94 protein-coding genes and 2 tRNA genes (1 of these 96 cut by a window edge) are annotated in these 97,732 nt (G+C 42.0%); 55 read left to right on the top strand and 41 right to left on the bottom strand.

Annotation, left to right across the window (positions count from 1 at the left end; all coding sequences use genetic code 11):
* The 7 genes from WMO31_RS05640 to WMO31_RS05670 form a co-directional block, all read left to right on the top strand.
* Positions 1–220, top strand: the 3' portion of a protein-coding gene (locus WMO31_RS05640; RefSeq protein WP_304000402.1) for an MFS transporter. Its footprint begins 1,169 nt before the window's first position; only the last 220 of its 1,389 coding nucleotides appear in the window; the start codon falls outside the window, past its left edge; the stop codon is at positions 218–220.
* Positions 221–477: 257 nt separating this feature from the next.
* Positions 478–1,533, top strand: coding sequence for an NAD(P)-dependent alcohol dehydrogenase (locus WMO31_RS05645; protein ID WP_015523248.1), 1,056 nt, complete (start codon positions 478–480; stop codon positions 1,531–1,533).
* A gap of 45 nt (positions 1,534–1,578) precedes the next feature.
* The gene (locus WMO31_RS05650; RefSeq protein WP_015523249.1) at positions 1,579–2,418 is read left to right on the top strand and encodes a class II fructose-bisphosphate aldolase; all 840 of its coding nucleotides are present in this window, start codon (positions 1,579–1,581) and stop codon (positions 2,416–2,418) included.
* A 1-nt stretch (position 2,419) separates the two neighbouring features.
* The gene (locus WMO31_RS05655) at positions 2,420–3,391 is read left to right on the top strand and encodes a carbohydrate kinase family protein (RefSeq protein WP_046431327.1); all 972 of its coding nucleotides are present in this window, start codon (positions 2,420–2,422) and stop codon (positions 3,389–3,391) included.
* A 91-nt stretch (positions 3,392–3,482) separates the two neighbouring features.
* Positions 3,483–4,475, top strand: a complete 993-nt coding sequence (gene ydjG, locus WMO31_RS05660) for an NADH-dependent methylglyoxal reductase (protein WP_015523251.1) — start codon at positions 3,483–3,485, stop codon at positions 4,473–4,475.
* Positions 4,476–4,616: 141 nt separating this feature from the next.
* Positions 4,617–5,369 carry a DeoR/GlpR family DNA-binding transcription regulator gene (locus WMO31_RS05665; RefSeq protein ID WP_015523252.1) on the top strand — a complete coding sequence of 251 codons (753 nt, stop codon included), beginning with the start codon at positions 4,617–4,619 and terminating at the stop codon, positions 5,367–5,369.
* Between the two features lie 403 nt (positions 5,370–5,772).
* Positions 5,773–7,143 (top strand): dicarboxylate/amino acid:cation symporter, encoded by a 1,371-nt coding sequence (locus WMO31_RS05670; RefSeq protein WP_021883444.1) that lies wholly within the window; start codon positions 5,773–5,775, stop codon positions 7,141–7,143.
* 295 nt (positions 7,144–7,438) lie between these two features.
* Here the strand turns inward: WMO31_RS05670 and WMO31_RS05675 are convergent, their stop codons facing one another.
* Complete coding sequence (locus tag WMO31_RS05675; protein WP_296059729.1) at positions 7,439–8,563, bottom strand: iron-containing alcohol dehydrogenase family protein; 1,125 nt, start codon at positions 8,561–8,563, stop codon at positions 7,439–7,441.
* A gap of 236 nt (positions 8,564–8,799) precedes the next feature.
* On the opposite strand from WMO31_RS05675, the gene ade reads away from it, so the two are divergent.
* From ade to WMO31_RS05730, 11 genes are all read left to right on the top strand, one after another.
* Complete coding sequence (gene ade / locus WMO31_RS05680) at positions 8,800–10,521, top strand: adenine deaminase (RefSeq protein ID WP_195230115.1); 1,722 nt, start codon at positions 8,800–8,802, stop codon at positions 10,519–10,521.
* Between the two features lie 524 nt (positions 10,522–11,045).
* A complete protein-coding gene (locus tag WMO31_RS05685; RefSeq protein WP_195230116.1) occupies positions 11,046–11,492 on the top strand; it encodes a DUF2712 domain-containing protein in 447 nt (148 codons plus the stop codon).
* 118 nt (positions 11,493–11,610) lie between these two features.
* A complete protein-coding gene (locus WMO31_RS05690; RefSeq protein WP_117847086.1) occupies positions 11,611–12,372 on the top strand; it encodes a hypothetical protein in 762 nt (253 codons plus the stop codon).
* The gene (locus tag WMO31_RS05695) at positions 12,359–13,114 is read left to right on the top strand and encodes a WxPxxD family membrane protein (RefSeq protein ID WP_295246904.1); all 756 of its coding nucleotides are present in this window, start codon (positions 12,359–12,361) and stop codon (positions 13,112–13,114) included. The genes WMO31_RS05690 and WMO31_RS05695 overlap by 14 nt, the downstream gene beginning before the upstream one ends.
* On the top strand, positions 13,101–13,793 hold the full coding sequence (locus WMO31_RS05700) for a DUF2705 family protein (protein ID WP_021883437.1): 693 nt from the start codon (positions 13,101–13,103) through the stop codon (positions 13,791–13,793). Before WMO31_RS05695 ends, WMO31_RS05700 begins: the two co-directional genes overlap by 14 nt.
* A 9-nt stretch (positions 13,794–13,802) precedes the next feature.
* Entirely contained in the window at positions 13,803–14,426 is a 624-nt protein-coding gene (locus tag WMO31_RS05705; protein WP_021883436.1) for an ABC transporter ATP-binding protein, read from the top strand.
* Positions 14,416–15,411, top strand: coding sequence for a leucine-rich repeat protein (locus WMO31_RS05710; RefSeq protein WP_367999359.1), 996 nt, complete (start codon positions 14,416–14,418; stop codon positions 15,409–15,411). Before WMO31_RS05705 ends, WMO31_RS05710 begins: the two co-directional genes overlap by 11 nt.
* A 161-nt stretch (positions 15,412–15,572) precedes the next feature.
* The gene (locus WMO31_RS05715; protein ID WP_367999360.1) at positions 15,573–15,710 is read left to right on the top strand and encodes a hypothetical protein; all 138 of its coding nucleotides are present in this window, start codon (positions 15,573–15,575) and stop codon (positions 15,708–15,710) included.
* Between the two features lie 284 nt (positions 15,711–15,994).
* Positions 15,995–17,182, top strand: a complete 1,188-nt coding sequence (locus WMO31_RS05720) for an HAD family hydrolase (RefSeq protein ID WP_367999361.1) — start codon at positions 15,995–15,997, stop codon at positions 17,180–17,182.
* A gap of 37 nt (positions 17,183–17,219) precedes the next feature.
* Positions 17,220–18,683, top strand: a complete 1,464-nt coding sequence (locus WMO31_RS05725) for a deoxyguanosinetriphosphate triphosphohydrolase (protein ID WP_367999362.1) — start codon at positions 17,220–17,222, stop codon at positions 18,681–18,683.
* Positions 18,684–18,741: 58 nt separating this feature from the next.
* Positions 18,742–19,413, top strand: a complete 672-nt coding sequence (locus WMO31_RS05730; RefSeq protein WP_015523265.1) for a hypothetical protein — start codon at positions 18,742–18,744, stop codon at positions 19,411–19,413.
* A 310-nt stretch (positions 19,414–19,723) separates the two neighbouring features.
* Here WMO31_RS05730 and WMO31_RS05735 read toward each other — a convergent pair whose 3' ends face one another.
* From WMO31_RS05735 to WMO31_RS05755, 5 genes are all read right to left on the bottom strand, one after another.
* Positions 19,724–21,235, bottom strand: a complete 1,512-nt coding sequence (locus WMO31_RS05735) for a recombinase family protein (protein WP_002575864.1) — start codon at positions 21,233–21,235, stop codon at positions 19,724–19,726.
* Positions 21,236–21,329: 94 nt separating this feature from the next.
* Entirely contained in the window at positions 21,330–21,521 is a 192-nt protein-coding gene (locus WMO31_RS05740; protein ID WP_321118048.1) for a hypothetical protein, read from the bottom strand.
* Between the two features lie 4 nt (positions 21,522–21,525).
* A complete protein-coding gene (gene mobV, locus WMO31_RS05745) occupies positions 21,526–22,470 on the bottom strand; it encodes a MobV family relaxase (RefSeq protein WP_002575862.1) in 945 nt (314 codons plus the stop codon).
* Between the two features lie 173 nt (positions 22,471–22,643).
* Positions 22,644–23,039, bottom strand: coding sequence for a replication initiator protein A (locus WMO31_RS05750; RefSeq protein WP_002575861.1), 396 nt, complete (start codon positions 23,037–23,039; stop codon positions 22,644–22,646).
* A gap of 111 nt (positions 23,040–23,150) precedes the next feature.
* The gene (locus WMO31_RS05755) at positions 23,151–23,564 is read right to left on the bottom strand and encodes a cysteine-rich VLP domain-containing protein (RefSeq protein ID WP_002575860.1); all 414 of its coding nucleotides are present in this window, start codon (positions 23,562–23,564) and stop codon (positions 23,151–23,153) included.
* A 228-nt stretch (positions 23,565–23,792) separates the two neighbouring features.
* Here WMO31_RS05755 and WMO31_RS05760 point away from each other — a divergent pair, with 228 nt between their 5' ends.
* Positions 23,793–24,056 carry a hypothetical protein gene (locus WMO31_RS05760; RefSeq protein WP_002575859.1) on the top strand — a complete coding sequence of 88 codons (264 nt, stop codon included), beginning with the start codon at positions 23,793–23,795 and terminating at the stop codon, positions 24,054–24,056.
* Between the two features lie 78 nt (positions 24,057–24,134).
* Positions 24,135–24,935, top strand: a complete 801-nt coding sequence (locus WMO31_RS05765; RefSeq protein WP_002575858.1) for a helix-turn-helix domain-containing protein — start codon at positions 24,135–24,137, stop codon at positions 24,933–24,935.
* Positions 24,936–25,015: 80 nt separating this feature from the next.
* On the opposite strand, the gene WMO31_RS05770 is transcribed toward WMO31_RS05765, so the two are convergent.
* Together WMO31_RS05770 and WMO31_RS05775 are read right to left on the bottom strand one after the other, a co-directional pair.
* On the bottom strand, positions 25,016–26,236 hold the full coding sequence (locus tag WMO31_RS05770) for an MFS transporter (RefSeq protein ID WP_002584949.1): 1,221 nt from the start codon (positions 26,234–26,236) through the stop codon (positions 25,016–25,018).
* Between the two features lie 375 nt (positions 26,237–26,611).
* On the bottom strand, positions 26,612–26,770 hold the full coding sequence (locus tag WMO31_RS05775; protein WP_005929412.1) for a hypothetical protein: 159 nt from the start codon (positions 26,768–26,770) through the stop codon (positions 26,612–26,614).
* Positions 26,771–27,294: 524 nt separating this feature from the next.
* On the opposite strand from WMO31_RS05775, the gene tnpA reads away from it, so the two are divergent.
* Positions 27,295–27,717, top strand: a complete 423-nt coding sequence (gene tnpA / locus WMO31_RS05780; RefSeq protein WP_367999363.1) for an IS200/IS605 family transposase — start codon at positions 27,295–27,297, stop codon at positions 27,715–27,717.
* Positions 27,718–27,858: 141 nt separating this feature from the next.
* Here tnpA and WMO31_RS05785 read toward each other — a convergent pair.
* A tRNA-Trp gene (locus WMO31_RS05785) sits at positions 27,859–27,934 on the bottom strand.
* A gap of 289 nt (positions 27,935–28,223) precedes the next feature.
* Between WMO31_RS05785 and WMO31_RS05790 the strand changes: the two genes are divergently transcribed.
* Positions 28,224–31,394 (top strand): CHAP domain-containing protein, encoded by a 3,171-nt coding sequence (locus WMO31_RS05790; protein WP_367999364.1) that lies wholly within the window; start codon positions 28,224–28,226, stop codon positions 31,392–31,394.
* Between the two features lie 170 nt (positions 31,395–31,564).
* On the opposite strand, the gene WMO31_RS05795 is transcribed toward WMO31_RS05790, so the two are convergent.
* A complete protein-coding gene (locus WMO31_RS05795; protein ID WP_015523284.1) occupies positions 31,565–31,732 on the bottom strand; it encodes a hypothetical protein in 168 nt (55 codons plus the stop codon).
* A gap of 210 nt (positions 31,733–31,942) precedes the next feature.
* Here WMO31_RS05795 and WMO31_RS05800 point away from each other — a divergent pair, with 210 nt between their 5' ends.
* On the top strand, positions 31,943–33,385 hold the full coding sequence (locus tag WMO31_RS05800; protein ID WP_015523285.1) for a nicotinate phosphoribosyltransferase: 1,443 nt from the start codon (positions 31,943–31,945) through the stop codon (positions 33,383–33,385).
* Between the two features lie 363 nt (positions 33,386–33,748).
* Here WMO31_RS05800 and WMO31_RS05805 read toward each other — a convergent pair whose 3' ends face one another.
* Positions 33,749–34,075: a helix-turn-helix domain-containing protein gene (locus WMO31_RS05805; protein ID WP_181979566.1), complete on the bottom strand. Its 327-nt coding sequence runs from the start codon at positions 34,073–34,075 to the stop codon at positions 33,749–33,751.
* Positions 34,076–34,250: 175 nt separating this feature from the next.
* On the opposite strand from WMO31_RS05805, the gene WMO31_RS05810 reads away from it, so the two are divergent.
* From WMO31_RS05810 to WMO31_RS05920, 23 genes are all read left to right on the top strand, one after another.
* Positions 34,251–36,344: a leucine-rich repeat protein gene (locus WMO31_RS05810; protein ID WP_303689263.1), complete on the top strand. Its 2,094-nt coding sequence runs from the start codon at positions 34,251–34,253 to the stop codon at positions 36,342–36,344.
* Positions 36,345–36,498: 154 nt separating this feature from the next.
* The gene (thyX, locus tag WMO31_RS05815; RefSeq protein WP_101028904.1) at positions 36,499–37,299 is read left to right on the top strand and encodes an FAD-dependent thymidylate synthase; all 801 of its coding nucleotides are present in this window, start codon (positions 36,499–36,501) and stop codon (positions 37,297–37,299) included.
* A 7-nt stretch (positions 37,300–37,306) separates the two neighbouring features.
* Entirely contained in the window at positions 37,307–37,981 is a 675-nt protein-coding gene (locus tag WMO31_RS05820; protein WP_278418332.1) for a dTMP kinase, read from the top strand.
* On the top strand, positions 37,968–38,858 hold the full coding sequence (locus WMO31_RS05825; protein WP_367999365.1) for a DUF2156 domain-containing protein: 891 nt from the start codon (positions 37,968–37,970) through the stop codon (positions 38,856–38,858). The genes WMO31_RS05820 and WMO31_RS05825 overlap by 14 nt, the downstream gene beginning before the upstream one ends.
* A complete protein-coding gene (locus WMO31_RS05830) occupies positions 38,855–39,643 on the top strand; it encodes a GNAT family N-acetyltransferase (RefSeq protein WP_117948859.1) in 789 nt (262 codons plus the stop codon). The genes WMO31_RS05825 and WMO31_RS05830 overlap by 4 nt, the downstream gene beginning before the upstream one ends.
* A 13-nt stretch (positions 39,644–39,656) precedes the next feature.
* Positions 39,657–40,196, top strand: a complete 540-nt coding sequence (locus WMO31_RS05835; RefSeq protein WP_117948857.1) for a DJ-1 family glyoxalase III — start codon at positions 39,657–39,659, stop codon at positions 40,194–40,196.
* Positions 40,187–40,789 (top strand): 5-formyltetrahydrofolate cyclo-ligase, encoded by a 603-nt coding sequence (locus WMO31_RS05840; protein ID WP_117971526.1) that lies wholly within the window; start codon positions 40,187–40,189, stop codon positions 40,787–40,789. Before WMO31_RS05835 ends, WMO31_RS05840 begins: the two co-directional genes overlap by 10 nt.
* A 6-nt stretch (positions 40,790–40,795) precedes the next feature.
* Positions 40,796–42,151, top strand: a complete 1,356-nt coding sequence (gene mltG, locus WMO31_RS05845) for an endolytic transglycosylase MltG (RefSeq protein ID WP_117837786.1) — start codon at positions 40,796–40,798, stop codon at positions 42,149–42,151.
* A complete protein-coding gene (locus WMO31_RS05850; protein WP_015523295.1) occupies positions 42,141–43,370 on the top strand; it encodes a peptidase U32 family protein in 1,230 nt (409 codons plus the stop codon). Before mltG ends, WMO31_RS05850 begins: the two co-directional genes overlap by 11 nt.
* Positions 43,371–43,931: 561 nt before the next feature.
* Positions 43,932–46,565: an alanine--tRNA ligase gene (gene alaS, locus WMO31_RS05855; protein WP_117966060.1), complete on the top strand. Its 2,634-nt coding sequence runs from the start codon at positions 43,932–43,934 to the stop codon at positions 46,563–46,565.
* Between the two features lie 202 nt (positions 46,566–46,767).
* Entirely contained in the window at positions 46,768–47,850 is a 1,083-nt protein-coding gene (locus WMO31_RS05860) for an LPXTG cell wall anchor domain-containing protein (protein WP_303675527.1), read from the top strand.
* A gap of 154 nt (positions 47,851–48,004) precedes the next feature.
* A tRNA-Pro gene (locus tag WMO31_RS05865) sits at positions 48,005–48,081 on the top strand.
* A gap of 88 nt (positions 48,082–48,169) precedes the next feature.
* A complete protein-coding gene (locus tag WMO31_RS05870) occupies positions 48,170–49,003 on the top strand; it encodes a deoxyribonuclease IV (protein WP_367999366.1) in 834 nt (277 codons plus the stop codon).
* Between the two features lie 239 nt (positions 49,004–49,242).
* Positions 49,243–49,572 (top strand): thioredoxin, encoded by a 330-nt coding sequence (trxA, locus tag WMO31_RS05875; protein ID WP_021882743.1) that lies wholly within the window; start codon positions 49,243–49,245, stop codon positions 49,570–49,572.
* A complete protein-coding gene (locus WMO31_RS05880; RefSeq protein ID WP_046432830.1) occupies positions 49,565–50,458 on the top strand; it encodes an NAD(P)/FAD-dependent oxidoreductase in 894 nt (297 codons plus the stop codon). The genes trxA and WMO31_RS05880 overlap by 8 nt, the downstream gene beginning before the upstream one ends.
* 66 nt (positions 50,459–50,524) lie before the next feature.
* On the top strand, positions 50,525–51,448 hold the full coding sequence (locus tag WMO31_RS05885; protein ID WP_021882741.1) for a DMT family transporter: 924 nt from the start codon (positions 50,525–50,527) through the stop codon (positions 51,446–51,448).
* On the top strand, positions 51,445–52,095 hold the full coding sequence (locus tag WMO31_RS05890; RefSeq protein WP_303675524.1) for an HAD family hydrolase: 651 nt from the start codon (positions 51,445–51,447) through the stop codon (positions 52,093–52,095). The genes WMO31_RS05885 and WMO31_RS05890 overlap by 4 nt, the downstream gene beginning before the upstream one ends.
* Positions 52,096–52,177: 82 nt before the next feature.
* Positions 52,178–53,605 carry an alanine/glycine:cation symporter family protein gene (locus tag WMO31_RS05895; RefSeq protein WP_015523301.1) on the top strand — a complete coding sequence of 476 codons (1,428 nt, stop codon included), beginning with the start codon at positions 52,178–52,180 and terminating at the stop codon, positions 53,603–53,605.
* Between the two features lie 56 nt (positions 53,606–53,661).
* On the top strand, positions 53,662–54,258 hold the full coding sequence (locus tag WMO31_RS05900; protein WP_367999367.1) for an HD domain-containing protein: 597 nt from the start codon (positions 53,662–53,664) through the stop codon (positions 54,256–54,258).
* 171 nt (positions 54,259–54,429) lie between these two features.
* Complete coding sequence (gene ilvD / locus WMO31_RS05905) at positions 54,430–56,088, top strand: dihydroxy-acid dehydratase (protein ID WP_015523303.1); 1,659 nt, start codon at positions 54,430–54,432, stop codon at positions 56,086–56,088.
* 318 nt (positions 56,089–56,406) lie between these two features.
* Complete coding sequence (locus tag WMO31_RS05910) at positions 56,407–58,479, top strand: elongation factor G (protein WP_367999368.1); 2,073 nt, start codon at positions 56,407–56,409, stop codon at positions 58,477–58,479.
* 132 nt (positions 58,480–58,611) lie between these two features.
* Positions 58,612–59,508: a YitT family protein gene (locus WMO31_RS05915; protein ID WP_015523304.1), complete on the top strand. Its 897-nt coding sequence runs from the start codon at positions 58,612–58,614 to the stop codon at positions 59,506–59,508.
* 23 nt (positions 59,509–59,531) lie between these two features.
* Positions 59,532–60,704 (top strand): cation diffusion facilitator family transporter, encoded by a 1,173-nt coding sequence (locus tag WMO31_RS05920; protein WP_101105920.1) that lies wholly within the window; start codon positions 59,532–59,534, stop codon positions 60,702–60,704.
* Positions 60,705–60,817: 113 nt separating this feature from the next.
* Here WMO31_RS05920 and WMO31_RS05925 read toward each other — a convergent pair whose 3' ends face one another.
* The 6 genes from WMO31_RS05925 to trmL all read right to left on the bottom strand — a co-directional run bounded on the left by WMO31_RS05925 (position 60,818) and on the right by trmL (position 68,909).
* Positions 60,818–62,566, bottom strand: coding sequence for an ABC transporter ATP-binding protein (locus WMO31_RS05925; RefSeq protein ID WP_176790960.1), 1,749 nt, complete (start codon positions 62,564–62,566; stop codon positions 60,818–60,820).
* Positions 62,563–64,302, bottom strand: a complete 1,740-nt coding sequence (locus WMO31_RS05930) for an ABC transporter ATP-binding protein (protein WP_367999369.1) — start codon at positions 64,300–64,302, stop codon at positions 62,563–62,565. Before WMO31_RS05930 ends, WMO31_RS05925 begins: the two co-directional genes overlap by 4 nt.
* Before the next feature lie 194 nt (positions 64,303–64,496).
* The gene (gpmI, locus tag WMO31_RS05935) at positions 64,497–66,008 is read right to left on the bottom strand and encodes a 2,3-bisphosphoglycerate-independent phosphoglycerate mutase (RefSeq protein WP_015523306.1); all 1,512 of its coding nucleotides are present in this window, start codon (positions 66,006–66,008) and stop codon (positions 64,497–64,499) included.
* 126 nt (positions 66,009–66,134) lie between these two features.
* Positions 66,135–66,902 carry a triose-phosphate isomerase gene (tpiA, locus tag WMO31_RS05940; protein WP_015523307.1) on the bottom strand — a complete coding sequence of 256 codons (768 nt, stop codon included), beginning with the start codon at positions 66,900–66,902 and terminating at the stop codon, positions 66,135–66,137.
* Positions 66,903–66,995: 93 nt separating this feature from the next.
* Positions 66,996–68,204 carry a phosphoglycerate kinase gene (locus WMO31_RS05945; RefSeq protein ID WP_015523308.1) on the bottom strand — a complete coding sequence of 403 codons (1,209 nt, stop codon included), beginning with the start codon at positions 68,202–68,204 and terminating at the stop codon, positions 66,996–66,998.
* A 186-nt stretch (positions 68,205–68,390) separates the two neighbouring features.
* On the bottom strand, positions 68,391–68,909 hold the full coding sequence (trmL, locus tag WMO31_RS05950) for a tRNA (uridine(34)/cytosine(34)/5-carboxymethylaminomethyluridine(34)-2'-O)-methyltransferase TrmL (protein ID WP_021882729.1): 519 nt from the start codon (positions 68,907–68,909) through the stop codon (positions 68,391–68,393).
* Positions 68,910–69,067: 158 nt separating this feature from the next.
* Here trmL and WMO31_RS05955 point away from each other — a divergent pair, with 158 nt between their 5' ends.
* Positions 69,068–69,250, top strand: coding sequence for a hypothetical protein (locus WMO31_RS05955; protein ID WP_015523309.1), 183 nt, complete (start codon positions 69,068–69,070; stop codon positions 69,248–69,250).
* A gap of 52 nt (positions 69,251–69,302) precedes the next feature.
* Here WMO31_RS05955 and WMO31_RS05960 read toward each other — a convergent pair whose 3' ends face one another.
* The 3 genes from WMO31_RS05960 to WMO31_RS05970 are packed head-to-tail and all read right to left on the bottom strand — an operon-like array spanning position 69,303 to position 70,367.
* On the bottom strand, positions 69,303–69,686 hold the full coding sequence (locus WMO31_RS05960) for a hypothetical protein (RefSeq protein WP_015523310.1): 384 nt from the start codon (positions 69,684–69,686) through the stop codon (positions 69,303–69,305).
* 14 nt (positions 69,687–69,700) lie between these two features.
* Positions 69,701–70,021, bottom strand: coding sequence for a hypothetical protein (locus tag WMO31_RS05965; RefSeq protein WP_303675521.1), 321 nt, complete (start codon positions 70,019–70,021; stop codon positions 69,701–69,703).
* Positions 70,002–70,367: an Asp23/Gls24 family envelope stress response protein gene (locus WMO31_RS05970; protein WP_101028269.1), complete on the bottom strand. Its 366-nt coding sequence runs from the start codon at positions 70,365–70,367 to the stop codon at positions 70,002–70,004. Before WMO31_RS05970 ends, WMO31_RS05965 begins: the two co-directional genes overlap by 20 nt.
* Positions 70,368–70,521: 154 nt before the next feature.
* Between WMO31_RS05970 and WMO31_RS05975 the strand changes: the two genes are divergently transcribed.
* Complete coding sequence (locus WMO31_RS05975; protein ID WP_015523312.1) at positions 70,522–70,707, top strand: YlcI/YnfO family protein; 186 nt, start codon at positions 70,522–70,524, stop codon at positions 70,705–70,707.
* Between the two features lie 60 nt (positions 70,708–70,767).
* On the opposite strand, the gene WMO31_RS05980 is transcribed toward WMO31_RS05975, so the two are convergent.
* The 3 genes from WMO31_RS05980 to WMO31_RS05990 all read right to left on the bottom strand — a co-directional run bounded on the left by WMO31_RS05980 (position 70,768) and on the right by WMO31_RS05990 (position 73,838).
* Positions 70,768–72,288, bottom strand: coding sequence for a peptidoglycan DD-metalloendopeptidase family protein (locus WMO31_RS05980; protein WP_367999370.1), 1,521 nt, complete (start codon positions 72,286–72,288; stop codon positions 70,768–70,770).
* Between the two features lie 170 nt (positions 72,289–72,458).
* Positions 72,459–72,914, bottom strand: a complete 456-nt coding sequence (locus tag WMO31_RS05985) for an S-ribosylhomocysteine lyase (protein ID WP_015523313.1) — start codon at positions 72,912–72,914, stop codon at positions 72,459–72,461.
* A gap of 15 nt (positions 72,915–72,929) precedes the next feature.
* Positions 72,930–73,838: a glycoside hydrolase family 25 protein gene (locus WMO31_RS05990; protein ID WP_367999371.1), complete on the bottom strand. Its 909-nt coding sequence runs from the start codon at positions 73,836–73,838 to the stop codon at positions 72,930–72,932.
* Between the two features lie 252 nt (positions 73,839–74,090).
* Between WMO31_RS05990 and WMO31_RS05995 the strand changes: the two genes are divergently transcribed.
* The 3 genes from WMO31_RS05995 to WMO31_RS06005 all read left to right on the top strand — a co-directional run bounded on the left by WMO31_RS05995 (position 74,091) and on the right by WMO31_RS06005 (position 77,038).
* Positions 74,091–74,423 (top strand): hypothetical protein, encoded by a 333-nt coding sequence (locus WMO31_RS05995; protein WP_046432800.1) that lies wholly within the window; start codon positions 74,091–74,093, stop codon positions 74,421–74,423.
* Between the two features lie 104 nt (positions 74,424–74,527).
* A complete protein-coding gene (locus tag WMO31_RS06000; RefSeq protein ID WP_367999372.1) occupies positions 74,528–76,006 on the top strand; it encodes a L,D-transpeptidase family protein in 1,479 nt (492 codons plus the stop codon).
* 261 nt (positions 76,007–76,267) lie between these two features.
* The gene (locus WMO31_RS06005) at positions 76,268–77,038 is read left to right on the top strand and encodes a leucine-rich repeat domain-containing protein (protein ID WP_015523316.1); all 771 of its coding nucleotides are present in this window, start codon (positions 76,268–76,270) and stop codon (positions 77,036–77,038) included.
* A gap of 370 nt (positions 77,039–77,408) precedes the next feature.
* On the opposite strand, the gene WMO31_RS06010 is transcribed toward WMO31_RS06005, so the two are convergent.
* Entirely contained in the window at positions 77,409–77,735 is a 327-nt protein-coding gene (locus WMO31_RS06010; protein ID WP_181983280.1) for a helix-turn-helix domain-containing protein, read from the bottom strand.
* 168 nt (positions 77,736–77,903) lie between these two features.
* Here WMO31_RS06010 and WMO31_RS06015 point away from each other — a divergent pair, with 168 nt between their 5' ends.
* Positions 77,904–78,473: a hypothetical protein gene (locus WMO31_RS06015; RefSeq protein WP_303670770.1), complete on the top strand. Its 570-nt coding sequence runs from the start codon at positions 77,904–77,906 to the stop codon at positions 78,471–78,473.
* Positions 78,474–78,651: 178 nt separating this feature from the next.
* Here WMO31_RS06015 and WMO31_RS06020 read toward each other — a convergent pair whose 3' ends face one another.
* The 17 genes from WMO31_RS06020 to WMO31_RS06100 form a co-directional block, all read right to left on the bottom strand.
* Positions 78,652–79,437, bottom strand: a complete 786-nt coding sequence (locus WMO31_RS06020; RefSeq protein WP_118101765.1) for a polysaccharide deacetylase family protein — start codon at positions 79,435–79,437, stop codon at positions 78,652–78,654.
* 94 nt (positions 79,438–79,531) lie between these two features.
* Complete coding sequence (gene cysS / locus WMO31_RS06025; protein ID WP_367999373.1) at positions 79,532–80,938, bottom strand: cysteine--tRNA ligase; 1,407 nt, start codon at positions 80,936–80,938, stop codon at positions 79,532–79,534.
* Positions 80,939–80,941: 3 nt separating this feature from the next.
* On the bottom strand, positions 80,942–81,595 hold the full coding sequence (gene epsC, locus WMO31_RS06030; protein WP_367999374.1) for a serine O-acetyltransferase EpsC: 654 nt from the start codon (positions 81,593–81,595) through the stop codon (positions 80,942–80,944).
* A 37-nt stretch (positions 81,596–81,632) separates the two neighbouring features.
* Complete coding sequence (gene pgsA, locus WMO31_RS06035) at positions 81,633–82,217, bottom strand: CDP-diacylglycerol--glycerol-3-phosphate 3-phosphatidyltransferase (protein WP_367999375.1); 585 nt, start codon at positions 82,215–82,217, stop codon at positions 81,633–81,635.
* Positions 82,218–82,270: 53 nt separating this feature from the next.
* Positions 82,271–83,611, bottom strand: a complete 1,341-nt coding sequence (gene rimO / locus WMO31_RS06040) for a 30S ribosomal protein S12 methylthiotransferase RimO (protein WP_155130945.1) — start codon at positions 83,609–83,611, stop codon at positions 82,271–82,273.
* Between the two features lie 2 nt (positions 83,612–83,613).
* Complete coding sequence (locus tag WMO31_RS06045; protein WP_015523323.1) at positions 83,614–84,219, bottom strand: regulatory protein RecX; 606 nt, start codon at positions 84,217–84,219, stop codon at positions 83,614–83,616.
* Positions 84,219–85,340: a recombinase RecA gene (recA, locus tag WMO31_RS06050; RefSeq protein ID WP_367999376.1), complete on the bottom strand. Its 1,122-nt coding sequence runs from the start codon at positions 85,338–85,340 to the stop codon at positions 84,219–84,221. The genes WMO31_RS06045 and recA overlap by 1 nt, the downstream gene beginning before the upstream one ends.
* Positions 85,341–85,497: 157 nt before the next feature.
* Positions 85,498–86,340 carry a peptide chain release factor N(5)-glutamine methyltransferase gene (gene prmC / locus WMO31_RS06055; protein ID WP_367999377.1) on the bottom strand — a complete coding sequence of 281 codons (843 nt, stop codon included), beginning with the start codon at positions 86,338–86,340 and terminating at the stop codon, positions 85,498–85,500.
* The gene (locus WMO31_RS06060; RefSeq protein ID WP_021882907.1) at positions 86,340–87,323 is read right to left on the bottom strand and encodes a DUF1385 domain-containing protein; all 984 of its coding nucleotides are present in this window, start codon (positions 87,321–87,323) and stop codon (positions 86,340–86,342) included. Before WMO31_RS06060 ends, prmC begins: the two co-directional genes overlap by 1 nt.
* A gap of 41 nt (positions 87,324–87,364) precedes the next feature.
* On the bottom strand, positions 87,365–88,792 hold the full coding sequence (locus tag WMO31_RS06065; RefSeq protein ID WP_242961772.1) for a sensor histidine kinase: 1,428 nt from the start codon (positions 88,790–88,792) through the stop codon (positions 87,365–87,367).
* 105 nt (positions 88,793–88,897) lie between these two features.
* Complete coding sequence (locus WMO31_RS06070; protein WP_015523327.1) at positions 88,898–89,605, bottom strand: response regulator transcription factor; 708 nt, start codon at positions 89,603–89,605, stop codon at positions 88,898–88,900.
* 22 nt (positions 89,606–89,627) lie between these two features.
* Positions 89,628–90,965, bottom strand: a complete 1,338-nt coding sequence (locus WMO31_RS06075) for a hypothetical protein (protein WP_337367926.1) — start codon at positions 90,963–90,965, stop codon at positions 89,628–89,630.
* Positions 90,966–90,997: 32 nt separating this feature from the next.
* Positions 90,998–91,666 (bottom strand): tRNA (guanosine(46)-N7)-methyltransferase TrmB, encoded by a 669-nt coding sequence (trmB, locus tag WMO31_RS06080; protein ID WP_015523328.1) that lies wholly within the window; start codon positions 91,664–91,666, stop codon positions 90,998–91,000.
* Positions 91,667–91,784: 118 nt separating this feature from the next.
* Complete coding sequence (locus tag WMO31_RS06085) at positions 91,785–92,543, bottom strand: Nif3-like dinuclear metal center hexameric protein (RefSeq protein ID WP_367999378.1); 759 nt, start codon at positions 92,541–92,543, stop codon at positions 91,785–91,787.
* Positions 92,540–93,205, bottom strand: a complete 666-nt coding sequence (locus WMO31_RS06090; protein WP_367999379.1) for a class I SAM-dependent methyltransferase — start codon at positions 93,203–93,205, stop codon at positions 92,540–92,542. Before WMO31_RS06090 ends, WMO31_RS06085 begins: the two co-directional genes overlap by 4 nt.
* Entirely contained in the window at positions 93,205–93,399 is a 195-nt protein-coding gene (locus WMO31_RS06095) for a DUF1858 domain-containing protein (protein WP_015523330.1), read from the bottom strand. Before WMO31_RS06095 ends, WMO31_RS06090 begins: the two co-directional genes overlap by 1 nt.
* A 120-nt stretch (positions 93,400–93,519) precedes the next feature.
* The gene (locus WMO31_RS06100) at positions 93,520–95,049 is read right to left on the bottom strand and encodes a YifB family Mg chelatase-like AAA ATPase (RefSeq protein WP_367999380.1); all 1,530 of its coding nucleotides are present in this window, start codon (positions 95,047–95,049) and stop codon (positions 93,520–93,522) included.
* Positions 95,050–95,287: 238 nt separating this feature from the next.
* On the opposite strand from WMO31_RS06100, the gene WMO31_RS06105 reads away from it, so the two are divergent.
* The 3 genes from WMO31_RS06105 to WMO31_RS06115 form a co-directional block, all read left to right on the top strand.
* The gene (locus tag WMO31_RS06105; RefSeq protein ID WP_304029227.1) at positions 95,288–95,878 is read left to right on the top strand and encodes a sigma-70 family RNA polymerase sigma factor; all 591 of its coding nucleotides are present in this window, start codon (positions 95,288–95,290) and stop codon (positions 95,876–95,878) included.
* 105 nt (positions 95,879–95,983) lie between these two features.
* Positions 95,984–96,262, top strand: a complete 279-nt coding sequence (locus tag WMO31_RS06110; RefSeq protein ID WP_117520343.1) for a zinc-ribbon domain containing protein — start codon at positions 95,984–95,986, stop codon at positions 96,260–96,262.
* 304 nt (positions 96,263–96,566) lie between these two features.
* Positions 96,567–97,732, top strand: a 1,166-nt coding sequence (locus WMO31_RS06115) for an adenine-specific methyltransferase EcoRI family protein (RefSeq protein ID WP_367999381.1), incomplete at its 3' end; no start/stop codon positions are given.

The following is a 97,732-nucleotide window of genomic DNA, read 5'->3' on the forward strand; positions in this document are numbered from 1 at the left end:
ATCGGCAAAACTTTCAGGTTCGGGCTTCAGTAACGCAATGGGTCGTGTAAGTAACATCTTCTTCCCGTTCCTCGTTACAAATGTTGCTGCAAGCAGCATGGGCTCAGGCGGCGTATTCATTCTTATCGCAATTGTTGCAGCTATCATCGCTGTTGCAGTTATCTTCCTCGGTGTTGAAACCAGAGGCGAATCCGTTGAGGACATCGGTGATGTAGAGTAATTCTGCAAAACCCTCTAATACATACAACCAAAAATTTTAGATGCGGTGCCTGAGTGCATCGGGCACCGCAAACTAAAATCATTAGTAATGGAAAACGAAATACAGCAATTTTAAAACATTCAAAACTTATCTTTAAATTTTTAACAGCTAAACCATCAATTTTTTAATCACAGGCAAATAAATTTGAATATACGCAGAAGGCACATCGGGTGCAAATGCTTAAATAAATTATCATAAAGAAAGTGCAGGAGATTATTATGAAAAATTCAGAAGCTATCTTAGTTACTCCAAAGCAGTTTGAAATTCAGGAATGTCCCGTTCCTGAGCCAAAGGATCACGAGATTCTTATGAAGGTTGAATATGTTGGAATGTGCGGTTCCGATATCCACGGCTTTGAATTCGGTCCTTTCATCCCACCTAAGGATCCTAACCAGAAAATCGGTCTTGGTCATGAGGTTGCAGGCGAGGTTGTAAAGGTTGGCTCAAAGGTTACAAGATTCAAAGCAGGCGACAAGGTTCTCATCGAACCCGGTGTTCCGGATGACAAATGCGAATACTGCCGTACAGGCAGATACAACATCTGCCCTGATGTTGACTTTATGGCTACACAGCCTAACTACAAGGGCGCACTCACACAGTATATGACACATCCCGAGGAGTGGACATACCACATTCCTGAGGGTATGACAACAATGGAAGCAGCTCTCGTTGAGCCGGCAGCAGTCGGTATGCACGCAGCAATCCTCGGCGGCGCACAGCTTGGTAAGAGCATTGTTATCCTCGGCGGCGGTACAATCGGTCTTATGGTACTTCAGGCTTGTAAGAGCCTCGGTGCAACAGACATCACCGTTGTTGATATTATGCAGAATCGTCTTGACCTTGCATTAAAGCTTGGTGCAAGCAGAGTTATTAACGGCAAGGAGCAGGATACGGTTGCACTTCTCCGTTCACCCGAATATTTCGGCGATCACGGTTGTGAACTCGTATTCGAGGCAGCAGGTTCTGTATTCACAGCTCAGCAGGCTGTTCAGATCGTTGCAAGAGGCGGTAAGATTATGATGGTCGGCACACAGTCAAAGCCTGTTCCGATTGACTTCCTCAAGATTAACCGTGAGGTTATGATTCAAACATCATTCCGTTACTGCAACAACTTTCCGCAGACAATCGAGGCAATCGCAAGCGGTAAGTTCAATGTTAAGGATATGGTTACAAACATCTATGATTACAAAGATGTTCAGCAGGCATTTATGGACGCTATCGACCCCGAAAAGAAAGCCAGTATGGTTAAGGGTGTTATCAAGGTAGCCGACTGATATACACAGATTTATTAAAAATTTTCATAAGGAAAGGTGATTAAAATGTTATCAGATATCAGATATTGGGAAAAGAAGGCAACAGAGGGACACTACGCTATTCCTCACTTCAATGTATGGAATGCAGAAATGCTCATGGGTGTTATTGACGCAGCCGAAGAGCTCCGTGCTCCAATCATTATTTCATTCGGTACAGGTTTCACAGGCAACACTTCTTTTGAAGACTTCTGCTACATGATGGATTCAATGGCAAAGAAGGCTACTGTTCCTGTAATTGAGCATTGGGATCACGGCAGAAATATGACAATTCTTCAGAACGCTGTTAATCACTGCATGAATTCGGTAATGCGTGACGCATCAGCTCTTCCTTATGAAGAAAATGTTGCTGAAATCAAGAGATGCGTTGACTACTTCCACGCTTACAACATTCCTGTTGAGGCTGAGCTTGGTCATGTAGGTAACGAAACAGTATATGAAGAGGCACTTTCAGAGTACCAGTACACAGATCCTTCAAAGGCTAAGGAATTTGTTGAGAGAACAGGCTGTGACTCACTCGCAGTTGCAATCGGTAATGTTCACGGCGTATATTCTTCAGAGCCAAAGCTTGCTTTCGATGTACTCGAGGCAGTTGCCAAGGAAGTAGATGTTCCGCTCGTACTCCACGGTGCATCGGGTATCGGTGACGAGGACATTAAAAAGGCTATCTCACTCGGTATCGCTAAAATCAACATTCACACAGAGCTTTGCCAGGCTGCTATGGAAGCTATTAATGCTCACAAGGACGAGCCGTTCCTTGCTGTTGAGCGTGAAGTAAGAAAGGCTGTTAAAGAGCGTGCAATGTACAAGATTAAACTCTTTGGCGATGACGGCAGAGCAGATGAGTAATATGAGTAATACAGAGAAAAAACTTGATGTTATCTGTCTTGGCGCAGCGGTAGTTGACATTCCACTTCGTCCGGTATCAAGAGATATTTTTGATATCGAGTCATATCCGGTTGACAGAATTGCAATGTCTGTCGGCGGTGATGCAATGAACGAGGCAACAATCATTAGCCGTTTAGGCTTTAAAACAGGCATTATCGCTTGTATCGGTGATGACGCTGCAGGTCAGTTTATCCTTCGCTCCTGCGAGAAGGATAACATAGATGTTGAAGGCATCAAGATTGATCCGACAATCGACACCTCAATGAACATTGGTCTTGTAACCGATGACGGTGAAAGAACCTTTGTTACAAACCGCAATGGCAGCTTGTGGAAAGAAAACATTGAGCATGTTGACTTTGAAAAAATGAAGCAGGCAAAAATCCTTTCCCTCGCAAGTATTTTTAACTGTCCTCTTCTTGACGGCAAGACGCTTGTAAAGATTTTTAAAGAGGCAAAGGCGGCAGGTATGACAATTACCGCCGATATGATAAAGCCAAGACTCGGTGAAACTCTTGACGATATCAGAGAAGCATTAAGCTATGTGGATTACTTCTTCCCGAACTTTGACGAGGCTTGCCTTATGACAGGCGAAACCGAAGAATCAAAGGTTGCGGACAAGCTCTTTGAATGCGGCGTTAAGAATGTAATCATGAAGATAGGCAAGCGTGGATGTTACATCCGCAATGCCGCAGGAGCAATGATTGTTCCTGCCTGCAAGGGTGTAACCGCAATCGACACAATCGGTGCAGGCGACAACTTTGCATCAGGCTTTATTTCGGCACTTCTTCAGGGCAAGGATATCCGTGACTGCGGTATCTATGCTAACTGCACAGCGGCTATTTCGGTTCAGTATGTCGGTGCAACAACAGGCGTTCGGAACAAAGAAATGGTTGAAGAAATGCTTGAAAAGTATAAAAAAGATTATATCCTGTAATAGTAATAAATCTGTGACATTACGCCCTGTGTTCGTAAGAATGCAGGGCAACCCCCCACCAATATATTATTAAAGAAAGGGCAGATGCAAAATGAAGACGATGAAGCTTGGCAAAACAGGCATTGATATTTCAAGAATGGGACTCGGCACCTGGTCAATCGGCGGCGGCTCGGCATGGGGCGGCGACCACGACCTTCAGGTTGTTGTAGATACAATCCGTGAAGCTCCAAAGCTCGGTGTAAACCTTATCGATACAGCTCCGGGTTACAACTTCGGCAACAGCGAGAAAATCCTCGGCAAGGCTCTTGAGGGCATGAACCGTGAAGATGTTGTAATCATTACAAAGTGCGGTGTTACATGGGATCAGGAGATGAAGGGCGACCTTTTCAACAAGGTAAACGGCATTCAGCTTTATAAGAACCTCAACAGTGCTTCAATCAAAAGAGAAATTGAAGAATCACTCAAGAGAATGGGCACAGACTATGTTGATGTATATATGACACACTGGCAGTCAATCGAGGGCAGCGAGTATTATGTTCCGATTCAGAAGACTATGGAGGTTCTCAACGATCTCAAGGCTCAGGGCAAAATCAAGGCTATCGGTGCTGCAAATGTAGATATCAAGCAGATTCAGGAGTACCTCAAGTGGGGCGAGCTTGATATCGTTCAGGCGAAGTATTCAATTCTTGACCGTGGCATTGAGGATGAAATCATTCCTTGCTGTCGTGAAAACGGTGTTACAATTCAGGCTTATTCACCGCTCGAAATGGGACTTCTCTCGGGTACATTCCCAAGAGATTACAAGCCTGTAGGCGCACAGATTCCAAAGAAATGGTTCCAGCCCGAAAATATGCAGAAGGCTATGGATGTTATGGATCAGTGGAAGCCTCTTTGTGAAAAATATAACTGTACAATTGCTAACCTTGCTCTTGCATGGATTCTTGCTCAGGGTGACTTTATCAACCTTCTCAGCGGTTCTACTACTGTAGATCAGATTGCCGAGAATGTTAAGTCAGCCGAACTTGAACTTGATTCCGCTGATGTTGCAATGATGCGTGATATGGTTGAAGCTATCGACAAATAATTAAGGGTTGCTTAATACACCTTTGTGTATAGGGTGAAGGAATCCGCTCCCGATTGTTAAAATTATTGTAAAAACAGTCGAATTCCCTTTACTTTTGTTGATAATTATGTTAGTATGTAATAAAAGTTGAGGGAAATGTTTATGGCAAAGAGAATTGACGAAATCAGACAAAAGGTTGAAACCGAAGGCGAGGTTTTCGTCTCGGATTTAAGCAGAATATATAATGTAACCGAAGAAACTATCAGGCGTGATCTTGAAAAGCTGAAGAATGACGGTATCATTACCAGAACTTTCGGAGGAGCTGTTCTTAACACAACTCCTCAGAATGACAGAGTGCATTTCTTTAAACGCAAGGGAATCAACCTTGAGAGCAAAAAGAAAATTGCTAAGCTGCTTGTTGATAAATTTATCGGTGTGAATACGATGATGATTGATAACAGCACAACTGTTCTTGAGGCTGTTAAGCTTTTTAAGGACAATGAAAATCTTACCGCAATTACCTTTTCTGCACAGATTTTTCAGGAACTCGACACTTGTAAAATGAAGCTGGTTTCAACCGGCGGACTTTATGATGAAAAAACCCGTTCTTTCTACGGAAAACCTGCAAAAGAGGCTATGAAAAAGTACAATGTTGACCTTGTTCTCCTCGGATGCAAAGGGCTTGATATGGAAAGAGGCATAACTGATTCTTCCGAAGGTGAGGCTGATTTGAAGTCTGAGATGGCAAGCCGTGCCGAATGTGTGGTATTACTTGCAGACCATTCAAAATTCAACCATACTGCGTTTGTCAATTTTTTGGATTGGGATAGGATCGATTATCTGATTACCGACGAAAAGCCGTCACAGGAATGGCTTGAGTTTTGTGAGCAGATGAAAATAAAACTCATGTACTGATTTACCTTGTCCGGTACATAGTTTGAGCCAGTGCTTTTTATAATTTTACCCATTAAAGCTCCTGTTCTTTTTAATCAAAAACAGCAGGAGCTTTTGCGCTGTCAAAACTTTAGCAGATTTAACAGTTTTGAGAACGCAAAGAAATTATTTTTATTATTATTGGATAGTATTGTTAAATCTGAGTTGAATTTTAAACATAGTAATTATTTTATATATCACTATGGAAATTCTATTAATTACGGTTATTTTTGCAGACGGGAGACCAATCGGAGACGGTTCCCGTCACATTAAGGACACACCGATTAAATATGAGGATAGGATGTGCAAATATTCCTTGAGACAGTTTATTCGGCAGTTCCGCAATAAAGGGGTTACCCAAATTCACAGATAAGGAGATGTAAAAATGACAAAACAAAAGGAGAAGAAGAAAGCTTCAATTGTCAAGAAAATGATGATTGCCGTTGTCGCAGGTTTTGTAGTCGGCTTTATATGTCTGCTGATTAAAAGTGCGGTAATGGGAACAGACGGCGAAGGAGCCTGGAAAGTTGTTGAGGCAATTTTATTCCAGGATATCACCGCAACAAAAGATATCGAAGGACTCGGCTTGTTCTACATCGTAGGTCAGCTGTTTATGAAGGGACTTCAGATGATGATTGTTCCTCTCGTTCTTTGTTCACTGACACTTGCACTTTGCAGCCTTGCAAACCCAAAAAAGCTCGGTCGAATCGCAGGTAAAACATTTGTGTCATACCTTTGCTTCTATATCGTAGCAGCAGCTCTTGCAGGCGCAGCAGCTTATCTTGCAAAGAGTCTTGGTTGGTTCACAGTCAATCTTCCGGCACAACAGGCTCAGGACATTGTTACAATGGAGGGTTACAACCCGCTCGTTACAATTGTAAACGCTGTTCCGAGCAATATGATTAACGCAATGTCATCTAACAACACAATTCTTTGCGTTGTTGTTATCGCAATTATCTTTGGCCTTTGTATGACAAAGATGGGCGAAAAAGCAGATCCGCTCAAGAAAGTTTTTGAAAACATCAACGATATCGTTCAGATGTTCCTCAACTTCCTTATCAACAAGATTGCTCCTATCGCAATTTTCTGTATGATCGTAAGAGCACTCGCCGTTTACGGAATTGAGTACATTTCACCGACAATGATGTGGATTGTTGTAACAATTGTTGTAAGCCTCGTTCTTGTTTGCACAATTTACCCAATCGGTATTTTCATTACAACAGGACTTAATCCGTTTATTTTCCTTAAAAAGGCAGCAAAAATCGGTATGTTTGCAGCAGCAACAAACTCGTCTGCCGCAACGCTTCCGCTTAATAAGGAAACCTGTATTAACGAACTCGGCTGTTCCGAAGAAATCAGCAGCTTTGTTCTTCCCACAGGTATGACAATCAATATGAACGGTACAACCGCAATGCATATGATTGCCATTACATTCATCGCCACAGCCGCAGGCGTCAACATTACTCCTGCAACCCTTTGTCTTACAGCATTCCTCTCAATCTGCACAGCAGTCGGTACTCCGGCAATCCCTGTTGCAGGTACAACAATGGTTTATGTTGTAATGATGGGACTTGGCTTGAACTCAGATCTTTGTATGATTGGCTACTCGCTTATTCTTGCTATGAACTACCTCCCGGGTATGGCTGTTATCACACTTAATGTTATCGGTGACGCTGCTACCAATGTTATAGTTTGTGCAAAAGAACATTGCCTCAACAAAGAAATCTATAACAGCAAAACCCCTAAAAACAACTGATTTCAGTAAGATAACTCCAGGAACCCCCTTGTAAAACCGAACCGCCCTCGACAGCGCATGCACTGCCGAGGGCGGCTTAGTTTTACGGTGAGCCACCGTTCCCAGTTCGTGAAGATAGTATGGTATAAAAAAGACATATTATGCCCGAGCCTAACATTGCAACCGTTCGCACAATTCCGTATGGGCGGATATCATCCGCCCGCAGGTAATTGCAGAAGATTTATGATGAAAATAAACTGTATAAATGGGATACATTTACCGAAATAATGTAGCAGTCAGTTACAATTAAACTTCATTATTTATCAGCTAAAAATTCCTTGCCGGCTTTATCGGTTGCAAGAATTGCATTGATGAATGCGTCCTCGGTCGGATTACCCGGGACATACTTCCACTCAACAACGCTTGCGGCTTTGTGTGCAATTGCAGGCACATCATCCGGAGTAAGTGCAATTTCGCCGAGAGTGCAAGGAAGTCCGATACTGCGGTTAAATTCAAAAATTCTGTTTCGCTCCTCAAATTGTCCGTCATATGTCAGCAGACACAGCACACCGAATGAAACAATTTCGCCGTGCAGATGCTGCCGTTCACATTGCGGAAAGAGTGACGCACCGTAATAAACACAATGTGCGAGCGATGAATTGTAGTAATAATCCTCCTCGGGATTAGGATTGTTTTCGTGTACGGTAAAATTTGAAACAAGTCCCGCCGTGATAATAATGTCAAGCGCAACCTGCTCAATTGCCTCTGTCGGCACATTGTTTTTGCAGTCCTCAAGAGCTTTTTTGCCAAAGCTTATGAGCGGTTCGGTACTTGCGGAGGCAATTGCCTTGCCAAGCAACGGTGTGTGAATCATATTCTTTTCACGACACGCAAAAATTACTTCATATTCCTTTGAAAGTGCGTCACCGATTCCTGCCCACATGAGCTTTTCGGGTGATTCGGCAATAATTTTTGTGTTGATGAATGTGTGAATTGCAGGGGCTTTGTGGTACGAATATTCCTTGAAAGTACCGTCGGGATTGTACATTACCGAAAGCGAGGTGCATGACGCACAGTTTGATGCAATTGTCGGGAATGTGAACAACGGTTTGTTATATAAAGCACAATAGGTTTTTGCCGTGTCAACAGCTCGTCCGCCTCCGATACCGAACACCATATCAGCCTTTTGCACAGACGGATTGTTCTTTATTTTTTCAACATTTTCATAGCTGGAGTCACCGCCGTACCATACAAAATCAATGATTTCAATGTCAGAGCCTTTGATGCCTTCAAGCAAAGCCTTTTTTGATTTTTCCATAGCTGTTTTACCGCCGACTGCAACCGCCTTTTTGCCGTACGGCTTTACAATTTCGGGAATCGCCTTGTAGCAATCAACTCCCACGCTGTAACTCGGTAAAAATTCGCTGTATGTGTGTGACATAATTTATCCCTCCGAAAACAATACTTATAAATAAATTATATCACCGCAGTTTGTGTATTTCAATACATTAGCACAATAAATTGTTAAAATTATTATTGCCTGACAGATGAAAATATGCACACATCTTATGCAATTTAGCAAAAAATTGCGAAGAATATTCGTGAAAAATACTTATGGAAATGGCTTTTGCAAAGTGCTATAATCTTGTAAATATATATAAGAAGGGCGGTGCTTTTATGCAGGAAATATACGGACAGAAAACAGACAGACAGCTCGCAGCAAAGCAGAGACTAATTGCAGTTGCGGCAGGCAGGGAAAAGGCAGACCTTGTTTTAAAAAACGCAAAGTATCTTAATGTGTTTTCAAATGAATTTTTGTGCGGTGACATAGCCGTTGCAAACGGACTGATTGCCGGCGTCGGAAAATATGACGGCAAAACAGAGATTGATGTCAGCGGAAAACTCGTTCTCCCCGGCTTTATTGACGCACACATTCACCTTGAAAGTTCAATGGTGACTCCTGCTGAATTTGCAAAGGCAGTTGTTGCCCACGGCACAACCACAGTTATAACCGACCCTCACGAAATCACAAATGTAATGGGCATTGACGGAGTTGAATATATGATTCAGGCATCGCAAAATTTGCCGATTGATGTTCATTTTATGATGCCGTCATGTGTGCCTGCCACAGAAATTGACGAGAGCGGTGCGGAGCTTGACTGCAAGGATATTGACTTGTACTTGGATAATAAAAAGGTACTCGGACTTGCAGAGATGATGAACTATGTCGGTGTTATCAACGGCGATAAAAATGTGCTTTCAAAAATTGTCACCTCGCAGGCTCATCACAAGAAGATTGACGGCCACGCTCCTGAGCTTTCGGGCAATGACCTCAACGCATACATTGCCGCAGGTGTCTATTCCGACCACGAGTGTTCCACCTTTGAAAATGCCCTTGAAAAGCTGAGAAAAGGTCAGTTTATTATGATAAGAGAGGGTACTGCCGCTCATAATCTCAAGGCGCTTATGCCGCTTTTGACTCAGCAGTATTACTCAAGGTGTATGTTTGCAACAGATGATAAGCATCCAAGTGATTTGCTCTATGGCGGTCATATTGACTACATCGTAAAACAGGCGCTGAAAAACGGTGCAGATCCGATTGTTGCCCTCAAAACAGCAACCCACCATGCCGCAAGATACTTTTTGCTCAATAACAAAGGTGCGATTGCTTCGGGTTATCTTGCCGATATTGTTGTTGTCGATAATCTTGAAGATTTCAATGTTGAAACTGTTTTCAAGTGTGGCAAGCTTGTTTTTGACGGCGAAGTTAAGGACTTTTCTGCTCCCACAGTTGATGAAAAGCTTGCCGAAAAATGCTTTGACACTTTTCATCTTGACAGCGTAACGCCGAGCAGTTTCAAGGTTGACGGAAAACTCGGACTTATCGGTCTTGTCGGCGGTGAATTGCTCACACGCAATCTTGGCACAGCAGATAAAATTGATGTGGAAAACGATATTCTGAAAATTGCCTGCATTGAGCGTCACAAAGGCACAAACCATATCGGTGTCGGCTATGTTAAAGGCTATTCGCTGAAATCGGGTGCAGTAGCAACCTCGGTTGCCCACGATTCGCACAACATTATCACAGTCGGCTGTAATGATGATGATATAGCCGTTGCCGTGAACGCAATCAAGGACAGCAAGGGCGGTATCGCAGTTGTTGAAAACGGCAAAATCAAGGCTCTGCTCGAACTCCCGATTGCAGGCTTGATGTCCGATGAACCGCTGACAACCGTAAATGAAAAGCTTGAAAATGCAAAGTCATCTGCATATGAACTCGGTGCGGATAAAAGCATTGATCCGTTTATGACTCTCTCGTTTCTAAGCCTGCCCGTTATCCCAAGCTTGAGAATAACCACCAAAGGTGTGTTTGATGCGGAAAATTGGAAAATGCTCTGATGTGCGGAAGTTTTTAACAATACAATAAAATATCAAATAATTTAAACAGGAAAACAAAAAGCGTATTTGTCACTTTGTTTTCCTGTTTTATTTTGTAAAAGGGCTATAGTCATTTTACAGTCACTTTGCATTTGTATAATTTAAATATAAAAGAAATTGGTTGATTAAAACAAATAGCAATACAATATTAAATAATAGCCATTGTGCAATATTTACAAATTATTGTGTAAAAATTTGTCGTAAAAATTACCTGATTTGCTTGAAATATTATTAAAATGTGATATAATAGCATTATAAAGTCAATGTATAAAAAGTATTGCAATAATAATTACAGAACTTATTGAAGTGTAACCTACTGAATTTTCAGTTGTATGCGACTAAAGATGCAATAACTTAAAATTAAAAACATAAAAATATTATAAATAATTTAAACAGATAAACCGTGCATTTGCGTTTGTTTAAATGGTAAATCTGTACAATGGCTTGTGAGGAGGTCTGGATATTAAGAAAAATGAGGTGACGAAATGAAATTCTATAAAAGATTATTAGCAATGGCAATTGTGGCAACCGTTTTTATTTCTGTTTTTGCATTTGGTGCAACGGCATACGGCTCGGATAACGATGTTCCGTTCTTGGTGCAGGTTCCCGGAAATCAGAAAAAAGGGTATTCAAAAGCTGAATACAGAGGTAGTTCAGGACCGGAAGTTCCTTGGAAAGTAGATTTTACTTTCTCAGAAGAAGGTAGAGGTACCATAATGTACTTCTATCTTTCAGGTCCTTGGTATGAAAAAGTGTCAAATGTGAAATCTGTAAAACAGGGAACTGGCTGTAAATATTTTGCTGCGTATGATTCCGCTCAAAATATGGATGTTGGACTTGCTATTAAGAACAATAACAAGGAAGATAGCAATAAGTATAATGTTGCAGGTTATTGGGATGAAGAAACAGATAAACACAAATTTTCATACTAATAAGTTTTGCTGCTTTTAAAAATTACTGTTAGTTAATTAACTTTTATTTCTCATAAGTCATTTGCAGATTTACTATATAACTATATAACGAATCAGCCTATAAATTGAGGTGAAAAATATGTCATATTATATTACCCGAATATTTAATAACAAACTTAAATTAGGAGTTATACTTTTTATTTTTGTAGCTCCGATTTTAGATATATTGATGGCTCTTGTAGATGTGTTCAAAGGAGCATCTGTTCCTGTTCCCGGATTAGTTACTTTTTTGGGATCTTTCATGACGGCAGGACTTCAAGGCGTGTTGACAGGGTATTTACCGTTGTTCTTGGCAATTATTGTTGCGGATGATTGCATTGAAGATTACAGAATAGGATACAAAAATATTCTTGTCACCAAAAGAGGTAAGAATAAGTATTTTGCATTAAATATGCTTAAAAGTTTTACTGTTTCATTTTTTGTGCTTATAATTCCTCTCTTACTCAATCTTCTTATGGTGCATATTGTTTTTGCGGGAGGTACATATATTCCTGATGATGTGGAAATGCTGAAATCTGAACCCAATCTACTTCAGTCTTACAGCAATCCGATGTTTTATAACATACTTTATATTCTTGTTTTTTCATTCATTGGCGGTATTGTGGGAAGCGGTGCAACGGCACTTGCAATGGCATTTCCAAACAGATTTATTCTTTATCCGTTAGCTTTCATATTATGGTATATATCGACTGCCATCAAACCGTCTATCATAGGAGCATTAACCCCGTTTACTGTGTATCCTTTATCACATTATACTTTTACAATTATTTTTGTAGTAGCAATAAATATAGTTGCTGTTCTGTTTTCGTTCTTTAAGGTGACTAAGTATGATCAGGTGTAAATTAAAAAAGTATGCAATCATACTTCCGCTTTGTGCAGTGTTTTTCACTATGCTTTGCACATACACATATTTGCGATTTTATAATTATTTTAATTCGGATTATGCTGAGAAGTTAAGCCCAAAAGGTGTTTTTTGCAGAGTTGCAGGTAACGGAGATTTTAATGCATCAGGTAATGTTGCTTGCATTTTCATAGTAGTGTTTGTTCTGTTTTTGTTTTACATATTTACCGATGATAATGTAAGTTACATTGTAAGACTGAAATCGAGAGCCTCTTTTGTTACAAGAAGAATTGCTGATTGTGCGGTATTTGCTTTTCTGTTTTCATTTTTGATAGAAGCAGTCAGCGTAGTTGCGGCACTCATCTGCTTTGACATTAACCTGATTTTAGAATCGAATTTTCTGCAATATTCGGCACTTGAACTTTTGACTTTGTTTTTGTTTTATTTCAGAGCAGGACTCGTTATGCTCTCATTCGGAATAATCATTTCTCCAAAAGTTGCTCCAATTATCACCATAGCTCTGATTTTTACAGAGTTTTTTGCAGATGTAGCTTTTATGATAAGCAGGGTATGGCTTCCGTTCAGAGATGCCATAGTGGTGTCAAAACTTATGAACGGCGAAATGGTTCTGTCGGATATGTGGGGCATTATATTAAGAGCATTGCTTATGATGTTTATGCTTATCTTCTCTTCCTACTTTTTGTATCAGAAAAAGGATGTTTTGAGTAATGTTAAAAAGTAAGCTTGTTTTGTCGATAATACTGATTGTTGCGTGCTTTGCTCAATTGTTCAGTTGTGTATTTCAGGGAGATTTTCAAAATGCCTTTATGATTGGTTTAGCTCCAAGCGATTACGGTCTTGAAATTACAAAATTTCTGCCGCTTTTGCTACCCGTATGTTTTATTCTCTTCTTTACAAGCGGCTCAATTGAGAACCTTAAACAAGGCTACGGCAAGATGTTGATTGTACGCAATTATTCAAAAACAGTGCTGATTTTAAAGCGTTGTCTTAACAATTTTATAGCATTGATTTGCATTGTTTTGTTCCAGTTCATAATCTTTTTTGTTGCAAGAGAAAGTATGACTCCCGTTGAAAGCGGAACTCTTAAATCTTTGATTATGTACTTTCTGACAATTTTTTCGCTGATAGTTATTCAGTCTTTGCTTGAAATCAGTATTCCTGCACACATTGTGAACATAGGAATTTTCACCTATTGCTTTATTGCGTACTATTTGGTTCAGAATTTCGTTGACGCACCGATTTGGAAAATGCTTCTCTTTCCGAGCTTGATGTTCGGAATGCAGAACGGTGCTGTGTCGGGCGAGAGCATTTACTACGGATACCTGTTATTCATAGTTGCGTTAAATGCTTTGTGCATTTTCATTCTGAATTTGAGATTTAAGAAAACCGATATTTTTTGAGGTGATATTATGGTAGAAATAAAAAATTATTGTAAAAGTATCAAATCAAGACCGATTTTAAATAATGTAAGTTACAATTTTGAGTACGGCAAAATCTACGGAATTTACGGACACAACGGTTCGGGCAAAACTATGCTTTTGAGAGCAATTGCAGGCTTGCTTGTTCCCGACAGCGGCTCTGTTGTGATTGACGGAAAGGTTTTGCACAAGGATATGTCGTTCCCTCCGAGCATAGGCATCGTGATTGAAAATATGAACCTGTTGCCCCAGTACAATGCTTTTGACAATCTGAAAATCCTCGGCAAAATCAAGAAAACCGCCACCGATGAGGATATAAAAACAGCGCTTGAGCGTGTTGGATTAAAGTCCGATTTAAAGGTGAAAAAGTTTTCGCTTGGTATGAAACAGAGGCTGAATATTGCTCAAGCTGTGTTTGAAAAGCAGAAAATAATCCTGCTTGATGAACCGACAAATGCACTTGATAATGACGGTGTACAGCTGATTTACAAGCTTCTTAAAGAAGAAAAAGAAAGAGGTGCGCTCGTGGTTATCACAACTCATCACAAAGAGGATTTGGAAGAAGTTTGTGATGTTGTTTTGAAAATGACAGAAGGTGAGCTGCATGAAAAGTAAACTGTTTACTCATAAATTTTTCGTTGTTCTTTGCATCTCGGTTGTCGCTTTGCTCGGATTGTCTTTCCTTGCCAGAGCGACAATCGTAAATAACAGATTTGAACAAATGGCTGTTGATGAAAAATATAGTCTAAAGGATTCTGCCGACGGTCAGTTTTCAATTCAGTTTCAAGACGATGAAAACGGAAATTTTTATGCCACTGTCTGCTTGTTTCGGGGCGGATATTACGGCTTGGACGATGCGTATATTCCTACTTCATATGATGAAAATACAAAGATAACAGCTATTGAAAAGGAAGCTTTCAGCGAATTTGATTGTCTTAAAAAAGTTGTTATCCCCAACGGCATTTGTGAAATCAAGGATGACGCATTTAAGGATTCAAAAAATATAACGGAAATTTATATTGCGCCCTCCGTAAACAAGATTGCAAAAACCACTTTTGACGGCATTGACAACCTTACGATATATGCCGAAAAGGGTTCTTATGCTGAAAAATTTGCGGTTGAAAATAAAATCAATTATAAAAACTATACGACCGAGCCTGAAAATCCGGAGGCTAAAAATACCGATTATTCAAAAATCAGAAACGGTGCGTATTACGGCGAATATTATAATTATGATGTTATCTATGATGACGGCAAGCCCGTGTGCGTAATAACTAACTATAACCCAATGTCGACAGAGGAAAAGCTTGAAATTCCTGCACATATTGACGGCTTGGATGTGATTTCAATTGCAGATGATGCAATAAATTACGGCGGTGCAAAGGAAACAGTCGTTCCCGACACAGTAAAATTCATAGCCGATAATGCGTTCAAAGAATCCTACTCCCTTGAGGATATCTACCTGACCAAAAATGTGTCCTACATAGGAAAATCTGCCTTCAAAGATTCAAAAGACCTAACAATACACGCCCCGACAGATTCCTATGCACACACCTTTGCGACCGAAAATAAAATAACTTTCAAAGCTACAGACGATTAAATCCGATAAGCAATGAATAAATCTTTAAATTTACAGCCCTGTACCCATTTGCAGGGCTGTTTTTTTCAAGCAAATGGTAGATAATGGTACAGTGACCTTTGGTATAATGTTGATAACAGGTTGAAAGAATTATAAATTTAAAAATGCAGGAGGATTTTATCATGCCAAAACAGAAAGCATATGGATTACTTGGAATATTTATAATAACATACTGGGATAAAAGTCGAAGAATATTTGATGAAGGAAATTTAGTTTATTATACAGGAGAACATATTGCGAAGATATGTTCTCCTATTTGATTTGTGTAAAAGTATTAATAGCTGATGTAAACAATGAATAAAAAAATTGAAAAGTATTGCAAAATATTGTTATTAGTGGTATTATAAAGGTGAATGATATATATAGCTTGCTGTAAATTGAATTGCATACTAAAATAAATTTGTAGGTATTATTTTGTAAGTCAACATTCAAAAAAATAACATCTGATTGACGAACCAAAGAAGAATGAGTTTTTATTGTGTGATATATTATCACGCAATAATTTTTAATAAAAACATATAACAATGAAAGTGAGGATTATTAGATGACAACTCAAGAATATCAAAGAAAGCAAAAAGAAGGCAAGCCGGTATTGGCGATATGTTATGATTTCGATAAAACGCTATCTCCGGATGATATGCAGGCGCAGGGATATATTCAGTCAGTAAATTACGATGTTAAAAAATTTTGGCTTGAATCTAATAAACTTGCTGAAGAAAACAAAATGGATCAAAATTTAGCCTACATGTATAAGATGATGGTTGAAGCAGAAGGAAACTTTGTGTTTAACAGAAAGAAATTGGAAGAGTATGGTTCCAAAGTGAAATTATTCTCCGGTGTAGCCGAGTGGTTTGAACGAATCAGAGATTATGGAATTAGAAATGGTGTAATAGTTGAACATTATATTATTTCTTCCGGTTTGAAAGAAATGATTGAAGGAACTCAGATAGCCAAGAACGGCGCTTTTGAAAAAATCTATGCAAGCTCATTCTATTTTAATGAAAAAGGAGTAGCAAAGTGGCCTGCTCAGGTTGTAAACTACACCAATAAAACTCAATTTCTCTTTAGAATTGAAAAAGGCGTGTTAGATGTGAATGATCCGTGTGTTAATGATTATTTTGCACCGGAGGATATAAGAGTGCCGTTCAGAAATATGGTGTATATCGGTGACAGCGATACAGATATTCCGTGTATGAAATTGGTGAATACATACGGCGGACATTCAATTGGTGTTTATAATCCGGACACAATTGATAAAAAGAAAGTCTATAAAATGATGAATGATAACAGAATAAAATATTTTGTTCCTGCAGATTATTCTGAAGGAACTGAATTAGATTTACTCATCAAATCCATCATAGACAGAACAGCATATAATGAAAAACTTGAAAACTACCATTATGAATGTAAGAATGAAGCAGAAAATGTTAATAAGAATTGTATTCAGACCGACGAAGAAAAAGCAAAAGAAGATTTGATATATGCATTGGAAAACAGTTCTGACTTTATCAGTACGCACACGATTGTAAAAAAATTGAGTGTATATAATGAGTGGTCATCCGAACAAATTAAATTATTATTTGAGATTGCTGTTAGTAACAATCAAGTGCTATGGATTTTAAAAGACCATGATATAAAAGCTTTTTATTTAGATTTGTTGCAAAAGGTAGACACACCTGATGACAATGTAAAAAAGGTACAGGATATATTCAAGTTGGAAGATAAAGCATAGAGATGTAGTTCATTAAGAAAAAGAAGGTGTAAACAATATGGATTGGAAAAAATTATTATGTGAAAAGCGTCAATGCAATCAAAGTAATAAAAATAATAAGAAAAATAATAATGATATGCGTAATGAATTTCAAAAGGACTATCACAGAATAATCGGAAGTGCTTCTTTTAGAAGATTACAGGATAAAACACAGGTTTTTCCTCTTGATAAAAGTGATTTTGTCCGCACAAGGCTTACGCATTCGCTCGAAGTTGCTTCGTTCGCAAAATCTTTGGGACAGTCGTCTTTTTTGTACATTATAGATCATATAGACAGTTTTAAAAATAAAAGTGGCTTTCGTTCTGAATTTGAACCTTCAAATGAGGATATTAATAAAATTTGCAGTATTCTTGAATGTGCGGGATTGATTCACGATATAGGAAATCCGCCTTTCGGGCATTTTGGCGAATATTCAATAAGAATATGGTTTAAGAATAATCTTGAAAACTTAAAAATTGGTAAAAATTATGTCAAAGATTTGCTCAATGAACAGATGTGTAATGATTTTTACAACTTTGAGGGTAATGCACAAGCGTTAAGACTTTTAACAAAACTGCATTACCTTGTTGACGAAAATGGAATGCATTTAACATACGCTCTTTTAAATACAATTGTAAAATATCCTGTTTCTTCATGTGATATTAATACCAAAAGCGGAGATATCAAGAATAAGAAAATGGGGTATTATTATGCAGAAAAGGACTTGTATGATGATATAAGTGAATCCACAGGAGCTGTAGGTTGCAGATATCCGCTCACATTTCTGCTTGAGGCGGCTGATGACATAGCTTATCGAACAGCGGACATAGAAGATGCTGTAAAGAAAAATTATCTGACATATGATATGATTCTTGAAGAACTTAAAAAAGATGCATATCTCAATATGTGTAAAGGTGAGGAAAAAGGACACTATTTGGATGCTGTAAAAACACTTGAAAATAAATATGAAATTGCAAAAAGCAAGAAAATTGCCAATCCGGATCTATATGCGGTACAAAATTGGATAGTCAGTATACAGGGCTTTTTGATCAGTTGTGCAATATATGGATTTACATCAAATTATATTGACATTATGAACGGAACATTCAAAAGTGAAATATTAAAAGTGTCACATGGCAATGTACTTATGAAAGCTTTGGGGAATATTACAGCAGAAAAAGTGTTTGAGTCACAACATATCCAAAAGCTTGAAATATCAGCAGGTACAATAATAGATTTTTTGCTTGATAAATTTGTGAATGCGGCAATCAGTTACGATACCGAAATTGAGCAAAATGCGTTGGATAGACGCCTGATGAATATAATTTCACAAAACTATATGAGCGCATACAGACATCATTCCAGAGAAAAAACAAAGGAGGAAAAATTATATCTTCGTCTTTTGCTTGTAACTGATTATATATGCGGAATGACCGATACTTATGCAAAAACATTGTATCAGGAATTACACGGAATATCTTAATTAATCATTGTAATTTTCTTTATCGGTGACAGCTTTTTTGAAAGAAGAGAATTTATTTATGAAAGTTGCAGAAGTCAAAAAGGTACTTATACACAAAGGTGTTACAGAATTATTTCATGTGAATTCGGTAATAACGTCATTAACTTTTATCAATAATGGCGGACTATTGTCAAGAGAAACGGTTGAAAAATATAATCTCCCTCAAACAGATCAGCAAAGTGACGACATTGATAAAAAATTCAATATATACAATGACATATTCTTTGATTCGGTTGACATATATGAGCGTGCAAAGGATGTGAACAATTACGGCGTAATAACATTTGTTTATTCCGTAGATGTTTTGGATGAGGTTGCAGATTATGATATATGCATTACTCAGGAAAATCCTGCAAATTGGGATGAAGACATTCCTTATGAGGAACGATATTTCCCTGATGTTGACAGCTTGTATTATGGTTTTCATAAGGGAGATTTCGGTAATCATATTACCGTCAGAAATATAAGCAAACCGATTTCTTTTCAGTATTTGAAGAAGATTATTATTGATAATCCCGGAGAAGATGGACAAAAGTATTTTTCTCTGGCGTATGAGGCAATTAAGGATTCAATAGAAAATAACAACATTAATGTTCCGATAGAAATCCGAGAATGTCCTCCCAAATGTAAATGCCATCAAAAACATGAAACAAATATAAGATTTACATATCATAGGTTTAAAATCCGTTGATATAATTTGCAATATTTCTGTAAAAAGAAAAAGTCCCAAAAACGGCTTATCTAAGCCATTTTTGAGGACTTGTGTTAATGGGTTTACCCAGTGCCACGCTTGCGTGGTACAAACAACCACCCGCTATGCGGGTGTGCATAAAAAGTTATACAAAAAAATCACCAATCGTATTACAATAAGAATGTTCAAGTCTATTGTAAAAAAGAAAGGTGATTTTAATGGCAAATAAAACAAATAGTTTATCCCACACAAAAGTACAGTTTACAAGGGACTACACAGGGTAGGTATCTGACGGGAGGGGTGCCGCCAGTCAGATTTTCCATGTGATGTTCAAGCTGTCGCTTGTGGCGGCTATGGTGGTGATCATCAAATCCACCACACGCCGCTTGTCATCAAAAGATACATTCTCCCAGGTATCGAGGTAGCCGGAAATCTGGCTGACCTGTTCCGGGCTGATGGCCTCCACAGTCAACTCCGCTATCCTTGCCAGAAGTTCCTGCTTGCGCCCGTCCAGTTCCGCTATCTTCACATTCACATAGGAGAACAGGACATTGTTTGCCCCCGTCAGACTGTCCACCAGCTTTTCAATCTCGCTGTCTACATGGGCAAGTTCCACTTGCAGGGCGGTGATTTTCGGGTTTGCCTTTGCCGCTTTCTTTTTTCCTGTCAGCGTCTTGTAGCTTGCCAGCTTCTTTACCATCTGCTGATAAACAACCGCTTCCAGTTCCGAAGTGATGATTTTCCCACAGCCAGGACAGCTTTTATTGTCCAGCCGTTTCGTGCAGCGGAGATACTGTTTGCCGGAGGGATTGTAGATACTCATAAGAGCATACCCGCAATTCCCGCACTTGATTTTTCCTGCCAGCCATGTGTGGGTGGCTTTCCGGGCAGACTGGATTTTCATGTTGTTCATCAGCTTCTTGCGGCAGGTCAGCCAGGTGTCGGAGGGGACGATACCCTCATGGGGAGCCAGTACCAGCATTTGGTCTTTTAAGTCGTTTTTCTTGCTGGCCTTTACATCTCGCCCTTGATACAGATAGCAGCCGTTCATGCCCGTAAAATCGGCAACGTCATTGACAATGACTGTACCTTGACTTTTGAAAAATTCGTACACATCAAGGTCTGCCTGCACATAGACAGGATTGCGTAACATCTGCGCCAGCGTGGGGCGTATCAGCTCTTTGCCATGGAACAAAATCCCCTGTTCGGCAAAGTACCGGGTAATGTCCCCGTAGGAAGTTGTGGGCTGGGCGTACATCTCAAACATCAGCCGGATATTGGCCGCTTCCTCCGGGTTTACCACCAGCTTCTTTGTGTTGATACCGTCCATCTTGATAGGCTCCGTATGGAAGCCGTAAGGGGCTTTCCCGCCCATCTTAAAGCCCCGCTGACTGCGGGAGTAGTAAGCGTCCGTTACCCGCTTCTGTATCGTTTCCCGTTCAAGCTGGGCGAACACGATACAGATATTCAGCATGGCCCGTCCCATCGGCGTGGAGGTATCAAACTTTTCCGTAGAGGACACAAACTCCACATTGTACTGCTGGAACAGCTCCATCATGTTGGCAAAGTCCAGAATGGAACGGCTGATACGGTCGAGCTTGTAAACCACGACCTTTGCAATCAAGCCCCGCTTGATGTCCCGCACCAGTTCTTGAAACTTCGGACGGTCTGTGTTCTTGCCGCTGTACCCTTTGTCTGTGTATTCCTTGCAGTTACCGCCTTTCAACTCGTATTTGCAAAATTCAATCTGGCTTTCAATGGAAATGCTGTCCTTTTTGTCTACCGATTGTCTTGCATAGATTGCGTCTATCCGATTGTTCATATTGTCGCTCCTTTTCTTAAAAAAGAAACGGAGCTGCTGACAGTTCTATTATACCGCCAGCAGCCCCGCAAATCAATGATGGGTTTGGAAAACCTTATGTCCCGGCTTCCTCACTCTCCCGCTTGTCGGCGTACTTGCGGAACACCTCATAAAGCTGCTGTTCCAGTTCCCGGCGTTTGGCTGCTTCCTGTTCCGGCGTGAACACCGGGGAGAGATTTTCCAGTGTGATTTCCTTTCCCTGAAAAGTCACGATTTCGATTTCCTTTTTGTATCTGATATTACTTATAAGATCACCTTTCCTTTCCATGCTGCCGCTGTTGCCGTTTCAGTTCCGCTAAAATCTCCGGCGGGATACGGTCAACCAGCCGCCGCATATCGTCCAGTTCGCTTTTTAACTTCGCCCGTTCCATCGTGTCATTCATCTTGCCTTTTTCGCTGGCCTTTGCCCTGACTTCCAGCTTTTCATTTTCCGCTAACAAGTCATTGATTGTGACCTTGTATTTTTTCAGTTGCCCGGAGAAGTTCTCCATCTGCGGAAACCACTTTTTCAGCATGGAGAGGGCTTCCTCTTTCTTCTTTCCGGCGTTCAGCGGGGTAATGCCGGAGAGAACCGCTTCAATGGCCCTCGCCTGTTTGGAGAGGTTGACCGCCTGTTTGAACAGCCGGGTGGGGATATGCTTCCGGCCCGTCTTGCTGGCGCTTTCCCCACGCTCCAGGTCGGGGTACTGCTCCACCATACAGGCGTGAAAATCGTCCTGCCACTTCGTCAGATTGGCCCGGTTGCCGATAATTTCTTTGGCGCACAGGCGGTTGTCCTTTGTCAGCGGCACAAAGACCAAGTGCAGATGGGGCGTTTTTTCATCCATGTGTACCATAGCCGAAACGATGTTCTCCCGGCCCACCCGGTCAATGAGGAAGTCCGCCGCCCTCTGGAAGTAGGCCGCTATCTCCTTTGGGGACTTGCCCTTGAAAAACTCCGGGCTGGCGGTAATCAGCGTGTCCACAAACCGAGTGCTGTCCTTGCGGGTGCGGCATCTGGCCTGCTCGATGCGGCTCTGAATGAAATGGTAGTAGCGGCCATCCGGCTTGACGATGTGGAAATTGTACTTGCTCCGGCTGGTGTCAATGTCCGGGTTGCTGGCGTACTGCTCCTTTTTCCGTTCATGGTGGGCTTCCAGCGGCCCCGCCGGGTGGCCCTTGTGCTTCTCAAATCGCAAAATTGCGTGTTGTGCCATTGAACTCCTTTCCCCATTCCATTCCTTTCCGGCGGGTTTTCCCGCCGAAAATATCTCTGATAGGATTGGAATGGAATGAATGTAAATAGATGGTTTTAATCTCTGTATTTCTATATACCGTCAGATTTCCGTACTTCAAGAGGATTGATTTTCGTACTCGCCAAGTACGGTTTTCAGCCCTCCGGCGTACCATAACCGGATTTCTTGAAGTCGGTGTTTGGAACCGCTTCATAGGATTTCGGGTAAATGCGGTTGGGTTTTCCACAGCCCTGTTTCTGGATTTCCACCAGCCCCGCATACTGCAACTCCCGCAGGGTGTTGACCGCTTTCTGCCGCCCGCAGCGGAGCAAAGCGACCACCTCGCAGATGGGGTAGTACAGGTAGACCCGCCCGTACTCGTCCGCCCAGCCGTTCTTCCGGGACAACTCCGCCCGGCGCAGGACAAAGGCATACAGCACCTTCGCTTCGTTGCTCAAGGGCTGGAATGTGGGTGCTTCAAAAAGGAAATTGGGGAGCCGGGTGAAACTGAACGCCTTTTCCGGCTGGTGAATATAAATCGTGTTTGTCATAGCGTGTTTTGTGGACGGTTAGAGGCCCGTTTTCCGGGGCGAATGATAAATGATACCAGCCGCCCCGGTTGAGGGCTTGCGGAGCCTTGCAAATCAAGGCTTTTCCCGCTCTTAACTGTCCACAGCAGACCTCCTTTTCCGTTCACTTTCTGTTTTCTGCCGCCTGTGAACTCTGGCGGCGCAGTCCGGGCAGTATTTGCCCCGGTTGGACTTCGGGACGAACACACCGCCGCACTCCGCACAGCGTTTCAAGTCCCTGTCCCGGTAAATCTCCGCTTCCAGCGTCCTGTCCAGCGGCAAGACCGCCCAGCGGAACCACTTGCAGCAGACGGAGAACGAAATCATCTGCGGACAGGCGCAGGTGTCGCCATCGTCCAGCGCAAGGCAGTTTCCGTCCTCGCAGTTGCAGCACTCCCGGCGTATCAGGCCGCTGGCTCGTCTCTTCTGGGGCGGGGTTATGCGGTAGGGGGAGCCGTCCGGCCTGTGTTCCAGCGGCGGCAGGTGTTGATAGGGTCTTTTGCTCATGCGTCCCTCCGTTTTCTTTGGCGTGTTCTGTTTCCAAGGTGCTTGTCCATCGATGAACTATCCCAAGTCTACACCTTTTTGACCGCCTGTGCCGTATATCCAAGAGGTAGGAAATCAGCCTGAAAAACTCCCTATTTCCACGCTCTCGGATTTGTGATATAATCAAAAAAAGATAAAAGACAAATTCAGGTTTCTGGTCTTCTTGCACAAAATAAAGGAGGAGCTATTATGCAAATTGTTTATATTCCAAGCGAATCAATGTCTGTTCAAGGTAAAAAAGATGAAATCTATAAAAGATATGGGAAAGACTGGAATATTAGAGAACAGGGAGGAGGTAACGGAAATTGGTTGTTGACCAGAAAAAGTGATGTGCTTGTAGATGGAAAAAGTTATCGTACTTTTGTACTTGAACACTACGGTAAATCCAAGCTGACAGCGAAGCTTGTTGATAAATTTCGTGAAGATGTAGCAAATGGTAAAATAAAACTGTAAATGCCTATGCCGTTATGCTATGAGCATAGTACATAGCATAACGGCTTCTCTTTCGTTGAGCTAGCAAGGAGGGTGAATATGTCTTTATCCATACAAGAGCGATTAAAAGACCTACGTGTGGAGCGTGGCTTGACGCTGGGGCAGCTTGCGGAGCAGACCGGGCTTTCCAAGTCTGCGCTGGGCAGTTACGAAACGGAAGACTTCAAGGACATCAGCCACTATGCCCTTATCCGGCTGGCGAAGTTTTACGGTGTGACCGCTGATTATCTGCTGGGGCTGTCTGAAATGAAAAATCACCCAAACGCCGATCTTGCAGACCTGCGTTTGAGTGATGAAATGATTGACCTGCTGAAAAGCGGGAGGATAGACAATACCCTGCTGTGTGAGCTGGCGGCGCACCCGGATTTCCCCCGGCTGATGGCTGACCTTGAAATCTATGTGAACGGAACGGCACTGAAACAGGCGCAGGGTGCAAACGCCATAGTGGACACGATGAGCGCAACTGTTATAAAAAAGCATAATCCTGGCATGAGTGATACGCAGTTAAGACAGCTTATCACCGCCCATATTGATGAGGACGAGTTTTGCCGCTATGTGATACAACGGGACATAAACGGGATTGCCCTTGCTCTGCGGGAAACACACAAGGACGATTTTTTCAGCGTCCCAGAGGATAACCCGCTAAAAGAAATGCTGGAAACTGCTGGTGAAATCGTCAGCCAGGACAGCGACACGGAACAAGCGTACTTGGCGTTTATCTGCAAACGGCTCAAGCTGAATTTTAGGAAGCTGTCAGTAGAAGAACGGAAGTGGCTGAAAAAGATTGCGGAAAAATCCGACTTGCTGAAGAATCCAAAACCGCAGAGAGGACGAAGATAAAAAATGCCTGAACGGCGGTTCTGGTTTTTCAGAACCACCATCCAGGCATTTTGTTTAGTAATAGAAAAAGGTGCAGTTGATTATTGCGTATTGTCAATCTCTCTCAAACCGGGTAGTAAAAATACGGCAAGCGCAACGATGATAATGCCAATTCCGCAAATGACAAACCATTTCTCAACTCCCAGCCGCTCCGCCAGAGGCCCGGAAATGACAAGGCCAAACGGCATGGCGAGGGAAGCGGCGCTTGTCAGTAGAGAAAAAACTCTCCCCAGATATTCTGGTTTGACCGTTTCTTGAAAAATCGCATTTTGCACACCGTAAAATGGAGCGGAAATTCCCATAACAGTACAGCACACAACAAAGACAAGAAATGCGTCTGGCGGCAAAAGCCCGGAGAGCATATTGCTAACGCCCATCAGGAGAACGGAAAGACCGATGGTGTACCGCCGTTTCTTAAAACCGCCCCAAATGCTCAGAATGACTCCGCCAAGCAGCATACCAACCGCAAAAGCAATTTCAGCGGCAGAGGCATGGGCCGGTGTTCCTTTGAAGTATGACATACAGATGAGAGGAAAAAGCGTACTGATTGGCATATAAAAGAACATATAAATTACACCAATCCAGAGCAGAGCAAAGAGGCCCCTGTTTTGCTTTAATACCACATACCCCTCTTTCATATCCTGTAAAAACTGTTGTCTTTTCGTTTCTGGACATAGTTCAGGCGTTGGTATGGACGAAATCGCAACAGTCACACAGGCAAGGATTGCACCCACAATATCTAACAATATAATTGCATTAAGAGGCCAAACAGCATATAAAAACGCTGCGGCAGCTGGACTGATAATCGCACTTACTGCTTGCATGGTCTGCGTGTAACCAGCGCATTTTGTAAGTTCCTCTTTTGGCACAATCATAGGTGTTGCTGCGCTGAATGCTGGAGAATGAAAAGCAGTTCCCGCACTTCGGATTAACAGGACAACCATAATAGACCATACGGGCAATTCCATGTAAAACGCCACCAGCGCCAGAATACCGCCAGCGGCGGCAATTATCAAATCCGCACCAATCATTACGCTTTTACGGCTGTGCCGGTCAACAAAAGCACCTGCAAACGGGCCTAAACAGGCTTGCGGCAAAAATCCAATCAGTGTTGCCGCCGTCAATATGATTGCAGAATTAGTTTTCGCAACCAAATAAAAGATAATGGCCATTTGCAAAATACCGCTGCTAATAAAGGATATTGCTTGTCCGGCAAGAAGTGTAAAATAAGTTTTTCTCCATGAATTGTTGTTTTGGGTCATAATGCGAACCTCCTTTTTTATTGCATTGTTCCTTTGTTTCTGCAATAAAAAGCAGGCGTTGTCCCACAGAGAGGGCAGACGCCTGCATAACAACAAAGCACGAAAAAACACCACGATACAGTTCAAAGACTGCTCGTGTCAAACCTACGTGTTCCTTTGCATACGCACGCAAAAAAAGCCCACCATCATGTGGAAAGGTACTTCTACTTTTTATTGCTTATTAGCGTACACAAATTAACACACGTAAGCCTCCTTCCAATCTCAAACTGTCGCACAGTATAACACACATCCGATAGACTTGTCAACCATTTTTAACCTTGTTTTCCATCTTGTTTTTCCATCTCTTACGGGCAGTAGCAAAGCCAGGCGAGCCAGTCAACGGTCAAGATGAACGGCGCTTTCAGCGCCGCCGTTGACAGTCTCGCCCGTCTTTGCTAATGGGTAATCAAGGCGGGAAAGCCATTTTAGGGCTTTCCCGCCCATTTCAATTTTGGGAGAAGAAAGGCCCCAAAATGAACGAGTGCGGCCAAACACTTTTAGGGATTGGCCACCTTGTCCACCCATCCAGCGGGGCGGCGGGGAACGGTCAAGGCCGGGCGTCAGCCCATTCATTTCAGCCTTGACGGTTTCCTGCCGTCCTGCTACTTTTCCCGGAGTGTGGCCACACATCTGGTCACGGTGTCCAGAGCTTTGGGACTTTTTGTCCCATAGGCCGGGGGCGGAGGACGAGGGACGGGGGCTTTCATAATACGCCCTGTCTGCTGCTGAAATCAGCCCTTTGTTTCCGGCTTACCAGCCCCAAACAAAGCCCTGCTTTCCTGCCGCGTCAAATGCCCTTGCCCTCCCCGGCGGCAACGGTATTTTCAGGGCAACGCCGACAGAGCGTATAACACACTACACTTTGCTCCGCAAAGTCGTGTGCCAAATGGGGCGCTGCCCCCTTTGGAAACCCCCGCAACAAACAGGTGCTATGCACCCAGCCGGGAGCATAGCGCCGTTTGTTGTCAGCAGCCCGTTTCACGGTCTGCGTGTAGTTCCTTGTAAACTGACCTAAATGGATGTGCAAATACCATGTAGTGTTTGTACCAAAGTATAGAAGAAAAATAATATATGCACAGTATCGACAGAGTTTGCAAAACATAATAAGATTGTTATGTCAGTACAAAGGAGTGGAGATACTAGAGGGGCATATGATGATAGATCATGTACACTTGCTATTAAGTATACCACCGAAGATAAGTGTGTCAAGTTTTATGGGATATTTAAAAGGAAAAAGTGCGTTAATGATGTTTGAGAAACACGCAAATCTGAAGTATAAGTTTGGAAATAGGCACTTTTGGGCAGAAGGATATTATGTGAGTACAGTAGGTCTAAATGAAGCAACCATAAGAAAATACATAGAAGACCAAGAAAAGCATGATATAGCACTAGATAAATTAAGTGTACGAGAATATGAAGACCCTTTTAAGGGTGGCGAGTAATACAAACACCCTTTAAGGGGTGGCGAAAGAGGCAAAGGCAATAGGCTTGAACAAAGTGAAAGCCAGCGTCTTGAGGCGCTGGCCGGTAGCATGGGCTTATAGCCCTAGAGCAAACCACCCGTTGGACGGGTGGTTTTGATTTGGCAGGGGCAGAAGGACTTGAACCCTCGGCACGCGGTTTTGGAGACCGCTGCTCTACCAACTGAGCTATACCCCTATATTAATTTTAACCGATGAAATTATGAAGGTCGGTTTTGCAAACTTACTTATAAATTTCAACGCAAGATAAATTATATCACCGTTCAGTCGATTTGTCAACACATTTTTGCAAAATTTGATATTATCTATTCTGCACTAAAAATTATGCTATTTTTATCTTTGATATGGATATTGTGCATTATCAACAAGAGTATGAGGCTTTTTTCTTGCATGTCTTACATTGATTTTATACATTAGTGATGCTATAATTATACCATAATATTTTATATGTAAAGTGAGGGAAAACTATGAAAAAGAAGTTTAAGACAATTGTATCCATTGCGGTTATAATTATGGTTTTTATTAATTCGATAAGTGGATTTAATGTATTTGCGGCTACAAGCGATAATCCCTATAAAACTATGGCAAATATAGCTTCTGATGAGGTCGGATATATAGAAACTACTAATTCTGATGGTACCTTTATTTCTAAATATGGGGAATGGTATGGCATGTCTGGTTCGCCTTGGTGTGCAATGTTTGTTAGTTGGTGTGCATGGAAAGCTAATATTTCTAACTTGTCCATACCTAAATTTTCTTCTTGTAGTGTGGGAAGAAATTGGTTTAAAAATAAAAATTTGTGGAGAGATAGTGCTGACTATACACCGAGTACAGGAGATTTGATTTTTCTTAATGATTGTACGCATGTTGGTATAGTTGAAAAGTGCGAAGATGACATCGTTTATACTATTGAAGGCAATGCTTATGATTCAACAGAGGGTACTTATGGTGTTAGAAAAAGATTTTATGCAATTTCAAGTTCAAAGATAACTGGTTATGGAATTCCAGATAAAAATTTAAGTAGTAAGATTAATGGAGTGGCAACAAAGAAATCGACTGCTTATATGTTACCTGATTCTAAGTCCAAAACTGTTTGGGAAGTTTGGGAAAATGATGAGTTGGAAATTTTGTGTAAGGATGGTGCATACTATCTTGTAATGTATCCATTTTTAAGTACAGGTAAGTTTGTTTGTGCATATGTCCCTGAAGAAGCTGTTTCACCTCTATCAAATGTACAGAGTTCAAAAGATTATTATGATATCAATGTTGACGCGGTTACAGTAGGAGAAACTACTGTGTACCATAATCCTTCAGAGTCCTCGCTTCTATCAAATTCAGGGGAAGATAAAAAAGTACGTGCTACTCTTAATGAAAATACTAAGTGCTTTGTTTTATTTTCTAAAGATGATTTTTATTTCATAAAGACTGGTGATGGTATTACTGGCTTTGTAAAAAACAATAGCATAGAGTTGAAAAAAACAGATTCTGGATTATGTGGAGATGTGGATAACGATTCTAGTGTAAATATAACTGATGCAACAGTATTGCAAAAGTTTTTAGTCTTAATTTTAAAGGAAGATAATATTCAATATGCTGTTTCTGATACAAATTCTGACGGGAAAGTTAATATAAAGGATGCAACTGCTATTCAGAAATATATTGTTGGAATAATAAGTGAATTGCCGGAAAGAACCGATGAGGAAACTTCTACTACAGTAAGTCCGACTAATCCTACTGATGGTGTTAATATTTCGGCCATTTGGCTTCCTGATAATATAGAGATTGCTCTTGATGAGACTATTCGTGTAAGTTACGAAATTTCGCCGTCAAATGCAACCAATGATAAATTATATTGGATGAGTTCCGATGATAGTGTGGTGACAGTTACTGACGATGGTCTAATAACTGGTAAAAGAATTGGTTCGACCAAAATATTTGTTGTTTCATCTAACGGTGTTAAAAGTAGTGCTACGATAAATGTAGTAAATAAGTATGTTGATATTAAACAGATTTCAATTGACAAAACTGCACCTGAAGCTGTCTATTCAGGAACTTCAATACAGCTTAATGCTAGTATAGTTCCCACAAATGCAACAAATAGAAATATTGAATGGACCTCATCAAATCCTGATATCGCATCAGTTGACAGTAATGGTTTAGTTACTACGAAAACAGCAGGAACAGCAGTAATTACTGCTACGTCTGCCACTGGAAATGTTAAGGCGACTTCCACAATAAAAGTTAATCAGCTTGTATCATATATTGCAAATGGAAATTATTGCTTTAAGTTAAAGGGTACAAATTCATATCTTGACCATCAGGGTGGTAATTCGAATGGAACTAATGTTCATCTTTGGAGTGGCGATGGTAATTCGAATCCAAAACAAAAAATTAAATTAGAACGTATTGATGATAACAGATATAAGCTTTGGAGTGCTACTTCTCCAGAATTAATGTTAGATGTTAATAGAGGAGGAACTTCTTTTAATGATCCTCTTAAAGTTGGTTTGAACATCGATCTTTGGACAAATAATGATTGGCAAGCTCAAGAGTGGTTGTTTACAAAAACATATGATGGTTATTACATAATTAGATTGAATATGCTTCAAGAAGGTGCTATTGAAGCTAGCGGCAAAGACAATGGATCCAATATTTTTTATGGTTCATATAACTGTGAAAATGATATGCAGAAGTGGAAACTTGTCAACACAACCGAGTATACAGCACCTGAAACAACCGCATGGATTTGTAATACCCAGGATATAGGAAATGTAAATGTTCGTAGTGGTCCTGGAACTAATTATTCATCAATTGGAGGTTTTAACGAAGGTCAACAGATTACAGTTATTGGTAGCACAACTGATACCTGGTTAAAAGTTCGTGGCTCAAATAGACACAATGGGGAAACGATTCAAGGATATACTCATAGAGATTATATCCGGTTTGAACAGGTAATTGTTCGGGAACGAACTGCATGGGTTTATAATACCGGCAATATAGGCAATGTAAATGTAAGACAAGGTCCAGGTACGGGTTATACATCAATAGGCGGGTTTAACGAGGGACAACAAATCACGGTTATCGGTGAGTTAAATGGTGATTGGTACAATGTTAAAGGTAGTAATCGTCATAATGGAAATATCATTGAAGGATATACACATAAAGACTATGTAACATTTGATAAACCATCAGAACCTACCTACGAGAATCCCTCACCTAATCTATACTCGAATTCCTATAATAAAAATTTGAATCCGTTTGCACAAGCTAACTGGTTTGGTCAGTGTACATGGTATGCGTGGGGTAGAACAAACGAGGTGACAGGAAAGAAACTTCCATGTAGAGGAGATGCACGTACGTGGTATTCGGTGGCAAAAAATAATGGCTATTCTGTGGGGGCTACTCCAAAAAATAATTCTATAGCAGTTTGGTCTAATGGTTCATATGGTCATGTTGCATACGTTGAAAAGGTTGATGGCAATAATGTGACCATAACTGAATCTAACTGGAATAGAGTAACGTATGATAATGTATATACCATTGAAAAAGGTATATACTACTATTCAGGTTATAAAACTTTGACCAAAGCTCAAATGAGTAGCAGATGTGGAACTTTGGTTGGGTATATCTATCTTTAATATTACGAAGGAAATTATCTGTTAAGCTACAGAGACATTAAAAGTCAGATAATATTATGTGTATATAAATTGCATAATCAAAAAGCGAAAGTCGGATACACGGCTTTCGCTTTTTTGTGATGCTTATTTAATTGAATTACATTAAAATCAGACAAATCAAGCTAACCAAATCACTCAGTTTCTCTGATTTCCTGCGGATTTTCGGGGAAGCCTTCAATTTGGAAACGGAGTCCGCAGGTGGGGCATTCAAGGTACGGCTTGCCGTTGTTGAGGTTGTCCTGAATAATCATCATTTCGCTTTCGCAGAATGGGCAGAGTTTATTATTTTCGCTGTTCATATTTTTACCTCCGAGTGGATTGTTTTCGATATAACTTAATTATACCTTTAAGCGGTAAAATGTCAACCGAGATATTAAAAATGTATAGGCAAGAGGGTTGGATTTTAACGGCTTTTGTGCAAATTCCGCTTTACAAATTGACGAAAAAAGACTAAACTATATCTATGCTTCTGCGTTGCAGAATATACAATCTCATTCAAGGTGATTATTATGAAAAAAGAAAATATGGCTATGCTGTGTGACTTCTACGAATTTACAATGTCAAACGGCTATTTTAAAAACGGTTTTTATAAAAAGAATGTCTATTTTGATGTGTTCTTCCGCAAAGTTCCCGACAACGGCGGTTTTGCGATTATGGCAGGTCTTGAACAGGCTATTGAGTACATCAGGGAACTTCATTTTGAAGACGAGGATATTGAGTATCTCAAGAGCAAGGGCATTTTTGACGAGCAGTTTCTTGAGTATTTGAGAAATTTCAAATTCAGCGGTGATGTTTATGCAATTCCCGAGGGAACTCCGATTTTCCCGAACGAGCCTGTTATGACAATCAAAGCGCCTGCAATTGAAGCTCAGCTTGTTGAAACATTCCTTCTCCTCACAATCAATCATCAGACTCTCATTGCGACAAAGGCTAACAGAATTGTCCGTGCCGCTCAGGGCAGAGCCGTACTTGAATTCGGTTCACGCCGTGCTCAGGGTGCAAATGCCGCAGTTGACGGTGCAAGAGCTGCATATATCGGCGGCTGCAAGGGTACAGCCTGCACACTTACAGACGAGCTTTACGGCGTTCCCGCCGGCGGTACAATGGCACATTCATGGGTTCAGATGTTCAACAGCGAGTATGACGCTTTTAAAACCTACTGCGAGATGTATCCCGATAATCCTACTCTCCTTGTTGATACATACAACACATTAAAGAGCGGTGTCCCGAATGCCATTAAGGTGTTCAAGGAGGTTCTTCTTCCGCAGGGTAAGACCAAGTGTGCAATCCGCCTTGATTCGGGCGATATTTCCTATCTTTCAAAGAAAGCAAGAAAAATGCTTGATGACGCAGGTCTTACTGAATGTACAATTACTGCGTCAAACGCTCTTGACGAGTACCTTATTCGTGACCTTATGATGCAGGGCGCTCAGGTTGACACATTCGGTGTCGGTGAAAGACTCATCACTTCATCAAGCTCGCCTGTATTCGGCGGTGTTTATAAGCTTGTTGCCGTCGAAAATGACGGCGGCGAAATTGTGCCGAAAATTAAGGTCAGCGAAAATACAACCAAGATTACAAATCCGCACTTCAAAAAGGTTTACCGCTACTTTGACAAGGACAGCGGTAAGGCTATTGCCGATGAGCTTTGCATTTATGATGAGGTTGTTGACGATTCAAAGCCGAGAACAATTTTCGATCCGAATGCAGTTTGGAAAACAAAAATGCTTGATAACTATACTGCAAAGGAACTTCTTGTGCCAATCTTCAAGAACGGCAAGTGCGTGTATGAGTCACCGTCAATTGAGGAAATCGCAACCTATTGCCGTGAGCAGATTGACCTTCTCTGGGACGAGGTTAAGCGTTTTGAAAATCCGCATAACTATTATGTTGACCTCTCAAAGAAACTCTATGACATCAAGGCTCTTTTGCTCAATATCTATGAAAAATGATTTTTGATTAATTTTTAATTAAAAATCTGAAAATTGAAAAGTAAAATTTACGGTCGGGTAGTTCGTCTATCCGACTGTTTTTATATGTATGGATATTGTTTGCCGTTACAATTTTGCAATTGTTTTAAAATTGTCTTATTTGGATAATTCTACGAACGAAATATAATTTTATTTCCAATTATTTTGGGGCAAAAATAAACGGCGGTTTTTGACCGCCCGACACACTATATTATACTTAAATTAACTTATATACCCTTATTACCAACCGATTTATTATTGCAAATCAATTTTTTAATCAAATTTCGTTCTAAAATAAAAAAGGCGGATACTCTCCGCTTACATCTTACTATATATTACGCAGTATCACGCATCTGCCATTGTTTTAATTCTTTCATCAATTCGGATTTTGTTTTCGTAGGTCAGTTGTCTGAAATGTTCTATCAAATCGGCTTCGTTCGGTGTAATTTGTGAGTTGCTGTATGGATTTTTGATATCTGACATACCGATAAGGTAGTCAACCGTAACGCTGAAAATTTCCGCCAAGCTTTTGAGCGTGTCAATAGACGGCTGTGTAATGCCCTTTTCATATTTTGAAATTGCACTCGCCTTTAAATTCAGCTTTTCAGCAAGCTCAGTCTGTGACATATCGTTGTCAACACGCAATTCTTTTAATCTGACTGAAAACTCCATAATAACACCTTTGCCTGTAATTTAGTTTCTTTGGTTTATTATACCATTTGTTTCATAAATAATAAAAATAATAGCCAAATCAGATTAAAATATGTTGACAATTGAAAAATAGGAATATATAATTATCTTAATAAGATAATTATTTTATTAAAAATTCTTGTTAGGAGGAAAGAAAATGAAAAAATTATTATGTGCAGTCCTTTCGGGTATAATGGTATTTTCAACTTTTGCGGTTGCCGTGCCGATTACAGCCTCAGCCGCCGAATCACAGGAAAGCGTAAGCGCAACCTACGGCGATTTTGAATATACCCTCGAAGATGACTATACCTGTACGATTACAAAGTACAATGGTCATGCGGCTAATGTCACTATTCCGTCAACAATTTATGGGAATAAAGTGACAAAAATTGGGAATTCTTCATTTAGAGAGAATAACAATCTTATGAGTGTTACAATTCCAAATTCTGTAAAGGAAATTGATAGCTATGCTTTTGCAAATTGCTATTCGTTAAGCACTGTAACATTTTCAAATAGTTTAAAGTCAATAGGTTACAGCGCATTTGCAAAAACTAATTTGAAAAAAGTAACAATACCAAATTCTGTTACAGAGATTGATGAGTTTGCCTTTTCAGGATGTGAAAATCTATCGAGTTTAACACTTTCAAACAAATTAGAAAGTATAGGCGGATGGGCTTTTGAATCATGTACAAGCTTAACAAGCGTTACTTTGCCAAATAGTGTTACAGAGATTGGTGTTTATGCCTTTGATAGTTGTAGTTCATTGAAAACAGTTTCAATAGGTAGCGGACTAAAGTATTGTTATACTCAAGGCGATGGTCGGTTTATATTTGGTGATTGTATTGCTCTTGAAAGTATTACTGTCAGTTCCTCAAATAATAACTACAGTAGCGCTAATGGCATTATGTATGATAAAAAGAAAACTGAAATTTTAGTATATCCGCAAGCGAAAAAAGATACATCATATACCGTGCCGAGTACAATAAAAACCCTTTACTTCATGAGTACGAACAACAATCCTTATTTAAAAACAATTACAATTCCTTCAAGTGTTACTGACATTAGAAATAATGCTGTAGGATATACTACAAAAGACGGTTGGAATTATAATAAAGTAAGCGGTTTTACAATCAAAGGCTACAAGGGTACAGAAGCTGAAAGATATGCACGAAACAATGATTTTAATTTTGTTCAGTTGCAGGTTGTTCCAACCTCGGTTGCCCTCAACAAGACAACTTTAACACTTGACATTGGAAAAACCTCAAATCTCAGAGCAACAGTATACCCATCAAATGCATCAAATAAAAAATGCACTTGGAGCAGTTCAAATTCAAGCGTTGCAACTGTTGACGGCAACGGCAAAGTAACCGCCAAAGCGTCAGGTACGGCAACAATCACGGTAAAAACTTCAAACGGCAAAACCGCAACTTGCAAAGTTACCGTAAATCTTCCCACTCCGCAGATTACAAGCCTTGCAAACACAACAGGCGGTATCAAGATTTCGTGGAACAAGGTTTCGGGTGCTTACGGCTACAGACTTTATTACAAGCCTGCGTCGGGTGGTTGGAAACGCTTTAAAGACACAACCGCCACATCGTTTACCGATTCGGGAGTAGTACCGAATAAAACTGAAACATACACAATCCGCTGTATTGACAAAAACGGCAACACAATCAGCGGATTTAACTCGACAGGCTGGTCAAAAAAATATACACCTGTTGCTCCGACAATTTCAAAACTCGATATCACCACAGGCGGTATCAAGCTTAGTTGGAACAAAATCGCAGGTGTTTACGGTTACAGACTTTACTATAAAACATCGTCAGGCGGTTGGAAGAGATTTAAGGACACAACTGCCACATCGTTCACCGATTCGGGAGTAAGTCCTAACAGAACCGAAACCTACACAATCCGTTGTATTGACAAGAACGGCAATACCGTCAGCGGTTTTTATTCAAGGGGTTGGTCGAAGAAATACACTCCTGTTGCTCCGACAATTACAAGGCTTTCAAACACATCAAAGGGTGTAAGCGTAACTTGGAATAAAATCGCAGGCGTTTACGGCTACAGACTTTACAGAAAATATGACGGCGGAAGCTGGACAAAGGTAAAAGATACAACTTCAACCTCTTTCACAGATTCAGGTGCTAAAAAGGGTAAGAAGGTAACCTACACAGTTCGTTGTATTGACAGAAAAGGCAAAACAGTAAGCGGTTTCAACTCAAAGGGTTGGTCAATTACAAGAAAATAGTATTTTAATCAGAAATCCCGACAGGTTTTGTACTGTCGGGATTTTTGCTCGTTTTTACCATTGAAAAGACTGAATAATAATGTTATAATAAATCCGAATATAGAAAATTGTGAATAACTTTATCGAAAATGGGAGATGAAAACTAAAAATGGCAATAAAGGTAACGCTCCTTACACACACACCTAACCCTGAACAGACTGTTGCAATGGCGGCAAAGCTTTGCTATTCACCGTCAGGGATTGAAGATATAAGAGAAGGTCTTGACGAGGAAAAAACTTCCTCATTTATTGATATGCTTGCAAGCCTTGGTCATGCCAGTCCGACTGAACACGCATATTTTACATTCGGCATTGAGGGCATTTCAAGAGCCTGCTCACACCAGCTTGTCCGCCACAGAATTGCATCCTACAGTCAGCAGTCACAGCGCTATGTTGACGGCACAAGGTTTGACTTTGTAACTCCGCCCGAGATTGCAAAGAACGAAAAGGCTCTTGCCGCCTATGAAAAGGCTCTCAAGGTTGAGGCTGACGCTTACAAGGAAATCAGAGATGCACTCGCTGTCGGTTACATCAACGAGAAATGTCCCGATAAATACAGCGGAACGGATGAAGAAATTATCAATGCCTACAAGGCTGATGACAAAAAATCCTGCAATGCTTTCATCAAGAAAGCCAATGAGGACGCAAGATTTATTCTTCCGAATGCATCGACAACAAAAATTGTCTGCACTTTCAATGCAAGAAGCTTGCAGAACTTTTTTGCACACCGTTGTTGCAACAGAGCGCAGTGGGAAATTCGTGAGGTTGCCGAACAGATGCTTTTGCAATGTCTTGAGGTTGCTCCGCACCTTTTCAAAAACTGCGGCCCGTCATGCCTGTTCGGACCATGCCCCGAGGGCAATATGTGTTGCGGAAAGCAAAAGGAAATGCGTCAGAAATACGGCAGAGAAAAGTAAGGTATATATGAAAAGCAAAATTATTGTTATTGAGGGACTTGACGGCAGCGGAAAAGCTACGCAGACAAAGATTTTGTGCGAAAAAATTTCCGCTCTCGGAAAAAAGGTCACAAAGCTTGAATTCCCGAATTATGAAAGTCCTGCCGCCGCTCCCGTGAAGATGTATCTTGACGGCGAATTCGGTGACAAGCCCGATGATGTCAATGCCTATGCAGCGAGTGCGTTTTATGCGGTTGACCGTGTTGCAAGCTATCTTCAGTTTTGGAAAAAGGAATGTGACAACGGCGGTGTGATTTTAAGCGACCGCTATGTGACTTCAAATATAATTTATCAGATGTCCAAACTCCCGAAAGAGGAGTGGAACAGCTTTATTGATTGGCTGAACGATTTTGAATACGAAAAACTCGGGATTCCGAAACCCGACCTTGTAATCTACCTTGATGTTGAACCCGAGGTTTCGCAGAAGCTTATGGAAAAACGCTACGGCGGTGACAACAGCAAGAAAGATTTGCATGAAAAAAACCTCCGTTTCCTTCTTGACTGTCGAAAAAGTGCAGTTTATGCCGCTAAAAAATGCGGCTGGAAGGTTATTAATTGCTGTGAAAACGGAGAGATTAAGAGTATAGAAAAAATATCGGAAGAGATAGAGAGGGTAGCGGCTGAAATTTATGCTGAGCTTTAAAAAAATTGAGCAAAGTGACATAAACGAACTTAAAAAATACTACGATTATGATGAGTGCATGGGTTGCGATACCAACCTTTTGAACGCTTATCTTTGGCGAAACGAATACAATATTAAATTTGCTTTTTATGATGATACAATTGTCAAGGTGTATTGTAATCCCGACGAGTCTGTTTGGGGTTACTGTATGCCTACAGGCAAAAATATAAAGGGTGCGCTTGAAGAGGTTTTCAAAGATGCCGAGGAGAGAAACGGCAATTTGCAAATTGTTATGCTGACAAACGGCAATCGTGCAATGCTTGAAACAATGTTTCCCGACAAATTTGCTTATGTCCGTTCACCCGAAAATCAGGATTATATCTACACTTCCCGTGACCTTGCAACCCTTGCGGGCAAAAGGTTTCACGCAAAGCGTAACCACATTTCAAAATTTTACAGAACCTACACCGATACCCGTTTTGAAACTCTGTCGGATTCAAACATTCCCGATGCATTAACGGTTGCAAAACTGTGGTGTGCGGAAAATGACACCGATCCCGAAGCTTCAAGCGAAATTATGGCAATCAGGGAAATGTGCGACCTCAAAGACGAATACAATGTCAAGGGCGCTGTACTGTATGTTGACTCAAAGCCCGTTGCCATGACACTCGGAAGTGAAATTTCACCCAAGGTGTATGACATCAACTTTGAAAAGGCACTTCGTGAATATGACGGTGTTTATGCCGTAATCAACAACGAATTTGCCAAAACTCTTACGCAGTATGAGTATATAAACCGTGAGGAAGATATGGGACTTGAGGGACTCAAAAAGTCTAAACTTTCATACAATCCCGTTATTATCCTTGACCGCTGGAATGCAATACCGAAAAAACGATGAAAACGATATTTCGCAAAACCGAAAAATCCGATACCGAAAGCCTAAAAAAGCTGTGGCTCTCGTGTTTTGACGAGGATGTAACTGCCGTCAACCTGATTTTTGACAGCGACCTTTTTGACGGTTGCTGTGCCGTTGTTGACGATAGAATCGTTTCGGCTCTTTACCTTGTAAAAGGTACGCTCAACGGCGAAAAATCGCATTATCTTTGCGGTGCGTCAACCGATGAATCTTACCGTGGCAACGGGATAATGTCAAGGCTGATTGATTTTGCACTTAATGACGCAAAGAATAACGGTGATGTCTATTCTCTGCTTTTCCCTGCAAATGACGGTTTGTACGGCTTTTACGCAAAGCTCGGATATGCTCCGAGCTGCACCGTAAAAAGCCGTGAAATTTCAAGGCAAATGCTTGAAAATTTTGCAGAGAAGGGCTTGAATATCGGCTGTTCAAAAGAAAATTCTTTCATATATAATGAGAATTTTTTTGAATTTGCAAAGTCCTATTATGAGATTTACGGCTCAAAGGTGATCAATAAGAATGACTGCTTTGCCGTATTTGATGAAAACGAAAATACTGCCGATGTTTTTTACTCGGCTTATAAAAATATAAACGAACTTTCCGCACTTTTGCTTGAAAATACAAAATCAGAAAGGTTTGTGTTTACGGGCAAATCCGATAACGCTCTTTTTGAAAACTGCCAATCACAAAAATGCGGAATGATTAAATCACTCGACAAAAACCATAAAATTCCCGACGATGTCTATATCGGGATTACTCTTTCCTGAAAGGAAGTTTACTATGTTCTATGTATTTCTTGCAGAAGGCTTTGAAGAAACAGAGGCGCTTGCCCCCGTTGATGTAATGCGCAGGGCAAAGCTTGATGTTAAAACAGTCGGTGTAACAGGCGAATGTGTTACAAGCTCACACGGTGTGCCTGTCAAAGCCGATATCACAATTGATAATATTGACCTTGACGATGTTCAGGGTGTTGTACTCCCAGGCGGTATGCCAGGAACTCTCAATCTTGAGGCAAACGAAAAGGTTCTTGAGGCTGTTAAGTATAGCTGTGAAAACGGCAAAATCGTTGCCGCAATCTGTGCCGCTCCGTCAATTCTCGGTCATCTCGGAATCCTTGACAGCAAAAAGGCAACCTGTTTTCCGGGCTTTGAAAAGGAACTCAAGGGTGCAGACTATACAGGCACTCACACCGTAACGGACGGCAATATTATTACCGCAAAGGGCGCAGGCTGTGCAATTGAATTCGGTCACGCAATTGTTTCTCTCGCAGTATCAAAGGATGCCGCCGACAAGGTTATCGGTGATATGCAATGCCTGTGAAAAATGTTCGTGAGCTGAAAAGTCAGCTCCGTGCAAAATATAAAAAAATCCGAAAAAGCTGTCCTCCCGAAAAAAAGCAACAGCTTGACCTCGCCTTGCAGAACGCTTTTCTGGCAAGTGAGGAATACAAAAACTGTGATGTGCTTTTTGCCTTTGTTTCATCACCGATTGAGGTTGACACCTCGCTTATTCTTGAAACAACGCTGAAAGACGGCAAAAGGCTGGCTTTGCCAAAGTGTAAAAATAATTTCGGCGAAATGGATTTTTACCTTGTAAATTCACTTTCTCAGCTTGAAAAGGGTGCGTTCTCAATCATGGAACCAAACCCCGAGGTTTGCGAAAAGTACGAGGATTTCTCACACGGACTCTGTCTCGTTCCGGGACTTTGCTTTGATATGCAGGGATTCCGCCTTGGATTCGGCAAGGGTTACTACGACAGATTTTTACAGAATTTTTCGGGAACAAGCGTTGGGCTTTGCTACTCCAAATGTATAGAGCATACTCTGCCCTCGGGAGTGTTCGACCGCCCCGTTGACGCCGTGATTACCGAAAAATATACCAACCGAACAAATAACGAGTTTGTAAAGGAATGATACATTATGAACCCTGATAATTTTAATATGAGCGAACAGGAGCTTAACGCTCAGCGTCGCAGAAGAGCTGAAAACTTTAAACTTAATATTGATGAAAGCGAGTATGAGGACGATAATTTCGTCAAGTCTGAGGATGAACCGTCAAACCTTAATTCATACAGCGGTCAGGATGTCAAAAAGCAAATGGCCCGTGAATCAAAGCAGGTTTTAAAGCAGAAGAAAAAGGAAGAAAAAAAGGCTCTTAAAGCAAAGAACAAGTATAATCGCAGAACCTTCCGCTTTATCTGGATTATCTCGGTTTTAATTGTCGGAGCAATGGCGGCTGTATATATGATAACAGGCATGAACGATTTGCTTGCCGTGAACAGAACCGACTCATCAACCGTGAAAATTGAAATCCCCGAAAATCCGACTGTTGACGATGTTACAAAGGTACTTGTTGACAATAAAGTAATCGGTGAGCCGTCATATTTCAAGCTTTTTGTCAATGTCACAAAGTCTGCCGATGATTTTACTCAGGGTACATATGAAATTCGCAGAAATATGGACTACGAGGCAATCATCAACTTCCTTTCGAGTAACAACAACAGAACCGACACGGTTTCCGTTACAATTACCGAGGGTGAAAGCGTTCTTGAAATTGCCAACACTCTTGAAAAGAACGGTGCTTTGGGCGACAGGGACGAGTTTCTTTCGCTTTGCAATTCCGAAAAGTTTGACAGCGACTTTGACTTTATCAAGGCTGAAACAAATGCGGACAAGCGTTACTACAAGCTTGAGGGCTATCTCTATCCGGATACCTACGAATTCTACAGAAATGAAAATGCAGAATCCGTAATCTACAAATTTCTCAACAACTACGAAACAAAGATTAACGAAAAGCAGACTGTTGACGGATATTCAAAGAAAACAACAGTTTTGAAAATGGTTGAAGAGAGCGACACAAAGTATTCGCTTGATCAGGTTATGACAATCGCATCTATCATTCAGGCAGAGGCGGCTGACAAAGAGGATATGTACTACATTTCTTCAATTCTACACAACCGTCTTACAGCCGACAGCAGTCTCGGTGTGTCAAGCCTCGGTCTTGATTCAACAAAGTTCTATCCGTACAGAAGTCTTGAAGATGTTCCCGAAAATGACAGAAGCACCTACAAGAGCAGATATGATACATATGACAGGAAGGGACTTCCTTATGGTCCTATCTGCAATCCCGGTATGGATGCGATAATTGCCGCACTCAATCCGAACAGCTCGGATTATTACTTCTTCTGTCATGACAGCAAGGGACAGGCTTATTACGCATCAACACTTGAACAGCAAAACGCAAATCTGGAGTATATTGAAAGCTATGATAACTAATTTTGAAAAACCCGAAATTTTGTCACCGGCAGGTGATATGGATTGCCTTAAATCCGCTTTAAACTTTGGCGCAGATGCAGTTTTTCTTGCAGGAAAAATGTTCGGAATGCGTTCAGCACCGCAGAATTTTGATAACGATCAGCTCAAAAAAGCTTGTGACCTTGCCCACGCAAAGGGTGCAAGAATCCATGTGACCTGCAACACACTTCCACGCAATAATGAAATTCCTCATCTTCAGGAATTTATGGAAAATGCTCAGGCTTGCGGAGTTGATGCGTTCATAATTGCCGACCTCGGTGTTTTTGAGGCGGCTAAAAAGTATGCGCCAAAGGTTCAGCGCCACATTTCGACTCAGGCGGGAGTAACAAACTATGCGGCGGCAAATGTGCTTTACAATATGGGTGCGTCAAGGGTTGTGCTTGCAAGAGAAATTCCGCTTGATGAAATTGCCGAAATGCGTGCAAAAGTTCCGAAAGAGCTTGAAATTGAATGCTTTGTACACGGTGCAATGTGCGTTTCATTTTCAGGCAGATGCCTTATTTCAAGCTATATGACAGGCAGAGATGCGAACCACGGCGACTGCGCTCAGCCGTGTCGCTGGAAGTATCATCTTTACGAAGAAAACCGTCAGGGACAGTATTTTCCTGTTGAAGAAACAGGTGACGGCACATATCTCTACAATTCAAGAGATCTCTGTATGATTGAGCATATCCCCGAGCTTGTAAAGGCAGGTGTTTCAAGCTTTAAGATTGAGGGCAGAGCAAAGTCGGCTTACTATGTCGCTGTTACAACAAACGCTTACCGTCACGCTGTTGACGATTATTTTGCAGAGGGTGACGATTATGTTCTCAAACCGTGGATAAGGGAAGAACTTGAAAAAATCAGCCACCGTGAGTACAACACAGGCTTCTATTTCGGCAGAGAACCCGGTCAGGTTACGGGCAACGGAGGATATATCCGTCATTATGACAATGTTGCATTGTGTGAAGAGCTTGTGGACGACACAACCGCAGTGATCACTCAGCGCAACAAATTCTATGTGGGCGACACACTTGATGTACTTCCGCCAAGCGGAGTGCCGTTTGAAATCAAGTGTGAATCACTTACAACCGACGAGGGTATGCCCGTTGAAAGTGCGCCGCACCCGATGCAAAGACTTACAATGAAATGCAACGCTCCCGTTCCGTCAGGCTCGGTTATCAGAAAAAAGCGTGATTAATCCCGAATTTTGCTATTGACAACACAAAGAAACAGTTTTATAATCTAAGTACTGATGTTCCCCACCTTAAAAACGGTGGGGAACAATTCAGCCTTTCAGCGTGAGCGAATCTCTCGCTGAAATACTGAGGAGCTGACGCTCCTATGCACTTGATTGCAATCTGTCGCAAACTCTGCTCCTTGCAAGCAAAGCAGAGTGTTGCTCCGATTTAAATTATTTGCTACAATTGAATTACAATATTCGGCTGTGACGGGATTAACCGAGATGTCAGCATTTCAGAGAGAAAGCCGTTTTGGTGCAAGGCTTTTATGTGAAGTTTCGGTGCGCTACCCCTGAGCTCTGTGTGATTAAGCACAGCGTATTTCTGCGTTAAGGAAATGTAATCTATATGACGATTACTCAAAGCGGACGCTTGGCGTCAATTTGGGTGGTACCGCAGGATATTCCTGTCCCATTGTATTTTTATACAATGGGATTTTTTATTTTGCTCGGTAGCATACTTTAAACAAATTTGAACGAATATTGTATTCCCCTGTGAATTTGTATAAGGAGAGATTTTTTATGAAGTGGACAGGACTTAACGAATTAAGAGAAAAGTTCCTTGAATTCTTTGAATCAAAGGGTTGTTTAAGACTCCCCAGCTTTTCGCTTGTTCCAAAGGACGACAACAGCCTTCTGCTTATCAACAGCGGTATGGCTCCTATGAAAAAATATTTTACAGGTGAGGTAACACCTCCTCGCAAGCGTGTTACAACCTGTCAGAAATGTATCCGTACTCCCGACATTGAGCGTGTCGGCATCACAGCCCGTCACGGTACATTCTTTGAAATGCTCGGTAACTTCTCATTCGGCGACTATTTTAAGCACGAGGCTACAGCATGGGCATGGGAATTCTTTACAAAGGTTCTTGAAATGCCTCCCGAAAAGCTCTATGTTTCAATCTATGAGGACGATGACGAGGCTTTTGACATTTGGACAAAAGAAGTCGGCGTTGATCCGTCACATATGGTAAGACTCGGCAAGGAAGATAACTTCTGGGAACACGGTTCAGGCCCCTGCGGTCCGTGCTCCGAAATCTACTTTGACCGTGGTGACGAAAAGGGCTGCGGCAGACCCGACTGTCATGTAGGCTGTGAATGTGACCGTTTTGTTGAGGTTTGGAACCTTGTATTTACTCAGTTTGAGAGTGACGGCAAAGGTAACTACACTCCTCTTGAACATCCGAACATTGATACAGGTATGGGCCTTGAAAGACTTGCCTGTGTTATGCAGGGTGTTGACAACCTTTTCCTCGTTGACACAATTCAGAACATTATGAAACACATCTCACAGATTACAGGTGTTGAGTACGGCAAAAATGAAAAGAGCGATGTTTCGCTTCGTGTTATCACAGACCATATCCGCAGTACAACATTTATGATTGGTGACGGTGTTCTTCCGTCAAACGAGGGCAAGGGCTATGTGCTCCGCCGTTTGCTCAGAAGAGCCGCTCGTCACGGCAGACTTCTCGGTTACAACGAGCCTTTCCTCTATAAGGTTTGCGATACGGTTATCAAGGAAAATCTTACAGCTTATCCCGAACTCAAGGAAAAGCAGGAGTTCATTACAAAGGTTATCAAGGTTGAGGAAGAAAGCTTTGCCAAGACAATTGATCAGGGCTTTAAGATGCTCAACGGCATTATGGACAGCGAAGATGTTAAGGTTCTCAGCGGTGAGGACGCTTTTAAGCTTAACGATACTTACGGTTTCCCGATTGACCTTACAAAAGAAATTCTTTCCGAAAAAGGCATTAAGGTTGATGTTGAGCGTTTCCGTGAGCTTATGAAGGAGCAGAAAAAGCGTTCCCGTGACGCAAGAAAGAACGCCGGTGCAGACGCTTGGATTTCTGACACAACAGACCTTTCGGATGTTGCAAATACAGAATTCGTAGGTTACACAGACCTCAAGTCAACTTCAAAGGTTCTTGCAATCGTTAAGGACGGTGTGAGAGTTGACAGTATCGGTGAGGGCGAAAATGCTATCATCGTTCTCGATAAAACTCCGTTCTACGGAGAAGGCGGCGGTCAGGTTGGCGACACAGGTGTTATGGAGTCCGGCAGTTTTTCAGCTGATGTTGACAACACAACAAAGAATCCGTCAGGCACAATTTACCTTCATGCTTGTACAGTAAAGAGCGGCAGCATCAATGTAGGTGCAGAGGTTTCAACTGCTGTTGATGAAGAGCGCCGTGCGGATATCACAAGAAACCACACAGCGGCTCACCTCCTTCAGTCGGCTCTCCGTGAGGTTCTCGGCAACCATGTTCAGCAGGCAGGTCAGCTTGTTTCAGACGATTACTTCCGTTTTGACTTTACTCACTTTGAGGCTCTCACGGCAAAGGAGCTCATTGAGGTTCAGAATCTTGTAAATAAAAAGATTCTTGAGGCAATCCCCGTTACGACACGGGAAATGCCTATTGAAGAGGCTAAAAAGCTCGGCGCAATGGCACTCTTCGGTGAAAAGTACGGCGATGTTGTCCGTGTTGTAAGCGCAGGCGACTTCTCTGTTGAATTCTGTGGCGGTACACATGTAAAGAATACCGCAAACCTCGGTCTTTTCAGAATCAGACAGGAGGGCTCGGTTGCCGCAGGTGTAAGAAGAATTGAGGCTCTCACAGGTATGGGCGTTCTCAAGTACATCAACGGTATGAGCGCTGTTATTATGGATGTTTGCTCATTACTCAAAATTGCAAATCCAAAGGCAGTTGTTGAGGGTGTTCAGAAGGCTGAACAGCTTATCAAGGAACAGCAGAGAGAAATCAACGAGCTTAATTCAAAGCTTGCCGTTGCTCAGATCGGTCAGCTTTTTGCAGGCACAACGGAGGAAAACGGTGTAAGAGTGGTAACAGGCAGAATTGACAAGGCTAATGCCGACATTCTTCGCACAATGTGCGAAAAGGCAAGAGATTTTGCCCCGAAGTGCGTATGTGTTCTTGCAACTGAAAATGACGGCAAGGTGACATTTGCCGCAGCCTGCGGTAAAGAGGCTCTTGCTCTCGGTGCAAATGCAGGCAAAATCATAAAGGCTGTTGCTCAGAAGGCCGGAGGCAACGGAGGCGGAAAGCCCGATATGGCTATGGCAGGTGCTAAACAGCCTGAGAAGATTTCAGAGGCTCTTGACAGCGTAAAAGAAACTGTTTATGCAATGTTAAAATAATCGTTTAATGTGTATTTATGGCTTACTTGCCGGTTGAATTGTGGAAAATAGCCAAACGGTTACATAAAATCTTGTGCAATTAACAAAAACGGTTTTAAACCAAAACTATTGCAGTTTTGTTATTTTTATAGTATAATAAGCAATACTAAGATATGAAAATCTATCTTGGATATTTATGAACAATTTTAGGAGGAGATTAAAAATGTTCAAGAAAATTGCAGGTCTTTTTCTTGCAGCAGCAGTAATGTGCAGTTCAGCTGCCATCACAGCTAGCGCTGCAGAAGCAGAGGATGACGCTGCTGTTGCTGCAGCAGATCAGTCAGGCGAGGTTTCAGCCGACGGTTCATCAGAGGTTTCAGCTGACGCTTCTTCAGAAGTTGAAGCAGGCAATGTTGTTAAGTTTGATGTTAAGAAGTCAGGCTGGAACAATGTTAAGACAGTATTCTGTCATATTTGGAAAGCTGACGGTTCAGGCGATTGGCCGGCTTGGCAGTCAAAGAAAGAAAAATGTAAGTACGACGCTTCAACAGGTATCGCTACATATGATCTTTCAATGACAGGTAACACAATCTCTAAGTCAGACGGAAGAGTTTACTGTGTAATCTTTAGTGCTAACACAGGTATGCAGTCATACAACGCTATCATGAGCGGCAAGTGCATCGGTGACACACTTTATTGCACAGGTAATCAGCTTGAAAACCCTGAGGATTCAGAAAAGAAGGCAAACGAAGCTAAGTGGGAAAACAACTCAGACTGCGGTCCTGAAAAGAAGATTACATCAACAGGTAACATCATCGGTTCTGCTTTCCCTGAGGGCGAATCAGATGCAACATTGTTGGCTACATACCTCGTCGCTTACTACAATGATGAGGCTAAGACAAGTTTTACACAGAAACTTCTTGACGAACTCAAGGTTAGTCCAACACAGGTTATGGGTGCTGTAACAGATAGGCTCAACGCTACAAACAACCCTGATAAGGATACGATTGCTCCTGCAGTTGAGAAGATTCTCGCAGGTTGCACAGATCCTACAACAGGTAAAAAGGTTGACAAGACTCAGCTCGACAACGCTAAGAAGACAGGTGCTAAGGCAGCAGCCGGCAGCTCAAGCAACGGTTCAAGTTCTTCTTCAAGCAACGGTGGCTCAAGCTCATCAGGTTCAGGTTCTTCAAGCACAGGTGCAGTTAAGTCAGGTGTTGAAACAACTATCGTTTTCGTAATGGCAGGTCTTATGGTTTCAGCAGCAGGCGTTATGTTCCTTGCAAGAAAGAAGAAAGAAGACTGATTTTAACGAATTAATCTTTGATTAAGCATTTTTCGGACACTGTCAATCGGCAGTGTCCGTTTTGCTTTTTTAACTCATGGTGCAAAAATATTCAAAAAGTTTTTAAAACATCTTGACAACGCTCGCAGTGTTTGTTAAAATATTAATGTTGCAACGGGATGTAGCGCAGTTTGGTAGCGCACACGTCTGGGGGGCGTGGAGTCGCAAGTTCAAGTCTTGTCATCCCGACCAACTAAAGCCTTTTTGTCTTTTGACAGAAAGGCTTTTTTCTTTACGATAAACCTCTTACTGCAAATAAATTAACGCAAAAGGAGAAAATATGCTTAATATCGGCTCTCATCTTTCAATATCAAAAGGTTTTTACGCAATCGGCAGAGATGCACTTTCAATCGGAGCAAACACATTTCAATTTTTTACACGCAACCCTCGTGGCGGATCTGCAAGAAAAATTGATATCGAAGATGTCAATGCACTTATAAAACTTATGACGGAAAATAATTTTGCAAAAATTCTTGCCCATGCACCATACACAATGAACCTCTGTTCGGCAAAACCCGAAATCCGTGAATTTGCTCTGAACACGCTTACGGATGATTTAAAACGAATGGAATATCTCCCGAATAATCTTTATAACTTTCACCCCGGCAGTCACACGGGACAGGGCGTTAAAGCTGCGGTTGAGCAAATCGGCACAGCGTTGAATACTGCAATGTTCGATGATATGACAACAACGGTATTGCTTGAAACAATGGCGGGCAAAGGCACGGAGGTCGGCAGAACCTTTGAAGAACTGCGTATGATTATCGACCGTGTGGAGCGAAACGATAAAATCGGTGTCTGCCTTGATACCTGCCATGTTTTTGACGCCGGTTATGACATTGTGAATAATCTTGACGGAGTTCTTGAAGAATTTGATCGTGTAATCGGGCTTGAAAGACTCAAGGCAATTCATCTCAATGACAGTATGAATCCTATCGGCAACCACAAGGACAGACATCAGAAAATAGGCGAGGGCTACATCGGAATTGATGCGTTCGGAAAAATTATAAATAATGAAAATTTGCGAAATCTTCCGTTTTTCCTTGAAACCCCGAACGAGCTTGACGGTTATGCCAAAGAAATTTCGGCTTTGAGAAATTTGTATTTTGAATGATATTTGAATGATATTTGCCTTAAAATAAATCAATACAAAAATTGTCAAAAATATTTGTTGCTATTGCAATTTGCGAAAATTAAAAAATTTAAAGTCCTCTCGATTTTTCGAGGGGGCTTTTTTCGCCTTTTTACAATAAAATCGGTTTGCCGTTACACATAATTTGAATGTGCAGACAAAGATATAATAATTACCCTTAAATCGGGAACAATAGTAAAAACGATTTACGGAGTGATATTGTGATTCAAAACATACGGAAAAATGAATTTGAAAGCTTAATAAAATCATCAAAGCCGGTGCTTGCCGATTTTTATGCCGAATGGTGTTCACCGTGTAGAATGCTTTCGCCTGTAATCGAAGAAATCGGTGACAAATACAAAGCATATTTTGAAACCGTCAAGGTCAATGTTGACGAAAATCCCGAATTGACAGAACGCTACGGTGTATCGGGAATTCCTGCACTTTTGCTCTTTAAAGACGGCAACGAAATTTTGCGTATGTCGGGGGTTCAGACCGAAGAACGGATAATCTCCGCAATCTCCGAAAAAACGGGTGAGAGTTTTGTATGACCTTGTAATTGTCGGCGGAGGTGCGGCAGGACTTACGGCGGCACTCTATGCCTCTCGGAGCGGACTTGACTGCATTGTGCTTGATCCGTCATCACCCGAGGGCAGTTCAATTGCCCTCACGGATGCGGTTGAAAACTACACGGGCTTCAGCGATATTGCAGGCTTTGACCTCATTCAGCACTTTTATTCACACGCAAAGTCATTCGGTGCAAATTTTGTCAGACAATCCCTCGTCGGCATAAGAAAAAATTATGACGGTTTTATCCTTGAATGTTCCGACAGCGAGGTCAAGACAAAATCTGTTATTCTCTGCATGGGCGCAACCCATAAAAAATTGGGAATTGACGGCGAAAATAAGTTTGAGGGCAGAGGAGTAAGCTATTGTGCTGTGTGTGACGGCTATTTTTTCAAAGACAAAACAGTGGCGGTAATCGGCGGAGGAAACACCGCCGTTACCGAGGCAACCTATCTTTCTCATATATGCAAACGGGTTTTTCTTATTCACAGGGGCGATGCATTAAAAGCCGACAGAGTGCTTGTGCAAAAGCTTGAAAAATCGGGCAATGTCAAAATTCTTTACAACACCAATGTTGTGAAAATTGACGGTGACGAAAAGGTTAAATCGGTTACGCTTGATAATGAGAAAATTCTGAAAACTGACGGAGTTTTTGTTGCGGTAGGTCTTGAACCGAGAACCGAATGTGTCAAGGGTTTTGTAAAAACTGATGACAACGGATATGTGATTGCCGATGAAACCTGTCAGACATCCGTGTCGGGAATTTTTGTTGCAGGGGATATCCGCACAAAAAATCTGCGACAAATTATAACCGCCTGTTGTGACGGTGCAAATTCTGTTTACGGAATAAACAAATTTTTGAAATTGTAAGGTTTTCTTTTTCTGATTTTTATGGTATACTATACCTGATATTGTTAATTTTTCCGGATGAATAAAATGAAACTGTTACAAAATAAAAAAATAGCATATTTAACAGCAATTTTCTGCACACTTTTGTGGGGAACGGCTTTTCCGTTTATAAAGGTCGGCTACTCTGCTTTTGAGATTGAGGAGTCGGATATCGGCTCAAAGCTGATTTTTGCAGGAATGCGGTTTATGTTGGCGGGATTTATGGTGTTTCTCTTTTTGTGGATATCAAAAAGAAAACCGCCGACGCTTTCAAAAAAAGATATACTGCCCGTCTGTTCACTCGGAGTGGTGCAGACAGGATTGCAGTATATTTTTACATACATCGGAATCGGTTTTACAAGCGGAACGAACACCTCTATAATAACGGCTTGTGCGTCGTTCTTTACCGTACTTTTCGTGCCGTTGTTTTTCAAAAACGACAGGCTCACGCTGATGAAGATTATCGGTTGTATTCTCGGATTCGGCGGAATTATCGCAATCAATTTCGGCGGAACTGTCAGCACGGACACTTGGTTCGGTGATATGATGATTCTCTTTTCAACAATTTCTGCGGCGGCGGGCAACATTGTGGCGAAAAAAGTCACAACAGGACGAGATCCATTTCCTGTAACCGCTTTTCAGCTTTTAACAGGCGGTTTTATATTGCTTGTGTCGGGCATATGCTGCGGTGGCAGTATTGGTTTGATAAATGTTGAAAGTGTTTCCGTGTTACTCTGGCTTGCGTTCGTATCAGCGGCGGCATTTTCGCTGTGGACAGCACTTCTCAAATTTCATGATGCAAGCAGAATTTCTGTTTTCAATCTGCTTGTTCCCGTGTTCGGAACAGTTTTGTCGGGGCTTATGCTCGGTGAAAATGTTTTCAGAATCGAAACGCTTATCTCGCTTATTCTGATTTCACTCGGAATTGCGTTTGTAAATATGAATCTAAAAAAATCGGGAGGTAAAATATGAATCCTGATATAAAAGGTATTATTTCCGATATGGACGGTGTCATTCTTGACACAGAAAAGCTGTATGTCCGTTTTTGGTGTGAGGCGGCCAATTTTTACGGCTATCCTATGGAAACGCACCACGCACTCAGTATTCGTTCAATGGCTCGCCCGTTTGCAATTGCAAAATTAAAGGGCTTTTTCGGAGAGGATTTTGACTACCGCAAGGTTCACGATAAAAGAATTGAGCTTATGGATAAGTTCATCTCGGAAAACGGCATTGAATCAAAGCCCGGTGCCGCTGAATTTCTCGGCTTTTTAAAGCAGAACGGCTACAGGGTTGCCCTTGCAACCGCAACCGCTCCGGAGAGAACAAAAAAATATCTTTCGGCTCTCGGTCTTTACGATTATTTTGACGAAATAGTTTGTGCGTCAATGGTTGCAAAAGGAAAGCCCGAACCCGACATTTATCTTTATGCCGCAGAAAAACTCGGACTTGCTCCCGAAAACTGCATTGCACTTGAGGACTCGCTCAACGGCATAAAGTCGGCAAGCTCGGCAGGGTGTAAAACGGTTATGGTTCCCGACCTTGACCGTCCGAGTTCAGAGGCAATTCCCCTTCTTTACGGAGTTGCAGACAACCTTATTGATGTAAAACGATTTTTGTAAAAAACATTAACGAACATAAAGCAGGTTTTGCTTTTGTATATTAAACAGGGTAGGTCTATACTAAAACAAGGAGGCGTACAATATGTGGGATGCGATTTCAGCTGTGATGAATAGCTTCAATGACTTCCTGTGGGGTTGGTTTATGATTATCCTTCTTCTCGGAACTCACATTTTCCTCACAATTCGCACAAAATTTGTACAGAGAAAAACTTTTAAGGCAATCAAACTTTCGGTGACAAAGGATCCCGATTCAGACGGTGACATCAGCCCGTTTCAGGCTCTTGCAACAGCACTTGCCTCAACAATCGGCACGGGTAATATCATAGGCGTAGGTACTGCAATTGCACTCGGCGGACCCGGTGCGGTTCTCTGGTGCTGGCTCACCGGTGTTTTCGGCATCGCAACGAAGTATTCCGAGTCACTCATCGGTGTAAAGTATCGTGTAAAGACCTCTGACGGCAGAATGCTCGGCGGTGCCATGTATGCCCTTGAAAGAGGATTTAAGTTTAAAACACTCGGCAAAATCCTCGCCGTTCTTTTTGCACTTTTTGCATTGCTTGCATCCTTCGGCATTGGTTCGGGTGTTCAGGTTAATGCAATTTCAAACATTATGAACAATACATTTGACCTTGGTACGGTGAATCTTTTCGGTCAGGACGCTTCGGTTATTTCGATTATTGTAGGTGTTCTTGTTGCTGCAATTACAGCCGTTGTAATCTTCGGAGGTATCAAGTCAATCTCAAGAGTTTGCGAACTCCTTGTACCGTTTATGGCTGTTTTCTATGTTCTCGGCTGTCTTATTATCCTCGGCATGAACTTTGATGTTCTCGGTAAGACATTTGAAATGATTTTTCAGGACGCATTTTCTCTCAAGTCCGTTGCAGGCGGTTTTCTCGGTTCAAGCCTTATGCTTGCCGCTCGTTACGGTATTGCAAGAGGCCTTTTCAGTAACGAATCCGGTATGGGTTCTGCTCCGATAGTTGCCTCTGCCGCTCAGACAAGAAACCCTGTTCGTCAGGCTATGATTTCTTCAACGGGTACTTTTTGGGACACAGTCGTTGTTTGTCTTATGACAGGTCTTGTGCTTGTAAGCTCAATTATCAAAAATCCTGCAATCGATGTTTCCGACGGCGGCGACCTTACATACAAAGCATTCCAGCAGATTCCCGTAATCGGCACACCGATTCTTGTTATCGGTATTGCCGCTTTTGCATATTCAACAATCCTCGGCTGGTCATACTACGGTGAACGCTGTGTTGAATATCTTTTCGGCAGAGGCGGTATGATTCCTTACAAGCTGATCTTTGTATTTATTCTTCTCATCGGTCCTGTTATCAAGCTCGATCTTGTTTGGACAATGGCTGACATCTTCAATGCACTTATGTCAATTCCCAACCTTATTGCCGTAGTTGTGCTTTCACCTGTTGTTGTAAAAGAAACGAACTATTACCTTTATGGCAACAGACTGGATGAATACGATAAAACCAAACTTCCTGTAGTAAATAAATAATCACATAAAGCCTGCACTATGCCAATGTGCAGGCCTGAATTTTAAGAGGGAACATTATGGAGAAATCAAGAATTGAAAAGCAATTTGATTTTATAAAGGAAATTGATAAGGAAAAATTCATCATCCGTCAAACCTACCTTTCCGACGCTCGGAAAAAGGAAAACGATGCCGAGCACGCATGGCATATGGCGATAATGACCGTTATGCTTTCCGAATATGCAAATTCGGAAATTGATGTGCTTAAAACAATGACAATGCTCCTGATTCACGATATTGTCGAGATTGACGCAGGCGATACATATGCCTATGATGAGGAAGCTAAGAAAACTCAAGCAGAGCGTGAAATGAAAGCCGCAAAAAGAATTTTCGGACTTCTTCCGGAAGATCAGGGCGAAAAGATGATGAATCTGTGGCTTGAATTTGAAAGCGGTGAAACAGCCGAAGCAAAGTTTGCACACACAATGGACAACATTCAGCCCGCCATGCTCAATGATGCAACCGACGGCAAGGCGTGGGTAGAGCATATTGTTCACCTGCACAGTATTCTTAACCGCAACAAAAACACTGCTGACGGCTCAAAAAAGCTGTGGGAATATTCAAGGGATAACTTTATTCTGCCCAATGTTGAAAAGGGCAGAATAATCAACGATTGAGCCGCAATAAATGATTTTGGCAATATAGGTTCTCTACTTGATTTTGAACAGTCGATGTGCTAAAATTAAGATTAACGATACAGAAATTTTCACTGTGTTTTATTATGGAACAATTGAAGGGCTTTATGTGAATTTTGTTCCGATTTGATAATTATGGAAAGGGTGTTTACAATGAAAAGTTCAGTTATAAAGGACGGCGTAAGTACCGCACCTCAGCGTTCGCTTTTGAATGCTCTCGGTCTTACCGAAGAAGAAATTAAGAAACCTTTTATCGGTATTGTAAGTTCCAAGAACGATATCGTTCCGGGACATATGAATATAGATAAGATTGTTGACGCCGTTAAGCAGGGCGTTGCTCTTGCAGGTGGCGTTCCGATTGTATTCCCTGCAATCGCTGTTTGTGACGGTATTGCTATGGGACATGAGGGAATGAAGTATTCTCTTGTAACCCGTGAGCTTATCGCAGACTCAACAGAGGCTATGGCAAAGGCTCATGCGTTTGACGCACTTGTAATGGTTCCTAACTGCGACAAGAATGTTCCGGGTATGCTTATGGCTGCCGCAAGAATTAATGTTCCGACAGTTTTCGTAAGCGGCGGTCCTATGCTTGCAGGTCATGTTAAGGGCAAAAAGACAAGTCTTTCGAGTATGTTTGAGGCAGTCGGCGCTTACACGGCAAACAAGATTACTGCCGAAGAGCTTGCCGAGTTTGAAAACAAGGCTTGTCCGTCATGCGGTTCATGTTCGGGTATGTACACCGCCAACAGTATGAACTGTCTTACCGAGGCAATCGGTATGGGACTTCAGGGTAACGGCACAATTCCTGCTGTTTACTCAGACAGAATCAAGCTTGCAAAGCACGCCGGCATGAAGGTTATGGAACTCCTTGAAAAGGATATCCGTCCTCGTGACATTCTCACGGAAAAAGCATTTATGAATGCTCTTACTGTTGATATGGCTCTCGGCTGTTCAACAAATACAATGCTCCACCTCCCTGCAATCGCAAAAGAGGCAGGTGTTAAGCTTAACCTTGACATTGCCAATGAAATCAGCAAAAAGACTCCTAACCTTTGTCACCTTGCTCCTGCAGGTCACACATATATGGAGGATCTTAACGAAGCAGGCGGTGTTTATGCCGTAATGAACGAGCTTACAAAGGTTGGACTTCTTGACACAGACCTTATCACGGCAACAGGCAAGACTGTAGGCGAGAACATTAAGGGTTGTGAAATCAAGGATACGGACATCATTCGCCCTGTTACAAATCCATACAGTAAGACAGGCGGTATTGCTGTTCTCAAGGGTAACCTTGCTCCTGACGGTTCTGTTGTTAAGAGAAGTGCCGTTGCAGAGGAAATGATGCACCACAAGGGTGCGGCAAGAGTGTTTGACTGCGAAGAGGACGCTCTCAGTGCAATTTATGACGGCAAAATCAATCCCGGTGAGGTTGTTGTTATCAGATACGAAGGTCCTAAGGGCGGTCCGGGCATGAGAGAAATGCTCAACCCGACTTCCGCTATTATGGGCAGCGGTCTCGGCAACTGTGTTGCTCTTATCACAGACGGTCGTTTCTCAGGCGCAACAAGAGGTGCGGCTATCGGTCATGTATCTCCCGAGGCAGCAGTCGGCGGTCCGATTGCACTTGTTAAAGAGGGCGATATGATTGAAATCGACATTCCTGCAAACACAATCAATCTCCTCGTTTCTGACGAAGAGCTTGCAAAGCGTAAGGCAGAATGGAAGCCCCGTCAGCCCAAGATTACAACAGGCTACCTTGCTCGTTATGCAAAGCTTGTTACATCAGGCGCACAGGGTGCGGTTCTCGAATAATCAAGTTTTCAAGGCTCTCGTTTTGAGAGCCTTTCCTTTTGTCAAAAATTGTTTTTTCAGGAAACCCAATCGTTAAAATGCACAATTGGCCTTGCAAAAATCTGTATATTTTTCAGCTTAACATAAAATAAAAAAGCAAGTTGCACAATTCATCCCTTGTCCATTTGGGCAAAGGGTGAATTTTTTTATTTTGCCATAATTCGGTTGTTTATTTTATACAAATATGCTATAATAATTCCGTATTAATTGACACTATTGTTTAATTTTGTCGAAATAAGCTTGATTAGAATAGAAATTTTACGAAAGGGGATTTCACTTTTGAAACAATACGACGCTAAAAAAATTCTTAATATTGCCCTCGCAGGACACAGCGGCAGCGGCAAAACCTCGGTTGCGGAGTCAATACTCTATCTCTCAAAGATGAGCGAAAGACTCGGTAAGGTTGCAGACGGCAACACAGTCCTTGATTTTGACAGCGAGGAGATCAAAAGACAGACTTCAATTATGACGGCGGTTGCACCGATTGAATGGAAAAATACAAAAATCAACCTAATCGACACCCCCGGTCTTTTTGATTTTGCAGGCGGTGTTGCAGAGGGCATGAGAGCGGCTGACACAGCGCTCGTCGTTGTTTCGGGCAAGGACGGTGTCTGTGTAGGTACCGAAAAAGCAGTTGAGGCGGCAACAAAGGCAGGGCTTACAAAGGTGTTCTTTGTAAACGGTCTTTGCGACGAAAGCGCCCGTTTCTATCGTGTATTCGAGAGCTTGAAGGCTACATTCGGTCCGTCTGTTTGTCCTGTTGTTGTTCCGTACATTGTTGACGGTCAGGCAAACACTTATGTTAATTTGTTTGATTACAAGGCTTATGAGTACGGCACAGACGGCAGTGTAAAACAGACTGCGCTTCCTGATATGGGCGACAGACTTGAGGGCTTGCGTGAGGCTATCAAGGAGGCTGTTGCCGAAACAAGCGAGGAACTTCTTGACAAGTTTATTATGGGTGAGGAGTTTACTCCCGAAGAAATCATTCTCGGTGTAAGTCAGGGCGTTAAGGACGGCACAATCTGCCCCGTATTCTGCGGTGACGCTCATAATACATTCGCAATTGATCAGCTTTTGAACAGCCTTACATGGCTTGCTCCGTCAGCGGCTGACAAGAGCGGTGAAATCGGTGTTGACCTTGACGGTGAACCCGTTGATGTTTCGGTTAATGACAGCGGTGCGGCTGCCGCAATCGTATTCAAGACGGTTGCAGACCCGTTCATCGGCAGACTTTCATATGTAAAGGTTGTTTCGGGCAAGGTAAGCTCGGACGCTCCTCTCATCAATATGCGTACAGGCGCACAGGAGAGAATTACAAAGGTGCTTTCCGTAAGCGGTAAAAAGCAGTCGGATGTTCCGTACATTGGTGCGGGTGACATCGGTGCAATCCCGAAGCTTGCATCAACAAAGACAGGTGACACACTCTGTTCGCCTCTCAGAAAGGTTGTTCTTGACGGAATCGACTATCCGTCATCATCATATACAATGGCTGTGTATCCGGCAAAGAAGGGTGACGAGGATAAGGTTGCCCAGGGCATTGCAAAGCTTGCAGACGAAGATCCGACAATCAAGCTCGTTTCAAACCACGAAACCCATGAAATGTTAATTTCGGGACTCGGCGAACAGCATCTTGATGTTGTAATTTCAAGACTTAAAACAAAGTATAATGTTGACGCAGTCCTCAAAAAGCCAAAGATTGCATACAGAGAAACTATCCGCAAAAAGGTTTCCGCACAGGGCAGATATAAAAAGCAGTCGGGCGGTCACGGTCAGTTCGGTGATGTGTGGATTGAATTTGAGCCGTGTGATTCGGACGGTCTTGTATTTGCCGAAAGAGTTGTCGGCGGTGCAGTTCCGAAAAATTTCTTCCCTGCCGTTGAAAAGGGACTTCAGGATTCAATCAAGAAGGGTGTTCTTGCAGGCTATCCGATGGTAGGCATCAAGGCTACTCTCTATGACGGTTCATATCATCCCGTTGATTCCTCCGAAATGTCATTCAAAACAGCGGCATCTCTTGCTTATAAGAACGGTATTCCGAATGCCTCTCCGACGCTTCTTGAGCCAATCGGAAGCCTTAAAGCCAATGTTCCGGATGCAAATATGGGCGATGTAATGGGCGAGGTCAACAAGCGCAGAGGTCGTGTACTCGGTATGCAGCCGGGTGAGAACGGAACGCAGATTGTTGAGGCGGAAGTTCCTATGGCAGAAATGGATGACTTTGCAACCTATATTCGTCAGGTAACACAGGGCAGAGGATCATTTGAATTTGCGTTTGTCCGCTATGAGGATACTCCTGCAAATGTTGCTCAAAAAATTATTGAGAAAGCCAAGGCTGACTCTCAGGAATAATTAATAAGCTGATTAAGGCACCGATTTTTCGGTGCCTTTTGCTTTTCTTGCGTAAATATCATTATTGTGATACAATTAGGCTATACTTATGTGAATGATGGGGATGTAAATTTATCGCAAAGGATGATGACAATGAAAAATCTTTTACAAAGATCGAGAAAGACAATCAAAATCAAAAATATGCTTTTTCTCACAATTGCCGGAATTATCAATGCGTTTGGAATTACAATATTTCTTAATCCCGTGAACCTTTACGACAGCGGAATTTCAGGTACGGCTATGCTTGCCGCACAACTTACACCCGAAAGCCTGTCGCTTTCACTTTTTCTTATAATTTTTAACCTGCCGCTGTTTTTGTTCGGACTTAAAAAGCAGGGAAAGAAGTTTACATTTTACGCAATTTATACGGTTGCAGTTTATTCGTTCGTTTCATGGCTGATAACCGATGTTCTGCCCGTTGATGTCAGTATGGCGTCTCCGCTTGCAGGAACCGATTTGCTCCTTTGTGCCGTGTTCGGCGGTGTGATTTCGGGTATAGGCAGCGGTCTTGCAATCAAATTCGGCGGTGCAATGGACGGCATCGAGGTTATGGCGGTAATCTTTGCGAAAAAAATCGGTGTATCTGTTGGCTCGTTCGTTATGGCGTACAACATTGTACTTTATGTTGTATGCGGCTTCATTCTGCAAAGCTGGATTCTTCCGCTTTATTCGATTGTTACATATTTTGCCGCACTTAAAACGATTGACTTTATTGTTGAAGGTTTTGACAGGGCAAAGGCGGCAACGATTATTGCGTCTGTAAGCCGTTGCGATGAAATTTGTAACGCACTTTCGGAGGAATTTCAAAGCGGCGTTACCGTAATGCAGGCTCAGGGCGGATATTCAGGCAAGGACAAGGTGATGATTTACTTTGTTGTCAACCGTTTCCAGATTGGCAAGCTGAAGGAAATTGTGCGTGAAATCGACAAGAAAGCGTACATTTCAATTACGGAGGTTGCCGATGTTTTCAGCCGAAACGATTCGCTGTAAATAAATTTTAGTTGGTGTTTTATTTGACAAAATTACTTGTAAAGCTGTTCGTTAAAGACAGCGACAATTGCGATAATCCAAAGGTTAGAACTGCCTATGGCAACCTTTCGGGTGTTTGCGGAATAATTCTTAACCTGTTACTGTTCGGAGGAAAATTGTTTGCCGGAATTGTTTCGGCATCGGTTTCCGTCATTGCCGACGCCCTCAACAACCTTTCGGACGCAGGCAGTTCGGTTGTTACATTCCTCGGATTTAAGCTTGCAAGCCGTCCTGCCGACAGAGAGCATCCGTTCGGTCACGGTCGTTATGAGTATGTGGCAGGCTTGGGAATTTCCGTTGTAATCCTTTTAATGGGTGTTGAGCTTATAAAAAGTTCGATAGAAAAGATAATTACTCCCGAGGATAAAACGGCATTTTCAACGCTTTCACTCGCAATAATGATTGCGTCAATTTTCGTAAAATTATGGATGTACTTTTTTAATTCGGGATTGTCGAGAAAGATAAATTCAACCGCACTCAAGGCGGCGGCGCTTGACTCGCTGACCGACTGCATTGCAACCTCGGTTGTAATAATCGGATTGCTTATTTCTGCCTCAACAGGAGTTCAGATTGACGGTTGGCTCGGCGTGTGTGTTTCGCTGTTCATACTTTTTACGGGTGTCAGCACATTCAGAGAGAGCCTCTCTCCGCTCCTCGGCAAAGCTCCAGATGCCGAATTTGTTGATGAAATCAAGGAAACAGTGTTGAAAAATGATATGATTGTAGGTATCCACGATTTGATTATTCATGATTACGGTCCGGGCAGATGCTTTATTTCACTCCACGCAGAGGTACCGTGTGACGAGGATATCCTTGAAGCTCACGACGCAATTGACCTGACGGAAAAACAGCTTGAAAACAGGTACAACTGTTTTGCAACCATACATATGGATCCGATTGCCTCAAACGATGCGTTCACAAATGAACTTAAAATGAAGGTGGAGGAGGGCTTGTGTGAGCTTAATCCGGAGTATTCAATCCACGATTTCAGAATTGTAAAGGGCAGTACGCATACAAATGTTGTCTTTGATATGGTTATTCCGTATGGACTTGACCTTACAGAAAGACAGATTAAACAGAGTGCAATCGAGAAAATCAAGTCAATTGACGAAAAGCTTTATCCGATAATCAATGTTGAAAAATCTCTTTCGGATTAAAAGTTCATAATACAAAACAGAGGTCATCGGTTTTTAGCTGATGACCTCGTTTTGTATATATTTTCGGAATTGTTGAAAATTGTGTGTTCGAGTGTAGTAGTCAGTTATACGGTTTATTGTTTTGCAAACTGGCTGTTGTAAAGTTTGTTATAGAATCCGCCTTTGGCGAGCAACTCCTCGTGTGTGCCTTGTTCAATGATGTTGCCGTCCTTCATAACAAGGATAACATCGCTTTCCTTGATTGTTGAAAGTCTGTGGGCAACAACAAAGCTCGTCTTGCCCTTCATCATCTTGGCAAAAGCCTTTTGAACACGGATTTCGGTAAGGGTATCAATTGATGAAGTCGCCTCGTCAAGAATAAGAATTGACGGGTTTGTAAGCATCGCCCTTGCAATACACAAAAGCTGTTTCTGTCCCTGACTGAGATTACCGCCGTCCTCGCTGATTACGGTGTTGTAGCCGTCAGACATACGGCGGATGAATGAGTGCGCATATGCCGCCTTTGCAGCGGCAATAACTTCTTCTTCGGTTGCGTTTTCGTTGCCGTAACGCAGATTTTCCATAATCGTTCCGTTGAACAGCCAACTGTCCTGAAGAACCATTCCGTAGCATTTTCTGAGGTTGTCACGGGTGATATCCATAATGTCAACACCGTCAATGCTGATTTTGCCACTGTCCGTGTCATAAAATCTCATAAGAAGATTGATGAATGTTGTCTTGCCGCAACCTGTCGGACCGACAATGGCAATGTGACTGCCGCTCTTGACATTAAGCGAAAAGTTTGTGATGAGCGGCTTTTCTTTTGTGTAGGAGAAGTTTACATTCTCAATCTTGACATTGCCTTTGCAATGCTCAAGCTCTTTTGTACTGTTGTCGGGAATTTCGTTATCTGCCTCAAGAACTTCAAAAACCCGTCCTGCCGCCGCAATGCCTGTCTGCAACTGTGTGAGTACGCCTGTAACCTCGTTAAACGGCTTTGTGTACTGATTTGCGTAGGTGAGAAAGCATGATAGCTGTCCGACCGAAAGTGTGCCTGCAACGGCAAACAGAGCACCCATAATGCCTACTGCGGCATAAACCAATGCGTTTACGAATCTTGTTGACGGGTTGGCAAGTGCGCCTGCAAACTGCGCCTTGAATCCCACTTCAAGAAGTTCATCGTTGTACTTTTCAAATTCTTCAAAGGCTCTGTCCTCATATGAAAAAGCCTTTACAATTCTCTGATTGCCGATATGCTCCTCAACATATGACGAGATGTCGCCGTTGAGTGCCTGTTGACGGGTAAAGCGGTTATGCGTCATCTTGCCGATAAATGCCGCAACAAAGAGCGAAAGCGGTGTGAGAACAACAACCACAAGGGCGATTTTCCAGTTTATTGTCAGCATAAATACAAGCGTGCCGACAATGGTAACAATGCCCGAAAAAAGCTGTAGAAACATCTGTGTAAGACCGTCACCAACTGCGTCAACATCGTTGATTACTCGGCTGATAAGGTCGCCGTGAGGTGTTGTGTCAATGTAGGAGAGGGGAACTGTGTTGAATTTTTCAAAAACCTCCCGTCTGAGGTCACGAACAGTGCGGTAGCTGACAATGTTGGTAAAGTAGGTCATAATCCACTGGAAAAGTGCCACACCGCCGATGCCTACACCGATATATACAAGAATCTGAATAACGCTTGCAAAGTCAACATTACCCTTGTCAATGATGTTGTCGATTGCGTTACCTGTGAGAACCGGAATATAGAGCGTGAGCGAAACGCTGATGATTGCGCTCACAAGAGCTAAAATCAGATAAAACGAATACGGCTTTATTTTTTTGAGTACCTTTTTTACAGAGGAGGATTTTTTTGCTGAATTTTTCATCTTTTTGCCTCCTCTTCACTAAGCTGTGAAAGACAGATTTCACGGTAGGTTTCGCAGCTTTCAAACAGTTCATCGTGCTGACCTTTGCCTACAAGTCTGCCGTCATCAAGCACAAGAATAAGGTCTGCGTTCTTAATTGTTGAGCAACGCTGTGTAACGATTATCACGGTCATATCCTTTGTGTTTTCACGCAAAGCCTTTCTGAGTGCCGCATCTGTTGCAAAGTCAAGAGCCGAAAAGCTGTCGTCAAGAATGAGAAGCTTCGGTGAGCCTGTGAGTGCTCTGGCAATGCAAAGTCGCTGACGCTGACCTCCGCTGAAGTTCTTACCGCCCTGTTCAACAAAGCTGTCAAGCCCTTTGTTCAGCTTGCTTACAAACTCGTATGCCTGTGCAATTTTTAGAGCCTTTATAATATCCTCGTCAGTTGCATTTTCGTTTTGCCATTTCATATTGTCACGGATTGTTCCCTTGAAAAGAATTGACTGCTGAGGAACAATGCCAATCTGTGAACGGAGCTGTAAGAACGGATAGTCCTTGACATTTCTGCCGTCAACGCTTACAGTACCCTGTGTTGCATCGTAAAAACGGGGGATAAGGTTGACAAGCGTACTTTTACCGCAACCAGTACCACCGATAAGACCGACCGTCTGACCACGCTTGATTTTAAAGCTGATGTCCTCAAGCTCATCATCACCCGTGCCGTATGTGAAGTTTACATTATCAAATTCGATTTTCGGAGTGCTTTCGCTCTCTGAAATTTCAATGTTCTCGGTAGTGCTTTCACACACACTCGGCTGAGTTTCAAACACTTCGTTAAGTCTTGCCGCACTTGCACTTGCTTTCGTGAAAAGTACAACAAGGTTTGCAACAACAATCATTGCAAGCAAAATCTGCGTCATATAGTTTACAAGGGCAATGATGTCGCCCGAAAGCATTCCGTTGCCTGTGTTTACATTCTGAGCGCCAAACCAAATGATGAGAATAATTGCAGCATTGGTGATGATGTAGGTGACAGGGCTTAAAAGTGCCGAAAGAATGCTTACTCTGATCGAAGTTTTAGCCAAATCTTCGGTTGAATCGTCAATACGCTTTTTCTCATTTTTCTGCTTTGAAAAGGCTCGGATAACCCTGTTGCCCGAAAGATTTTCACGGCAGATAAGGCTGATTTTGTCGAGCTTTTTCTGCATTTTTTCAAAAATAGGAATACTCTTTGTCATAATGAGGTAAAGAGTAACGGCAATCAATATAGCCGCAATAAAGAAAATAATTGACATTTCAAGGTTGATTGTCATTGCCATAACCATTGAACCGATAACAATAAACGGTGCTCTGGTGAGCAGGCGGATAGCCATTGCAACAGATTGCTGAACCTGATTGGTGTCATATGTGATTCGTGTTATAAGTGACGGAGTGCCGAGCTTGTCCAACTCTGCGTGTGATAACCTGTTGATGTGCAAAAACAAATCTCGGCGCAGTCTTGTTCCCACACCCTGAGATGCCTTTGACGCAAGATACTGACACACGAGCGCACTGCAAAGTCCTACAGTTGCAAGAATAACGAGCAGACCGCCCATTTTCCAGATGTATGCTGTGTCGCCGTTTCGCACACCGTTGTCGATGATTCCTGCCATAACAAGCGGAACGAGCAATTCTAAAATTGCCTCAAACAGCTTGCAAAGCGGACCGATGATACATTCCTTTTTGTAGTATGCAAGATATCTTCGTAGCTTAATCAAATTTTCCCCTTCTCTGCCATATAATTAACAATACATAAGTAATATTATTTTACACCGATTAACGATATTTTACAACTTAAATTTTGCGTTGCGGGAATTTGCGGCGGTCGCAAGGCTACCCCTACAGTTTTGTGCTAACACAAAAAAGCCACCGATAAAACATCGGTGGCTCTGTATATAATCAGTAAAATAAATTACTTAATAAGGCTTGTGCCGTCCATTTCTTCGGGCTGCTCGAGTCCCATAATTTGGAGCATTGTCGGAGCGATATCGGCAAGTCTGCCGCCCTCACGAAGCTCGCAGTCGTAGTTTACTACGCAGAAAGGAACAGGGTTTGTTGTGTGAGCAGTAAACGGTGAACCGTCCTCTGCAACCATCTTATCTGCATTGCCGTGGTCAGCTGTGATAAGAGCAACACCTCCCATTTCTTTGATTGCGTCAACAACCTTGCCAACGCAGGTGTCAACAGCCTCAACAGCCTTTACGGCTGCCTCGAATACGCCTGTGTGACCAACCATATCGCAGTTAGCGTAGTTGAGAATAATCATATCATACTTACCGCTCTTGATTGCCGGAACAAGCTTGTCTGTAACCTCGTAAGCACTCATTTCAGGCTGGAGGTCATATGTTGCAACAGCAGGTGACTTAACAAGGATTCTGTCCTCGCCGGGATACTGCTTTTCAACACCGCCGTTGAAGAAGAATGTTACATGAGCATACTTTTCTGTTTCTGCAATTCTGAGCTGTGTCATACCCTTGTCTGATACATACTCGCCGAGTGTGTTCTTGAGAACCTCTGGCTTGAATGCAACTTCAACATTAGGCATTGTTGCATCATACTGAGTCATGCAAACAAAGTTTACGGGGAAGAAACCGTTCTTTCTCTCAAAGCCCTTAAAATCAGGGTCAACAAATGTTCTTGTAATCTCTCTTGCTCTGTCAGGACGGAAGTTGAAGAAGATGATGCTGTCGTTAGGCTTAACCTGAGCACCGCCCTCAATAACACAAGGAACAACAAATTCGTCTGTTACGCCGTCATTGTAAGAGTTCTTAATTGCGCAAACAGGGCAGTCTGCCTTGTTGCCCTCGCCATATACCATAGCGGCATATGCCTTTTCAACTCTGTCCCAGTTGTTATCTCTGTCCATTGCGTAGTATCTGCCCTCAACTGTGGCAACCTTGCCTATGCCGATTTCTTTGAGCTTGTTAAGAAGCTTGTCAGCATATTCAGCGGCACTTGAAGGCGGAACATCACGGCCGTCAAGAAATGCGTGAATGTAAACATCTTTAAGACCCTTTTTCTTAGCAAGTTCAAGAATACCGTAGAGATGCTCAATGTGGCTGTGAACACCGCCGTCTGAGAGAAGTCCCATAAGGTGAAGTGCCGTGCCGTTCTTGAGAGCCTTGTCCATTGCATCAACAATAGCCTCGTTATCTTTGAGCTTGTCCTCGTTGATAGTCTTTGTAATTCTTGTGAGTTCCTGATAAACGATTCTGCCGGCACCCATATTTGTGTGACCGACCTCAGAGTTACCCATCTGACCGTCAGGAAGACCTACATCCATACCCGACGCACCAATCTGTGTGAGCGGATTAGATGCAAAAAGCTTGTCAATGTTTGGCTTTTTAGCAGCCTTGATAGCGTTACCTTTTTCGGGAGCAATACCAAAGCCGTCAAGAATCATTAAAATTACCGGTTTTTTCATTTTGCGTGTCCTTTCCATAAAGCATACACAATCTTGTTATGCAAAAAACAAAATCCAAAAGCCGATTACAGACTTTTGTGCCGTGCCCAAAAGGACACGGCATTGTGTTTGAATATACTGTTTAAATTACTTGCTTGCAGCCTTTACGATTGCGGCAAACTTCTCGGCAACGAGTGATGCACCGCCGATAAGGCCACCGTCAACATTTGTCTTTGAGAGAAGCTCGTCAGCATTGCCGTCATTCATTGAACCGCCGTACTGAATTGTAACAGCGTCAGCAGCAACCTGATTGTAAAGCTTAGCGATTGTAGCACGGATGAATGCACAAACCTCTTCAGCCTGATCAGCTGTAGCAGTTTTGCCTGTGCCGATAGCCCATACAGGCTCATAAGCGATAACAACATTCTTGAGTTCTTCTTCTGTTACATTGAAGAGGTCAAGCTTAATCTGTCTTGCGATAACTTCTTCCGTGATGTCGCACTCACGCTCCCAAAGGAGTTCGCCGACACAAACGATTGGCTTAAGACCTGCGGCAAGAGCAGCCTTTGTTCTCTTGTTTACAGTTTCGTCTGTTTCGCCGAAATACTGTCTTCTCTCGCTGTGACCGAGAACTACATATTCAACGCCCATTTCCTTGAGCATACCTGTTGAGATTTCGCCAGTGAAAGCACCGCTTTCAGCCCAGTGACAGTTTTCTGCACCGATTTTAACATTTGTGCCTTCTGTAGCCTCAAGTGCTGTTGCAAGGTCAACATAAGGAACACAAGCGATTACTTCACAACCGGCATCTTTTACGAGGGGAGTAATAGCGTTGAGGAGCTCTTTAGCTTCCTTTGGAGTTTTGTTCATTTTCCAGTTGCCGGCGATAATTGCCTTTCTCTTTGACTTATCCATGATAATTTTCCTTTCAGAATATGTTATTATTATAATAAAGTAACAGGGTTAAATCAGTAAGGGCGGAAAAATCCGCCCTTTTATTTGATTAAATTATTTGTCAGCGATTGCTGCGATACCCGGAAGAACCTTGCCCTCAAGGTATTCAAGAGATGCACCGCCGCCTGTTGAGATGTGGCTCATCTTGTCAGCAAAACCAAGCTGAATAACAGCAGCTGCGCTGTCGCCGCCGCCGATGATTGTTGTTGCGTCTGTGTCGGCAAGAGCCTTAGCAACAGCAATTGTACCCTTTGCAAGAGTCGGGTTCTCAAATACTCCCATAGGACCGTTCCAAACAACAGTCTTTGCGCTCTTTACAGCGTCGGCAAAGAGTTCCTGTGTCTTTGTGCCGATGTCAAGACCTTCCATGTCAGCAGGAATCTTGTCTGAATCAACAACCTTAACTTCGATTTCAGCGTCGATAGGATCAGGGAAGCCTGCAGCGATTGTTGTGTCGATTGGGAGAAGGAGCTTCTTGCCGAGCTTTTCAGCCTTAGCCATCATTTCCTTACAGTAGTCAATCTTTGTATCGTCAACGAGTGAAAGACCGACTTCCTTGCCCTGAGCCTTGAGGAATGTGTAAGCCATACCGCCGCCGATGATGAGTGTGTCGCACTTTTCGAGGAGGTTTGAAATAACATTGAGCTTGTCAGCAACCTTAGCACCGCCGAGGATTGCAACGAACGGACGAACAGGAGTTTCAACGGCATTGCCGAGGTAGTCAATTTCCTTCTGCATGAGGTAACCTACTGCTGTGTCCTTGATGTGGTCTGTAACACCTACTGTTGAGCAGTGTGCACGGTGAGCCGAACCGAATGCATCCATTACGAATACATCAGCGAGTGAAGCAAGTTCTGATGAGAACGGCTCAAGATTCTTTGTTTCTTCTTTTCTGAAACGAGTGTTCTGGAGAAGAACAACATCGCCGTCTTTCATTTCTGCAACAGCCTTTTTAGCATTTTCGCCTACAACCTCGTCATCGTTAGCGAAAACAACATCCTGACCGAGGAGTTCCGAAAGTCTTACTGCTACGGGAGCGAGTGAGAACTTTTCTTCGGGACCGTTCTTCGGCTTGCCGAGATGTGAGCAAAGGATAACCTTGCCGCCGTCAGCGATGAGCTTCTTGATTGTAGGAAGAGCTGCTGTAATTCTGTTGTCGTTTGTGATTACGCCGTCCTTGAGCGGTACATTGAAGTCACAACGAACAAGTACTTTTTTACCTTTTACATTGATGTCATCAACAGATACTTTGTTGAGCTGCATAATATACATTCCTTTCGTGTAAGAAGAAATTTGTAAAAATTTAGTATTTTTACAGTCACCATTATTATATATCAAAAACCCCTTTTTATCAATAGAAAACTTTAAAAAATTCGCCTGCAAAGGTATTTTTTGCACTTCCTTTACAAATACTGATTTTAAGGAAGTTTATGAATATTATTTTTGTTCTTATGTCATATTGTTGAGGTCGCTCCACTTGTGATTGTGAAGCTCGCCCTTGTTCTGCAAAGCAGGATAATCCCATTGCCTTAAAACTTCATAAGCCGCAATTGCAACCGAGTTTGAAAGATTAAGACTTCTTGCCTCGTCAATCATAGGCAGTCTTAAAGTATCATCGGGATGCTGCATTAAAAGCTCCTCGGGCAAGCCTTTTGTTTCTTTGCCAAAAAGAAGATAGCAGTTGTCGGGATATTCAACATCGCTGTGGCGGTGAGTTCCTTTTGTTGAAAAGAAAAAGTATTTTCCGCCTTTTGTTTTTTCAAAAAAATCGTCAATGCTTTCATAATATGTGATGTCAAGCAAGTGCCAGTAGTCAAGTCCGGCTCTTTTGAGTTTTTTATCGTCAGGTTCAAAGCCCATAGGCTTGACAAGATGAAGTCTTGTTCCCGTTGCGGCACAGGTTCGTGCCACATTGCCCGTGTTCTGCGGAATTTCGGGTTCAACAAGCACAAGGTTAAGAGTTGCCAAAAGTTATCACTCCAATTTTTATTATTCCATTCTTTTTCTGTTTAAATACATTTTAAATCGTAAACAATAATAATGCAAGTTTTTTTGACAAAGCCGTGTGACAAAGATGAAAAAACACACATTTTGTCAATGAATTTGCAGGATGGGGAGGTGTGATTATGAATACAAGTCCAATGATGAATGTGATGAAAGGCGTTGCAATAGGAATGACGGCAGGCGTCTGCATGGGTATTGTCGGCAAAAATATGGTAGACAGCAACCCGAAACTCAAGAAAAAGGCAAACAAAGCCTTTAAAACAATGGAGTCAGTCCTCGACACCGCACAGTATATGTTCAGATAAAATCATATTCATCATAAACAAAACCCCGATTCAAACGAATCGGGGTGTAATTTTATACTCTCTTGTATGTGCTTTTCCTGAAAATCAATGTGTCGCCTGAAATATAATATTTGTGATAATCATTCATGGCTTCCTCTTCGCTTTGAGCAAGGTCAAATGATGATGTGCCGTCCCATTCCATTGTGAATACAAGTTTTCCATCACTCATGACCTTGTATGACACAGGGTCAGCACTCGTCGGACCATGATAATCAATATCATTGCAAGAACCGTCATCATTAAAATACATTTTTGAATTTTCGCTAACTTGCCCATCGTCGTCAACAAATGCCCATATTCCGGTTATGCTGTTGTTACTGCAACCGCTTAATGACATAACCGCAAACAACATCGTAATTATACATAACACCATTGATATTTTTCTTAATTTTATCATATTGTTACCTCTGTTTACAGACTTGCCTTAATCTGTTCAATGACCTTCATAACAGATTTTTTTGGTACAGCGGCAACAATACCGTTAAGTGCCATTTCGTTTCCGCCAACACTACCGACACCTGCTTGTACCCAACCAGATACAACGAGCGTTGTATCTGTAAATTCAATTTTTATGTATTGCATAGCAGTCAAAAGTCCTGTACCTTTTTTCCATACAGTTTCGCCGATGTAGGAAACTTCTTTAAAACCGTTTGCCTGCAAAATATTTACAGCAGTGTTGTATGATTCATCAACACTGTTTCGCAGTGGCAGGTTAATAATTGTTCTTGCCATTATAAAAACCTCCGTCAATATTATTAAGTTTTTGGTGGCATCGTGGACATTCGTTAATACCTGCGGTAACATTAAGACCGCAATTTGGACATTTATTGTTATTTCCTAAATTTTTAAGTGAATTAAGCTTATCCTCATTTTTCTTTTTAACAAAAGAAAATATAACCATAATAATTCCTACAAGCAGAATAATAAATGAAATTATAGCAACTGCAATAATTGTTTTTTCAAATGAAGAAAATGGAGATGTCCACGAATATCTTTTGTTTGTATTCACAGTAAATAACGAATATGCAAGTCCGCCAAAGCCGAGAGTTGTCAGAATATACCCAATAACAGTAATCACTTATTGCCTCCTTATTAAATTTTTTAGATATGAAGCTTCATTGATTCAATTATAACATTGCGTAATACAAAACGCAAGACAAAAGTAATACGCAATTTTTGTGTAAATTGCATACAATAGTAATATATAATGTAATACAGGAGCAGTTCACGCAATGAAAAAGTTTAAAATTCCGCAAATTCCCCAAACAACAAGCAAAAGTATACGATTTCCAAACGATGTGATTGATGAAGTGGAATCTGTCCTTGTCGGTACGGATTGCACATTTTCTGCCTTTGTTGTGGAAGCGGTAAGAGTAGCTCTTGAAAATTTAAAAGAAGAATCAGCCGAAGATGAGTAAACAAAACCCCCTATTCAAGTGAATAGGGGGTTATAATTTTGCATTTTATATTTAATTAAATCAGCTTGTGTAGCCGAGGGGGTCCATTTTTTCACCGTTGAGGCGGATTTCAAAATGGAGGTGAGGGCCTGTTGAGTTGCCTGTTGAACCGACATAACCGATGAGGTCGCCCTGATTTACATATTGACCTGTTACTGCAACAAGTGAACTGCAATGACCGTAAAGTGTTGTGTAGCCACTGCCGTGGTCAATGATAACATAGTTGCCGTAGCCGCTGTTGTCACCGCCCGAGAATGTTACGGTACCGCTTGCGGATGCATAAATAGGCTGTCCGTAAACACCGCCGTCTGAAATGTCAAGTCCGCCGTGAAGTCTGCCCCAGCGTGTGCCGAAGGTACTTGTCAATGTATGTGTGTAGGGGAGTGGCCATGCAAACATACCCGATGAACCTGTTGTGTAGCTTGAAGATGAATTTGAACTTGATGAAGAACCTGTGCTTGATGAAGTATCCTCAGCCTTGCCTTTTACAACAACTTCGTCAACTGCCTCTTTAAGAGTTTTTGCGTCAGTCTGAACTGCATCGGTCTGAACACCGTCAACAAATGTAGTTCTTACCGTTACTTCTTCTTCACCCTTAACGCCCTTTGTGGTAACTTTTTTGTATGAAGAAGACTTGTCCTCGTCATATTTTACCTTTGTGTCATAAGCCACATCTCTTGTGTAAACAATGTCTGTTGAAAGTGAGATTGAAAACTTGCCGTCTGCAAGTGCCATAACCTCGTCTGCGGTAATAAGGTCTGTACCGCTTGCGTTACCTGTTACAATCTCCACCGAATTTGCAAACTCGGTTGTTGTTTCGTCATCGTAATCTCTGCGGTAATCAACAAGAACCTGTTCGAGGTCTGCATTGAGCTGGTCAATTTCTTCTGTCGCACCGATGAACTTGCCGTCAATATAAAGACTTGCACATGACGGTGAAATTGCTTTGAGGTCTGCCGATGCCGATTCGCCGTCAATTTCAGTATGAGGAACAGCCTCGTCACTTGTTGCAACAAGTGCAGGTGTCTGTACGCTGTTGTTATCTTTCATATCAAGTGCGCTTGCAACCGTTACACATGAAAGTGTGATTGCACTGAAACAGGCTACTACTGCAAGCACAGCCTTTTTTCTAAGCAACTTCTGCGAACGGATTGCCGAGGGTGCAAGGTGAGCATACTGCTTTCCGCTTTTGAACGAAAGTTCCGATACAATCTCTCCGGCACTCTTTGTTGTGCCGTTTCTTGATTCGTTGAATGCTTTGTCAATAGCTGATATCTGTGTTTTTGCTTTCTTTGACGAATTAACAGACTTGATTGTAACAGACTTTAAAGAACCCTTCCTGTTCTCAATTGCCTGTGCGAGTTTTGCGGCTGTGTTTTTTGACATTCTTACAACTGATTTTGCACAAAATGTTGTTGCTCTCTTTACAAAGCGAACAGTTTTCTGTGCTGTTGTAAGCTCACGCCTGCAAACTCTGCGTTTCTTTGTCGGAAGACTCTCGATTTCATTGAAACCTTCCAAACCAATGAACTTTGTCTCCAAAATAATTTCTCCTATCTCATTAACCGTTACATTTTTGTAACAAACACGATACCTTTATTATACCAAATAGTTACGAAATTGCAATATGAGAATTAAAAAATGTCATAATTAATAATAAGACAGGGGATAAGGTTACAAAAACAGGGTGAATTAAACAATAATTCCCTATATTAATTATACTGTAAGTTATCAACCGTGTAATCTTTTAACAAAGAGTAATATTTATTTAACTCTTTTAAAGCACCGTCAAGGTCATGTTCAAGGTAGTTTCCGCACTCAATTGCAGTTGTTCCGGGGATTTCCCCTTTGTGCTCCGCGCACTGCTTTATTGTATCTTTTATAAGCTGTAATGCGTCCTCATTTGACATATCACGAACGAGAAAATAAAAACCCGTTCTGCATCCCATAGGTCCAAAGTAGATTACATTGTCGGCAAATTTGCTGTTGCGGGCATATGTTGCAAAAAGGTGTTCAATTGTGTGCATAACGGGATTCGGAAGATACGGCGGTGTGTTTGGCTTTACAAAACGCATATCGTATGTTGTAATATCTCCGTCAATTCTTGAGATGTAAACACCCGGCATAAGTGTGTTGTGGTTGATTGTAAAGCTTGCTATCTTTTTCATATATATTATCCTTTCTTAATCGTAATCGGCTATGTTTGTAAAGCAGATGTTCATATCAACATCGCCCTCAATTCCGTCAACCTTGCCTGATGAAGAGTATTGCCACATAGAAAACTGATAATAGAATGTCGGAACATTTGCGTATTCGCAGTACCAGATGTCAAAATCTGCAAGCTGTGTGAGGTCATATTTGAAGTAAAGCTCCTTGCTCGGAGAATAGATAATCGGTGTGTAGCCAAGCTCCTTTACGCGGTTGCAGAATGCCTTTGCACAGGCTGTTGCCTGAGCGGCGGAAACGCTGTCGGTTCTTGCGTCATCATCCTTGATGATTTCCCAGTCATATGCAACGGGAAAATCGATTGTTTCATCGCCGAGAAGTGTCTTTATATAGTCAGCCTCTTCAATTGCCTCATCGTTATTGACAGCCTGAGAGAAGAAATACACGCCGACTTTAAGTCCTGCCGCCTTAGCACCCTTTATATATGAAAGGGCGGAATCGTCCGAGTACATTTTTCCGTCAGAACCGTAGCCTCTGCCGCCGATGCGAACCATAACAAAATCAACACCCGATTTTTTAACCTTGTCCCAGTCAATCTTTCCGCTGTAGGAGGAAATGTCGATTCCCTCCATTGAAGCGGCCTTGCCGTTTTCACTGTAGTATTTGAAAGTGTCGTCAGAGGTGAAGTTATCGTTGTTGAGTGTATTTTTAGGTACACCGTCAAGCTCGGTAATCCAGATTTCACCGAGAGTGCTGTCGTTTATATGTATTTTTTCGCCTGTTGTCTTGACGGTTGTGTCTGTGGCAACAGTTGCCGGGGTTGTACTGCCCGACTGTGAACTGCTTTCAGCGTTGCTTGAACAACCGCACAAAACCGAGGTAAGTGCAAGCATGGCAGCCGTTACGGCACAAATAGTTTTTTTCATTATTCTACTCCTGACAAAAATTTTTTAACGCTGAAAAATGTCGATTATACGGACATTTTGCGTATCTGTTAGTCAGCATATCATAAAAAAGTGTTGATGTAAACAAAGAAACCGAAAATAAATATTGAAAATCTTGTGAAAATTAAGTATAATCTAAGGTACAAGTGTCCTTCATCAAACAGCGGAGGCATTTATTCGGAAATATAATGATAACAATGTTCCGCAAAAGGCGATAAAGGGCGGTGAGTGAAATTGAATGAAACAAAGGTGCACGGATACCGTCACAAAACAACGGAAGAACTCGTCAAGGCAATTGACGAATGTACCTCTCTCAGTCAGCTTTTCGCTCTCATTCAGCATGAGCATATCACCATTCAGATGCTCACAAGACCGGGTGCATCAAATCTTGCACCAAAAATTTTAAGCCCGAAAGAGATAACAGGCAACCGTGACACACCATTTGAAAGACTGCGAAAACAGGTTCGTGAATCTGTGCTTGAGGACGAAAGAAGGCTTAAACAGAGCAAGCTGATTGCCGAATGCGAACGCCTTTCTAAACTTAATAAAAATGACAAGATAAAGTAAGAGTAATTAGTGGAAGATTTTTGAAATTTTTTACTAAATACTCTTTATTTTTTTGAAAAAAACATATATAATCTAATTATCAAACACGATTGGGGATGGAATATATGACATTCAAATTCAAACACACCTTGGCTGTAATTCTCGCAGTAGTTACCGTAGCTTGTTCTGTTGTCGGAACATTAGCTGTTTCTGCCGCAGAAACAGACTCTCAGCCTGCAACAGAGGCAACTGTTGCATCTGATGTAACAGATACGAGCGTTGAACCAACTCAGGCAACCGAGCCTTCACAGCCGGTAACGGAGCCGCCAGTAACTCCTACGGTTCCTCCGACTCAGCCGTTTAAGCCGAATGTGGGCGCAATCAAGAATCTCAAAAGAACGCAATATACAACAAATTCGCTTTCGTTCAAGTGGGATAAAGTAAGCGGTGCAACAGGCTATGTAATCTACTACCGCAACAATGACGCACACAAGAATTTTTCAAGATTTACATATGTAAAGTCAAATGCCTGTACACTCAAAAAGATTAGAACAGCAACCTGGTATGATGTAAAGGTTGCCGCCTATGTTGAGCATGACGGTGTAAAGTATGAGGGTAAGAGTCAGACCTACAGAACAGCTACTCTCCCGAATGCCGTTAGCGTTTCACTCAAGGAGTCGGGTGCTGCAATTACACTTTCGTGGTCAAAGAACTCACAGGCAACAGGCTACAAAATCTACCGTATGAGCAGGAACACAAACGGAGAATATGTTCTTTATAAGACAATCACTTCAAATTCCACAACTTCTTTCAGAGATAAGGGAGTTATGAACGGCAGAGCGTATTACTATCAGATTAGGGCTTACCGTGCAATCAAAAAGAACACTTACTATTCGTCACCGTCAACAATAAGATGTGTGGCAGGTCTTAATGCCGTTAATTTCAAGACAGATACAAGACTTTCAAGAGTAAATCTCACATGGGGCAAGGCAATGACCACTCCGACAGCATATGAGATTTTCTATTCAACCTCAAAGAACGGAAAATATACAAAGCTTGGTGAAACAAAGAATACTTTCTACAACACCAAAAAGCTTACAGTCGGCAAGACCTATTACTTCCGTATTCGTGCTTACAAGTATTCGGGACCGAGCAGTAACCCGAAAAAGTACAAGTGCCTCGGCACATTCCAGACAAAGAGTGTAAAGATCAGCAAGAATGCCTACGGTGTTTCAGTCGGCGGCACATATGTTGAAATCAGCATCAATCAGCAGCATATGTGGTACTACAAGAACGGTAAGCTTGTTGTTGAAACAGATGTTGTAACCGGCAACTACGGTACAAGCGATACGCCAAAGGGTGCATATTCAATTATTTACAAGGCATCTCCTGCAACACTTATGGAGAATTCCCATGTAACATTCTGGCTTCCGTTCACATCTGACGGTTGCGGAATCCATGACGCATCATGGCGTTCAAGCTGGGAATACGGCGGAACAAGGTACAAGGGTCACGGCTCACACGGCTGTGTAAACACACCGTACAACGCAGCTAAGAAAATCTATAACAACATTTCCTCGGGAACCCGTGTTGTTGTTTATTGATTTTAATTCGTAGCGAAAACTTGATAAAATAATTTAAGGCTGACAGATTTTTAATAACCTGTCAGCCTGATTTTATGCTGTAGCGGTTTAATAATAAATTTTGATTTTGATATAAATTAATATAATCTTTGTACCGAAAAAGTTATTCTTTGTTGATATTAGAGAACAAGATTTTGACTTATTGACAAAATCTTGTTTTAATAATATAATAGCTTTGCTGTATTAAGCAATGATATAAAGCAAACATGAGGAGAGTAAAAAATGAAAAGAATATTTATAGTTTCACTTTTGGCTTTGACGGTTGCGCTTGGTGCGGTTGCAACGGGTTGTTCGGGCGGTAACAATTCATCTTCAACCGACAAATCTTCAAGCAAGGTTGAGTCCGTGAATGATTCATCAGCTGATGATTCAAGTACTGCTGAAGTCGGAGATGCAGTTGACGGTGATTTCGTGTGGGATGAAAACAGTTGCATTGTCAATCTTTCAAAAGAAGCAGCAAAGAAGAGCGAAATCGTAATTCCAAAAAATTGTATTGATTTAAGAATTGATGATTGGGCAAGCGGCGAGGATAACTATTTTTCAGAAAACGATAACCTTGAAAGTGTTGTGTTTGAGTCTGAAAACATCAAAAATCTTCCTGACGGTTTGTTTGTATATGATAATAACCTGAAAACGGTTCAGCTTCCGAAAAACCTAAAGAGAATTTCAGAATTCTGTTTTAGCAATTGCGAGTCGCTTGAAACTATTGAAATTCCTGATAAGGTAACCGAAATCAAGGAATCTGCGTTCCAGTATTCAGGAATCAAGGAGATTAAACTTCCCGAATCAGTAACAACTGTCGGTGATTCTGTTTTTGCATGGACAAAACTTGAAACACTCTATCTTCCGGAATCACTTACCTCAATAGAAAGTAGTTTCTTGACTTGTGTCGATTCTGATAAACTTACAATCTATGTTAAAAAGGGCTCATACGCAGATGAGCATTTTGCTGATTTTGCCGACAAATCAAATGTTGAAAAGGCATATTATTGATTTAATCTAAGTTATAATTAAAAAAACAGGCTGACAGATTTTTTATAACCTGTCAGCCTGTTTTTTATATGTTTTTATATGAAAGTTATTGTTAATCAGTAGGGGCGTTCATCGGACGCCCGCAAGTAATAGTATAAACTATATGTTAAAACAAATTTTATAAAGACCGCAAAACAATCGTCATACTGTAGCGGCGAACTGTGTTCTCCCGTCTGAAATATAGTCGCAATGCGTTGCACATAAATGTGCTTCCTATTGCTCGTTATTTCAGACAGCGCATTGCTCCCTTTTTCCGCCACCGGCGGCGGTCGCAAGGCTACCAATCATTTCGTGTGAAAACACGATACGAATAAAATTATATTGGCTACAATTAACTGTGCTTTAATCCCATAATGATACCAAGGGCAATGTTTTGTTTTTCTTTTGGCAGACAACGAAATTCATTGAGAAGTTCGCATTCCGTTTCCGAAAGTTTAGACTGTGCAATTTTGTCAATCGGCTGTCTGATGTCCGTATATTCAATTATATAATCAACAGATGTATTAAAAATTGACGCAAGTTTTTTGAGCGTTGTAATGCTCGGTTCAACCTTTCCGTTTTCATATTCGCTGATTATCTTTTGTGAAAAGTTAAGTTCCATTCCCAATGCGATTTGGTTCATAGATTTTTCTTTTCGTAGTTCCTTAATTCTTTGCATTTGCCGTACCCGCTCCATAAATTATACCTTGTGAGTATAATATTATAACTTTTTGTTGACAATTTTATACAATATGGGTATAATTCAAGTGAATAAAGTATATAAAATTATAGAACTTGCTTTTGCATTAAGTGATTTCTTAATTAGAAATAATTTAAGGAGTACGCAATGATTATTTTATTTAGTAATTGTGGTTTTGCAATTATTGCATTTTTATTTTATCTGTGTGGAAGTAATAGAGTAGCCGAAGTATTTGCTGATTTCATTGTTAACAATTGCTATTTAATATTTGCGGTTTTATTAATTATTACTTTTATTATATCTTTCTATTTAGTTCGGAAAAATTCATTCAAATCAGTAAAAGTTACAGCTACGATTGGGTTTACAATACTTGATTTTACAAAGGTGTTAATTTTTTATTTGTTACTTGTTACTTGGTCAATAGATTTTGTTTGTCATAATGATGTGCTGAATTCAATTATATCGTTGCTTGTGATACCTCTTGACTTAATGTTCATTAGTTGTATATGTGTAGTACCGACATTTATTTTAAGGTTAAAATATGCAGAATACGGAAATATTTTAAATATATGTTTAGTAATGGCATTGGATTTATTTTTAACAATACTATTTGTCATACTCATTCGTTTGCTAATAGCGGAAAGTTTTCTCACAACCTATTCAATAATATCATCTAATGAATGGTGGGAAAATATTCTTAACATTGCAAGAAAATGATGATTGCATTAAAAAACAGACTGATAATCTGTCAGTCTGTTTTTGTATGAAAGTTATTGTTATTTTGTAGGGGAGAACCTCGTTCGCCCGCTTTGATGAAATGATTTGTTTTACTAAAATGTTTTGATGTAATAAAAGTTGTGTATTATCCGTAGCGGTATTTATAAATATTCTTTACTTACGAACTCGGTTGTGTGGCGGTTTTACTGCACATTTTGCCGTCAACATCTGTGTAGTATTCGCCTTTGAGCAGAATTTGCGAAATCGGAACGATTTCGTAGCCCTCGGACTTGATTGCCTCGATTACCGTCGGCAATGCTTCGGGGGTATTTTTTGCACCGTTATGCATCAATATAATACTGCCGTTCTTGATTTTTTTCATAATATTCTGCTTTATCTGCTCGGGAGTAGGATCTTTCCAGTCGAGCGAATCGACATCCCATTGCACGCAATACATATTACATCCGTTGACCGACTTTACAACATCATTGTTGTAATCGCCGTAGGGGGCTCGGAACAGGGTGGGGGTTTTGCCCGTAAGCTCCTTGATTTTTTCGTTGCAGGACTGAATCTGACCGACCATATCGGACGATGACATTTGCGTCATATGCGGATGTGTGTTGCTGTGATTGCCCACATCGTGACCGTGTTTTGCAATATCCTTTACGCTGTCGGGATAATTCTTAACCCAGTCGCCCACAAGGAAAAATGTTGATTTCACCTTGTATTTGTCGAGAATCTCAAGCAGTTGTTCTGTCTGTTCATTGCCCCATGCCGCATCAAACGACAGGGCAACCTGCTTTTTGTCCGTGTCAACATAGTAAATGGGAATTTCACGCTGAGCAGCCGCACTCTGAACGGCTCGAACGGTTGATGTGACTGCAATTGCTCCTGCAAGCACTCCGATTAAAAGACAGAATCCGATTGATATTAGATTTCGTTTTGTTATGATATACAAACGCATAAAATCCCCTCCATACCAAATTTATATGAAGGGGATTTTTATTTATTCATATTTTGTTTTAATTAGGTGCGTTCATTGGGCGATAGCAGTCAAGTTAACCCTCAACATGCCATTCAATGCCGTCTTTTGTGTCCTTGACAACAACTTTCATCTCTTTAAGTTTGTCACGGATAGCGTCGGCTGTCGCCCAATCCTTTTCGGCACGGGCTTTTGTACGCTGTGCAATAAGCTCTTCAACTTCCTTGGCAAAGTCATCGTCAGCGTCCGCCTTGTTGCTTTCGGGAACTTTTGTAAGATCGAGTGAAAGTACCCTGTCAAATTCGCCGATTACATAAAGCTTTGTTGCATCGTCTGCGTCAGCCTTGAGAACATCATAAACGCAGGTGAGAGCAAGAGAAGTGTTGAGGTCATTGTCAAGCGCCTCGCTAAATCCCTTTGTAAGCTCCTCAGCCTTTGCCATATCAGGCTCACCGTCCCTTGAAAGAGCGGAAATTCTCTTTACAAGCTTGTTGTAGGCTGTGGCTGTGTTGTCAAGGTTGTCATATGAGAATGTGAGCGGCTTGCGGTAGTGGCTCTGCAAGCAGAACATTCTGTAAACAAGCGGATTGTAGCCCTTTTCTTCAAGAAGTGAAACTGTAAGGAAACCGCCCTTTGACTTGCTCATTTTGCCCCTTGCATCATTGAGATGAAGTACATGAAACCAGTACGGACACCACTTGTGACCGAGAAAAGCTTCGCTCTGTGCAATTTCGTTTGTGTGATGGGGGAAAGCATTGTCAATGCCGCCGCAGTGAATGTCAAGATATTCACCGCAGTGTTTGTAGCTGATGCAAGAACATTCAATGTGCCAGCCCGGATAACCGACACCCCACGGACTGTCCCACTTGAGCTCCTGTGAATCAAACTTTGATTTGGTGAACCAAAGAACAAAGTCAGCCTTGTTACGCTTGTTTTCATCCTCTTCAACGCTGTCACGAACACCGACAGCAAGGTCATCCTCATTCATATTGCCGAAAACATAATAGCTGTCAAGCTTTGAAGTGTCAAAGTAAACATTGCCGCCTGCAATGTAGGCATAGCCCTTTTCAAGCAGAACGGAAATCATATTAATAAAATCGTCAATGCAGTTTGTTGCAGGCTCTACAACATCGGGACGCTTGATGTTGAGCTTTTCGCAGTCGGCAAAAAATGCGTCTGTGTAGAACTTTGCAATCTCCATAACAGTTTTATGCTCACGCTTTGCGCCTGAAAGCATCTTATCCTCGCCTGTGTCGGCATCGCTTGAAAGATGACCTACATCTGTGATGTTCATTACACGGTTTACATCATAACCCGAAAAACGAAGATACTTTTCAAGAACATCTTCCATAATATAGGTGCGAAGATTGCCGATGTGGGCATAGTGATAAACAGTAGGACCGCAGGTGTACATATTAACCTTGCCGGGTGTGTGCGGTACAAATTCCTGCTTTGTCTGTCCGAGAGAATTATATAAAATCATTTGCTATTCCTCACTTTTTACATTTTCCTTTTTCAGCTCATCAAGCTGTTTTTGAAGTTCAAAAATTTTATGCTCAAGATTGCACAATGCAAGTGCAACCGGATCCGATACATGAATCTGGTCAAGGGTTTCACTGCGAACACCGTTGACTTTTACTACTCTTGCCGGAACGCCGACAGCCGTTGCATTCGGCGGAACTTCGCTTAAAACAACCGCACCTGCGGCAATTCTTGCGTTGTCACCAACCTTGAACGGACCGAGAACCTTTGCACCCGAGCCGACAAGCACATTGTTGCCGAGTGTAGGGTGTCTTTTTCCCGTTTCTTTGCCTGTTCCTCCGAGAGTAACATTTTGATAAATGGTGCAGTTGTCTCCTATTATTGTAGTTTCACCTATGACAACACCCATTCCGTGATCTATAAACAGTCCCTTGCCGATGGTTGCACCCGGGTGAATCTCAATTCCCGTCTTGTGACGACTGCGTTGAGAAATCCACCTTGCAAGAAACTTTAGGTTGTGTCGCAAACACCAGTTGGCTTTTCGGTGAGAACGCACCGCCTTGAAACCCGAGTAGAGAAAAAACACCTCTGCTCTGTTCCTTGCGGCAGGATCACGCTCCATAACCGCATCAATATCCGCTTTCAGGGTTTTAAACACGCAATCACCCTCCTGTCAAGACCGTGAGAGTATGTTCTCAGGTCTGAGAAATAAACTGTCTGTTTTGAATTATATATACAACGCCCGAAATGATTGTGAATACAACCGAAATCCAGATGAGAATTTCTCCCACCACAAAGAAAATCGGTTCAAATGTTGCCGTGTTTATAAAATTAAGTCCGACTTCGGGCAGTTCAAGCACGATTTGCATTGCAATTACTGCAATTATAGCAATCATCTGTGAAACCGTCTTTGCTTTGCCCCACATATTAGCGGCGACAACCTTGCCTTTTGAGGCGGCAATCAGCCGTATTGAGGTGACGGAAAATTCACGGAAAAGCACGATTATGACCGCAACGCAGTCACATATTCCAAGCTGTACAAAGCACAGCAATGCGGCAAGCACAAGAATTTTGTCTGCAAGCGGATCTGCAAATTTTCCGAAGTCTGTAACAAGACCGTTTTTTCTTGCAATTTTTCCGTCAAACATATCCGTAAGAGACGCCGCAATAAAAATAATCAGGGCAACGGCATTGTTGAGCGGAAAGTTTGCAAGCAATGCCGCCACAAAGAACGGAACAAGAATTATTCGTCCTACTGTCAGTTTATTTGGTAAGTCCATTTTATGTACCTTTCAAAGTTAAATATTATGAAATTGCTGAGTCTTTTAGCCACTTAGTCGATTTTGCCGACAAATTCGCCTACAGGATCGCAGCCTGTGTAATCGGTTACACGCACCTTGACAAAATCTCCTGCCTTTGGCTTTTCACCGTCACAGGTGAAGAATACACAGCCGTCAACCTCGGGGGCGTCGGCATAACTTCTGCCGAAGAAACATTCGGCAAGCTTGTCAAAGCCTTCAACAAGAACTTCAATCTCTTTGCCAACAAGGCTTTCGCAGTATTCAGCCATAACCTGCTGTTGATGCTCCATAATAATATCGGCACGCTTTTGCTTGATTTCTTCGTCAATTTGGTCGGGCATTTCAGCTGCCTTTGTGTCCTCCTCGGGAGAGTAGGCAAAACAGCCGAGTCGCTGAAACTTCATATCAGCGGCAAACTCTGCAAGCTCATTGAACTGCTCCTCGGTTTCACCGGGGAAACCTGTAATAAAGGTTGAGCGGAAGATTACATTCGGAATTTTATCCTTAATCTTGTTCATGAGTGCAGTAAGGCTTTCTCTGTCGCCGTGACGGTTCATTCTGCGGAGAATATCCTTGTTACAATGCTGGAGCGGAATATCCATATATTTTACAATCTTATCTTCACTTGCAATTGTGTCAATAAGCTCGTCTGTAATTCTGTCGGGATAGCAGTAGAGAACCCTTATCCATTTAAAGCCGTCAATCCTACAAAGTCTTCTGAGAAGCTCTGCAAGCATCGGTTTGCCGTATTTATCCTCACCGAAACGGGTTGTGTCCTGAGCAATGACATTGAGTTCCTTGACTCCACGCTCAGCAAGACCTTCCGCCTCTTTTACAACATCTTCAATATCTCTGCTGCGGAATCTGCCTCTGATCATCGGGATTGCACAATAGGAACAACGGTTGTCGCAACCCTCGGCAATTTTGAGATAAGCGGTGTAGGGGGGAGTTGAAAGAATTCTTCCGCCCTCAAGCGGCAGACAAACCTTGTCGGGAAAGCTTTCGCACTTCTGTCCGTCAAGTGTTTCCAAAACGATGTCTGCGATAGTTTCGTTAGCACCGATTCCGATAACCGAGTCAACCTCGTAAAGCTGTTCGGAAATTTCCGACTTATATCTTTGAGCAAGACAGCCTGTTACGATGATTGCCTTGATTTTGCCCTCGTCCTTGAGCTTGCCGAGTTCGATAATTTCGTTAATGCTTTCCTGCTTTGCACTTTCGATAAATCCGCAGGTGTTTACAATTACTGCGTCCGCATCTGCCGGATCGTTCACAATAATAAATCCTCTGTTCTTGAGTGTGTACAAAAGCATCTCGGCGTCAACCTGATTTTTTGCACAACCAAGTGATACAATGCCTACTTTATAATTCATAATCAGTCTTCCTCTGTGTATTCTCTGAGGACGGTCTTAATGTCATCCCATCCGTATCCGAGCCTTTGCAGAGCGGCAACGGCTCTTCGCCTTATTTTTTCATCATTTATGTTTTTATATTTTCTGTCGATAACCGCCCTTATTCCGTCACACGGATCAAAGTCGATTTCTTCGATAATCTCTTCTGCAAGTTCACGGTCAATTCCCTTTTGAACAAGCTGTCTTACCGCACCTCTCGGAGCATTATGTTTTGAAAACAAAAGCTGTTCGGCATATCGTCTTGCAAAGTTTTCGTCATTTACAAGACCGAGTTCTTCCATTCGCTCAACAGCCTTTTCCGCCGATTCCTCGTCACAGGTGCGTTTGATTTTGTCGGTGAGTTCTTTTTTTGAGTGGTCACGATAGGAAATAAGCCACAAAGCCTTTTCCTTTGCACGGCGCTCATTGCTTAGCCTGATAATCTCGTGCAGCTCCTCGTCATCAATCTCTCTGCCGACATCAAATCGGTTTTCAATAACTGTGCGTGCGTCAAGATTCATAACATATTCGCCGTCAATGTAGAGCGCACACATCGCCTTTCTTCGTGGTTCAACTGCGGTTATAAGCATCAGTCGTCAACCAGAACATCAATTTTTGCACCGCTCTTTTTCTCTGTCTTATCCGCAGAATCAGTCTTGATTTCTTGGTTTGCAGACGGAACTTCGGTAATTTTTACCTTTGGAGCAGGCTTTTTGCGTTCATAAAGCTTGTCAATATTTTCCCAGAGTTTCTTCTCAATTTCAGCAGCAAGCTCCTTGTCGGTTTTGAGAAGTTCCTTGACCTTGTCACGTCCCTGTCCGAGTCGTCTGCCGTCATAGCTGAACCATGCTCCTGCTTTTTGAACAATCTCAGCCTTTACGGCAAGGTCAAGAAGTTCGCCCTCACGGGAAATGCCTTCACCGTACATAATATCAAATTCAGCTTCACGGAACGGAGGAGCAATCTTGTTTTTTACAACCTTTGCTCTTGTGTGTGAACCGACCATTTCACCGCCTGATTTAAGGGTTTCAACTCTTCTTATATCAATACGAACGGAACTGTAGAACTTGAGCGCACGACCGCCGGTTGTAACTTCGGGGTTGCCGTAAACAACACCGACTTTTTCACGCAACTGGTTGATGAAGATTGCAACGCAGTTTGACTTTGAAATTGCACCTGCGAGTTTACGCAGTGCCTGTGACATAAGTCTTGCGTGCAGACCTACATGGCTGTCACCCATTTCGCCCTCAATTTCAGCCTTCGGAACAAGAGCGGCAACGGAGTCGATTACGATAACATCAATCGCACCGCTTCGGATAAGCGCCTCTGCAATTTCAAGAGCGTCTTCACCCGTGTCGGGTTGTGAAACGAGGAGTGAATCAACATCAACACCGAGAGCTGCCGCATATGTCGGATCGAGTGCATGCTCAACATCAATAAATGCAACATTGCCGCCGTTTTTCTGTCCCTCTGCAATGCAGTGGAGAGAAAGTGTTGTTTTACCCGAAGATTCAGGTCCGTAAATTTCAACAATTCTTCCACGGGGAAGTCCGCCGATTCCGAGTGCAATATCAAGCGAAAGCGAACCTGTTGAGATGTGTTCAATGTTCATATGTTTATTTTCGCCAAGACGCATTACAGCACCCTTGCCGAACTGTTTTTCGATTTGTGTGAGCGCAGTTTCAAGCGCTTTGTTTTTATCTACTGCCATTTCATATACCTCCGTACTCCGCAAAGGGAGCTGATGTTTTTCGGTCTGTAACATAACCGTCACTTCAACGGCGGTTATGTCCGCACTAAGATTATAAAATATGTGAGGAGAAAATGCAATAATTTGGCGGTAATTTTATCGAACAAAATTTCTAAAATCAGAGCAAAGTCCCAATAATCGCCCTCTGCACACCGCCAAAGTCAAGTGAAATTTTAAAATCCGAAAAGCCTTGTTCAGTCATAAGTGCCTTTACTGCATCAGCCTGATTTTCTCCGAGTTCAAATGCAAGTGCACCGCCTTTTTTGAGTTTTCTGCTCCAACGGCTCACTATTTCACGGTAAAAATCGTAACCGTCCTCGCCGCCGTCAAGTGCAAGTCTTGGTTCAAGCCGAACTTCCTTTTGAAGTGTTTCTATGTCGGCTGATTTTATATAAGGCGGATTTGAAACAATGAGGTCAAGCTCACCGTCTGCAAATGTTTCGCAGATTTCGAGAGCGTCAGCCATAACAGGCTTTACTGACGAATTGTTTTCTTTTACATTTGTTTCAAGATATGAAAAAGCGGTTTCGTCAATTTCAACTGCCGTAACTTTTGCACCCGAAATTTTATCAAGTGCAACGGCAATTGCACCGCTGCCCGAACAGAGGTCAACCGTTTTTTTGTCGGTTCTGTTTTTGAGAAAATCAATGCAGAGATTGACAACCACTTCCGTGTCATCACGGGGAATGAGCACGCCTCTGCCCACCTTAAAATCGAATCCCATAAAGCTCCATTCGCCGAGAATATACTGCAACGGCTCGCCTGAAATTCGTTTTTCAATAAGCTTTAAAAAGTTATGTGAACAGTTTTCATCGGCTTTATCAGTTTTGTGCATGATAAAGCCGACTCTGTCAAGCGAAAAAGCCTTTTGTAAAAGACTTTGCGCCTCAAATTTTGAATTTTCAATATTATTATTCTCAAGCAGTTTAAGTCCGCTTTGATAAATTTCGTTTACAGTCATTACTTGCTTACAATGTCCGAGCCGTCCTCGGGGATAACAGCCTTGATAGCCTCGATTGCAACTTCAATCATAGTGTCGTCAGGCTCTTTTGTTGTGATTCTCTGTGCCCAAAGTCCGGGAGCGGCAATGATTCTTGTTGCGGCATTGTCGTGCTTACCGCAGATTTTGATAAGCTCGTAACCGATTCCGCATGAAACGGGGAGAAGAAGAATCTTGAATACAGGTCTTAAAAATCCGATGCCGAAAGGTGCAACAGGAACGAAAAGACCGACAAGGATGCCGACAATCAGCATAAGAACCATAAAGCTTGTTCCGCATCTCGGGTGAAAACGGCTCTGCTTTTTAACATTTTCAACTGTGAGTTCTTCTTCGTTTTCGTAACAGAAAATTGTCTTGTGCTCGGCACCGTGGTACATAAACACCCTTTTCATTTCGGTCATTTGTGAACATACTATAATATAAAGTAAGAAAAGAATAATCTTGAGAACACCCTCAAAAACAGACTTCCAGAAAACAGCGTTTCCGCCGTCACCCTTGAAAGCCGGCACAACATTTGCACTGAGGTCAAACAGGAAAGAGGGGACGAAGAAGAAAAGTCCCACGGCAAGCGCAACACCGAGGATTGACGCAATTACCATCATAACCTTAACAAGCTTGTCGCCGAATTTATCGTCAAGCCATTTTTCAAACTTTGACGGTTCTTCTTCGATTTCGGTCGATTCAATTGCCTTATCGGCAGAGAGCATAAGCGCTTTGTAGGAAAGTCGCATTGAGTCAATAAGACCTGCAATTCCTCTTAAAAACGGAAGCTTGAAAAGCTTACATTTTGAGGGAATTGTATTTATGCTTATATCCTCGCTGTAAATCTTGTCGGGTGCGGTACGAACACACACGGTTGTGCGTTTCGGACCTCTCATCATAATGCCTTCAATCAGGGCGCTGCCGCCGATTGAGGTGATTTTTTTAGTAGTATTTTTAGCCATTAGCTGTTCCTTTCTGTATTAGGCTGCACAGAGAAATAAGATTAAAGCTTAATGTTTTCGGGAAGTGAGTTTTCACTGCCCTCTTTATATACAGGGAAGGTGAGCGTTACGGTTGTGCCGACACCCTCTCCGCTTTCGATATCAAGTGAACCGTTGTGGAGGTTCATAATCTCATCGGCAACCGCAAGTCCGATTCCCGAACCGCCGACAGTCTGGTTTGCTTTGTAGAATTTTTCCTTAACCTTTGGAAGATCCTCGGCAGAAATTCCGCAACCCGTGTCGGTTATTACAATTTTGATAATATCGGGTTCATCTTTGCTGTAGATTACCTGAGCGGCAACAACACCGCCCTTTGGTGTGTATTTCAACGCATTGTCAAGCACATTGAGGAAAACCTGCTTGAGCCTGTTTTTATCGCCGTAAACGGCAGGATAAACAACCTCGGGCTCATCATAAAGAAGATGCTTGCCCTCTGTAACGGCTCTTTCCTTTAAGAAGTAAACCGCATCGTCAAATTCGGCAAGAATGTCAAGCTTTTCCTTGATGAGCTTCATTCTTCCGCTCTGAATACGGCTGAAGTCAAGAAGCTCTTCTACAATGCTTGTAAGGCGTGAGCTTTCGCTGATAATAACTCCCATACCACGGTCAAAGGTTTTGCGGTCAAGCTTTCCTCTTTCGGAAAGCTGCATTGTTTCAGCCCAGCCCTTAATCGCCGTAAGCGGAGTACGCAACTCGTGTGATACTCGTGAAATAAAATCGTTTTTCATCTGATCGGCTGTCTGCAAATCAAGAGCCATATCGCTTATTGCATCGCAGAGGTCGCCGATTTCATCATCGTATTTGTACTCAATCTTCTTTGCCTGTGAAAAATCACCGTGGGCAATCTTGCTTGAAATCTCCGAAAGTTTTCTTATCGGGGTAACGATTGAACGGATAAACATAAGTCCCGACAATATTACAAGGGCGATGATAACAAGACCGCACGCAATAACTGCCGCAGAAACAAGCACAATTGCCGTGTTGACCTGTTCCATGGAAACAATGTATCTTACCGCACCGACGCAGGTTCCGTTTTCGTTGGTGATGATTCTTGTCAGGCTCATTGCACTTTCGTTCGATGAAAGCTTGCCGTTCCAATATGCACAGCCGTTTTCGTTTGAGAGTGCGTCATTAAAATCGGGAATCTGCTCGTTGTCATCGGGTGTGAATCCTGTTGAAGTCATGACAACTCTGCCGGAGGAATTGATTACAAGAACCTCCATTTCTTCTTTTTTGTCAAAGTTTTCAACATAATCACGGGCAGACGCCGTAAACGAGGTTGAACTGTCGCTCTGAAATCCCGAAAAGACAAGTGAAAGTTCGCTGCTTGTTGTGTTCAGGTTCTGTTCAACGCTGTTTTGAAAAATATATGTAACAATGAAAATAAGGCTGACAACAATAAGGATTATGATTGTCAGTATAACACTCAATGTGTTGAGCATCCATCTTTTTGAAATACCCTTAAAAATTGTTGCCGCCCTCCTCTTTAGATTATATACATTTTATGCAGGCTGTTCTGCAAAGTTATTCGAAAGTTATTCGCCTGAATCCCACTTGTAGCCGAGTCCCCAAACCGTGATGATATGTTTAGGATTTGAAGGTTCGTCCTCAACCTTCATTCTGAGTCTGCGGATATTAACATCGACAATTTTATCCTCGCCGACATAAGCGTCTCCCCATACATGGTTGAGAATGTCGATTCTGTCAAGAGCAACACCCGGATTCGAGAAGAAGTACTCCATAATCTGGAATTCAACCTGTGTGAGTTCAATCATCTTTCCGCTCTTCATAAGCGCACGGTTGCGAAGATTGAGTGTGAACTCGCCCGATTTAAGCTCTTCTTTAAAGTTGTTTTCGGAATGTGACTGTGCAAGTGCAACTCTTCTGTAGAGTGAATCAACTCTTGCAAGAAGCTCACTCGGTGAGAAAGGCTTTGTAACATAGTCGTCTGCACCGAGCATAAGTCCTGTTACCTTGTCCATTTCCTGAGTTTTTGCCGAAAGCATAATAATTCCGATTCCGCCGTTGCGGTTCCTCAGCTCCTTACAAACCTGAAAACCGTCAATACCCGGCATCATAACATCAAGAATCGCAACATCAAAATCGCCGTTGTTTTCTTCATATTTCTGCAAAGCCGCCTCGCCGCAGTCTGCCTCAACTACGTCGTAGCCTGCCCTTGTAAGATTGATAACGACAAAGTCACGAATTGCCGCTTCATCCTCACAAACAAGAATTTTTTTCATATCAAAACCTCCGTTGCTGTGATCAGATTCCCGACTGATCAAGTGTGGAAAAACCTGTCTTGATTTCGTCATCACTTAGCGAAATCTGTGTGTCGGGATTTATATTATTAAATGTGTATGCATATTTATCGTCTTTTGTAATCAGCGTAAAATCATCCGATTTGCCCGATTCCCATTCGCTGACGGGGAACACCTTTATTTCAAAAAGCTCCGTGTCAAGCTTAGTGCCGTTCCATGCATAGAATGAGGTGGTTTCGCTTTCAAGGTCGGTAATTGCCGTAACCTTGTTTTCGCTCCACTTATCGGCATAGTTCATCATAAACATATAATCGTAATTTATGATTACTGCCTGTTTTGCAACAAGCGCCTCCTTGGGTGCGTCAAAGCTGTTCCAAATGATTTTGTCGGCATAAATATTTTTGCTGTCACCGCTCTGTTTCGGCAGATCAAGCGTAACGGGAATTTCAAGCTTTCCGTCCTTGTCAATGTCCGAACAGATGATCTGCGATGAACGCCGGGTTATATTTTTTGCTTTTTCTTTAAAAAGAGGATTACGCAGAATTGCAAGGTCACGGCTGTAAAAAATAACCTGTGTGTTCGTAACCTCATTTGCAGAAGTTCCGTCAACGACAATTCCCGTAATATCGTTATCAAGCTTTGTAACGGCAATGTTCTTGTACTTTGCAACATTCGGATCCATGTTTGCCATTGCTTTGGCATACAGGCTTTTGCTGTCCTCGTTGTAATCAAGCATTGACGCAAGAGCCTCGTTTTCGGTTGTGTAGAGAACAAGCGACATAATCTCGCTTGTTCCGTCATTGTCAAAATCCCCCGTAACAAAGCTTGAACAGCTTTGTCCCGAACCCACTTCGTTTGTCTTGCCTTCCGTGTAGGAGTAGCAGGAAAGCTTGCCGACATTCGGAGTGTAGGTTGTTGAATTAACGATGATTTCAGCCTTTCCGTTGCCGGTTAAATCCGCAAAGTCAACGCTGTCAATATCGGTGGTTTCAAAGATATTGTCGGACGCAATCTCCCACGAATTGTCTTTCGAGTACATGACAAGCATATGAACCGAAGAAGTTTCGGCACTGTTGCGAAAAAATGCAACAGCCTCGTTGCTGTCGTTTCCGTCAAGGTCGGTCATGATGATTGCACTGCGGAATTTTCCGTTTTTAGGATATTTCAGCGTATAACCGCTGTCAGCCGTTTTGGCAATAAGCTGTTCAATTTCAGCCTCATCTCCGACTGCCTTAGGAGGACGAAGAAGATTTTCTGCGCTGAAATCCGTTATGTTGCAACCGCTCAAACCGACAAGCATTGAACCGAGAACCAAAGCCGAAATCAGCTTTTTAATCTTCACAAAAATCCCTCCCGTCTTTATTTATGGGGCTGTCAAGGCTTTTGTCTTGCAATAAGATACTTGATTTTTATGCCCTCTTCTGAGAACATTTTTTCATGCTCTGTTTCAATATTATCGGTAACATCGCTTGCGTGCAAATCACGGGTGAGATACAAAATTTCATATCCGCTCTGCTCAAAGTATTCAAGACTTTCGTCAAACAGCTCGTCATCATCGGTTTTGAAACGGATTTCGCTGTCAGGCTTCAAGAATGTTTTGTACATTTCAAGCTTTTTGTAGTATGTAAGTCTACGCTTTTTGTGCTTTGCTCTCGGCCACGGATTGCAGAAGTTGATGAAAAGTCTGTCAATCTTATCGTCAGCCGTAATGATTTTGTCAAGCATTTCAACATTGTATTTTACAAGTAAAAGATTTGTAATATCATCCTGCGTTTTGCCGGCGTCCTCAAAAAGCTTTACAATTGTTCTTCTGCCGACGCCGAGCATATCAACCTTGATGTCAAGTGCGATAATGTTTTTGTCGGGATTTTTAAGCGCAAGCTGTCCCGCAAAACCGCCCTTGCCGCAGCCGATTTCAAGATACAACGGCTGTTCCTTTTTGAAAGCCTGCATCCATTTTCCGGCGTTTTCTTCTGGATTCTTTACGTAAAAATTGCAAACGGAAAGCTCCGGTTCTGCCCATTTCTTTTTTCTGATTCTCATAATACCTCATTTTGCGGTGCGTACAGACGGCGCACTACCACATATAGTAATTTACCGTATCATTATATCAAATTGTAACAAATTATGCAACAAATATTTTGATAATGATGCTTACAGGTTAAATAAATTTAATCATATCGTCACAGGATTGCGATTTTGTAAAAATAATCTCGGAAAATTCTTTTGAAAGCTTGTTTACAAGCGGTAAAATTACAATATCTTCACTTTTGAAGTGACCTGCGTCAATAATGTCAATTTCGAGTGAATTTGCGGCGATAATCTCATGGTGCTTGATTTCTCCCGTGACAAGCACATCAACACCCGCCAAAGCCGCATCAAACACATTTGAACCGCCTGCACCCGACGATACGGCAACTTTTTTAACCCTGTCTTTAATGTCGGTGTAGCGAAGTCCCTTGCAGTTAAGATTTTTCTTTGCAAGCTTTGTAAAATCGTGAATATCGGTTTCGCTTTCAAGCTCACCCGTGAACATACACTCGCCAAGTTCCGACAGCACGGGATTTTTGACTCCGAGTGCGTCTGCAAGGCAGATGTTCACTCCGAACTTTTCTCCGAGATCAAGGTTGGTGTGCATACAAACGGCGGAAATGCCCTTTTGTGCAAGCATATAGGGAACGGAAGAAGGCAAAAGCCTTTTTATAGGGGCAAAAATTACGGGATGATGACTGATAATCAGCTCACATCCCAGACTTTCCGCCTCATTCACAACATCTTCCGTAATGTCAAGAGCGACAAGCACACGGCTTACGGCTGTGTATTTGTCGCCCACAATAAGCCCTGCGTTGTCAAAACTCATCTGAGTTGCACAGGGCGCAAATTCTTCAAAAAAATTAAGTATATCGTTTATGGTTTTCACTTAAAGCTCTCCTCAAGAATGCGTGCGGTTTCGGCACAGACAGGGTTGCCCTTAGCCTGTTTTAAAAGTCTGCGCACACAGCCTTCAATAAATCTGCGGTGCATGGAGTTGTTCTTCGGATCAAGTCCGTAAAGAAAAAGGTCGCTTTCGGATACCGTGCGAACCTCACCGCTGTATTCGGCAAGAATTACAGTGTAGCACTTGTTTGCGGCAGTACAGCAGTCACGCTTGATAACGCTGAAACCGTTTGCAAACAGCCAACGCATAAGCTCTTCACTTTTGGTCATAGGCTGAAGAATAAAGTGCTTTGACCTGTCCTTTGAAAACTCCCAGTTTTCGATAATCTGCGAAATGAGTTCTCCGCCCATTCCTGCAATTACTATGTCGTCAGCCTCATTGCCCGAAATTTTTTCAAGACCGTTTGAAAGTCTTGCTTCAATTCGATTGTTAAGACCGCTGTTGTTAATTGTTTCAATTCCCCGTTCAAGGGGCAGGGGGTTGATGTCTGCGGCAATCGCTGTGTCGCATCTGCCAATACGGCACAGCCACACCGGAAGATAGGCATGGTCTGTGCCGATATCGGCAACCTTTGCTCCGTCACGCACAAAGTCCGCACAAAGCGCAAGACGGTTATCAAGCGAAAAATCAGATGCGCCGTTCATTATGCAATTGCTTTGTTAAGGTCTGCAACGAGTGCGTCTGCATCTGCACCGTGTACCATACAAGCCTCTTCAATCGTTTCGCCTCGTGATGCAGGACAGCCAAGGCAGTGCATACCGATGCTGAAGAAAAGCTCTGCTGTGTCGGGGTACTGATCAAGAACATCACCGATTATTGAATTCTTTGTAATTTCCATTATAAAAAACCTCCTGTGTCATGAAACTGCAACATCGCTTTGATGTCACACTATAGTAGTATAGCATAAAGCCGTACTTTTTAAAAGTGATATTTTAAATTTTTGTGTAAGGTATAAGTCTTATTTTGCCCAATATTTGCGGTCAAGACTGCGGTATTGAACCGCCTCAAGAACATGCTCGGAGCGAATTATTTCCGACTCGTCCAAATCGGCAATGGTTCTTGCAACTTTCAAAACCCTGTCATACGCTCTTGCGGTAAGTCCAAGACTTTCAAAAGCGTCTTTGAGCGTCTTTTCAGCCTCTTTATCAATTATGCAGACCTTTTCAAACTGATCTGCGTTAATTTTTGCGTTGCAGGTTGTTTTACTGCCCTTAAATCTTTCACGCTGAATTTCTCTTGCTCTGTCTGCTCTCTTTTTGATGTCGGCTGAACATTCGGCAGATGAAGCGTCACGCAGTTCTTCAAATTTCACGGCAGGCACTTCTACATGAATATCAAAACGGTCGAGAAGCGGTCCCGAAATGCGGTTGAGGTAGCGTTTTATCTTCTGTTCCGAACAGGTGCATTTTCTTGTTGGATCACCGTAATATCCGCACGGACATGGGTTCATTGCGGCAACCACCATAATCGAACACGGATAGGTGCATTTCTGACCTGCTCTTGAAATTGTGATAGAGCCGTCCTCAATCGGCTGACGGAGTACCTCAAGCGCCGTTCTTGAAAATTCGGGCAGCTCGTCAAGGAACAGCACACCGTTGTTTGCAAGTGAAACTTCACCCGGTCTGATAGTTCCCGTACCTCCTCCGCCGAGTCCTACGGGCGTTACCGTGTGGTGAGGCGAACGGAACGGCCGTGTTGTGATAAGTCCGTCATGCTTTAGCGTTCCTGCAATTGAGTGGATTTTTGTGGTTTCAATCATTTCGTCAAAGCTCATATCGGGCAGAATTGACGGAACTCGTTTTGCAAGCATACTTTTGCCCGAACCCGGAGGGCCTATGAGCAGAATATTGTGACCGCCGGCAGCGGCAATTTCAAGCGCACGCTTCGCCTCAAGCTGACCTTTTACCTGGGAAAAATCCGGAATGTAGTCCCGTTCTTCCGTGGGAGAATGTGTATTCGGCTTTGCGGGTGCAGGTTCGAGAATGTGATTGAGATAATCTTTCAGTTGAAGAATGTTGTCAATACCATACACTTCAATTCCGTCAACAACAGCGCCCTCGCTTGCGTTGGCTTTCGGAACGTAAATTTTCTTTATACCGCATTCCTTCGCCTTGATTACCATGGGCAGAACTCCGTTGATTCCTCTGACTTCTCCCGAAAGCGAAAGCTCGCCGATGAATGCGCAGTCGGAGATGTTGCTCTTAATCTGATTGAGCAGTATAAGAATTGCAACCGCAATCGGCAAATCGTAAATAGGTCCTTCTTTTTTGATATCGGCAGGGGCAAGGTTCACGGTCATATGTGCGGCAGGATATCTGAATCCGCAGTTCTTTAATGCACTGAGAACCCTGTCCTTGCTCTCACGCACGGCGGCGTCGGGCAGACCGACCATATCAAATTCCCGTGTGCCGTTGTACATTGACGCCTCAAGCTCAACCTTGTAGCCGTCCATACCGCTCACGCCAAAACTGTTGCAGGTAACAACCATAAAAATTCCCCCGAACCGATAAATAAAAATCGTAATAAATTAATAATATAAAGTATAACATTTTCTGCTTCTCTTAACAAGTTTTATAATGTATGTAATTTCGACTTTATTTCAGCTATTTTGCACAAATAATTTCCATATCATAATGCAATATTACAGAAATTGCTTTCGGGTTGTTGACATTTGTGCGTTTTTGTTATACTATTAAGCGTATAAGAATAAGTATTAGGGGCAGGTTATGACCGAATTGCAAAAATCCTACGGTACTTTATCCGACGCACAGCTTGCAAATTTTGTGAGTCTTGGTGATGACCGTGCTTTTGATGAGCTTGTCGTAAGATATCTTGACACAATCAGTATAATTGCACGAAAGTTTTCGGCAGAGGGTTATGAACACAATGACTTTGTTCAGGAAGGACTTGTGGGACTGCTTTGTTCCTGCAAAGCCTTTGACCAAAACGGCGGTGCAAGCTTTAAAAGCTATATGTCGGTTGTTGTTGAAAGAAGATTTATTTCTATAATCAGACGGGGAGAACAGAAAAAAGCCATTCCCTCATCAAGCATTGTTCCGATGGACGATGTGGGCGAGTCAATTGAAGATTCCGCCAAAACTCCCGAAGAACTTTTGATGTGCAGAGAACAGCTTGACCAGTTGCTGTTGCGACTTCAAAGTGTGCTGTCAAAGTCCGAATACGATGTTCTTATGCTCTACGGCAACGGCTTGAGTTATAAGGAAATTGCCGAAAGGCTTTCCGTAACCGAAAAGGCGGTTGACAATGCCTTGCAAAGAGCAAGGAAAAAGGTTCACGGCGGTCTGAATGTCGGCTGAGCGGTGAACCGAAAATTAATATTTGTCCTTAACAGTATTGCGGTGCAACTCCGCACGGGGCAACAAACTAACCTCCGAGAGGTAGAAAAAGAGAGGTAAATACCAATGTACGAAGATAAGACACTTGTCTGCAAAGAATGCGGAAACGAATTTGTTTTTACTGCAGGAGAGCAGGAATTTTACGCTGAAAAGGGTTTCACAAACGAACCACAGCGTTGCAAGGCTTGCAGACAGGCTCGTAAAAATGCTGCCAAGACAGAGAGAGAATTCTTTGAAACCGTTTGCGCTGAATGCGGCGGAACTGCAAAGATTCCTTTCAAGCCTGTTGAAGGCAAAAGCTACTATTGCAGCGAATGTTTTGCAAAAAGAAAAGCAGCTGAATAATTAATTGAATTTTTATTGTTTTAGTTTAATTTCTCGTAACTGAGGTTAAATATTTTAATTTTAAAAGCTTGATTATCTTCAGACTAATTTCAAATTTAAAAAGCTAAACACAAAAACGGTGGGCATCTGCTCACCGTTTTTTTATGCCATTGTTTTGATACAAATGTTAAAATATTTCACAATCATTGGCGAAATAGTATAATTTAGTGAAATAAATTCACTAAATTTGTTGATATAACGAAAAAAGTGTGCTATAGTAACCCTATAGTGTTGTGGAATTTATATAACGGATAGAGGGAAAGACATGGCAAAGAATAGTGGCTTATCTAAAGCGAAAAATGCAAAAAAAGATGAATTTTATACCAGTTATGAAGTCATCCAAGCGGAAATTAATCATTACGAAGATAAATTCAAAAATAAAACCGTATTATGTAACTGTGATGATCCGTTTGAGAGTAATTTCTGTAAATTTTTTTTAAGAAATTTCAATTATTTAAAATTAAAGAGATTAATCTGTACTTCGTATAGCACATCTCCCATAGTCGGACAACAACTTACTTTGGTTGGGTGGAATGAAGAACCTATAAAAAGAGGTAATGGTTATGTAATGGATATTTCCGAAGTTCCGATGGCTAACGGCAGAGGTGTTTCGGACAGCGATATTGATAGTTTATTAAAATCTAAAAATAGTGGTGTAAAAAAATTAAAAGGTGACGGCGATTTTCGTTCTGATGAATGTATAGAATATATGAAACAGGCAGATGTCGTCATTACTAACCCGCCTTTTAGTCTTTTTAGAGAATATGTGGCACAACTTATAGAATACGAGAAAAATTTTTTAATAATAGGTAATGTTAATGCTATAACATACAAAGAAATTTTTCCATTAATAAAAGATAATAAAATGTGGCTTGGTGCAAGCATACATAGCGGAGATAGAAAGTTTTATGTTCCGGATGATTATCCTCTAAAAGCTTCAGGTTGTGGGGAAGATGAAAATGGAAGAAAGTTTATTCGTGTTAAGGGAGTAAGGTGGTTTACAAATTTGGATTATACCAAAAGACATGAAGAATTGGTGCTTTACAAAAAATACTATGGTAATGAAGAAGAATATCCTAAATATGATAACTATGATGCAATCAATGTTGACAAAACAGCGGATATACCATGTGATTATTTTGAATATATGGCTGTGCCAATTACATATACCGATAAGTATAACCCAGACCAATTTGAAATTATTAACGCAAATGACATAAGAACAAACCCTGATACTCCGATAAAAGCTCATGGATTAATCAAAGACAAGGATGCTGTAATTACAACACAAATTTATACAAAAAACGCAGAAAAAGACTTGACACAAACAGCTAAAACGGGGACAATCTTGACAGACAGACAGACAGACAGACAGACAGACAGACAGACAGACAGACAGACAGACAGACAGACAGACAGACAGACAGACAG

The organism is Ruminococcoides intestinale (assembly GCF_040095935.1).
GTDB classification, from domain to species: domain Bacteria; phylum Bacillota; class Clostridia; order Oscillospirales; family Acutalibacteraceae; genus Ruminococcoides; species Ruminococcoides intestinale.

Excerpts from the sequence above, each read along its gene's own strand:
- WMO31_RS06045 (WP_015523323.1), bottom strand. The coding sequence starts at position 84,219 with ATGCTTATAACCGCAGTTGAACCACGAAGAAAGGCGATGTGTGCGCTC.
- mltG (WP_117837786.1), top strand. The coding sequence starts at position 40,796 with ATGAACCCTGATAATTTTAATATGAGCGAACAGGAGCTTAACGCTCAG.
- trmB (WP_015523328.1), bottom strand. The coding sequence starts at position 91,666 with ATGAGAATCAGAAAAAAGAAATGGGCAGAACCGGAGCTTTCCGTTTGC.
- WMO31_RS05965 (WP_303675521.1), bottom strand. The coding sequence starts at position 70,021 with ATGGCAAGAACAATTATTAACCTGCCACTGCGAAACAGTGTTGATGAA.
- WMO31_RS05765 (WP_002575858.1), top strand. The coding sequence starts at position 24,135 with ATGTCTTTATCCATACAAGAGCGATTAAAAGACCTACGTGTGGAGCGT.
- tpiA (WP_015523307.1), bottom strand. The coding sequence starts at position 66,902 with ATGGATAAGTCAAAGAGAAAGGCAATTATCGCCGGCAACTGGAAAATG.
- WMO31_RS05705 (WP_021883436.1), top strand. The coding sequence starts at position 13,803 with ATGGTAGAAATAAAAAATTATTGTAAAAGTATCAAATCAAGACCGATT.
- WMO31_RS05665 (WP_015523252.1), top strand. The coding sequence starts at position 4,617 with ATGGCAAAGAGAATTGACGAAATCAGACAAAAGGTTGAAACCGAAGGC.
- WMO31_RS05715 (WP_367999360.1), top strand. The coding sequence starts at position 15,573 with ATGCCAAAACAGAAAGCATATGGATTACTTGGAATATTTATAATAACA.
- WMO31_RS05850 (WP_015523295.1), top strand. The coding sequence starts at position 42,141 with ATGATAACTAATTTTGAAAAACCCGAAATTTTGTCACCGGCAGGTGAT.
- ydjG (WP_015523251.1), top strand. The coding sequence starts at position 3,483 with ATGAAGACGATGAAGCTTGGCAAAACAGGCATTGATATTTCAAGAATG.
- WMO31_RS05790 (WP_367999364.1), top strand. The coding sequence starts at position 28,224 with ATGAAAAAGAAGTTTAAGACAATTGTATCCATTGCGGTTATAATTATG.
- WMO31_RS05755 (WP_002575860.1), bottom strand. The coding sequence starts at position 23,564 with ATGAGCAAAAGACCCTATCAACACCTGCCGCCGCTGGAACACAGGCCG.
- gpmI (WP_015523306.1), bottom strand. The coding sequence starts at position 66,008 with ATGAAAAAACCGGTAATTTTAATGATTCTTGACGGCTTTGGTATTGCT.
- tnpA (WP_367999363.1), top strand. The coding sequence starts at position 27,295 with ATGTGCAAATACCATGTAGTGTTTGTACCAAAGTATAGAAGAAAAATA.
- WMO31_RS06005 (WP_015523316.1), top strand. The coding sequence starts at position 76,268 with ATGAAAAGAATATTTATAGTTTCACTTTTGGCTTTGACGGTTGCGCTT.
- WMO31_RS05985 (WP_015523313.1), bottom strand. The coding sequence starts at position 72,914 with ATGAAAAAGATAGCAAGCTTTACAATCAACCACAACACACTTATGCCG.
- WMO31_RS05870 (WP_367999366.1), top strand. The coding sequence starts at position 48,170 with ATGCTTAATATCGGCTCTCATCTTTCAATATCAAAAGGTTTTTACGCA.
- WMO31_RS05975 (WP_015523312.1), top strand. The coding sequence starts at position 70,522 with ATGAAAAAGTTTAAAATTCCGCAAATTCCCCAAACAACAAGCAAAAGT.
- WMO31_RS05690 (WP_117847086.1), top strand. The coding sequence starts at position 11,611 with ATGTCATATTATATTACCCGAATATTTAATAACAAACTTAAATTAGGA.
- WMO31_RS06015 (WP_303670770.1), top strand. The coding sequence starts at position 77,904 with ATGATTATTTTATTTAGTAATTGTGGTTTTGCAATTATTGCATTTTTA.
- mobV (WP_002575862.1), bottom strand. The coding sequence starts at position 22,470 with ATGGCACAACACGCAATTTTGCGATTTGAGAAGCACAAGGGCCACCCG.
- WMO31_RS06060 (WP_021882907.1), bottom strand. The coding sequence starts at position 87,323 with ATGGCTAAAAATACTACTAAAAAAATCACCTCAATCGGCGGCAGCGCC.
- WMO31_RS05760 (WP_002575859.1), top strand. The coding sequence starts at position 23,793 with ATGCAAATTGTTTATATTCCAAGCGAATCAATGTCTGTTCAAGGTAAA.
- pgsA (WP_367999375.1), bottom strand. The coding sequence starts at position 82,217 with ATGGACTTACCAAATAAACTGACAGTAGGACGAATAATTCTTGTTCCG.
- WMO31_RS05735 (WP_002575864.1), bottom strand. The coding sequence starts at position 21,235 with ATGAACAATCGGATAGACGCAATCTATGCAAGACAATCGGTAGACAAA.
- WMO31_RS05890 (WP_303675524.1), top strand. The coding sequence starts at position 51,445 with ATGAATCCTGATATAAAAGGTATTATTTCCGATATGGACGGTGTCATT.
- WMO31_RS05685 (WP_195230116.1), top strand. The coding sequence starts at position 11,046 with ATGAAATTCTATAAAAGATTATTAGCAATGGCAATTGTGGCAACCGTT.
- WMO31_RS06105 (WP_304029227.1), top strand. The coding sequence starts at position 95,288 with ATGACCGAATTGCAAAAATCCTACGGTACTTTATCCGACGCACAGCTT.
- WMO31_RS05900 (WP_367999367.1), top strand. The coding sequence starts at position 53,662 with ATGGAGAAATCAAGAATTGAAAAGCAATTTGATTTTATAAAGGAAATT.
- WMO31_RS05990 (WP_367999371.1), bottom strand. The coding sequence starts at position 73,838 with ATGAAAAAAACTATTTGTGCCGTAACGGCTGCCATGCTTGCACTTACC.
- WMO31_RS05670 (WP_021883444.1), top strand. The coding sequence starts at position 5,773 with ATGACAAAACAAAAGGAGAAGAAGAAAGCTTCAATTGTCAAGAAAATG.
- WMO31_RS05945 (WP_015523308.1), bottom strand. The coding sequence starts at position 68,204 with ATGCAGCTCAACAAAGTATCTGTTGATGACATCAATGTAAAAGGTAAA.
- WMO31_RS05925 (WP_176790960.1), bottom strand. The coding sequence starts at position 62,566 with ATGAAAAATTCAGCAAAAAAATCCTCCTCTGTAAAAAAGGTACTCAAA.
- WMO31_RS06090 (WP_367999379.1), bottom strand. The coding sequence starts at position 93,205 with ATGAACGGCGCATCTGATTTTTCGCTTGATAACCGTCTTGCGCTTTGT.
- WMO31_RS05800 (WP_015523285.1), top strand. The coding sequence starts at position 31,943 with ATGAAAAAAGAAAATATGGCTATGCTGTGTGACTTCTACGAATTTACA.
- WMO31_RS05805 (WP_181979566.1), bottom strand. The coding sequence starts at position 34,075 with ATGGAGTTTTCAGTCAGATTAAAAGAATTGCGTGTTGACAACGATATG.
- WMO31_RS05810 (WP_303689263.1), top strand. The coding sequence starts at position 34,251 with ATGAAAAAATTATTATGTGCAGTCCTTTCGGGTATAATGGTATTTTCA.
- WMO31_RS05700 (WP_021883437.1), top strand. The coding sequence starts at position 13,101 with ATGTTAAAAAGTAAGCTTGTTTTGTCGATAATACTGATTGTTGCGTGC.
- WMO31_RS05675 (WP_296059729.1), bottom strand. The coding sequence starts at position 8,563 with ATGTCACACACATACAGCGAATTTTTACCGAGTTACAGCGTGGGAGTT.
- WMO31_RS05895 (WP_015523301.1), top strand. The coding sequence starts at position 52,178 with ATGTGGGATGCGATTTCAGCTGTGATGAATAGCTTCAATGACTTCCTG.
- WMO31_RS05725 (WP_367999362.1), top strand. The coding sequence starts at position 17,220 with ATGGATTGGAAAAAATTATTATGTGAAAAGCGTCAATGCAATCAAAGT.
- WMO31_RS06020 (WP_118101765.1), bottom strand. The coding sequence starts at position 79,437 with ATGCGTTTGTATATCATAACAAAACGAAATCTAATATCAATCGGATTC.
- WMO31_RS06110 (WP_117520343.1), top strand. The coding sequence starts at position 95,984 with ATGTACGAAGATAAGACACTTGTCTGCAAAGAATGCGGAAACGAATTT.
- WMO31_RS05830 (WP_117948859.1), top strand. The coding sequence starts at position 38,855 with ATGAAAACGATATTTCGCAAAACCGAAAAATCCGATACCGAAAGCCTA.
- WMO31_RS05645 (WP_015523248.1), top strand. The coding sequence starts at position 478 with ATGAAAAATTCAGAAGCTATCTTAGTTACTCCAAAGCAGTTTGAAATT.
- WMO31_RS05770 (WP_002584949.1), bottom strand. The coding sequence starts at position 26,236 with ATGACCCAAAACAACAATTCATGGAGAAAAACTTATTTTACACTTCTT.
- WMO31_RS05835 (WP_117948857.1), top strand. The coding sequence starts at position 39,657 with ATGTTCTATGTATTTCTTGCAGAAGGCTTTGAAGAAACAGAGGCGCTT.
- rimO (WP_155130945.1), bottom strand. The coding sequence starts at position 83,611 with ATGAATTATAAAGTAGGCATTGTATCACTTGGTTGTGCAAAAAATCAG.
- WMO31_RS05960 (WP_015523310.1), bottom strand. The coding sequence starts at position 69,686 with ATGATAAAATTAAGAAAAATATCAATGGTGTTATGTATAATTACGATG.
- WMO31_RS05915 (WP_015523304.1), top strand. The coding sequence starts at position 58,612 with ATGAAAAATCTTTTACAAAGATCGAGAAAGACAATCAAAATCAAAAAT.
- ade (WP_195230115.1), top strand. The coding sequence starts at position 8,800 with ATGCAGGAAATATACGGACAGAAAACAGACAGACAGCTCGCAGCAAAG.
- alaS (WP_117966060.1), top strand. The coding sequence starts at position 43,932 with ATGAAGTGGACAGGACTTAACGAATTAAGAGAAAAGTTCCTTGAATTC.
- WMO31_RS06100 (WP_367999380.1), bottom strand. The coding sequence starts at position 95,049 with ATGGTTGTTACCTGCAACAGTTTTGGCGTGAGCGGTATGGACGGCTAC.
- WMO31_RS06000 (WP_367999372.1), top strand. The coding sequence starts at position 74,528 with ATGACATTCAAATTCAAACACACCTTGGCTGTAATTCTCGCAGTAGTT.
- WMO31_RS05710 (WP_367999359.1), top strand. The coding sequence starts at position 14,416 with ATGAAAAGTAAACTGTTTACTCATAAATTTTTCGTTGTTCTTTGCATC.
- WMO31_RS06010 (WP_181983280.1), bottom strand. The coding sequence starts at position 77,735 with ATGCAAAGAATTAAGGAACTACGAAAAGAAAAATCTATGAACCAAATC.
- WMO31_RS05825 (WP_367999365.1), top strand. The coding sequence starts at position 37,968 with ATGCTGAGCTTTAAAAAAATTGAGCAAAGTGACATAAACGAACTTAAA.
- WMO31_RS06095 (WP_015523330.1), bottom strand. The coding sequence starts at position 93,399 with ATGGAAATTACAAAGAATTCAATAATCGGTGATGTTCTTGATCAGTAC.
- WMO31_RS05730 (WP_015523265.1), top strand. The coding sequence starts at position 18,742 with ATGAAAGTTGCAGAAGTCAAAAAGGTACTTATACACAAAGGTGTTACA.
- WMO31_RS05885 (WP_021882741.1), top strand. The coding sequence starts at position 50,525 with ATGAAACTGTTACAAAATAAAAAAATAGCATATTTAACAGCAATTTTC.
- WMO31_RS05720 (WP_367999361.1), top strand. The coding sequence starts at position 15,995 with ATGACAACTCAAGAATATCAAAGAAAGCAAAAAGAAGGCAAGCCGGTA.
- WMO31_RS05820 (WP_278418332.1), top strand. The coding sequence starts at position 37,307 with ATGAAAAGCAAAATTATTGTTATTGAGGGACTTGACGGCAGCGGAAAA.
- WMO31_RS05655 (WP_046431327.1), top strand. The coding sequence starts at position 2,420 with ATGAGTAATACAGAGAAAAAACTTGATGTTATCTGTCTTGGCGCAGCG.
- WMO31_RS05795 (WP_015523284.1), bottom strand. The coding sequence starts at position 31,732 with ATGAACAGCGAAAATAATAAACTCTGCCCATTCTGCGAAAGCGAAATG.
- recA (WP_367999376.1), bottom strand. The coding sequence starts at position 85,340 with ATGGCAGTAGATAAAAACAAAGCGCTTGAAACTGCGCTCACACAAATC.
- WMO31_RS05955 (WP_015523309.1), top strand. The coding sequence starts at position 69,068 with ATGAATACAAGTCCAATGATGAATGTGATGAAAGGCGTTGCAATAGGA.
- cysS (WP_367999373.1), bottom strand. The coding sequence starts at position 80,938 with ATGATTTTATATAATTCTCTCGGACAGACAAAGCAGGAATTTGTACCG.
- WMO31_RS05840 (WP_117971526.1), top strand. The coding sequence starts at position 40,187 with ATGCCTGTGAAAAATGTTCGTGAGCTGAAAAGTCAGCTCCGTGCAAAA.
- WMO31_RS05650 (WP_015523249.1), top strand. The coding sequence starts at position 1,579 with ATGTTATCAGATATCAGATATTGGGAAAAGAAGGCAACAGAGGGACAC.
- ilvD (WP_015523303.1), top strand. The coding sequence starts at position 54,430 with ATGAAAAGTTCAGTTATAAAGGACGGCGTAAGTACCGCACCTCAGCGT.
- WMO31_RS06070 (WP_015523327.1), bottom strand. The coding sequence starts at position 89,605 with ATGAAAAAAATTCTTGTTTGTGAGGATGAAGCGGCAATTCGTGACTTT.
- WMO31_RS05750 (WP_002575861.1), bottom strand. The coding sequence starts at position 23,039 with ATGACAAACACGATTTATATTCACCAGCCGGAAAAGGCGTTCAGTTTC.
- prmC (WP_367999377.1), bottom strand. The coding sequence starts at position 86,340 with ATGACTGTAAACGAAATTTATCAAAGCGGACTTAAACTGCTTGAGAAT.
- WMO31_RS05695 (WP_295246904.1), top strand. The coding sequence starts at position 12,359 with ATGATCAGGTGTAAATTAAAAAAGTATGCAATCATACTTCCGCTTTGT.
- WMO31_RS05860 (WP_303675527.1), top strand. The coding sequence starts at position 46,768 with ATGTTCAAGAAAATTGCAGGTCTTTTTCTTGCAGCAGCAGTAATGTGC.